Origin of the sequence: Sulfitobacter sp. W074, assembly GCF_025142275.1 — a bacterium.
In the GTDB taxonomy this organism is placed as follows: Bacteria; Pseudomonadota; Alphaproteobacteria; order Rhodobacterales; family Rhodobacteraceae; genus Sulfitobacter; species Sulfitobacter profundi.
Genome location: NZ_CP081130.1, coordinates 3,157,501 through 3,269,023, shown reverse-complemented (window position 1 = coordinate 3,269,023; position 111,523 = coordinate 3,157,501). Strand labels below are relative to the sequence as shown.

At 61.2% G+C, this 111,523-nt stretch carries 113 protein-coding genes, 4 tRNA genes, 3 rRNA genes, 1 other RNA gene and 2 pseudogenes (2 of these 123 running past the window's edge); 72 read left to right on the top strand and 51 right to left on the bottom strand.

Annotation, left to right across the window (positions count from 1 at the left end; all coding sequences use genetic code 11):
- Positions 1-715, top strand: the 3' portion of a protein-coding gene (locus K3762_RS16310; RefSeq protein WP_132443800.1) for a D-amino-acid transaminase. 146 nt of this gene lie to the left of the window's left edge; only the last 715 of its 861 coding nucleotides appear in the window; its start codon lies off the left edge, out of view; its stop codon occupies positions 713-715.
- A gap of 3 nt (positions 716-718) precedes the next feature.
- On the opposite strand, the gene K3762_RS16305 is transcribed toward K3762_RS16310, so the two are convergent.
- Positions 719-1,162 (bottom strand): DMT family transporter, encoded by a 444-nt coding sequence (locus tag K3762_RS16305; RefSeq protein ID WP_132443799.1) that lies wholly within the window; start codon positions 1,160-1,162, stop codon positions 719-721.
- Between the two features lie 109 nt (positions 1,163-1,271).
- On the opposite strand from K3762_RS16305, the gene K3762_RS16300 reads away from it, so the two are divergent.
- A complete protein-coding gene (locus tag K3762_RS16300) occupies positions 1,272-1,730 on the top strand; it encodes a MaoC family dehydratase (protein WP_132444163.1) in 459 nt (152 codons plus the stop codon).
- Positions 1,731-1,924: 194 nt separating this feature from the next.
- Here the strand turns inward: K3762_RS16300 and K3762_RS16295 are convergent, their stop codons facing one another.
- A complete protein-coding gene (locus K3762_RS16295; protein WP_132443798.1) occupies positions 1,925-2,236 on the bottom strand; it encodes a DUF1244 domain-containing protein in 312 nt (103 codons plus the stop codon).
- 152 nt (positions 2,237-2,388) lie between these two features.
- Between K3762_RS16295 and pyk the strand changes: the two genes are divergently transcribed.
- The 6 genes from pyk (at position 2,389) to K3762_RS16265 (ending at position 7,431) form a co-directional block, all read left to right on the top strand.
- Positions 2,389-3,834, top strand: a complete 1,446-nt coding sequence (gene pyk / locus K3762_RS16290) for a pyruvate kinase (RefSeq protein ID WP_067624802.1) — start codon at positions 2,389-2,391, stop codon at positions 3,832-3,834.
- A gap of 27 nt (positions 3,835-3,861) precedes the next feature.
- Complete coding sequence (locus tag K3762_RS16285) at positions 3,862-4,086, top strand: hypothetical protein (protein WP_067624919.1); 225 nt, start codon at positions 3,862-3,864, stop codon at positions 4,084-4,086.
- Between the two features lie 136 nt (positions 4,087-4,222).
- The gene (rpmI, locus tag K3762_RS16280) at positions 4,223-4,423 is read left to right on the top strand and encodes a 50S ribosomal protein L35 (RefSeq protein WP_007118125.1); all 201 of its coding nucleotides are present in this window, start codon (positions 4,223-4,225) and stop codon (positions 4,421-4,423) included.
- Between the two features lie 15 nt (positions 4,424-4,438).
- Positions 4,439-4,804, top strand: a complete 366-nt coding sequence (rplT, locus tag K3762_RS16275) for a 50S ribosomal protein L20 (RefSeq protein ID WP_007118124.1) — start codon at positions 4,439-4,441, stop codon at positions 4,802-4,804.
- Positions 4,805-4,967: 163 nt separating this feature from the next.
- Positions 4,968-6,011: an alpha/beta hydrolase gene (locus tag K3762_RS16270; RefSeq protein WP_132443797.1), complete on the top strand. Its 1,044-nt coding sequence runs from the start codon at positions 4,968-4,970 to the stop codon at positions 6,009-6,011.
- A gap of 223 nt (positions 6,012-6,234) precedes the next feature.
- Positions 6,235-7,431, top strand: coding sequence for a Hint domain-containing protein (locus K3762_RS16265; RefSeq protein ID WP_165935534.1), 1,197 nt, complete (start codon positions 6,235-6,237; stop codon positions 7,429-7,431).
- Here K3762_RS16265 and K3762_RS16260 read toward each other — a convergent pair.
- On the bottom strand, positions 7,420-7,632 hold the full coding sequence (locus K3762_RS16260) for a hypothetical protein (protein WP_067624811.1): 213 nt from the start codon (positions 7,630-7,632) through the stop codon (positions 7,420-7,422). The genes K3762_RS16265 and K3762_RS16260 overlap by 12 nt on opposite strands.
- A gap of 91 nt (positions 7,633-7,723) precedes the next feature.
- Positions 7,724-8,398 carry a type 1 glutamine amidotransferase domain-containing protein gene (locus K3762_RS16255; RefSeq protein ID WP_132443795.1) on the bottom strand — a complete coding sequence of 225 codons (675 nt, stop codon included), beginning with the start codon at positions 8,396-8,398 and terminating at the stop codon, positions 7,724-7,726.
- Positions 8,399-8,571: 173 nt separating this feature from the next.
- Here K3762_RS16255 and pheS point away from each other — a divergent pair, with 173 nt between their 5' ends.
- From pheS to mscL, 6 genes are all read left to right on the top strand, one after another.
- Positions 8,572-9,645: a phenylalanine--tRNA ligase subunit alpha gene (gene pheS / locus K3762_RS16250; RefSeq protein ID WP_132443794.1), complete on the top strand. Its 1,074-nt coding sequence runs from the start codon at positions 8,572-8,574 to the stop codon at positions 9,643-9,645.
- Positions 9,645-10,115, top strand: coding sequence for a hypothetical protein (locus K3762_RS16245; RefSeq protein WP_132443793.1), 471 nt, complete (start codon positions 9,645-9,647; stop codon positions 10,113-10,115). Before pheS ends, K3762_RS16245 begins: the two co-directional genes overlap by 1 nt.
- Positions 10,112-12,508, top strand: a complete 2,397-nt coding sequence (gene pheT, locus K3762_RS16240; protein ID WP_132443792.1) for a phenylalanine--tRNA ligase subunit beta — start codon at positions 10,112-10,114, stop codon at positions 12,506-12,508. Before K3762_RS16245 ends, pheT begins: the two co-directional genes overlap by 4 nt.
- A 15-nt stretch (positions 12,509-12,523) precedes the next feature.
- A complete protein-coding gene (locus K3762_RS16235; protein ID WP_120351942.1) occupies positions 12,524-12,967 on the top strand; it encodes a YtoQ family protein in 444 nt (147 codons plus the stop codon).
- Between the two features lie 121 nt (positions 12,968-13,088).
- Positions 13,089-14,276: a histidine kinase dimerization/phosphoacceptor domain -containing protein gene (locus K3762_RS16230; protein WP_311198991.1), complete on the top strand. Its 1,188-nt coding sequence runs from the start codon at positions 13,089-13,091 to the stop codon at positions 14,274-14,276.
- A 123-nt stretch (positions 14,277-14,399) separates the two neighbouring features.
- A complete protein-coding gene (mscL, locus tag K3762_RS16225; RefSeq protein WP_067937956.1) occupies positions 14,400-14,831 on the top strand; it encodes a large conductance mechanosensitive channel protein MscL in 432 nt (143 codons plus the stop codon).
- 64 nt (positions 14,832-14,895) lie between these two features.
- Here the strand turns inward: mscL and ald are convergent, their stop codons facing one another.
- A complete protein-coding gene (ald, locus tag K3762_RS16220) occupies positions 14,896-16,014 on the bottom strand; it encodes an alanine dehydrogenase (protein WP_067937958.1) in 1,119 nt (372 codons plus the stop codon).
- A gap of 138 nt (positions 16,015-16,152) precedes the next feature.
- On the opposite strand from ald, the gene K3762_RS16215 reads away from it, so the two are divergent.
- Positions 16,153-16,611, top strand: a complete 459-nt coding sequence (locus K3762_RS16215) for an Lrp/AsnC family transcriptional regulator (protein WP_260010525.1) — start codon at positions 16,153-16,155, stop codon at positions 16,609-16,611.
- A gap of 283 nt (positions 16,612-16,894) precedes the next feature.
- Here the strand turns inward: K3762_RS16215 and rpsU are convergent, their stop codons facing one another.
- Complete coding sequence (gene rpsU / locus K3762_RS16210; protein ID WP_007118112.1) at positions 16,895-17,101, bottom strand: 30S ribosomal protein S21; 207 nt, start codon at positions 17,099-17,101, stop codon at positions 16,895-16,897.
- Positions 17,102-17,211: 110 nt separating this feature from the next.
- Between rpsU and K3762_RS16205 the strand changes: the two genes are divergently transcribed.
- From K3762_RS16205 to K3762_RS16190, 4 genes are all read left to right on the top strand, one after another.
- Positions 17,212-17,904, top strand: a complete 693-nt coding sequence (locus K3762_RS16205; RefSeq protein ID WP_132443789.1) for a COQ9 family protein — start codon at positions 17,212-17,214, stop codon at positions 17,902-17,904.
- A gap of 82 nt (positions 17,905-17,986) precedes the next feature.
- Entirely contained in the window at positions 17,987-18,721 is a 735-nt protein-coding gene (locus tag K3762_RS16200; RefSeq protein WP_132443788.1) for an energy-coupling factor ABC transporter ATP-binding protein, read from the top strand.
- The gene (locus tag K3762_RS16195) at positions 18,696-19,292 is read left to right on the top strand and encodes an energy-coupling factor transporter transmembrane component T (RefSeq protein WP_120351937.1); all 597 of its coding nucleotides are present in this window, start codon (positions 18,696-18,698) and stop codon (positions 19,290-19,292) included. The genes K3762_RS16200 and K3762_RS16195 overlap by 26 nt, the downstream gene beginning before the upstream one ends.
- A gap of 62 nt (positions 19,293-19,354) precedes the next feature.
- On the top strand, positions 19,355-19,900 hold the full coding sequence (locus K3762_RS16190; protein ID WP_120351936.1) for a biotin transporter BioY: 546 nt from the start codon (positions 19,355-19,357) through the stop codon (positions 19,898-19,900).
- 36 nt (positions 19,901-19,936) lie between these two features.
- Here the strand turns inward: K3762_RS16190 and K3762_RS16185 are convergent, their stop codons facing one another.
- Positions 19,937-21,043: a thiolase family protein gene (locus tag K3762_RS16185; protein ID WP_120351935.1), complete on the bottom strand. Its 1,107-nt coding sequence runs from the start codon at positions 21,041-21,043 to the stop codon at positions 19,937-19,939.
- Complete coding sequence (locus tag K3762_RS16180) at positions 21,040-22,269, bottom strand: AMP-binding protein (protein WP_132443787.1); 1,230 nt, start codon at positions 22,267-22,269, stop codon at positions 21,040-21,042. The genes K3762_RS16185 and K3762_RS16180 overlap by 4 nt, the downstream gene beginning before the upstream one ends.
- A 98-nt stretch (positions 22,270-22,367) precedes the next feature.
- On the opposite strand from K3762_RS16180, the gene K3762_RS16175 reads away from it, so the two are divergent.
- The gene (locus tag K3762_RS16175) at positions 22,368-23,378 is read left to right on the top strand and encodes an NAD(P)H-quinone oxidoreductase (RefSeq protein ID WP_260010524.1); all 1,011 of its coding nucleotides are present in this window, start codon (positions 22,368-22,370) and stop codon (positions 23,376-23,378) included.
- A 162-nt stretch (positions 23,379-23,540) separates the two neighbouring features.
- Here K3762_RS16175 and K3762_RS16170 read toward each other — a convergent pair whose 3' ends face one another.
- The gene (locus K3762_RS16170; RefSeq protein ID WP_260010523.1) at positions 23,541-24,185 is read right to left on the bottom strand and encodes a ribonuclease T2; all 645 of its coding nucleotides are present in this window, start codon (positions 24,183-24,185) and stop codon (positions 23,541-23,543) included.
- 123 nt (positions 24,186-24,308) lie between these two features.
- Between K3762_RS16170 and K3762_RS16165 the strand changes: the two genes are divergently transcribed.
- From K3762_RS16165 to K3762_RS16155, 3 genes are all read left to right on the top strand, one after another.
- Entirely contained in the window at positions 24,309-25,103 is a 795-nt protein-coding gene (locus K3762_RS16165; protein ID WP_260010522.1) for a DUF1013 domain-containing protein, read from the top strand.
- Between the two features lie 120 nt (positions 25,104-25,223).
- Positions 25,224-26,345, top strand: a complete 1,122-nt coding sequence (locus tag K3762_RS16160; protein ID WP_260010521.1) for an endonuclease/exonuclease/phosphatase family protein — start codon at positions 25,224-25,226, stop codon at positions 26,343-26,345.
- Between the two features lie 186 nt (positions 26,346-26,531).
- The gene (locus K3762_RS16155) at positions 26,532-27,710 is read left to right on the top strand and encodes a type III PLP-dependent enzyme (RefSeq protein WP_260010520.1); all 1,179 of its coding nucleotides are present in this window, start codon (positions 26,532-26,534) and stop codon (positions 27,708-27,710) included.
- Positions 27,711-27,825: 115 nt separating this feature from the next.
- Here the strand turns inward: K3762_RS16155 and recR are convergent, their stop codons facing one another.
- The 4 genes from recR to K3762_RS16135 form a co-directional block, all read right to left on the bottom strand.
- Positions 27,826-28,419: a recombination mediator RecR gene (gene recR / locus K3762_RS16150; RefSeq protein WP_120351929.1), complete on the bottom strand. Its 594-nt coding sequence runs from the start codon at positions 28,417-28,419 to the stop codon at positions 27,826-27,828.
- Between the two features lie 58 nt (positions 28,420-28,477).
- On the bottom strand, positions 28,478-28,822 hold the full coding sequence (locus tag K3762_RS16145; protein ID WP_067624876.1) for a YbaB/EbfC family nucleoid-associated protein: 345 nt from the start codon (positions 28,820-28,822) through the stop codon (positions 28,478-28,480).
- 52 nt (positions 28,823-28,874) lie between these two features.
- The gene (locus tag K3762_RS16140) at positions 28,875-30,638 is read right to left on the bottom strand and encodes a DNA polymerase III subunit gamma/tau (protein WP_260010519.1); all 1,764 of its coding nucleotides are present in this window, start codon (positions 30,636-30,638) and stop codon (positions 28,875-28,877) included.
- Between the two features lie 77 nt (positions 30,639-30,715).
- Positions 30,716-31,078: a YidH family protein gene (locus K3762_RS16135; RefSeq protein WP_067624882.1), complete on the bottom strand. Its 363-nt coding sequence runs from the start codon at positions 31,076-31,078 to the stop codon at positions 30,716-30,718.
- Between the two features lie 63 nt (positions 31,079-31,141).
- Here K3762_RS16135 and K3762_RS16130 point away from each other — a divergent pair, with 63 nt between their 5' ends.
- The gene (locus tag K3762_RS16130) at positions 31,142-31,975 is read left to right on the top strand and encodes a neutral zinc metallopeptidase (RefSeq protein WP_067624885.1); all 834 of its coding nucleotides are present in this window, start codon (positions 31,142-31,144) and stop codon (positions 31,973-31,975) included.
- Between the two features lie 171 nt (positions 31,976-32,146).
- Here the strand turns inward: K3762_RS16130 and ffs are convergent.
- Positions 32,147-32,244, bottom strand: an RNA gene (gene ffs, locus K3762_RS16125) — signal recognition particle sRNA small type.
- A 405-nt stretch (positions 32,245-32,649) separates the two neighbouring features.
- Between ffs and nudC the strand changes: the two genes are divergently transcribed.
- Positions 32,650-33,618 (top strand): NAD(+) diphosphatase, encoded by a 969-nt coding sequence (gene nudC / locus K3762_RS16120; protein WP_132443779.1) that lies wholly within the window; start codon positions 32,650-32,652, stop codon positions 33,616-33,618.
- Positions 33,619-33,690: 72 nt separating this feature from the next.
- Positions 33,691-34,164: an SRPBCC family protein gene (locus K3762_RS16115; RefSeq protein WP_067624890.1), complete on the top strand. Its 474-nt coding sequence runs from the start codon at positions 33,691-33,693 to the stop codon at positions 34,162-34,164.
- A 15-nt stretch (positions 34,165-34,179) separates the two neighbouring features.
- Here K3762_RS16115 and K3762_RS16110 read toward each other — a convergent pair whose 3' ends face one another.
- The gene (locus K3762_RS16110) at positions 34,180-35,037 is read right to left on the bottom strand and encodes a prephenate dehydratase (RefSeq protein ID WP_132443778.1); all 858 of its coding nucleotides are present in this window, start codon (positions 35,035-35,037) and stop codon (positions 34,180-34,182) included.
- A gap of 154 nt (positions 35,038-35,191) precedes the next feature.
- Between K3762_RS16110 and K3762_RS16105 the strand changes: the two genes are divergently transcribed.
- Complete coding sequence (locus K3762_RS16105) at positions 35,192-35,692, top strand: cytochrome c family protein (RefSeq protein ID WP_067624897.1); 501 nt, start codon at positions 35,192-35,194, stop codon at positions 35,690-35,692.
- Positions 35,693-35,816: 124 nt separating this feature from the next.
- Positions 35,817-36,638: an alpha/beta fold hydrolase gene (locus K3762_RS16100; protein WP_132443777.1), complete on the top strand. Its 822-nt coding sequence runs from the start codon at positions 35,817-35,819 to the stop codon at positions 36,636-36,638.
- A 44-nt stretch (positions 36,639-36,682) separates the two neighbouring features.
- On the opposite strand, the gene K3762_RS16095 is transcribed toward K3762_RS16100, so the two are convergent.
- Entirely contained in the window at positions 36,683-37,936 is a 1,254-nt protein-coding gene (locus K3762_RS16095) for a GAF domain-containing sensor histidine kinase (RefSeq protein WP_132443776.1), read from the bottom strand.
- Between the two features lie 265 nt (positions 37,937-38,201).
- Here K3762_RS16095 and K3762_RS16090 point away from each other — a divergent pair, with 265 nt between their 5' ends.
- From K3762_RS16090 to K3762_RS16075, 4 genes are read left to right on the top strand one after another with little or no spacing between them, the layout of a single operon-like run.
- Positions 38,202-40,130, top strand: a complete 1,929-nt coding sequence (locus tag K3762_RS16090; protein WP_132443775.1) for an extracellular solute-binding protein — start codon at positions 38,202-38,204, stop codon at positions 40,128-40,130.
- A 9-nt stretch (positions 40,131-40,139) separates the two neighbouring features.
- On the top strand, positions 40,140-41,231 hold the full coding sequence (locus tag K3762_RS16085) for a microcin C ABC transporter permease YejB (protein WP_067624906.1): 1,092 nt from the start codon (positions 40,140-40,142) through the stop codon (positions 41,229-41,231).
- Complete coding sequence (locus K3762_RS16080) at positions 41,231-42,337, top strand: ABC transporter permease (RefSeq protein ID WP_067624908.1); 1,107 nt, start codon at positions 41,231-41,233, stop codon at positions 42,335-42,337. Before K3762_RS16085 ends, K3762_RS16080 begins: the two co-directional genes overlap by 1 nt.
- Complete coding sequence (locus K3762_RS16075; RefSeq protein ID WP_260010518.1) at positions 42,334-43,914, top strand: ABC transporter ATP-binding protein; 1,581 nt, start codon at positions 42,334-42,336, stop codon at positions 43,912-43,914. The genes K3762_RS16080 and K3762_RS16075 overlap by 4 nt, the downstream gene beginning before the upstream one ends.
- Before the next feature lie 133 nt (positions 43,915-44,047).
- Here the strand turns inward: K3762_RS16075 and K3762_RS16070 are convergent, their stop codons facing one another.
- Together K3762_RS16070 and K3762_RS16065 are read right to left on the bottom strand one after the other, a co-directional pair.
- Positions 44,048-45,520, bottom strand: coding sequence for a D-alanyl-D-alanine carboxypeptidase family protein (locus K3762_RS16070; RefSeq protein ID WP_120351919.1), 1,473 nt, complete (start codon positions 45,518-45,520; stop codon positions 44,048-44,050).
- A 264-nt stretch (positions 45,521-45,784) separates the two neighbouring features.
- Entirely contained in the window at positions 45,785-46,492 is a 708-nt protein-coding gene (locus K3762_RS16065) for an HAD family hydrolase (protein WP_260010516.1), read from the bottom strand.
- Between the two features lie 156 nt (positions 46,493-46,648).
- Between K3762_RS16065 and clpS the strand changes: the two genes are divergently transcribed.
- The 7 genes from clpS to K3762_RS16030 all read left to right on the top strand — a co-directional run bounded on the left by clpS (position 46,649) and on the right by K3762_RS16030 (position 51,524).
- On the top strand, positions 46,649-46,972 hold the full coding sequence (gene clpS, locus K3762_RS16060) for an ATP-dependent Clp protease adapter ClpS (protein WP_120352290.1): 324 nt from the start codon (positions 46,649-46,651) through the stop codon (positions 46,970-46,972).
- A gap of 3 nt (positions 46,973-46,975) precedes the next feature.
- Positions 46,976-47,968: a class I SAM-dependent methyltransferase gene (locus tag K3762_RS16055; RefSeq protein ID WP_132443774.1), complete on the top strand. Its 993-nt coding sequence runs from the start codon at positions 46,976-46,978 to the stop codon at positions 47,966-47,968.
- Between the two features lie 19 nt (positions 47,969-47,987).
- Positions 47,988-48,788, top strand: coding sequence for an SDR family NAD(P)-dependent oxidoreductase (locus K3762_RS16050; protein WP_067939675.1), 801 nt, complete (start codon positions 47,988-47,990; stop codon positions 48,786-48,788).
- 117 nt (positions 48,789-48,905) lie between these two features.
- Positions 48,906-48,982 (top strand) — tRNA-Met (locus K3762_RS16045).
- A gap of 134 nt (positions 48,983-49,116) precedes the next feature.
- On the top strand, positions 49,117-49,548 hold the full coding sequence (locus K3762_RS16040; RefSeq protein ID WP_120351916.1) for a thioesterase family protein: 432 nt from the start codon (positions 49,117-49,119) through the stop codon (positions 49,546-49,548).
- A gap of 75 nt (positions 49,549-49,623) precedes the next feature.
- Positions 49,624-50,592 carry a Gfo/Idh/MocA family protein gene (locus K3762_RS16035; RefSeq protein WP_120351915.1) on the top strand — a complete coding sequence of 323 codons (969 nt, stop codon included), beginning with the start codon at positions 49,624-49,626 and terminating at the stop codon, positions 50,590-50,592.
- The gene (locus K3762_RS16030) at positions 50,589-51,524 is read left to right on the top strand and encodes an acetamidase/formamidase family protein (protein ID WP_132443773.1); all 936 of its coding nucleotides are present in this window, start codon (positions 50,589-50,591) and stop codon (positions 51,522-51,524) included. The genes K3762_RS16035 and K3762_RS16030 overlap by 4 nt, the downstream gene beginning before the upstream one ends.
- Positions 51,525-51,592: 68 nt before the next feature.
- Here K3762_RS16030 and K3762_RS16025 read toward each other — a convergent pair whose 3' ends face one another.
- From K3762_RS16025 to hmgA, 7 genes are all read right to left on the bottom strand, one after another.
- Entirely contained in the window at positions 51,593-53,272 is a 1,680-nt protein-coding gene (locus tag K3762_RS16025) for an ABC transporter substrate-binding protein (protein ID WP_132443772.1), read from the bottom strand.
- Positions 53,273-53,508: 236 nt separating this feature from the next.
- The gene (locus K3762_RS16020) at positions 53,509-53,697 is read right to left on the bottom strand and encodes a DUF2783 domain-containing protein (RefSeq protein WP_132443771.1); all 189 of its coding nucleotides are present in this window, start codon (positions 53,695-53,697) and stop codon (positions 53,509-53,511) included.
- Complete coding sequence (locus tag K3762_RS16015) at positions 53,694-55,325, bottom strand: FAD-dependent oxidoreductase (RefSeq protein ID WP_132443770.1); 1,632 nt, start codon at positions 55,323-55,325, stop codon at positions 53,694-53,696. Before K3762_RS16015 ends, K3762_RS16020 begins: the two co-directional genes overlap by 4 nt.
- 10 nt (positions 55,326-55,335) lie before the next feature.
- Entirely contained in the window at positions 55,336-55,590 is a 255-nt protein-coding gene (locus K3762_RS16010) for a hypothetical protein (RefSeq protein ID WP_067627169.1), read from the bottom strand.
- On the bottom strand, positions 55,590-56,540 hold the full coding sequence (locus K3762_RS16005) for an MBL fold metallo-hydrolase (protein WP_132443769.1): 951 nt from the start codon (positions 56,538-56,540) through the stop codon (positions 55,590-55,592). Before K3762_RS16005 ends, K3762_RS16010 begins: the two co-directional genes overlap by 1 nt.
- Before the next feature lie 46 nt (positions 56,541-56,586).
- The gene (fahA, locus tag K3762_RS16000; RefSeq protein ID WP_132443768.1) at positions 56,587-57,840 is read right to left on the bottom strand and encodes a fumarylacetoacetase; all 1,254 of its coding nucleotides are present in this window, start codon (positions 57,838-57,840) and stop codon (positions 56,587-56,589) included.
- 27 nt (positions 57,841-57,867) lie between these two features.
- Positions 57,868-59,229, bottom strand: a complete 1,362-nt coding sequence (hmgA, locus tag K3762_RS15995) for a homogentisate 1,2-dioxygenase (protein ID WP_132443767.1) — start codon at positions 59,227-59,229, stop codon at positions 57,868-57,870.
- A 66-nt stretch (positions 59,230-59,295) separates the two neighbouring features.
- Here hmgA and K3762_RS15990 point away from each other — a divergent pair, with 66 nt between their 5' ends.
- Both K3762_RS15990 and K3762_RS15985 read left to right on the top strand, forming a co-directional pair.
- A complete protein-coding gene (locus K3762_RS15990; protein WP_132443766.1) occupies positions 59,296-59,745 on the top strand; it encodes a MarR family winged helix-turn-helix transcriptional regulator in 450 nt (149 codons plus the stop codon).
- Positions 59,746-59,771: 26 nt separating this feature from the next.
- Complete coding sequence (locus tag K3762_RS15985) at positions 59,772-60,656, top strand: DMT family transporter (protein WP_132443765.1); 885 nt, start codon at positions 59,772-59,774, stop codon at positions 60,654-60,656.
- 2 nt (positions 60,657-60,658) lie between these two features.
- Here K3762_RS15985 and K3762_RS15980 read toward each other — a convergent pair whose 3' ends face one another.
- The gene (locus tag K3762_RS15980) at positions 60,659-61,468 is read right to left on the bottom strand and encodes a division plane positioning ATPase MipZ (protein WP_067627180.1); all 810 of its coding nucleotides are present in this window, start codon (positions 61,466-61,468) and stop codon (positions 60,659-60,661) included.
- 234 nt (positions 61,469-61,702) lie between these two features.
- Here K3762_RS15980 and K3762_RS15975 point away from each other — a divergent pair, with 234 nt between their 5' ends.
- Positions 61,703-62,386 carry a hypothetical protein gene (locus K3762_RS15975; protein WP_132443764.1) on the top strand — a complete coding sequence of 228 codons (684 nt, stop codon included), beginning with the start codon at positions 61,703-61,705 and terminating at the stop codon, positions 62,384-62,386.
- 178 nt (positions 62,387-62,564) lie between these two features.
- Here K3762_RS15975 and rpmE read toward each other — a convergent pair whose 3' ends face one another.
- The 12 genes from rpmE to K3762_RS15915 form a co-directional block, all read right to left on the bottom strand.
- Entirely contained in the window at positions 62,565-62,786 is a 222-nt protein-coding gene (rpmE, locus tag K3762_RS15970) for a 50S ribosomal protein L31 (RefSeq protein WP_067262252.1), read from the bottom strand.
- An 11-nt stretch (positions 62,787-62,797) separates the two neighbouring features.
- Entirely contained in the window at positions 62,798-63,175 is a 378-nt protein-coding gene (rplS, locus tag K3762_RS15965; protein WP_067627182.1) for a 50S ribosomal protein L19, read from the bottom strand.
- 266 nt (positions 63,176-63,441) lie between these two features.
- Entirely contained in the window at positions 63,442-63,603 is a 162-nt protein-coding gene (locus K3762_RS15960) for a DUF1328 family protein (RefSeq protein ID WP_082849512.1), read from the bottom strand.
- A 68-nt stretch (positions 63,604-63,671) separates the two neighbouring features.
- Positions 63,672-64,460 carry a tRNA (guanosine(37)-N1)-methyltransferase TrmD gene (trmD, locus tag K3762_RS15955; RefSeq protein WP_132443763.1) on the bottom strand — a complete coding sequence of 263 codons (789 nt, stop codon included), beginning with the start codon at positions 64,458-64,460 and terminating at the stop codon, positions 63,672-63,674.
- Positions 64,457-65,248: a hypothetical protein gene (locus K3762_RS15950; protein ID WP_132443762.1), complete on the bottom strand. Its 792-nt coding sequence runs from the start codon at positions 65,246-65,248 to the stop codon at positions 64,457-64,459. The genes trmD and K3762_RS15950 overlap by 4 nt, the downstream gene beginning before the upstream one ends.
- 15 nt (positions 65,249-65,263) lie before the next feature.
- Positions 65,264-65,791 carry a ribosome maturation factor RimM gene (rimM, locus tag K3762_RS15945; RefSeq protein WP_132443761.1) on the bottom strand — a complete coding sequence of 176 codons (528 nt, stop codon included), beginning with the start codon at positions 65,789-65,791 and terminating at the stop codon, positions 65,264-65,266.
- Positions 65,788-65,937: a hypothetical protein gene (locus K3762_RS15940; RefSeq protein WP_162931880.1), complete on the bottom strand. Its 150-nt coding sequence runs from the start codon at positions 65,935-65,937 to the stop codon at positions 65,788-65,790. Before K3762_RS15940 ends, rimM begins: the two co-directional genes overlap by 4 nt.
- Positions 65,937-66,566: a 5,6-dimethylbenzimidazole synthase gene (bluB, locus tag K3762_RS15935; RefSeq protein ID WP_132443760.1), complete on the bottom strand. Its 630-nt coding sequence runs from the start codon at positions 66,564-66,566 to the stop codon at positions 65,937-65,939. The genes K3762_RS15940 and bluB overlap by 1 nt, the downstream gene beginning before the upstream one ends.
- Positions 66,567-66,582: 16 nt before the next feature.
- A complete protein-coding gene (gene rpsP, locus K3762_RS15930; RefSeq protein ID WP_067939640.1) occupies positions 66,583-66,969 on the bottom strand; it encodes a 30S ribosomal protein S16 in 387 nt (128 codons plus the stop codon).
- 48 nt (positions 66,970-67,017) lie between these two features.
- Positions 67,018-67,326, bottom strand: coding sequence for a chorismate mutase (locus K3762_RS15925; protein WP_120351902.1), 309 nt, complete (start codon positions 67,324-67,326; stop codon positions 67,018-67,020).
- Complete coding sequence (ffh, locus tag K3762_RS15920; RefSeq protein ID WP_120351901.1) at positions 67,323-68,834, bottom strand: signal recognition particle protein; 1,512 nt, start codon at positions 68,832-68,834, stop codon at positions 67,323-67,325. The genes K3762_RS15925 and ffh overlap by 4 nt, the downstream gene beginning before the upstream one ends.
- Positions 68,835-69,099: 265 nt before the next feature.
- On the bottom strand, positions 69,100-69,684 hold the full coding sequence (locus K3762_RS15915) for an FMN-dependent NADH-azoreductase (protein WP_260010495.1): 585 nt from the start codon (positions 69,682-69,684) through the stop codon (positions 69,100-69,102).
- 126 nt (positions 69,685-69,810) lie between these two features.
- Between K3762_RS15915 and K3762_RS15910 the strand changes: the two genes are divergently transcribed.
- The gene (locus tag K3762_RS15910; protein WP_067627196.1) at positions 69,811-70,698 is read left to right on the top strand and encodes a LysR family transcriptional regulator; all 888 of its coding nucleotides are present in this window, start codon (positions 69,811-69,813) and stop codon (positions 70,696-70,698) included.
- Positions 70,686-71,612, top strand: coding sequence for a DMT family transporter (locus tag K3762_RS15905; protein WP_260010486.1), 927 nt, complete (start codon positions 70,686-70,688; stop codon positions 71,610-71,612). The genes K3762_RS15910 and K3762_RS15905 overlap by 13 nt, the downstream gene beginning before the upstream one ends.
- A 196-nt stretch (positions 71,613-71,808) precedes the next feature.
- Here K3762_RS15905 and K3762_RS15900 read toward each other — a convergent pair whose 3' ends face one another.
- The gene (locus tag K3762_RS15900) at positions 71,809-72,165 is read right to left on the bottom strand and encodes a helix-turn-helix transcriptional regulator (protein WP_067627198.1); all 357 of its coding nucleotides are present in this window, start codon (positions 72,163-72,165) and stop codon (positions 71,809-71,811) included.
- Positions 72,166-72,405: 240 nt separating this feature from the next.
- Between K3762_RS15900 and K3762_RS15895 the strand changes: the two genes are divergently transcribed.
- The 7 genes from K3762_RS15895 (at position 72,406) to smc (ending at position 79,112) form a co-directional block, all read left to right on the top strand.
- Entirely contained in the window at positions 72,406-72,756 is a 351-nt protein-coding gene (locus K3762_RS15895; RefSeq protein WP_067937324.1) for an AtpZ/AtpI family protein, read from the top strand.
- A 1-nt stretch (position 72,757) separates the two neighbouring features.
- Positions 72,758-73,519 carry a F0F1 ATP synthase subunit A gene (locus tag K3762_RS15890; RefSeq protein ID WP_067937983.1) on the top strand — a complete coding sequence of 254 codons (762 nt, stop codon included), beginning with the start codon at positions 72,758-72,760 and terminating at the stop codon, positions 73,517-73,519.
- Between the two features lie 64 nt (positions 73,520-73,583).
- Positions 73,584-73,808: a F0F1 ATP synthase subunit C gene (locus K3762_RS15885; RefSeq protein WP_007118046.1), complete on the top strand. Its 225-nt coding sequence runs from the start codon at positions 73,584-73,586 to the stop codon at positions 73,806-73,808.
- A 90-nt stretch (positions 73,809-73,898) separates the two neighbouring features.
- On the top strand, positions 73,899-74,456 hold the full coding sequence (locus K3762_RS15880) for a F0F1 ATP synthase subunit B' (RefSeq protein ID WP_132443758.1): 558 nt from the start codon (positions 73,899-73,901) through the stop codon (positions 74,454-74,456).
- A gap of 15 nt (positions 74,457-74,471) precedes the next feature.
- A complete protein-coding gene (locus K3762_RS15875; protein ID WP_120352287.1) occupies positions 74,472-75,032 on the top strand; it encodes a F0F1 ATP synthase subunit B in 561 nt (186 codons plus the stop codon).
- A gap of 95 nt (positions 75,033-75,127) precedes the next feature.
- Entirely contained in the window at positions 75,128-75,418 is a 291-nt protein-coding gene (locus K3762_RS15870; RefSeq protein ID WP_132443757.1) for a hypothetical protein, read from the top strand.
- 238 nt (positions 75,419-75,656) lie between these two features.
- Positions 75,657-79,112, top strand: a complete 3,456-nt coding sequence (smc, locus tag K3762_RS15865; protein WP_260010475.1) for a chromosome segregation protein SMC — start codon at positions 75,657-75,659, stop codon at positions 79,110-79,112.
- Between the two features lie 135 nt (positions 79,113-79,247).
- Here the strand turns inward: smc and K3762_RS15860 are convergent, their stop codons facing one another.
- Positions 79,248-79,604: a helix-turn-helix domain-containing protein gene (locus K3762_RS15860; RefSeq protein WP_120351895.1), complete on the bottom strand. Its 357-nt coding sequence runs from the start codon at positions 79,602-79,604 to the stop codon at positions 79,248-79,250.
- Between the two features lie 164 nt (positions 79,605-79,768).
- Between K3762_RS15860 and K3762_RS15855 the strand changes: the two genes are divergently transcribed.
- Positions 79,769-80,677, top strand: coding sequence for a LysR family transcriptional regulator (locus tag K3762_RS15855; protein ID WP_260010472.1), 909 nt, complete (start codon positions 79,769-79,771; stop codon positions 80,675-80,677).
- Between the two features lie 76 nt (positions 80,678-80,753).
- Here K3762_RS15855 and K3762_RS15850 read toward each other — a convergent pair whose 3' ends face one another.
- Positions 80,754-82,352, bottom strand: coding sequence for a phosphoenolpyruvate carboxykinase (locus tag K3762_RS15850; protein WP_120351893.1), 1,599 nt, complete (start codon positions 82,350-82,352; stop codon positions 80,754-80,756).
- A 379-nt stretch (positions 82,353-82,731) separates the two neighbouring features.
- Between K3762_RS15850 and K3762_RS15845 the strand changes: the two genes are divergently transcribed.
- Genes K3762_RS15845 through K3762_RS15815 form a run of 7 tightly spaced genes read left to right on the top strand, consistent with a single transcriptional unit; the run spans position 82,732 to position 88,110 of the window.
- Entirely contained in the window at positions 82,732-83,433 is a 702-nt protein-coding gene (locus tag K3762_RS15845) for a response regulator transcription factor (RefSeq protein WP_067260621.1), read from the top strand.
- Positions 83,434-83,475: 42 nt separating this feature from the next.
- Complete coding sequence (locus K3762_RS15840; protein WP_260010470.1) at positions 83,476-85,164, top strand: sensor histidine kinase; 1,689 nt, start codon at positions 83,476-83,478, stop codon at positions 85,162-85,164.
- A 21-nt stretch (positions 85,165-85,185) separates the two neighbouring features.
- A complete protein-coding gene (locus K3762_RS15835; RefSeq protein ID WP_132443755.1) occupies positions 85,186-85,614 on the top strand; it encodes an HPr kinase/phosphorylase in 429 nt (142 codons plus the stop codon).
- On the top strand, positions 85,611-86,516 hold the full coding sequence (gene rapZ, locus K3762_RS15830; RefSeq protein ID WP_132443754.1) for an RNase adapter RapZ: 906 nt from the start codon (positions 85,611-85,613) through the stop codon (positions 86,514-86,516). The genes K3762_RS15835 and rapZ overlap by 4 nt, the downstream gene beginning before the upstream one ends.
- A complete protein-coding gene (locus K3762_RS15825; protein WP_120351889.1) occupies positions 86,513-86,905 on the top strand; it encodes a PTS sugar transporter subunit IIA in 393 nt (130 codons plus the stop codon). Before rapZ ends, K3762_RS15825 begins: the two co-directional genes overlap by 4 nt.
- A 16-nt stretch (positions 86,906-86,921) precedes the next feature.
- Positions 86,922-87,191, top strand: a complete 270-nt coding sequence (locus tag K3762_RS15820) for an HPr family phosphocarrier protein (RefSeq protein WP_067623964.1) — start codon at positions 86,922-86,924, stop codon at positions 87,189-87,191.
- Between the two features lie 34 nt (positions 87,192-87,225).
- A complete protein-coding gene (locus K3762_RS15815; RefSeq protein WP_132443752.1) occupies positions 87,226-88,110 on the top strand; it encodes a lysophospholipid acyltransferase family protein in 885 nt (294 codons plus the stop codon).
- A gap of 79 nt (positions 88,111-88,189) precedes the next feature.
- Here K3762_RS15815 and K3762_RS15810 read toward each other — a convergent pair whose 3' ends face one another.
- A complete protein-coding gene (locus tag K3762_RS15810) occupies positions 88,190-89,065 on the bottom strand; it encodes a 3-hydroxybutyryl-CoA dehydrogenase (protein ID WP_067623959.1) in 876 nt (291 codons plus the stop codon).
- A 157-nt stretch (positions 89,066-89,222) separates the two neighbouring features.
- Between K3762_RS15810 and K3762_RS15805 the strand changes: the two genes are divergently transcribed.
- Positions 89,223-90,056 (top strand): DUF6473 family protein, encoded by an 834-nt coding sequence (locus K3762_RS15805; protein ID WP_120351886.1) that lies wholly within the window; start codon positions 89,223-89,225, stop codon positions 90,054-90,056.
- Positions 90,057-90,132: 76 nt separating this feature from the next.
- Here K3762_RS15805 and K3762_RS15800 read toward each other — a convergent pair whose 3' ends face one another.
- The 6 genes from K3762_RS15800 to K3762_RS15775 form a co-directional block, all read right to left on the bottom strand.
- A complete protein-coding gene (locus tag K3762_RS15800) occupies positions 90,133-91,059 on the bottom strand; it encodes an electron transfer flavoprotein subunit alpha/FixB family protein (protein ID WP_132443751.1) in 927 nt (308 codons plus the stop codon).
- Positions 91,059-91,817: an electron transfer flavoprotein subunit beta/FixA family protein gene (locus K3762_RS15795; protein ID WP_132443750.1), complete on the bottom strand. Its 759-nt coding sequence runs from the start codon at positions 91,815-91,817 to the stop codon at positions 91,059-91,061. The genes K3762_RS15800 and K3762_RS15795 overlap by 1 nt, the downstream gene beginning before the upstream one ends.
- A 161-nt stretch (positions 91,818-91,978) precedes the next feature.
- Positions 91,979-92,554: a cob(I)yrinic acid a,c-diamide adenosyltransferase gene (locus K3762_RS15790; protein ID WP_132443749.1), complete on the bottom strand. Its 576-nt coding sequence runs from the start codon at positions 92,552-92,554 to the stop codon at positions 91,979-91,981.
- Entirely contained in the window at positions 92,554-92,760 is a 207-nt protein-coding gene (locus K3762_RS15785; RefSeq protein ID WP_067623948.1) for a twin transmembrane helix small protein, read from the bottom strand. Before K3762_RS15785 ends, K3762_RS15790 begins: the two co-directional genes overlap by 1 nt.
- A 57-nt stretch (positions 92,761-92,817) precedes the next feature.
- On the bottom strand, positions 92,818-93,651 hold the full coding sequence (locus tag K3762_RS15780) for an SDR family NAD(P)-dependent oxidoreductase (RefSeq protein ID WP_120351883.1): 834 nt from the start codon (positions 93,649-93,651) through the stop codon (positions 92,818-92,820).
- Between the two features lie 57 nt (positions 93,652-93,708).
- Positions 93,709-94,404, bottom strand: coding sequence for an SH3 domain-containing protein (locus tag K3762_RS15775; protein WP_132443748.1), 696 nt, complete (start codon positions 94,402-94,404; stop codon positions 93,709-93,711).
- Between the two features lie 224 nt (positions 94,405-94,628).
- Here K3762_RS15775 and K3762_RS15770 point away from each other — a divergent pair, with 224 nt between their 5' ends.
- The gene (locus tag K3762_RS15770; protein ID WP_132443747.1) at positions 94,629-97,070 is read left to right on the top strand and encodes a DNA topoisomerase IV subunit A; all 2,442 of its coding nucleotides are present in this window, start codon (positions 94,629-94,631) and stop codon (positions 97,068-97,070) included.
- Between the two features lie 25 nt (positions 97,071-97,095).
- On the opposite strand, the gene K3762_RS15765 is transcribed toward K3762_RS15770, so the two are convergent.
- Complete coding sequence (locus K3762_RS15765; RefSeq protein WP_206054269.1) at positions 97,096-98,454, bottom strand: cytochrome P450; 1,359 nt, start codon at positions 98,452-98,454, stop codon at positions 97,096-97,098.
- Positions 98,455-98,580: 126 nt separating this feature from the next.
- Here K3762_RS15765 and K3762_RS15760 point away from each other — a divergent pair, with 126 nt between their 5' ends.
- Positions 98,581-99,159, top strand: a complete 579-nt coding sequence (locus K3762_RS15760; protein ID WP_120351879.1) for a hypothetical protein — start codon at positions 98,581-98,583, stop codon at positions 99,157-99,159.
- A 162-nt stretch (positions 99,160-99,321) separates the two neighbouring features.
- Positions 99,322-100,497, top strand: a complete 1,176-nt coding sequence (tuf, locus tag K3762_RS15755) for an elongation factor Tu (RefSeq protein WP_067622157.1) — start codon at positions 99,322-99,324, stop codon at positions 100,495-100,497.
- A 161-nt stretch (positions 100,498-100,658) separates the two neighbouring features.
- Here tuf and K3762_RS15750 read toward each other — a convergent pair whose 3' ends face one another.
- A complete protein-coding gene (locus K3762_RS15750) occupies positions 100,659-101,156 on the bottom strand; it encodes a DUF892 family protein (protein ID WP_132443745.1) in 498 nt (165 codons plus the stop codon).
- 143 nt (positions 101,157-101,299) lie between these two features.
- Here K3762_RS15750 and K3762_RS15745 point away from each other — a divergent pair.
- The 9 genes and pseudogenes from K3762_RS15745 to K3762_RS15705 form a co-directional block, all read left to right on the top strand.
- A tRNA-Trp gene (locus K3762_RS15745) sits at positions 101,300-101,375 on the top strand.
- Between the two features lie 822 nt (positions 101,376-102,197).
- Positions 102,198-103,661: ribosomal RNA gene (locus tag K3762_RS15740) — 16S ribosomal RNA — on the top strand.
- 146 nt (positions 103,662-103,807) lie between these two features.
- Positions 103,808-103,883: transfer RNA gene (locus K3762_RS15735), tRNA-Ala, on the top strand.
- 168 nt (positions 103,884-104,051) lie between these two features.
- Positions 104,052-104,128 (top strand) — tRNA-Ile (locus K3762_RS15730).
- Between the two features lie 409 nt (positions 104,129-104,537).
- Positions 104,538-107,369: ribosomal RNA gene (locus tag K3762_RS15725) — 23S ribosomal RNA — on the top strand.
- A gap of 119 nt (positions 107,370-107,488) precedes the next feature.
- Positions 107,489-107,603 (top strand): 5S ribosomal RNA (rrf, locus tag K3762_RS15720).
- The 16S, 23S and 5S rRNA genes sit together here with 2 tRNA genes alongside, the layout of an rRNA operon.
- A 300-nt stretch (positions 107,604-107,903) precedes the next feature.
- Positions 107,904-108,190: pseudogene (locus K3762_RS15715) on the top strand (transposase); the annotation flags it as partial.
- Between the two features lie 130 nt (positions 108,191-108,320).
- A protein-coding gene (locus K3762_RS15710; protein ID WP_120351444.1) for an IS3 family transposase occupies positions 108,321-109,450 on the top strand; the annotation gives its coding sequence in 2 pieces (ribosomal slippage) (positions 108,321-108,555 and positions 108,555-109,450; 1,131 coding nt in all).
- Positions 109,451-109,489: 39 nt separating this feature from the next.
- Positions 109,490-110,034 (top strand): annotated as a pseudogene (locus K3762_RS15705) (DDE-type integrase/transposase/recombinase); the annotation flags it as partial.
- Positions 110,035-110,294: 260 nt separating this feature from the next.
- Here K3762_RS15705 and K3762_RS15700 read toward each other — a convergent pair.
- On the bottom strand, positions 110,295-111,523 hold the 3' portion of the coding sequence (locus K3762_RS15700) for an IS110 family transposase (protein WP_243268033.1). The gene runs 4 nt beyond the window's last position; the window shows 1,229 of its 1,233 coding nt (coding positions 5-1,233); its start codon lies beyond the right edge, outside the window; its stop codon occupies positions 110,295-110,297.

Here is a 111,523-nt window from a genome sequence, read left to right as displayed (position 1 = left end):
CGAACGGTTGACCCGCTCGATGAACGAGCTCGACATGCGCGCGCCTGCCACCACTGAAGAGCTGTTGGAAATTCACCGCGAATTGGTGCGCCTGAACGACATCAAAGACGGACTGATTTACCTTCAGGTCACGCGCGGGTCGGATGGCGACCGCGATTTCGCCTTCCCCGATCCCGACACCACCGCGCCGTCGCTGGTGCTGTTCACCCAGTCGAAACCGGGCCTTGCTGACAACCCTGCCGCCCGTGATGGCATCCGCGTCATCAGCATCGAAGACATCCGCTGGGGCCGTCGCGACATCAAAACGGTGCAGCTTCTCTACCCATCGATGGGTAAGATGATGGCCAAGAAAGCCGGTGTCGAAGACGCGTGGATGGTCGAAGACGGTTTCGTCACCGAAGGCACCTCGAACAACGCCTATATCGTGATAGACGGCAAGATCGTCACGCGCGAGACCTCTAGCGATATCCTGCATGGCATCACCCGCAAGGCGGTGCTGGAACTGGCCCGTGAAGCGCAGATGCAGGTGGAAGAGCGTAACTTTACCATCGAAGAGGCGCAGCAGGCGGATGAGGCGTTTGTGACCTCGGCCAGTGCTTTCGTGACCCCCGTGGTTGAGATTGACGGCGCCAAGATCGGCAGCGGCACGCCGGGCAAATTGGCGCCCCGTCTGCGGGAAATCTATCTCGAAGAGATGCGCAAAACCGCGATCTGACGCTCAGAACCGCGATAAAACCAGCCCCGCCGCCACCAGCGCGGCGGCGGCGATGCGGGTGGGGGTGATGGCCTGTACCGTTAGGCCCAAAAGCCCCGTCGCATCAATCACCAGCGCCGCGCTCAACTGGCCGAGGATCAGCGCCGAGATCACCGTCAGCGCGCCCAGCGTCGGGATCGCCCAAAGCACCGACCAGACGTAGAACGCCCCCAGCACACCACCCAGCAGCAAGACCGGCGAAGCCGAAGCCGCGCGGGGCAGGGCGCCCAACTCTCCGCGCAGCAGCAGCACCGCCAGCAGGATCGCGAAACCCACGCCAAAAGATACCGCCGCTGCAGCGACTCCGCTGCCGATGTTGCGGCCCAAGGCGGCGTTGATCGGGGTCTGCAGGGCGACAGCCGCGCCCGCGATGGCCACGACGATAAGGGCGAGGATTGGGGTGTTCATGATGCCTCCGGCTTTGGCTTGGCCCAGCATGGGACTTGCCCGGTCGGACGCAAGGGCTTTCGCAGGTCTGACCATCGCGGATAGTGTGGCGTAAAGTGAGGAGGCCATGATGCGCAACGAGATTGACCGGGCAGAGATGGAAGCCGCCGTGGGGTGCGAACTGGGCGTCTCACCATGGTTCATGATGGATCAGGCGCGGATCGACGCCTTTGCCGATGTGACCGAAGATCACCAGTTCATCCATGTTGATCCAGTGCGCGCGGCGGAAACGGATTTCGGCGGCACCGTGGCGCATGGGATGCTGACCCTGTCGATGATGTCAGGCATGGCTTACGGCGCGCTGCCGGTGATGGCGGGGGCGAAGGCCTCGATCAACTACGGGTTCGATAGCGTGCGTTTTGTCGCAGCAGTGCATTCGGGCAAGCGTATCCGGGGGCGGTTTATTCTGGCCGAGGCGCAGACGCGGGGGCGGGGCAATCTGATGACCCGCTTCGCCGCGACGGTTGAGATTGAGGGGGCAGAGCGCCCGGCGGTGAAGGCCGATTGGCTGGTGCTCTACATGTTTTGAGCGGCCCCCTTCGGGGCGGTGGGGGCCGAAGCTCAGCGATGCAGGCGAAAAGGGCAGGCATGGGGGCACCGAAAAGAAAGCCCCGAATACCTGCCCCATTGGCGGTTTCACTCACGCCGCGCCGGTGGTGAGTGTTTCGCGATCATGGTCAATGCTATCATTTGACGGTGTATTGTTTCGGCTCGACGGGTTGTTCAGCCTTTGCCGACATTCTCTTCAAACGCCGTCTTGAACGCCTCTTTCTGGCTGTCTTTCGCTTCGGTCTGATAGTTGGCTTTCCATGCGTCCATGGTCATCCCGTAGAAAAGCTCGCGCGCCTCGTCCTTGCCCATGTCGATGCCGCGCTCGTTAGCGGCCTCCTGATACCAACGCGACAGGCAGTTGCGGCAAAATCCGGCGAGGTTCATCATGTCGATGTTCTGCACATCGGTCCGGTCTTCCATCAGGTGTTTCTGCAACCGGCGAAAGGCGGCGGCTTGCAGTTCGATCTCTTGTTGGCTGGGCATGACAGCTTCCTTCTCATATCACTGGACGGAACCGCGAGGGGCCGTCATTCTGATGAAACCTTTGACAGGCACTCATGGGGGCGCTAGGCCACCGGATAGGCGATGTTATCGTTAACATTCGCTTTGGGGACATAGGATATGAAGGAACAGATATGAGACGTTTGCGCAATGTAAAGATCGTGGCCACACTCGGGCCAGCCTCCGAAACCCGAGAGGTGATCGCGGCATTGCACAACGCCGGTGCAGATGTTTTCCGGCTCAACATGAGCCACGGCAGCCATGAAGAGATCCGCGAAAAGCACCGTATCATCCGCGAGATCGAAAAAGAGACCGGCGGCGCGATCGGCATTTTGGCTGACCTTCAGGGGCCGAAGCTGCGCGTGGGCGTTTTCGAGGGCGACGGGCCGACCTTGGAAGAAGGGGCATCCTTCCGGCTTGATCTTGATGAGGCGCCGGGCGATGCGGCCCGTGTTTGCCTGCCCCATCCCGAAATTTTCGCAGCCCTTGAGCCGGGCGCGAGCTTGTTGGTCAATGACGGTAAAATCCGTCTGAAGGTGCGCGACTGTGGCCCTGATTTTGCCGATTGCGAAGTCGTGACGGGCGGTGTGATCTCGAACCGCAAGGGCGTGAACGTGCCCGACGTGCTGCTGCCCTTGGCCGCCCTGTCTGAGAAGGACCGCGCTGATCTGGAGTTCGTCTGCGAGTTGGGTGTCGACTGGCTCGCCCTCAGCTTTGTCCAGCGGCCCGAGGATGTGACCGAGGCGCGCGATCTGGTCAAAGGCCGGGCGGCGATCCTGTCGAAAATCGAAAAGCCCGCGGCGGTGGAGCGTTTCGAGGCGATCTTGGATGTCAGCGATGGCATCATGGTGGCGCGCGGCGATCTGGGCGTGGAACTGCCCGTGCAGAACGTGCCGCCGATCCAGAAGCGTCTGGTGCGCAAATGCCGGGCGGCGGCCAAGCCGGTGATCGTGGCGACTCAGATGCTCGAATCGATGATCGAAAGCCCGATGCCGACCCGCGCCGAAGTGTCGGACGTGGCCACGGCGATCTATGAAGGCGCGGATGCGGTGATGCTGAGTGCGGAATCAGCCGCCGGGGATTACCCGCTGGAGGCCGTGGCGACGATGGATAACGTCGCCCAAGAGGTCGAGGCCGATCCGACCTATACGCAGATCATCGAATCTTCGCGCACGGCGGACCGTACCACCGTGGCCGACGGGATCGTCGCCGCCGCGCGTGAGATTGCCGAGACGACGGACATCAAGGCGATCTGCTGTTTCACCCAATCGGGCACCACCGCGCTGCTGACCGCGCGCGAACGCCCCCGCGTGCCGATCATCGCGCTGTCGCCACTGGTCAATACCGCGCGCCGTCTGGCGCTGAGCTGGGGCACGAATTGCATCATCACCGATGGGCATGACCGGTTCAAGCTGGCCGTCCTCAGCGCCGCGCGGGCGGCATTGTCAGAGGGCTACGCCGGGCCGGAGGATCATATCGTGGTGACAGCCGGTGTGCCTTTCAACGTGCCGGGCAGCACCAATATTCTGCGCGTGGCGCCCTGTGACGAACGTTTGATTTACGCCTCCGATCCGGAGTAGCCTTCCTCAACTAGGGGGATGTTGCGTGTGAACTCTGACTTGGCAATGGTGGTCGGCATCGTTCTGGCGGTGCTGTCGATCCCTTCGATCCTCTCTGCGGTGACCGACCGTCGGTCGCCGCGCGCCTCGGCCATCACGATCTTAATTGCTGCCGGGCTGATCGTCTTTGCCCTGCAGAAAAATCCGGGGCGCTATTCCTTCGAGACGCTGCCGGATGTCTTCGTTTCCGTGGCGGCGGACCTGTTGCCTTAAGCGCGTCCACAGCGCTGCTCAAAACCTCTTGCATCCTTGCCCGGGCGCGCCTATACGGCGCATCTTAGCCTGCACGACCGGCCTCAAGTGGCATGCCGAGTCGTGTTTATACCGAACTCAAAAGACGGAGACGGAAATGCCCAAGATGAAGACGAAATCGAGCGCCAAAAAGCGCTTTAAGGTCTCGGCGACTGGTAAGGTCATCGGCAGCCAAGCTGGCAAACAGCACGGTATGATCAAGCGGACCAACAAGTTCATCCGTAACGCACGCGGCACGACAACACTGTCCGAGCCCGATGCAAAGATCATCAAGGGCTTCATGCCCTACGCCCGCTGATATAGGAGTACCGAGATGTCCCGAGTTAAAGGTGGTACAGTCACCCACGCGCGTCACAAGAAGATCATCAAAGCCGCAAAAGGCTATTATGGTCGGCGCAAGAACGTCTTCAAGGTCGCCACACAGGCGGTCGACAAGGCCAACCAATATGCAACCCGTGACCGCAAGAACCGCAAGCGCAACTTCCGCGCGCTGTGGATCCAGCGGATCAACGCCGCCGTGCGCAGCCACGACGAAGCGCTGACATACAGCCGCTTCATCAACGGTCTGTCGCTGGCCGGTATCGAAGTGGACCGTAAGGTTCTGGCCGATCTGGCCGTGCATGAGCCCGAAGCCTTTGGCGCGATCGTCAAACAGGCGCAGGACGCACTGGCAGCCTAAGCTGACCTTGCATTGAGTTTTAGAGAGCCCCGCCCCACGGCGGGGCTTTTTGCGTTTGGGCAGACGCAGAAGGACCGAAGGGGATCCTCAAGAAAATGTCATTGAACTGCCCCAAGAGCCATCTGTTGTGCCAGCAGGACACATTCAGGAAGGAAGACATTCAATGACACTTTCCCTACGCCAACTGCTAACCGGTGCCGCGATTGGCGCGCTGGTGCCCGCGACCGCCTTTGCCGAGGCGCATGCCGATAAAGACAAAGTCGTGCTACAGGCGCAGACGCAGGAGTTTATCGACAGCCTTGAAGGCTCGACCCCCATCAACGAGCTATCGCCGGAAGAGGCGCGGCAGGTCTTGATCGACACGCAGACAAAGGCAGATGTCGAGATGCCCGATGCCTCGGTTGAGAAAATGACACTGGAAATCGGCCCCACCGGACAGACGGATGTGGTCGTGGTAAAGCCCGCGGATGCCGGTGATGAGGCATTGCCGGGCGTGCTTTACTTCCACGGTGGCGGCTGGATCCTGGGCAATTTCACGACCCATGAACGCATGATCCGTGAACTGGCAAATCAGACAGGCGCGGCCTATGTCTTTGTCGACTACGCCCCGGCGCCCGAGCAGAAGCACCCCGTGCAGCTTGAGCAGGATTTCGCGGTGCTGAAACATGTTGCAGAGAATGCCGCTGATTTCGGTATTGATGCCAATCAATTGGCTTTGGCGGGCGATTCCGTCGGTGGCCAGATGGTCGCTGTCGTGGCGCAGATGGCCAAAGAACAGGGCGGCCCGGACCTCGACGCGCTGGCGATGATCTACCCGGTCACCACCGCTGATCTGACCAGCGGCTCTTACGAGGAATTCGCTGATGGCCCGTGGTTGACCAAAGCCTCGATGGAGTGGTTCTGGAACGCCTATCTGCCTGAGGACGCCGATCCGATGGATCCGATGATCTCTCCGTTGAACTATGACACCGAAGCGTTGGCCGATCTGCCGCCTTCGCTCGTGATTACAGGCGCAAACGATGTGTTGCGCGACGAAGGGGAAGCCTTTGGGGCCAAGCTGGTCAAAGCGGGCGTGGAGACCGAGGGCACGCGCTATGATTTCTCGATCCACGACTTTGCCATGCTCAACCCCATTGCGGGCACCCCCGCGCCCGAAGCGGCGATTGAGCAGGTGTCTGGCTTCTTGCAAGACCACTTTTCGAAGTAAATCACCTCAAGGCCAAGCGAAAGCCCCGCCTATTCGGCGGGGCTTTTTGCGTATCGGGTAGCTGCTTAATGTTGCCTTAATAAACCCTCGCCATGGCCATGCTCCTACCCCACCTTATGGACAATGTGGCTTAACGATAGGCCATTGTGCAGGGATTCCGCGCGGGTGGCGCGGCAATTTATGCTGTTTGCCGGCAGGTTATTTAAAAAAGGTGGGGATGTTTATGCCCGGAATTGTAATCAACAGGTTGGACGAAGACCCCCATGAAACGGTCCACGGCATCCGCGACGATACCAGTTCGCGCGGTGTCGATTTGGATGGGGCGCGGATCACGCTGACCTATGCGGACGGCACGACCGAGACGCTGACTTGGCACGCGACAGACCCCTATACGAATGGCGCGGCGGTTGGCGAGAACACGCAGATGTCCTTTGGCTATGACTGGCATCATCTGGAAACGACCAAACCGCTGGCCACTATGGAGATCGACCTCCAGCCCGCCAGTTCGGTTTTCGATACCACCACAGCCCCGGATGACGATCCGAATGGCGGCTCTACACCCATGTCGCTAGAGGGATTTCCCTTCCGGGTGAATGCAGATTCGCGGGATTTGGCCAGTGATCTTGAGGTGACCTACACTGGCATCGTCAATCTGGCGGGCAGCCCGCCTGCGGGGGATCTTTTCACCACCATGACCGTTGATTTCTCCGCTCTCCCGGAGGGTGGGCTTGTGGGAAGTCTGGATTGGAAGACCGACATCGACACGATGCGCGAGGAGGGGGATCTCGTCTCGACCGGTGTGGCCTGTTTCACGCGCGGCACCTTGATCACCACCGATAAGGGCGATCTGCCGGTCGAAACCTTGGCCCCCGGCGCGCGCGTGCTGACCCAAGGCAATGGCTATCAAGAGCTTGTCGCCGCACTGCGCCGCTCTGTCGGGGCGTCGGAACTGGCGAGGAACCCCAAGCTGTATCCCATTCGGATCTCTGCTGGGGCATTGGGCGCGGGCCTGCCCAAACGCGATCTCATGGTCTCGCGGCAGCACCGCATGGTTGCGCGCTCGGGGATCGTGAAGCGGGTTTGCGGGGCCATGGCGGTGCTCGTCGCCGCCATCCGGCTGACCGAACTGCCGGGGGTGCATATCGACGATCGTGTGGCGCAGGTGGAATATTTCCACCTGATCTTTAAACAGCACGAGGTCGTCTATGCCGAGGGCGCGCCGAGCGAGAGCTTCCTGCTGACCGCCGAGACGATCGGCACCCTAAGTCATGCGCAGCGCGAAGAATTTGCCACGCTCTTTCCCACCTTGGTCGCGGGCGACGGTTTTGGCGCATCCGCGCATCCGATCCCACCCGGGGCGGTGCAAAAACGGCTGATCGAAAAGCATAAGAAGAACGGGCGCGTATTGCTATCGGTCTAACGTGTCGGGGTCATAGGGGTTCAGGCTGGCGGAGGGCAGGCTGATGCCGTCCTGCGCGGCCCGATGGGCGATCGCCTCTTCGCTGCGGCCCAGTTGTACGGCAATCACGGAGGGCGCTGTGCCCTCTGCCGCCAGAATGCGAAGCTGCTCAAGGTCTGCGGCGCTCCATGGGGCGCCGGTGCTGCGGTCATAATCTGCCATGTCGGAGGCTCCTTTCAGAGGTAAAACACGCCGCGACCACCGGCGGTTCCTCCGGGCGGGGAAGGGGGCGCGGCTGCGCCCCCTCATACCGTTACTTCAACAGTGCCAGCATCTCTTTCGCCGCTTCTTCGGAAGAGGCGGGGTTCTGGCCGGTGACCAGCTTGCCGTCGACCAGCACGTAAGACGCCCAATCGTCGCCCTTGCTGTAGTCGCCACCGTTTTTCTTCAGCATATCTTCGACCAAGAAGGGCACCACATCGGTGAGGCCAACGCCCTCTTCCTCGGTGTTGGTGAAGCCGGTGACGCGCTTGCCAGAGACCAGCGGCTTGCCGTCGGCTTGGGTGTCCTTGAACACCGCAGGCGCGTGGCAAACGGCACCGACAGGGCGATCGGAAGCCCAGAAGGTCTCGATCAGGCGCTTGCTGTCGGCGTCATTGGCCAGATCCCACAGCGGGCCGTGGCCGCCGGGGTAGAAGATCGCGTCGAAACCGTCCGCATCCACATCGCCCAGCACTTTGGTCGAGGCCAGCGCTTTCTGCGCGGCGTCATCGTCTTTGAACCGGCGCGTGGCGTCTGTCTGCGCGTCTTCGCTGTCGCTGTTGGGGTCAAGCGGCGGCTGGCCACCTTTGGGCGAGGCGAGGGTCACGTCAGCGCCCGCGTCTTTGAAGACGTAGTAGGGCGCAGCGAATTCTTCGAGCCAGAAGCCGGTTTTGTTGCCGGTGTCGCCCAGTTCGTCATGCGATGTCAGAACCATCAGGATTTTCATAGGTCTCTCCTTTCGGGGGAGTTTGGGCGCGCCGCTGCCATGAGGGCGCGCCGGAGGGATGCGGCCTAACGCTTGGCAGAGGTGGTGGTTCCCCCATGCCGCTACAACCCCTACGGCTTGCATTCGAGGGGCGAGAGGGCTAGCAGGACGGGGTATTATTCCAAGGGCCTGTCATGGACGATCTGAAGCAAAAGTACCTGAGCCAAATCGCCGATGCTGGCGACGAATCCGCGCTGGAAGACATCCGGCTGGCCGCCGTGGGCAAAAAGGGCGAAGTGGCCCTGAAAATGCGCGAGCTGGGCAAGATGACCCCCGAAGAGCGGCAGGTCGCTGGCCCCGCGCTGAACGCGCTGAAGGATGAGATCAACTCGGCGCTGTCCGCCAAGAAGGCAGCACTTGGCGATGCCGCGTTGGATGAGCGTCTGCGCAGCGAATGGCTCGACGTGACCCTGCCCACGCGGCACCAGCGTCAGGGCAGCATCCACCCGGTCAGCCAAGTGACCGAAGAGCTGACCGCGATCTTTGCCGAGATGGGTTTTTCGGTCGCCGAAGGCCCGCGTATCGACACCGATTGGTACAACTTCGACGCGCTGAACATCCCCGGCCACCATCCCGCCCGGGCTGAGATGGACACGTTTTACATGGCCCGTGCCGAGGGCGACGACCGCGCCCCCCACGTGCTGCGCACCCACACCTCGCCGGTGCAGATCCGCACGATGGAGGCCGAAGGCGCGCCCCTGCGCATCATCTGCCCCGGCGGCGTCTACCGTGCGGACTACGACCAGACCCACACGCCGATGTTCCATCAGGTCGAGGGGCTGGCGATCGACAAGGACATCTCGATGGCGAACCTCAAGTGGACGCTTGAGGAGTTTTTCGCCGCGTTTTTCGAGATCGACGGCATCAAGACCCGCTTTCGCGCGTCGCATTTTCCGTTCACCGAGCCTTCGGCCGAGGTCGACATCCAATGTTCTTGGGTCGACGGCCAACTGCGTATTGGCGAGGGCGACGGCTGGATGGAAGTGCTGGGCTCCGGCATGGTGCACCCCAAGGTGTTGCAGGCGGGCGGGATTGACCCCGACAAGTGGCAGGGCTTTGCCTTTGGCATGGGGATCGACCGGATTGCGATGCTGAAATACGGGATTCCTGATTTGCGGGCGTTCTTTGATTCAGATTTGCGGTGGTTGCGGCATTATGGGTTCGCGAGCTTGGATCAGCCGAATTTGCATGGTGGGTTGAGTAGGTAATGTGGTGGACATTTGCTGCGAGTCTAGTGGCCTCTTGTACTGCCCTCTTTATTGCCGTTGTTGTCTATCCTTGGCAGAAGAGTATTGATCGCACTTCGCAATTGGCAGCTGAGCGTCGCGCTCTCTATACTCGGGCTATACTGATAGTCGCCGATGCAGAACTTCTTAATAAGCTTGATTTGGGAGTTCCAAACAAACTGGACTTGTTAATAGTTGAATTGGCAGGTGTTGGTACGAAGGAGTTTGCGCAGCAGATTTCTGCGTTTCGCGACTTGGTTGAACAGTTTCACGTTCTTAAAGCGAAAGATAAAAAAGGGGTCTCAGAAGAATACTCTGAAACCATGCGCAACATGTCTAAAGCGATTACCTGCATTCTTCAGGTCGCTCGGAAAGAAATAGCAGAGGCGGGAGATGATCATATCGGTTTGCCTCAGTATATCAAAAAGCTGAAAGATCGGACGAGCAAATGAAATTCACTCTCTCCTGGCTCAAGGACCATCTCGACACCACGGCGTCGATTGATGAGATCACCTATGCCCTGACCGACCTCGGCCTCGAAGTCGAAGGCGTCGAGAACCCGGCGGCGAAGCTGGCCGACTTTACCCTCGGCTATGTGCAATCTGCCGAGAAACACCCCGATGCCGACCGGCTGAACGTCTGTCAGGTGGAAACCGACGAAGGCGTCATCCAGATCATCTGCGGCGCGCCGAATGCCCGCGCGGGCATCACCGTCGTCGTGGCCAAGCCGGGCGTCTATGTGCCGGGGATCGACACCACCATCGGCGTCGGCAAAATCCGCGGTGTTGAGAGCTTTGGCATGATGGCCTCCGAGCGCGAGATGGAGCTGAGCGAGGAGCACGACGGCATCATCGAACTGCCCTCGGGCAAGCCCGGCGACCGTTTCATCGATTGGCTGGCCGAGAATGACCCCGCCAAGGTCGACCCGGTGATCGAGATCGCCATCACCCCCAACCGCCCCGATGCGCTCGGCGTGCGCGGCATTGCGCGTGACCTCGCGGCACGGGGTTTGGGCAAACTGAAGCCGCGCGATTGCGATGCGGTGGCGGGCAGCTTTGCCTCGCCGATCAGCGTCAGCATCGACGATGATACGCTCGACGGTTGCCCGGTGTTCTATGGTCGCGTGATCAAGGGCGTGAAGAACGGCCCAAGCCCCGCGTGGCTGCAGGATTGTCTGCGCGCGATTGGGCTGCGTCCGATCTCCTTCCTTGTCGACGTGACCAACTTCTTCACCTTCGACCGCAACCGTCCGCTGCACGTCTTTGACGCCGATAAGGTCAAAGGCAACCTGCGCGTTCACCGCGCCAAGGGCGGCGAAGAGATCGTGGCGCTGGACGAAAAGACCTATACCCTGCAAGCGGGGCAGATGGCCATCTCCGACGATAGCGGCGTGGAAAGCATCGCGGGCATCATGGGCGGCGCGGCGACAGGCGTGACCGAAGACACGGTGAACGTCTTTGTCGAAAGCGCCTATTGGGACCCGGTGCAGATCGCCTATGCGGGCCGCGCGCTCAAGATCAACTCGGACGCGCGCTACCGCTTTGAGCGCGGTGTGGACCCGGCGTGGACGCCTTACGGCATTGAGCACGCCACGCGGATGATCCTGGATCACGCGGGCGGCGAGGCGTCTGAGGTTGTGGTCGCGGGCCAAGTGCCTGACACCAGCCGCGCCTACAAGCTGGACGCCGAGAAGGTGCAGTCGCTCGTGGGCATGACGATCCCCGAAAGCGATCAGCGCCAGACGTTGACCGCGCTTGGCTTCCAACTCGACGGTGACATGGCGCAGGTGCCAAGCTGGCGCCCTGACGTGCAGGGCGAGGCCGATCTGGTGGAGGAGGTCGCGCGGATTGCGTCCCTCACCAAGCTCGAAGGCAAGCCGCTGCCCCGTCTGACGACGGGCGTGCCGCGCCCCGTACTCTCGCCCATGCAGCGGCGCGTCGTGACCGCACGGCGCACGGCGGCGGCGCTCGGCTACAACGAATGTGTGTCTTACAGCTTCATCGACCAAGCCTCTGCCGCGCTGTTCGGCGGCGGCACGGATGAGACGCGCCTCGAAAACCCGATCTCGTCGGACATGAGCCACATGCGCCCCGATCTGCTGCCCGGTCTGTTGCAGGCCGCGGCGCGCAATCAGTCGCGCGGCTTTGCCGATATGGCGCTGTTTGAGGTCGGCCCAGCCTTCTCAGGCGGTGAGCCGGGCGAAGAGCAGATCATGGTCAGCGGCCTGCTGGTGGGCCGCACCGGTCCGCGTGACGTGCATGGCGCGGCGCGGGCGGTGGATGTCTATGACGTCAAAGCCGATGCCGAAGCTGTGCTGGCGGCCATCGGCGCGCCCGCCAAGGTGCAGGTCCTGCGCGGCGCGGCGGATTGGTGGCATCCGGGCCGTCACGGCAAGGTCTGCCTTGGCCCGAAAAAAGTGCTCGGCATCTTTGGCGAAGTGCATCCCCGCGTGCTGGCCGCGATGGACGTCAAAGGCCCCGCGATGGCCTTCACCATTTATCCCGCCGAAGTGCCGCTGCCGCGCAAATCCGGTGCCACGCGCCCGGCCTTGCAGATCAGTGACCTGCAAGCGGTCGAGCGTGACTTTGCCTTTGTCGTCGATGCGGATGTCGAGGCGCTGACGCTGGTGAATGCGGCCAAGGGGGCCGACAAGAACCTCATCGAAGACGTGCGCGTTTTTGACGAGTTCATCGGCGGCAGCCTTGGCGAGGGCAAGAAATCCCTTGCGATCACTGTGCGGTTGCAGCCCAGCGACAAGACGCTGAAGGATGCAGACATCGAAGCCGTGGGTGCTAAGGTTGTCGAGAAAGTGACCAAAGCAACGGGCGGCGTGCTGCGCGGCTGAACGAAAGGACGAGCGATGAAAGTCTATCTCTCCGGTGAAATCCACACCGATTGGCGCGAACAGATCATCGAAGGGGCGCGCAGCCTTGAGGTGACCTTCACCGCGCCGGTCACCGACCACGCCGCCAGCGACGATTGCGGCGTGGCGATCCTTGGGGAAGAGGCCGACAAGTTCTGGCATGACCGCAAGGGCGCGCAGATCAACGCGATTCGCACCCGCAAGGCGATTGCCGAAGCGGATGTGGTCGTGGTGCGCTTTGGCGAACAATACAAGCAGTGGAATGCGGCCTTTGACGCGGGCTATGCCGCCGCTTTGGGCAAATCGCTGATCATTCTGCACGGCCCCGACCATGCCCATGCGCTGAAGGAAGTCGATGCCGCGGCGCTGGCCGTGGCCTCCGAACCGGCTCAGGTGGTCGAGATTCTGCGCTATGTGCTCACCGGTACCCTGCCGGGGTGACGCGGCAGCGGGGCTAGCCGCCTTAAAATTTAACATCTATCAAGGGCTTAAGTGCGAATCGATTCGGCAGCGTAGTGGACGCCGCTGCCTTACGGGCTAAACCTTCACTAGCTGGAGGTTCATCAGCCTTGATCTGCCCCCCGAAAGGCAGGCCAAATCCGACCCCCGCTGCCGTGCCAAAGTTGCGTGGCGGGTTAACTTTGGAAGGAGAGGGTCCATTTTAGCCGACACGCCCGCAGAGCAGGATGCGCGTCTTGAGACGCTCTATTCCTATGATATTCTTGATACCGAAGCCGAAGCGGATTTCGACGATATCGTCGAGCTTGCGTCCAAGATCTGCGAAACGCCCGTCTCTCTAATCAGTCTGGTTGACGAAAAGCGTCAATGGTTCAAGGCCCGTGTGGGGTTTGAGCCGCAGGAGACCGGTTTGGATCAATCGGTCTGCTCTCACGCTATCCTTGATGGGGGCTATACCGAGATCTCGGATATGGGGGCCGATTCGCGCACCGTGGACAACCCGCTCTATGTGGGCGACCCGCGGGTGAAATTCTATGCCGGGGCGAACCTTGTCGCGCCGAACGGCCAACCGATCGGCACGCTTTGCGTGCTGGATACCAAGCCGCGCACCCTGAACGACTTCCAACGCCAAGCGCTGCAAACCCTGTCGCGTCACGTGATGATGCAGTTGGAACTGCGCAAGAAAATCCGCATCGAGGCCGCCCTACGCGCCGAGATGGACCACCGGGTGAAAAACTCGTTCCAGACCATCGCGTCCCTGCTGCGGATGGCGACGCGCAAGGTGCAAGACCCCGACGCAAAGGATGTACTCGCCCTTGTAGAGCGGCGTTTCGGGGCAGTGGCATCGCTGCACAGCGAATTGATGGGGCAGGGCGGCAAAGGCAAGGTGCAAACCTCTTCCTACCTTGAGCAGTTGAACAAACTTCTCGCCGCCAGCGCGCCGGATCACGTCACCATCTTTTGCGAGGCCGAGCCGGGCGAGTTGCAGGCCGTGCAAGCCTCGGCGCTTGGCATGATCGTGAGCGAGTTCGTGGCCAATTCGATCAAACACGCCTTTGTCGGGGATCGGGCAGGAGAGATCAGGATTTCTCTGCGTCGGCAGGAGGGGGGCGAGAGCTGGCTTTTGGAGTGCCGGGACAATGGTCGCGGGCATGACGGAGCCGTGTCGGGGGCCGATAGCACCGGCCTCGGGCGAATGTTGATGGCGACGGCGGCTGAACAGCTAAGCGGGCGGCTGAGCACCGATTTCAGTGCCAATGGCGCGGCTTTGCGGGTCTGTTTTCGGCAATAGGCGTGCCCGGGGCTGCAATTCGGGCGGTTCAACTGAAAACTTTATTGACCCCACTGTGCCGCAGTCCCCACTATCGGGTATGACGGCGGGGGTATCAGCACGACGTGGAATAGGGACAGTACTGTGATTCAAGAATTCAAGGATTTCATCGCCAAAGGGAATGTCATGGACATGGCCGTTGGTATCATCGTCGGGGCGGCATTTACGGCGATCGTGTCGTCGCTGGTGGCCGACCTGATCAACCCGATTGTCGGGCTTTTCACCGGTGGGGTGGATTTCACCAACAACTATGCTGTGCTGTCGGGCGATGTGCCTGCGAATGCCTCGTTAGAGCAGGCCCGAGAGGCGGGCGCGTCGGTCTTTGCTTACGGCTCGTTCCTGATGGCCGTGATCAACTTTTTCATCATCGCCTTCGTCGTCTTCATCTTGGTGAAGATGGTGAACCGCGTGAAATCGGCTGCGGAAAAGCCTGATGAGGTGGCGCCAGAGGTCAAGACCGGTCCGTCGCAGCTTGATGTATTGTTGGAAATTCGGGATGCTTTGAAAACGCGCTAAGCGGCGCTATCGAATGAGAAAGGCCCGCCAGATTGGCGGGCCTTTCGTGTCTCACCGGTGGCGTTTAACCCGCGATGGCTTGATCTGCGGTGATGCTGTCGATCCCAAGCGCGTCGCCCACGGCGGCATAGGTCAGCTTGCCCGCGTGCACGTTGAGCCCGGCCTTGAGGTGGGGGTCATCCGCACAGGCCTGTTTCCAGCCCTTGTCGGCTAGTGCCAGCATGAAAGGCATGGTGGCATTGCCAAGCGCGATGGTCGAGGTGCGCGCCACGGCGCCGGGCATGTTGGCCACGCAGTAGTGCATGACGCCGTCGACCTCATAAACCGGGTCTTGGTGCGTGGTCGCCTTGGAGGTCTCGAAACAGCCGCCTTGGTCAATGGCCACGTCGACCAGCGCTGCGCCGGGTTTAAGTTCGGACAGCTGCGCGCGGCTGATCAGCTTGGGCGCTGCGGCACCGGGGATCAGCACCGCGCCGATGATCATATCGGCTTGGCGCGCCAATTCGATGGTGTTGCCCGCGCTGGCATAGGCGGTTTTGAAGGTGCCGCCATAGATGTCATCGAGATAGCGCATCCGGGGCAGCGAACGATCCAACACGGTCACATCCGCGCCCATGCCTGCGGCAATCCGTGCCGCATGGGTGCCGACGACGCCGCCGCCGATGACCATAACCTTGGCCGGGCCAACACCGGGCACCCCGCCCATCAACACGCCGCGTCCGCCATTGGCCTTTTGCAGCGTCCAAGCGCCAACCTGCGGTGCCAGACGCCCCGCAACCTCGGACATCGGTGCCAGAAGGGGCAGCCCGCCATTCCGGTCGGTCACGGTTTCATAGGCAATCGCGGTACAGCCCGAGGCCAACAGATCATGCGTCTGATCCGGGTCGGGCGCGAGGTGCAGATAGGTAAAGAGCAATTGCCCTTCGCGCAGCATTTTGCGTTCGCCCGCCTGTGGCTCCTTCACCTTGACGATCATATCGGCGCTGGCAAAGATTTCCTTGGCCGTGTCGATGATGGTGGCACCTGCGGCGGTATAATCCGCATCTTCAAAACCCGCGCCGACGCCCGCCCCTGCCTGCACGATGACCTCATGTCCGTGGGCGATGGCTTCTTGTGCGGCATTGGGCGTCAGGCCGACGCGGAATTCCTGCGGTTTGATTTCTGTCGGGCATCCGATTTTCATGGGGGTCACTCCTCCTCCGTAGTGGGACAGGATTATCACAGCCGCCGTGCATATCGCTGCGAATTTGGGGTCGCCATGGGGCTCATTCTTCGAATATAATCGCGTCTGAACGCTTTGTTACGCGAAAGTATTGCGCATATGGCCTTGGATGAGATTGATCGGCGTGTTCTGCGCGCTTTGCAGCACAACGGGCGGATGTCCAATGCCGAATTGTCGGAAGTGGTGCATCTGTCGCCCTCGGCCTGTCATCGCCGTGTGCAGCGGTTGGAGAAAGAGGGCTATATCCGCGATTATGTCGCCCTGCTTGACCCGCGCAAGCTGGATATGCCGACCACGGTGTTTGTCGAGATCACCCTGCAGGCGCAGGCCGAAGAGGTGTTGGAAGCCTTTGAGAAGTCGGTCTCGCGCATTCCCGATGTGTTGGAATGTCATCTGATGGCGGGAACGGCGGATTACCTGTTGAAGATCGTGGCGGAGAACACCGAGGATTTTGCCCGAATCCATCGCCAGCATTTGGCGCGGCTGCCGGGGGTGGCGCAGATGCAGTCGAGTTTCGCGTTGCGGACGGTGTGCAAGACGACGGCGCTGCCGGTGTAGTTGGACGGTGCGGCGGAGGTTCCAAGCGGAGCAGCCCGGAATCAAGGCCGAAGGCCGCCGGGCAGCGCCAGACCGCCCGGACGGGCTGGCGCTTTTGCTGAGGTTCGTGCCGTCCTGAGGTGCTTCCTAAGCCCAGCCACCATAAATTGCCCGATTGCTGAAGTTCCGGGCACCACCCCGCGGTCTGGCGCTGCCCGGCTCTGCACCCAGTACCCCACAAAACAAAACCCCCGCTGCCATCGGCACCGGGGGTTCTATATCTGTTGCGTGTCGCGGGAATGATTTACATCATACCTTCGCGTTGCGCTTTTTTCCGTGCCAGTTTACGGGCACGACGGATCGCTTCAGCTTTCTCGCGCGCTTTTTTCTCGGACGGTTTCTCGAAATGTTGCTTGAGCTTCATTTCACGGAAAACGCCTTCGCGCTGTAGCTTTTTCTTCAGAGCCCGAAGGGCCTGATCGACGTTGTTGTCGCGAACACTAACCTGCATGTGGTTGTCACCACCTTTCTAGGATAAAGTTGCAAGGAATTGCAGGAAATGGGCCTATAACAGCCTATATCTCCTTTGTCCACCCCATCACGCCCCGATAGGAGCCCGCCATGATCCCGCCCAAGGCCGACCCACAGGACCAAATGCTTGATGCCGCATTGATGCATGTGCCGTTTGACGGCTGGTCGCCCGCGACGTTCAATGCCGCGATCAAAGACAGTGGTCTGGACCCGGCGTTGGCCCGCGCTGTTTGCCCGCGTGGTTCGGTTGATTTGGCCGTGGCCTATCACCGACGCGGGGATGCCAAGATGCTGGAAGGGCTGGCCGAGGCCGATCTAGCAAACCTGCGCTTCCGAGATCGTATTGCCAAGGCCGTGCGCCTACGGCTCGAAGCAGGCGACCGTGAGGCGATCCGCCGGGGCAGCACGCTTTTCGCCCTGCCGCATCACGCGCCCGAAGGTGCGGGCCTGATCTGGGAGACCAGCGATAAAATCTGGACCGCGCTTGGCGATACGTCGGATGATGTAAACTGGTACAGCAAACGCGCGACGCTGTCGGGGGTGTATTCTGCCACGCTGCTCTATTGGCTGGGGGATGCCAGCGAGGGGCATCAGGCGACGTGGTCTTTCCTGGACCGGCGGATCGACGACGTGATGCAGATCGAAAAGCTCAAGGCCCAAGTGCGCGAAAGCCCGACGCTCAGCCGTCTAATGGCCGGGCCTAACTGGCTTTTGAGCCACATCAAAGCGCCACGGGGGCAGCAGGACCCTGATCTGCCCGGCCGCTGGACGCCGCCGAGCTGACGCAGCCTGCGGGCGAACTGCGGGCTTCCCCGCCCGCCCGGCAGGTGGTAGGTCGGGGCACCCGGTTTTATACAGGCCCCCAATGACCAGCCAGACGCTCCCGCTCATTGATATTGAAAAGGTGTGCTACACCCCCGCAGGCACGCCGGTGCTGCGCGACGTGAGCCTCAGGTCAGATGCCTCGCGGATCGGCATCGTGGGGCGCAACGGGTCGGGCAAGACCTCTTTCGCGCGGGTTCTCTCGGGCTTGGTGGCCGCAGATGAGGGGCAGGTGCGGATCGGCGGGATCGACGTGGCCCGCGACCGCCGCCGGGCGATTGGTGCTGTCGGCATCCTGTTTCAAAACCCGGACCATCAGATCATCTTTCCCACCGTGGAGGAGGAAATCGCCTTTGGCCTGCTGCAAATGGGTCAATCCAAGGCCGAAGCGGCGCGGGGCGTGGCCTCAATCCTTGGTCAGTTTGACAAGCGTCATTGGGCACAGGCGTCGATCCATCAGCTCTCACAGGGGCAGCGGCAGTTGGTTTGCCTGATGGCGGTTCTGGCGATGCAACCACGGGTGCTGGTGCTCGACGAACCCTTTGCCGGGCTCGATATTCCGACGCGCCTGCATCTTGAACGGGTCTTGGCCGGGCTCGACTTGACGCTGGTGCACATCACCCACGATCCGGCAGCGGTGGCGGGCTACGATCACATCCTCTGGCTAGAGGGTGGCGAAGTCGCCCAGCAAGGCAGCGCGCGTCCGGTGCTGCGCGCCTTTGAGACACGGATGAAGGAACTGGGGGCGAGCGATGATCTCTCTGACCTCGCCGGTTGAGACCCGCGCCCACGGCTGGCCCGCGGGGGCCAAGCTGGGTGCGCTTTGTGCGGCGACACTGTTGCTATTCGGGGTCGAGGATCTGGTCTGGCAAATCGCCTTTTGTGCCGGGATGTTGCTGCTTTACGCCCTGCCGGGTCGGGCTTTTCTAAAGGGCGGCTTGGGGCGGTTGCGGATGCTCTGGCCCTTTGTGGCGTTGATCCTGCTGTGGCATATACTGACCAGCGATGCAGAGGCCGGCCTTGTCATCGTGCTGCGCATGGTCACGGCGGTGGGGCTGGCCAATCTTGTGACCATGACCACGAAACTCAGCGATATGATGGCGGTGGTGCGCTGGCTTGCCACGCCGCTGCGCCGCTTTGGGGTCCGAACCCGCAGTCTGGAGTTGGCCGTGGCGCTGGTGGTTCGTTTCACGCCGGTGCTGGCGGCCAAAGGGCAGATGCTATCGCTGGCGTGGCGCGCGCGGTCGCGCAGGCGGGCGGGCTGGCGGATCGTGATGCCCTTTACCGTGCTGGCCATCGATGACGCCGAACATGTGGCAGAGGCGCTGCGCGCGCGTGGCGGGCTGTGATTGCTTGACCGGGGCAGAGGGCTGGCCTAGGCATTGGAAACTTTAATTCAAGGACCCTCTCAATGGAACGCAATCTGACAATGATCGCCCTCTTCGCCGCGCTGATTGCGGCATTGGGCCTGATCCCGAAATTCACGCTCGGCTTTGGCGTGCCGATCACGGCGCAGTCGCTGGGCGTCATGCTCTGTGGCACGGTGCTGGGCGCATGGCGCGGTGGTCTTGCCGCACTGCTGTTCGTGGCACTGGTGGCGCTTGGTCTGCCGCTTCTGGCCGGAGGCCGTGGCGGTCTGGGCGTCTTTGCCTCGCCGACCGTTGGTTTCCTCGTTGGCTTCCCGATCGGTGCCTTTGTGACTGGCTTTATCATGGACCAGTGGCGCAGCGCGCCTGTGGGTCTGGCCGCCGGGGTTTCGGCCGTCTTGGGCGGCATCCTTGTGGTCTATGCCTTTGGCATCTTCGGCATGATGATGACGCTGAACAAGACGCTGCTTGAGGCGACCCTGCTGGTCCAAGCCTTCATCCCCGGTGACCTGATCAAAGCCGTGCTGGCGGGTTTCATCACCTCCGGTCTGGCCAAGGCGCGTCCCGCAAGCGTGCTGTCGCGCAGCTAAAACGATTGGCCCGCTCCCCCCAAAGGGGGCGGGCCGCTACAGCCGCATCAGCGCGGCAGAGCCGATCCCCCCGGCTGCGGCAATCGCCGCCAATCCGGTGCCCGACCCCCGCGCCACCAATCCATGCCAGAGCCGCACTGCGTTGATCGCACCCGATGCACCAATCGGATGCCCGCGTGCCAAGGCACCCCCGCCGATGTTGACGATCTGCGGCGCGACCCCCGCGCCGGTGGCGCAGGCGATGGCCTGCACGGCATAGGCCTCCATGATCTCGGCGAGGGTCAGGTCGCTGGCGGTTAATCCCGTTTGGCGAAAGACTTCGCCAATCGCCACCAGTGGTGCCAGTCCCGGCTCTTCGGGTTTGCTGCCCTTGGTTGCGGTGGCGATAAGTTCGATCTTTGGCACGGTGAGCTCAGCCGCCATTCGGTCTGAGACAACGACGCAAAAGGCCGCGGCATCGGCGGCGACGGCGGCATTGGCGGCAGTGATCTCACCGGAAAGCACCTTGGCCCGGCGGCAAAGCGCGGGGGTGAGGCGGCGGGTGAATGTATCGGCTTCGATGTTTGCGAGCGGTACGAGTTCCGCCTTGGGCGCTAGCTGCGCGCGGGCCTTTGCGTGGCTTTCCACCGCCCAGTCATCCTGCGCTTCGCGGGTGATACCCTGCGACCGGGCAAGCGCAGCGGCGGCTTGCGCCATGTCGGGGTCACGCGCGGGCCATGGGGTAAAGGGCGCTTGGGTATAGGGCTCAGGCGGGCGGCCATCGGCGAAGGTGCGGTAGCGCAACGGTTGGCGCGAGTAGCTTTCCGCCCCGCCCGCCACAACGATATCCGCAGCCCCCGCAAGGATCATTTGGCGCGCCAGCGCGAGCGCGTCCAAGCCCCCCGCGCACTGCCGATCGATGCTCAGGCCCGCGACATGTTCAGGCAGCGCCGCCGCCAAGGCGATGCTGCGCGCGGGGTTGCCGCCGGGGCCAAGGGCGGTGCTGCAGATCACTTCGTCGACCTGCGCAGGGGCCAACCCCGCGCGGGCAAGGGCGGCGGAAAGAACCGGCGCGGCAAGATCGGGCAGAGTCAGATGCGCCAAGGCGCCGCCGCGCGGGGCGACCGGGCTGCGGCAGGCAGAAACGATGTAGGCGCGGGTCATGCTTGGCCCTCCACCCCGTCGGCGAGGGCGCGAAGGTCGATCTTGCCCGAAGGCAATAGCGGCAGGTCGGAGCGGAAATAGACGCGACGGGGGGCGGCCAGTGGGCCGAGTGCTGCGCGACAATGGGCGATGATTTCCTCAGGGCGCGCCGCCTCTGCGGTGCCTTCGACAACTGCAATCAGATGTTGCCCCCGCAGCGCATCGTCACGGGGCAGAACCGCGCAGGGCAGACCAGTATGCGCGGCGATCACGGCCTCCACCGCTTCGGGGAAGACCAGTTGATCGGCAATCTGCACCATGCGCTGCCGCCGCCCTCTGATCCACAGCTGTCCTTTGTCATCCAGTTCGCCCATCTCGCCCACGGTGACGAAACCATCCTGCCTGCGGGTCTCGGTGCTGCGGCCCTGTGCGTAGCCATCGAAAAGGTACGGGCTGCGCACCCAGATTTCACCCACGTCTGAAGTGGGTTGCCCCGCCGCATCCAAAAGCCGCAGTTCGACGCCGGGATAAGGGCGGCCAACCGATCCTTCGGGCGTGGCGGCATCGGCCAGCGTGATAAAGCTCGTTTCTGCCGCGCCGTAAAACACGTGCACCGCCGCATGGGGGCAAAGCCGCCCGGTCGCCGCCCGCGTCGCCGCATCAAGCGCGCCGCCGCCACAAAGCACCAGCCGCAGCGAGGGCAGCGGGGCGGCGGCCCCACGGGCCAGCAGCCGTAATTGCGTCGGCGTGGCATAGAGGATCGTCGCCCCCGATGTGGCAATCTGCGACGCTTGCTGGCGGGGGGGCTGATCGGCCAGAACATGCGCGTCGAGGCCAAGGTGCAGCGCCTCCAATACCGCATAGAGCGACAGGGAGTGGCTGAGCCGCCCCAACACGGCAACGCTGTCGTGGCGGGTTAGAGCAAAGCGATCGGCGTTCACATCAAAGCTGACGGTCCAAGAAGTTTGGCTGCGGCGCACGGCCTTGGGTTGGCCCGACGCGCCCCCGGTGAGGGTGAGGAACGCGCCGGGCGGACAGGCGATGTCATCGGGCAGGGGGCGGTCGCCGAGGCAAAAGGGGGCCTGCTGGCTGATCGTTGTGGTAAGGGCCGTCAGCGCGTCGAAGGTCGGGGTTGCGGGTAGGGCGCGGAAGCTGTCGCGCTGGCCTTCGGGCGCGCGGGGCACTTCCGATTGTCCCGCGAAAAGCCGCGCGTCCTGATGCCATCTGAAATTGCCTTGCGCGCGCATCCGCCTTCTCCCACTTCCGTCGGGCTTCAAATTCCGGGTGCACGCCCCGGGGCCGCCCGTTAGGCTGCGGCAAAACCAGACCCGAGGATACTTCAGACATGACAGAGACCATGCGTGCAATCGAAATCACCGAACCCGGCGGTCCGGACGTTCTTCAGGGCACCACCCGCCCGCGGCCCCAACCGAAACATGGGCAGGTCATCATCAAGGTCGCCTATGCCGGGGTGAACCGCCCCGACGCGCTGCAACGCGCGGGCAAATATGCGCCGCCGCCCACCGCCAGCGATCTGCCGGGGCTGGAGGCCTCGGGCGAGGTGGTCGAGGTCGGCCCCGGCGTGACGACACTGGCACCGGGGGATCTGGTCTGCGCCCTGCTGCCCGGCGGCGGCTATGCCGAATATGTCGCCACCCCCGCCGCGCATTGCCTGCCGATCCCCGAAGGCATGGGGCTGAAAGAAGCGGCCTGCCTTCCCGAGACGTTCTTTACCGTCTGGTCCAACCTCTTCATGCGGGGCGGGCTTAAGGCTGGGGAGAAAGTGCTGATCCACGGTGGCTCTTCCGGCATCGGCACGACGGCGATCCAGCTGGCCCGTATCTTGGGCGCGCGGGTGTTTGTGACCGCGGGGACGGATAGCAAATGCACGGCCTGCATGAAGCTGGGTGCCGAAGTGGCGATCAACTACCGGGATACGGATTTCGTTGACGTGCTGCAGGCCGAGGGCGGCGCGGATGTGATCCTTGATATGGTTGGGGGCAGCTATATCAACCGCAACCTGAAGGCTTTGGCCGAAGATGGCAGGCTGGTGCAGATCGCTTTCCTGCAGGGGGCCAAGCAGGAGGTGAACTTTGTCACCCTGATGACCCGCCGCCTGACCATGACCGGATCGACCCTGCGCCCGCAAAGCGATCTGGCCAAGGCGCGGATTGCAGAGGAGCTTTTGCAGAACGTCTGGCCCCTGTTGGAGCAGGGCCGCGTCGCCCCGGTGATGGACAGCACCTATGACCTGTCCGAGGCGAATGACGCGCACCGTCGGATGGAGGCCAGCGGCCATATCGGCAAGATCGTTCTAAAGGTCGGTGGCGCGCTGGACTCCGAGGCAGACCAATAAAATTTGAATCAGTAACGAATTGTTAACCAGTAATTCGTTTACTGATAGCACGGGTGGCCGGGACGCCAGCCACCCGTGTTGGAGAGAGAGCCGAAAGGCATTGAATGCGGGGGAGGAAATTACGCCTCTCCCGTTTTCGCCCAGATACCCGCCCCGATGGGTTTAGCGCAAAGGGGTGAACAGGGCGTTATCAAGCGTACAGTCCCGCCGAACGTCCGGCCCGCAGGGGATGAACTCAAGACTGCGAGACAAACAGATGCGCGCCTCTTGGATGTGGCCTTGCTTGCAGGTGATGGTGATCCCCTGTGCGGTCAGGTCGGGGTTCGCTTTGAGGAATGCCTCCTCTACCACGGAGGCGGGCAGGGAAACGGCGCGGTCGAGCTTGCGAAAGACCTCGGGGCGGTTGATGCGGGCGTAGGCCTCTCGTGAGAGGGCGAAATAATCCGCCGAGTCCAGCCCGCTGCAGGAGCCGTGTTTCTTCCATTGATGCCATGCCAAGCCCCCGGTGCCCATGATATCGGCCATCGCCCCGGTCTGTGCGCGGCTGGGCGGGCGCTGGCCGCTTTGGCAATAGGACGGATACCCGCGCGTGAATTGTGGCCAAAGCCCATGTAGGGTCCAGCCGTGGTCCTTATCCGCATCGCATTGCGCAGACTGCCGCGCGTCGCCCGTCAATTCGCACCAGTTGGGCGACCATGACAGGGACATGACGTAATAGTCGAATTCACCCGAACGTTCCCCCTCGGCCAGAGAGGGGACGGGGGCGATCAGCCCGAGGATCAGCAGACAGGCGCGCAGTGGCCGCATTGGGTCTTCCCTTATGATGTTTGAGACAGTATACAGCCGCCAACTTCCCCGACAATGAAGACCGTTCTGCCAAGCAGGACAGCCTTTCAGGCGACGGGAAAATTGCGTTTTTAGGAGAGTGACATGGCAAAACCGATTATGGCCAAAGCCACCGCCGTTTGGCTCGTGGACAACACCACCATCAGCTTCAAGCAGATCGCTGATTTCGTCGGCATGCATGAATTGGAAGTGCAGGGCATCGCCGATGGCGACGTGGCGCAGGGCGTGAAGGGTTTTGATCCGGTTGCCAACAACCAGCTCACTCAAGAAGAGATCGACGCGGCGCAGGACAATCCGCTGCACAAGCTGAAGCTCAAGTTCAACGCCGCCGCCGAGGGCGAAGAGAAACGTCGCGGCCCGCGCTATACCCCGCTCAGCAAACGTCAGGACCGTCCGGCGTCGATCCTGTGGCTGGTCAAGTTCCACCCCGAACTTTCCGACGGTCAGGTCAGCAAACTGGTGGGCACCACCAAGCCGACGATCCAAGCGATTCGCGAGCGCACGCATTGGAACATCGCCAACATCCAGCCGATCGACCCGGTTGCCCTTGGCCTGTGCAAACAGTCCGAGCTTGACGCCGCCGTGCAAAAGGCCGCCGCGAAAAAGGCCGCTGCGGGCGAAGTGATGAACGACGACGAGCGCCGCAAGCTGGTGTCGACCGAGCAGAGCCTCGGCATGGACAACGAGCCCAAAATCCCCACGGCCATCGAAGGTCTGGAAACATTCACCCTCTCCGGCAACAGCACGGACGACGAAGAGGAAGAGGATCATTCCAAGGGCGATTACTCCGACGCCGACAGCTTCTTCTCGCTGCCAGAGAGCACCGATGAAGACGACGAGGATGAAGACGACGAGGATGAAGACAAGGCCAAGGGCTAAGCCCCCTCAGGGCAGTGTGGCGGAAGGAACTTTCGCCACAAGGATGTGTTAAAGTGACAGGGCGTCGGATTCTTCGGCGCCCTGTTTTTCTTTGTTAAAAAAGGCGCTTTGCGCCGGGGGATGGATTTGGAAACGGCATTGGACTGGATGATCTGGGGGCTGGCAGGGCTGCTGATACTGTGCAGCCTACTGCCGCTGAGTAAGCTGCCTTTTGGGGCGATCCGGGGGCTGGCCTTTCCACGTGAGCAATTCCTTGGTCTGGCGCTGCTGCTGGCCGCCGCCTTCGCGCTGGTGCAAGGGCCAACGACGACTTACGGCATGATTGGCATCGCACTCATGCTGGGCGTGGCAGCGCTTCAGGCGATTTATATCACCAAGTTCACCCCAATTTGGCGCAAGCAATCTCTCGCCGCTTCGCCCGAGCTGCGCCGCGAGACGGACCGCCATTTCAGTCTGCTGGCGGCTAACGTCAAGAAATCCAACCGGGACTATGGCAAGCTTATCGCCCTCGTTGAGGCGCGAGTGCCGGATATCTTCATGGCCATCGAAGTGGATCAGGATTGGATTGATGCGCTGGATGCCGGGCTGGGTAAGAACTACGAGCACCGCATCGACGTGCCGCTCGACAATGGCTACGGGCTTTGCGTGATGTCGAAACTGTCGCTGTCGGAGGTTGAGGTGCGGGAGTTGGTGACGCGCGACGTGCCGTCGATCCGCGCCCGGGTGCATTTGCCGATGGGGGAGGATTTCCGCCTCTATGTCGTGCACCCCGAACCGCCTGTGATCGAACATGACACCAAGGGGCGCGACAGCGAAATCGCGTTGGTCGGGATTGAGGCCGAGAAAGATCCGCTGCCCGCCGTGGTGTCGGGCGATCTGAACGATGTGGCTTGGTCCACGACGACGCGGCGGTTTCAGCGGCTCTCTGCTCTGTTGGACCCGCGCGTGGGGCGCGGCATGTATAACACCTTTAGCGCGACGATGCCGTGGATGCGCTGGCCGCTCGATCACCTGTTCCACGACCCGCAGTTCCGCCTGCTCGAGATGGACCGGCTTGATAAGATCGGCTCGGATCACTTCCCCATGTGGTTTGTCTTGGCGCTGGCCCAGACCGAAGCCGCCAAAAGTGATCCCGAAGAAACCGATCGAGAAGAGGAGCAGGAGACCAAAGATATGATCAAAGAAGAACGCAAAAGAGACCGCGACCCCATCGGCAGTGATTGGGAAGATGAGGAAAACTAACAATCTGCATTTCGGGTAATTTTACCCCTTGTACGAATCCTAAAACGGCGTATGTGGCGCATTACAGACGCCAACGCACGCGCCTCTGGCCGGTCAGTTCCTACTCTGACTGACCCGCGTTTATGTAGCGACGGTAACGTCTCTTGAAACGACACGCGGGGAACCAGCCCCACCTGCTCTTTGGAGATGACCATGAACGCTACAGTACCCGGTGCACTGCGCACCGCATCCAATTCATTTGCCGATCCGGCCGCTGCCTATATTGCCGCCAACAGCTTTGACAAGCCGACGCTTGTCATCAGCCGCGAGCGTGTGGCCGCGCAATATGATGCGCTGCATAGCGGTCTGGGCGAGGCGCATATCCACTACGCGGTGAAGGCGAACCCGGCGCCGGAAATCATCCGTCTGCTGGTCAAAAAAGGCTCTGGCTTTGACGCGGCATCGCGTGCCGAGATTGAACTTTGCCTCAGCCAAGGTGCGAAGCCGGAAAACATCTCTTTCGGTAACACCATCAAACGCGCCTCCGACATTGCCTTCGCGCATTCCGCTGGGGTGACCCTGTTCGCTGCCGACAGCGAAGCCGAGCTCGACAAGATCGCCGCCCACGCACCGGGCGCGCGGGTCTACCTGCGCTTGATCGTCGAGAACTCCATGGCAGACTGGCCGCTTAGCCGCAAATTCGGCTGTGCCGGTTCCGCGCTGCCTGCGCTGTTGAACCACGCGGTTGCCGTGGGCCTCGTGCCCTTCGGTCTGTCCTTCCACGTCGGCTCGCAGACCCGCAAGGCGGAGTTCTGGAACCCGGTGTTGGATCAGGTCGCGCCGCTGTGGCATGCTGCCCGTGCGGATGGCCATGACCTGCAACTGCTGAACCTCGGCGGTGGCTTCCCAGCCTTTTACGGCGAAAGCATCGAAGCGCCCCGCGCCTATGCTGCCGCTGTGATGCGCGCCGTCAAAGCCCGCTTTGGCGACGTGCCGCAAGTGATGGCAGAGCCGGGCCGTGGTCTGGTGGCCGAGGCCGGTCACATCGCTGCCGAAGTCATGCTGGTGAGCCGTAAATCCGCGGACGATCTGCACCGCTGGGTCTATCTGGATATCGGGCGCTTCTCGGGGCTGGCCGAAACTGAAGGCGAAGCGATTCGCTATCAAATCGTCACCTCGCATGACGGCGAAGAGACCGGACCCTGCGTTCTGGCTGGCCCGTCTTGCGATTCGGCGGACATCCTTTACGAAAAACGACCAATTCATCTGCCTTTATCTCTCCGCGATGGCGATAAAGTGATGATTCGCGCTTGCGGAGCCTACACAAGTTCCTACAGTTCGGTTGGGTTCAATGGATTTCCGCCGCTTGATGTGATCGTGCTCTGAAAGCACGATCTGCGTCGCCACGGAAAAGGGCCGTCTGCTTTGGGAGGAGCGGGCGGCCCGCTTTGATTTTGATCTTTAATTCTGGGCTTTGAGGCGGTTTTGATTCCGGTGAGACCTAAAGCGCCTTACGCGCCTGCATCGCGGCGGTGATCGTTCCGTCGTCGAGGTAATCAAGCTCCCCGCCAATCGGCACCCCTTGGGCGAGGGAGGTGAGCCGCACCCGGCCCTCCAACTGATCCGCGATGTAATGAGCCGTGGTCTGCCCGTCGATCGTGGCGTTGAGCGCGAGGATCACCTCTGTCACGCTTTCAGTATCGATCCGGTCGACCAGCCGCGGAATGCGCAATTCCTGCGGGCCGATGGCATCCAGCGCCGAGAGCGTCCCGCCCAGCACATGATAGCGGCCCTTGAACACGCCGGACCGTTCCATCGCCCAAAGGTCGGCCACATCCTCGACCACGCAAAGCTCACCATTGGCGCGTTTTTCAGAGGTGCAGATGTCGCAGACATCAGCGGTGCCCACGTTGCCGCAGTTCAGGCATTCGCGCGCCGTGGCGGCGACGGTCTGCATCAGGTCGGACAGGGGGGTGAGCAACAGCGCGCGTTTGCGGATCAGGTGCAGCACCGCGCGCCGGGCCGAGCGGGGGCCAAGGCCGGGCAATTTCGCCATCAGCTCAATCAGGGCGTCAATGTCGCGGGTAGAGCTCAAGGATGGCACCTGTAAAAACTTTGGGGGTGAGGGGCGGAAACAACTCCGCCCCATCAGGTCAGAAGGGCAGTTTCATGCCCGCAGGAAGGCCCATGCCTTCGGTCAGCTTGCTCATCTCAGCCTGCGCACGGTCCGAGGCTTTGCTCTGCGCGTCTTTGATGGCGGCGAGGATCAAGTCTTCGACGACCTCTTTCTCGTCTTTGTTGAAGATCGACGGGTCGATATCGAGGCCCTTCAACTCACCTTTGGCAGAACATGTCGCTTTGACGAGGCCCGCACCGGATTCACCCTCAACGGTGATGTTGTGCATCTCCTCTTGCAGTTCGGCCATCTTGCCCTGCATTTCCTGAGCTTTCTTCATCATCCCGGCCATATCGCCGAGGCCGCCTAATCCCTTGAGCATCTGGGGTCTCCTTGTTGTGTTGTCGTTTATATGTGGCGTGAGGTGGGGGGTATCAACCGTCCTCGAACGGATCCCATTCGTCTTCGACCTCTGGCAGCGCCTCTGCCGTGGCGGCGGCGGCGATGTCTTCGGGGGTGCGGATCGCGGTGATGCGGGCCTTGGGGAACTGTGCCAACACGGCCTGCATCATCGGATGTTCTTCGGCCTGTTTCTTGAGCGCCAGTTCGCGCGCATCACGGATTTGCGCGATGGTTTCGGCACCGCCCTCGTTGACCAGCGACACCGCCCAGCGATTGCCGGTCCAGAGTTGCAGCTTTTGCCCCAGCCGTTGCGCCAGATCGCGCGGGGCGTCGTCGGTGGGGACGAATTCGATGCGGCCGGGCTGATAGGCGGCCAGTTGCAGGCAGGTTTCGACCTCGACCAGCAGTTTCACATCGCGGTTCACGCGGATCAGCTCAACCACATGTTCGAATGTCGGGAAGCGGGCCAGCGCGGCGTTCAGGTCTTGCGCCAAGGCGGTGCTCTGCCCCTGCGGGCCGGGGTTCGACGCCATGCGCTGCTGGGCGTGTTGCACGGCCTGCGCGCCGGTGCTGCCTTGGGGCGCGCCATTGCCGCCGCCACCGCCACCACCGACGGGGCCGGGGGCCGGGGGTGGCGTGCTGTTTTGCAGCTTGCGCACCAGTTCTTCGGGCGAGGGCAGATCGGCCACATGGGTCAGGCGGATCACGGCCATTTCGGCGGCCATCATCGCGTTGGGGGCGGCGGCCACTTCATCCAGCGCTTTCAGCAGCATTTGCCACAGCCGCGTCAGCACGCGCATCGGCAGGGTCTCGGCCATTTGCTGGCCACGGGTGCGTTCTTCGGGGGCGATTGTGGGGTCTTCGGCGGCATCAGGCGTGATCTTCACGACCGACACCCAATGGGTGATCTCGGCCAGATCGCGTAGCACGGCCATCGGGTCTGCCCCATCGGCGTATTGGCCGCTGAGTTCCGTTAGCGCCGCTGCCGCATCGCCGCGCAGCACCATGTCGAATAGGTCCAGCACCCGGCCTCGGTCCGCCAGACCCAGCATGGCGCGCACCTGTTCGGCGCCCGTCTCGCCCGCGCCGTGGCTGATCGCTTGATCCAGCAGCGAGGTCGCGTCGCGGGCGGAGCCTTCGGCGGCGCGGGTGATCAGCGCCAGCGCGTCGTCGGTGATCTCGGCAGTTTCTGCCGTCGCGATCTTGCGCAGCAGGGCGATCATCACTTCGGGCTCAATCCGGCGCAGATCAAAGCGTTGGCAGCGCGACAGCACCGTCACCGGCACCTTGCGGATCTCGGTGGTGGCAAAGATGAATTTGACGTGTTCGGGCGGCTCTTCCAGCGTCTTCAGCAGCGCGTTGAACGCACCGGTCGAGAGCATGTGCACTTCGTCGATGATGTAGACTTTGTAGCGGGCCGAGGCGGCGCGGTAATGCACCGAATCAATGATCTCGCGGATGTTGGCAACGCCGGTGTTCGACGCGGCGTCCATCTCCATCACATCAACGTGGCGGCCTTCCATGATCGCGGTGCAGTGTTCGCAGACGCCGCAAGGATCAGTCGTCGGCCCGCCGTTGCCGTCTGGCCCGATGCAGTTCATCCCCTTGGCGATGATCCGCGCGGTGGTCGTCTTGCCGGTGCCGCGGATGCCCGTCATCACAAAGGCCTGCGCGATCCGGTCGGCGGCAAAAGCGTTCTTGAGCGTGCGCACCATGGCGTCTTGGCCGACAAGATCGGCAAAGGTTTCGGGCCGGTATTTGCGGGCCAGAACGCGGTAGGCGGATGTATCTGTCATGGTGCCCCAGATCGGATTCGGTCAAGGCCGTAAACTAGGCGCTCCGCGCCGTGGCGTCTACCGTGCTTGCGGGATGCTCAGAGCATCCAAAGGATCGCGCCGACGCCGGTTGAGGCAACCGCAAGGATGGCGGCCAGAATTTTCATGCGACTGTTGGGCTGGGCGTTGGCGTGATGGTCGCTCAGTCGCTTTTGGGTTTTCGCCGCCGACGCCTGTGCCGCCCAATAGACATAGAGCGCGGCTATGATGAAGACCGAGGCCACAGCCTTGGCCACCCATGTCGGCTCAAACTCACCAAAGACGGCACGCAGACCAATCGCCACGGCCACACAGGCCATGCCGGTACGCATCCAGCCCGCAAAGGTGCGCTCATTGGCCAGAATCGTGCGGTCCTCGGCCCAATCGGTGCGGCTTTCAGCGAGATCGTTTTTATCCTTCATTGAACCAATCTGCTCGTTGCGCGTTCATGTGGCAATAAACTTTGACATAGCGGGGGACGGTAAATGCGTTTGCGGGGAATTGGGCGGAGCAAGAATGTCATTCGCCGTAGCGGAGGGGCCGGTAAGGCGGGCGGACTTGGTTTGGTGGGCGTTCTGGCGGTTATGGCCATTGGATATTTCACCGGCATCGACGTGACCCCGCTATTGACCGGCCAAGGCGGCGGTCAGGTCCAGCAGTCCCGCCCGCTGAGCGACAGCGAAGACCCGCAAGTCGATTTCGCCGCCCGCGTGCTGACCACGACAGAACAGGTCTGGAGCCGGATTTTCCAAGAGCAATTGGGGGAAACCTATACGCCGCCCAAGCTTGTCGTGTTCGAAAACGTCACCCAAAGCGCCTGTGGCGGTGCCTCCGGCGCAACCGGCCCCTTTTACTGCCCGGCGGATAACATGGCCTATCTCGACACCGCCTTTTTCCGCACGCTGGACCAGCGTCTTGGGGCCGAGGGCGATTTCGCGGCAGCCTATGTGATCGCACATGAGGTCGCCCACCATGTGCAGAATGAGATCGGCGTCTTGCCGCAGGTGGCTCGGATGCGGCAGCAGTCCTCTCAGGTTGAGGCGAATGCCCTGACCGTGCGGCTTGAGCTGATGGCCGATTGTTTTTCGGGGATCTGGGCGTCGAACGTCGAAGGGTTGATGGAAAAGGGCGATCTTCAGGAAGCCTTGAATGCGGCGCGGATGATCGGGGATGACCATTTGCAACGGCAGGCCGGTCAGGTGCCACAGCCGCATACCTTTACCCATGGCACGTCAGAGCAACGCGCGCGTTGGTTCGAACGGGGCTTTGAGAGCGGCGAGATCGCGGCCTGTGATACATTTGAGGCGGATCGGCTGTAAGATGATGTGGGCGGCGCCCTCCCTAGGGGGCGATGCCCGTGGTGCCCGCAGGCGGGGCATGTCGGCGGGCCTGTTATCTCTCAACCGCGACAATTTCTTTGGAGAATCTACCCCTTTCATCGTTCCTGCGGAGCGACTGCCGGGGCGTCGCATTGCTGCACAATGCGACGGTGGTGAGAGGCTGATAACGACCCAAGCGGGGCTCGTTACGGCTGCTTCCTTCCGGATCTGACCGGGTTGGCGAGGCGCTTGCCCGCACCAACCTCTCAAGGCCCATATAGGAGGGGGAGGATCGAAGTGCAAGCCTCACAAGCGGATCCAGATCTGGGCGAAGCCCGATGCCGTTATTCCGCGGGGATCGGGCGACAGATGCGCGATATCATTAAGAAAGGGCAGCGCGCCCGGTGAGGTATAGTGGACCGCTTGCGCTGCGCAGACGTGCCCCGACCGGGGTGCCCCCCTCGGGGGGAACGACACCGGCCGTGACATATGTGCTGCGCTTGTTCACCGTAAAGGGAATTACTCGTTAAAATTACACAACCTAAAGCTGTTTTGATATGACCAGATTTCAACCGCTCTGGCAAGGGGGCTTGGGATTGCCAATATCGCCTGCGCCGTGGCATGGCTGGGCGAAACGCACAAAGCCTGTATCGGGCCGGTATCGGGAGAGCACCATGCGTCACGCGGAGACGGTAACCTTTGGAGGCTCGGCCCTTGATCGGGCGGGAGAGATACGCGGCAACCCGGAAGCGTTGGCGCAGCTTCGCGCCGACCCTGCGGCGCGCGCCATCGTCTTTTGGCGTGGCAAACCCCTGATCGCGCCTGAACGCCCTGCCGGTTTGGTCCGATTGGCGATGGATCACCCGGCGCTGCAAGAGGCCGCTGCCGCGCCCATCTTGCTGGGCCGTGAGGACGGGGCCGCGCGCTTTGCTGTCGATATCTCAGGCTGGCAGCCTGCCGATCTGGACCAATCGCAACTGGGGGCGTTCCTTGACCCCAGCGAACAGCGGCACCCACTGCTGGGCGATGACATGGCATTCGCCGAGTTGCGGCGGGTGATGACATGGCTTGACCCGCGCGATGCCGAACTGGCTGCCAGCGGCAAGGCGATCCTCGGTTGGCACGAAACGCACCGCCATTGCGCGCGCTGCGGCTGTGCCACCGATCTGGCGCAGGGCGGGTGGCAGCGCGTCTGCCCCGATTGCGGAGGGGCGCATTTTCCGCGCACCGATCCGGTGGTTATCATGTTGATTACCCATGGCAATTCCGTTCTCATGGGCCGCTCCCCCGGCTGGCCCGAGGGGATGTACTCCCTGCTGGCAGGCTTTGTCGAACCGGGAGAGACGGTAGAGGCCGCCGTGCGGCGGGAGGTTTTTGAAGAAGCAGGGGTGCAGGTCGGCGCGGTGAGCTACCTCTCCAGCCAGCCATGGCCCTTTCCGGCCTCGCTGATGTTGGGCTGCGCTGGCGAAGCGCTGAGCCGCGACCTGACCGTTGACCCGGTTGAGATCGAAGACGCGCTTTGGGTCACCCGCGAAGAGATGATGGATGTCTTTGCCGGAAGTCACCCGCGTCTGCTGCCCGCCCGTCGCGGGGCCATCGCGCATTTCTTGCTGGAAAACTGGCTTGCGGATACACTGACCTGATACACCGACCTAACAGGCCCGGTCAAAGCGGCAGGGGTGGCAAATGCGAGCAGAAGAATTGGAACGGACGGAATGAAATTCTCGACCAAAGAAGACGTCGAAGCCCCGATCGAAGCGGTCTTTGACATGTTGTGCGATTTTGAGAGCTTTGAGCGGGCGGCCATGCGGCGCGGTGCCGAGGTGCAGCGCGCCGATACGATGCATCAGCCCGGTGTGGGAATGACTTGGAACGCGGTCTTCCCCCTGCGCGGCAAGCGGCGCGAGCTGACGCTTGAGATGGTGACCTTCGACCGGCCCAACGAGATGGTGATCGACAGCATGTCACAGGGGTTGGCGGGGCAAATGTCGTTTGAATTGATGCCCCTGTCGCGCAACAGCACGCGCGTGTTGGTAGCGCTTGAGATCAAGCCGCTGACCCTTTCCGCGCGGCTTTGGGTGCAATCGCTCAAGCTGGCCAAGACGACCCTAACCAAGAAATACAAGGACCGCGTGGCGGAATATGCCCGCGGTATGGAAGAACGTCACGCCCGCGGCGTCAAAGTCTGAGCCTGCGCGCCTAGCCTACATCCCGCTCGGCGCGCCCCGGCCGGGATGGGCGGGGTAGGCGCCGAGAATTTCCAGCTTATTGGTGAAATACCCCAATTCATCCAGCGCGCGTTTCACCGCCGGGTCTTCGGGATGGCCCTCGATATCGGCGTAGAACTGTGTCGCGGTGAAGGACCCGCCGACCATATAGCTTTCGAGCTTGGTCATGTTCACCCCATTGGTCGCAAAGCCCCCCATCGCCTTGTAAAGCGCGGCGGGGATGTTGCGCACTTCAAAGACGAAGGTGGTCAGCATCCGCTCGGCCCGGCGGGAGAGGTCGATCTCAGGCGCCATCAGCAGAAAGCGGGTGGTGTTGTGGTCCATATCCTCAATATCGCGGGCCAGCACGGTCAGGCCGTTGATCTCTGCCGCGACCTCTCCGGCGAGAACGCCATCGGTGCAGCCCTCGGTGGCGGCCAGTTCGGCGGCGGCACCGGCGGAATCGGCGGCGGGTTCAGAGGTGATCCCATGTTGCTGCAAGAAACTGCGCGCCTGCGGCAGCAGCACCAGATGCGCGCGGACGTGTTTGATGTCTTTTAATGCCACGCCGGGGCGGGCCATCAGAGCGATGCGCACCCGAACGAAAGCTTCGCCGATGATATGCAGTCCGCTTTCCGGCAGCAGGCGGTGGATATCGGCCACACGGCCATAGGTCGTGTTCTCCACCGGCAGCATCGCCAGTTCGGCGCGCCCTTCATTTACGGCGCGGATCACGCCTTCGAACGACTGGCAGGGCACCGGTTCCATGTCGGGGCAGGCTTGAAGGCAGGCCTCGTGACTATAGGCGCCAAGGGCCCCTTGGAAGGCGATGCGCGGCGTGGTCTGGGCGGTCATGGATCGTATCCTGCTGCAAAAGGCGCGGAGAAGGGCAATTGGTCGCGGTAACTACACCTTGCCTGCGCCAAGGGAAAGCAATAGATACGCGGGCAACGATGCCAAGAACCATGGCCCGCCCATGGTGCCAATACCAAGTGATGGACCCTGACGCATGTTCGATACAATGACCCTGACCAAAATCGCAGCCGGCGTATTCGGCGCCTGGTTGGTACTTCTGCTGGGCAAATGGGCGGGGGAAGAGATTTACCACGCCGATGCACATGGGGAAGCGTCCTATGTGATCGAAGTGGCCGATGCCGGTGGTGACGAAGGCGGCGAAGAGATCGACTTTACCGCCGTGATGGCCGAAGGCGATGCCGACAGCGGCTCTAAAGTGTTCCGCAAATGCGCCGCGTGCCACAAGGTCGACGGCTCCAACGCCGTTGGTCCGCACCTTGACGGTGTGGTCGACCGCGATATCGCCTCGGTTGACGGTTTCGGGTATTCCGGCGCTCTGACCTCGCTCGAAGGTGCATGGACCCCGGAAGAGCTGAGCGCCTTCCTCACGAGCCCCAAAGGCTATGCCCCCGGCACCACCATGGGTTTCGCCGGTCTGCGTAAAGTCGAAGACCGCGCTGACGTGATCGCTTACCTACAAAGCGTTTCCAACTAATTCCACGCTGCATTGCGTGAGTGAAAGCCGCCCTCTGGGGCGGCTTTTGCGTTTGGGCGCGGCGGAACGTCTTCTTCATGCGGGTGTTGGGCCATGAAACGTCCACACCGAAAGGAGACGCGACATGCAAAGTCATACAACCACGGTCAATGGGATCGAAATGTGTTGGGAAGAGACGGGGGCGGGTGATCCTGTCATCCTGCTTCACGGTATTCCCACATGCCCCGCGCTTTGGCGGGATGTCGCCCCGAAGGTCACCGGGCGCCGGGTGCTCGCTTGGGAAATGCCGGGGTATGGTGCCTCGATCCCGCAGGGCGAAGGGCGTGATATTTCGGTCTCGGCCCAAGCGGACTATCTGGTCGCTTGGATGCGCGATCAGGGCATCTCGCGTGCGATCCTTGCCGCACATGACCTTGGCGGCGGTGTCGCGCAAATTGCGGCGGTGCGTCATCCTGAAATGGTCAGCGGGCTGCTTTTGACGAATGCGATCAGCTATGATTCATGGCCCGTGCCGCTGGTCAGCGCCGTGGCCAAGACTGGCGGCGTGGCGAAACATGCGCCCGATGGGTCGTTCCACCAGTTGCTGAAGATGATGTTCTCCAAGGGGCATGAGACCGACGCCGCCGCCGAGGCTGCCTTTGACGCCCACGCCCCGCATTACGCCCAACATGGAGAGGCCGAAGCCTTTGTCCGGCAGGCGCAGTCGCTGGATGTGGAAGACACCCAGGCCATCGCGGATAAGCTGCCCACGCTCAACATCCCCGCTCGGATCGTTTGGGGCGCGGCCGATGAGTTTCAAAAGCTCGAATATGGGGAGCGGCTTGCGAAAGATCTGAATGCACCGCTGCGGCGGATTGCAGGGGGCAAACACTTCACGCCTGAGGATCACCCGGACCTATTGGCGGAAGAGATCAACGCATTGATCCGCACGGTCGACGGAGCCTGAGCAAAGAGCGGGGCGCGGCATAGTGCGCTCCCCGCGCTTCAAAATTACTGAGCCGCGATCACCGGGGCGGCGACGTTTGCCGCGGCGATCCCGCCGATGTCGCAGCGCCACGCGGGCAGGCGGATCACGGCGCGGCTGCGGCCCGCCTCTACATGCACCTCGAAATCCCCGCCGTGCATTTCGATCAGCTTGCGGGTCAGCGGCAGGCCAAGGCCCAGCCCGCCCTTGGTGCTGCGATGGTCCATCATGCCGCCGACGACAAAGGGTTTGTAAAGCTCGGCAAGGTCGACGTGATCGTCAAAAGAGCCATTGTCGGCGATCGAAATCTCGATATTGCCCTCGGCGTCTTTGAACGTCCCTAGCGCGATCTCACTGCCCCCGTGCAGCACCGAGTTCAGCACCAAGGCCGTCACCGCCAATTCGATCTGGTCGCCATCTATGTGCATTTCCTCAAGCGGCAGGCTGTCGCGCAGAGTGATGGTTTTCGTGGTCGCATCTGTGGTGGCGAAATGCAGGGCCGAAACCGATTGTAAAAGATCGTTCAGATTGCATTTCCGCTCGTTCAGGCGCAGCTCTCCGGTGCTGACATTGCTATAGGAAATGATCGTCTCGATCAACGCGCTGAGGTGGTCGACAGACCGCCGGGCAGAGCGAATCAGCAGCGGATTAACCCCTTGTTCGGCTTTGGCCTCCAACATGCGCAGGCTGCCGAAGAGAACCGTGAGCGGTGTTCGCAGTTCGTGACCCACCAGCGTTAAAAATGTGGATTCGGCGCTGGTGTCGGCCTTTAGCTCAGGGGCGTTCGGCTGGCTGCGCTCAAGCGCCGCGACGACCATACGGCCAAGGTCTTCCAACAGGGCGATCTGTTTCTCGGAGGGCTGTTCGTGCGGTTGCAGGTCCAGCGCGCAGAGGCTGCCAAAGCGGTGGCCCGAGGACAGGATCAGCGGCACGCCGCAGTAATAGCGCGCCTCGGGTCCGCCCTTGGCAACCATGGGGTGGCGCTCAAATCGGGGGTCTTTGCTGAGGTCGGGCACCACCAGTGGCACGTCCGACATGATCGTATGGCTGCAAAACCCGGTGTCCTTCGGCATCGGTTCCAGCGGGTAGCCGACCACGGATTTGTACCATTGGGTATCGGCCTCCACGACGCTGATATGTGCAATCGGACAGTCAAGCAGACGGCGGGTGGCCTCGCAGATAGTGTCGAACAAAGCTTCGTTCTCGGCCGTGAGGCCGGGCACATCAAAAACGGCGCGCAAGCGGGCTTCTTCGTTAAAGGGAATCGGGTAGGTTCTCATCGTCTGCTCCAGTTTACGCATCGTTAATTTGAGTGAAGAATCTGTTAATTTTGGGGCGAGAAATCGGCTGGCCTGCGAAGTTCCCGGGCGTCGGGCTACACATTCTCGCGAGCGGAAGCGGGGGAAATCGCCCTTCGATGGGGCAACCTCCGCGGCGGACCGCCCGTGCAGGGCAACCTTACATATTCGCAACTTGTATCTTGGCATCTCACAGCGTTAGCCTAGATGACGCCTACCCGGACTATGCCACGCCAAGGAGTGACCTATGCCCCGTGCCCAGACCCGCGCCGCGACCCGCCCTTCGGTCTTTGATGACCTGCCGCTCTGGCTCGCGACGCTGACGCTGATGGTGGCGGCCCTGTTGGCCGGTGCCGCCGCGGCGCAGGAGCAAGAGGTCATCAAAAGCCATGGCTATTCTTTTTATGGCGATCTGACCTACCCGGCGGATTTCGAGCATTTTAACTATGTGAACCCCGATGCACCCAAGGGCGGGGAAATCTCGATCCCCTTCGTGGGCACGCTGGATTCGATGAACCCCTATTCCGGCAAGGGCCGTGCGCATCTGTTCTCGATCTTCGGGTTTGAAAGCCTGCTGGGCGAGGCCCCTTCGGGTGAGCCGCTGCCGGCGGATGTCTATGGCGAAAGCTACTGCCTACTGTGCGAAAGTCTTGAGTACCCCGAGGACAAGTCTTGGGTGACCTTCCACATGCGCCCCGAGGCGACGTTTTCGGACGGCTCGCCGGTGACCGCGCATGACATCGTGTTCTCGCACAACCTGCTCTTGGACGAGGGCCTGAAATCCTATGCAGACGCGGTGCGCAAGCGCATCCCCAAGGTTGAAGCGCTGGACGATCATACGGTGAAATTCCACTTTGCCGACGGTATCTCCCGCCGCAGCCTGATCGAGACGGTAGGCGGCGTGCCCGCATGGCCGAAACATTGGTTCGAGGAAACCGGCAACACCCTTAAAGACAGCTGGATGGACCCGCCCCCCGGATCGGGCGCCTATATGGTCGAAAGCGTCGATCTGACCAAGCGCATCGTGCTGAAACGCAACCCCGACTACTGGGGCAAGGACTTGCCGATCAACCGTGGCCGCATGAATTTCGACCGCATCCGGCTGGAGATTTTCAGCGACGACACTTCGGCCTTTGAGGCGTTCAAGGCGGGCGAATACACCTTCCGCGCCGAAGGGGATTCCAAGAAATGGGCCACAGGCTACGACTTCTCCAAGGTGAGTGACGGCGACATCGTCAAGGCCGAGCTGCCCGACGGCTCGCCTCCCACGCCTTCGGGCATCATCTTTAACCTCGGCCGCGAGACGCTGCAGGACCGCCGTGTGCGCGAGGCTGTGGCACTGATGTTCAACTTTGAATGGACCAACGAGTCGCTGCAATACGGGCTCTTCAGCCACCGCGCCTCGTTCACGCAAGACACGCCGCTGATGGCCGGGGCCGCGCCCGAGGGGGCGGAACTGGCGCTTCTGGAAAGCCTTGGCGATCTGGTGCCGGGGGAGCTGTTGAGCGCGCCTGCCGTGGTGCCGCATTCCTCAGACCCCAGCCGCCTGTTGGACCGCCGCAACGCGCGGCAGGCTTCCAAGCTGTTGGAGGATGCGGGTTGGACCGTGCAGAACGGCATGCGTGTCAATGAGGCGGGCGAACCCCTGCGGCTGAACTTCCTGATGAACTCCGCCGGGTCGCCGACGATTTCGGCGGTGATCGAAAATTTTGTGGGCAACCTGCAATCCATCGGCATCGACGCGCGGCTGGAGAAGGTGGACAGTTCGCAATACACCGCCCGTGAGCGGGACCGCGACTATGACATGATCTATGACGCCTATGCCGCCTTCCTTGGCACCGGCACCGGTCTGTCGCAGCGCTACGGGTCCGAGGCGGCGGAATTTTCGCTGTTCAATCCCGCAGGGCTTGCCAGCCCGCTGGTCGACGCGATCATCGAAGCCTCGCTCGATGCCGAAACGGCAGAGGACGAAGATGCGGCTCTGATGGCGCTGGATCGGGCGCTGCGGCATGAATTCTTTATGATCCCCACATGGTACAACGACAGCTATTGGGTTGCCTATTACGACCAATACGACCACCCCGAGATTCCGTCCTATGCTTTGGGCTACCTCGATTTCTGGTGGTATGACGAAGACCGCGCGCAGCAATTGCGCGCCTCCGGCGCCTTGCGGTAAAGCGACCACATGGGTGCTTATATTCTCAGACGGCTGTTGCTGGTGATCCCGACCTTGTTCGGCATCATGCTGGTCAACTTTGCCTTGGTGCAATTCGTCCCCGGTGGCCCGGTAGAGCAGGCCATCGCGCGGATTCAGGGCGGCGGCGATGTCTTTGGCGGCTTTGCCGGAGGCAACAACGACGCCGGGGTCGACACGATGGCGCGCGGGTCTGACAGCACCTATGTCGGCGCGCGCGGGTTGCCGCCTGAGTTAATCGAGGAGTTGGAGAAGGAATTCGGCTTCGACAAACCCCCCGTGGAGCGGTTCTTTCACATGCTGTGGAACTACATGCGGCTTGATTTCGGCGAGAGTTACTTCCGTGCCATCAGTGTGATCGAACTGATCAAGGAAAAGCTGCCGGTCTCGATCACGCTGGGGCTTTGGTCAACGCTGATCGCGCATCTGGTGTCGATCCCCTTGGGCATCCGCAAGGCGGTGCGCGACGGCAGCCGGTTCGATACCTGGACCTCGGGCGCGATCATTGCGGCCTATGCGATCCCCGGTTTCCTCTTTGCCATCCTGCTGCTGGTGCTCTTTGCCGGTGGGTCTTACTGGCAGATCTTCCCGCTGCGTGGCCTGACCTCGGATAATTTCGACAGCCTCAGCCCCTTGGGCAAGGTGGCCGATTATTTCTGGCACATCACCCTGCCGGTACTGGCCTCGACGATCTCGGCCTTTGCCACGCTGACGCTGCTGACCAAGAACAGCTTTCTGGACGAGATCAAAAAACAATATGTCATCACCGCCCGCGCCAAAGGCCTGTCAGAGCGCAAGGTGCTTTACGGGCATGTCTTCCGCAACGCGATGCTGATCGTGATCGCCAGTTTCCCGGCGGTCTTCATCTCGGTCTTTTTCGGCGGGTCGATCATTATCGAGACGATCTTTAGCCTTGATGGGTTGGGGCGTCTGGGTTTTGAGGCGGCGGTTGCGCGCGATTATCCGATCGTCTTCGGGACGCTCTTCATCTTTGGCCTCATCGGCCTTGTCGTCGGCATCTTGTCGGACATGATGTATGTGCTCGTCGACCCGCGCATCGACTTTGAGAAGAGGGAAGGCTGATGGCGCTGTCCCCCCTGAACCAGCGCCGCTGGCGCAATTTCACCGCGAACCGCCGCGCCTATTGGTCGCTGTGGATTTTCGCGATCCTTTTTGGCATTTCGCTGCTGGCCGAGTTCGTGGCCAACGACAAGCCGATCCTCGTGAGCTACCGCGGCGAGTATTACGCGCCGATTTTCAACTTCTACCCCGAGACCGCTTTTGGCGGCGATTTCCAGACCGAAGCCGCCTACCGCGACCCTGAGGTGCAATGCCTCATCGCCACCGGTGGGCTGGATGCCTGTTTCGACGACCCTGAGGGCTATATTATCGACGCCGCGGATGGCGAGGTCGAAGGCGAAGCGATCGACAAGGGCTGGGCGCTTTGGCCTGTCATTCCCTATTCCTTCGACACCGCCGTGGACCGCCCCGGTGCCGCACCGCTGCCGCCCAACGGGCAGAACTGGCTCGGGACCGACGGCACCAAACGCGATGTTATGGCGCGGGTGATCCATGGTTTCCGTTTGTCAGTGGTCTTCACCCTGATCGTCACCGGGGCGGCGTCGATTATCGGCATTCTGGCGGGCGCGGTACAGGGCTTCTTTGGCGGCTGGCTCGACCTGATCTTTCAGCGCATCATCGAGATTTGGTCCTCAACCCCGTCGCTCTACGTGATCATCATTATGTTCGCCATTCTGGGGCGAAGTTTCTGGCTCTTAGTGATCCTCTTGGTGCTGTTCTCATGGACGGCGCTGGTGGGCGTGGTGCGGGCCGAATTCCTGCGCGCACGTAACCTTGAATACGTCCGCGCGGCCCGTGCGCTTGGGGTCGGCAACGGCACAATCATGCTGCGCCATATGTTGCCCAACGCGATGGTGGCGACGCTGACCATGCTGCCGTTTATCATCACGGGCACGATTTCCACTCTGGCGACGCTCGACTTCTTGGGCTTTGGCCTGCCGTCCTCGGCGCCGTCGCTGGGGGAGTTGACGTTGCAAGCCAAGCAGAACCTGCAAGCGCCTTGGCTGGCCTTCTCGGCCTTCTTTACCTTTGCCATCATGTTGTCGCTGCTGGTCTTCATCTTTGAAGGCATCCGCGACGCATTCGATCCTAGAAAGACCTTCTCGTGACTGCTTTGTTGGACGTCAAAGACCTGCAGGTTTCCTTTCGGCAGGACGGGCAGTTGATCCCGGCTGTGCGCGGGGTCAGCTTTGCCGTGAACCGGGGAGAGACGGTGGCTCTGGTGGGCGAAAGCGGCTCGGGCAAGTCGGTCTCGGCGCTCTCGACGGTGTCGCTCTTGGGCGATAGCGCGCGGGTCAGCGGCTCGGTCACCTATGACGGGCAAGAGATGATCGGCGCGGATGACAAGCTGCTGCATAAGGTGCGCGGCAACGACATCTCGTTCATTTTTCAAGAGCCGATGACCTCGCTCAACCCGCTGCACACGATCGAAAAGCAACTGGCGGAGTCGCTGGCGCTGCATCAGGGATTGCAGGGGGCCAAGGCGCGGGCGCGGGTGTTGAGCCTCTTGGAACAGGTCGGCATCAATGACGCGGAGAGCCGCATGGGCGCCTATCCGCACCAGCTTTCCGGCGGGCAGCGGCAGCGCGTGATGATCGCGATGGCACTGGCCAACAAGCCCGACATCTTGATCGCGGATGAGCCAACCACGGCGCTCGACGTGACCATTCAGGCGCAGATTCTCGACCTGTTGAAAGACCTGAAGGATGAGATGGGGATGGGGCTTTTGTTCATTACCCATGACCTCGGGATCGTCCGGCGCATCGCCGACCGGGTCTTTGTCATGCAAAAGGGGCTGGTCGTCGAAGAGGGGCCGACCGCTGAGATTTTCGACAATCCGCAACACCCCTATACACGCAAACTGCTCGGCGCCGAGCCCACCGGCGCGCCGGCCCCCGTGGCGGCGGATGCGCCCGAAGTGCTGCGGACCGACAACCTCAAGGTTTGGTTCCCGATCCAGAAGGGCCTGCTGCGCCGTACCGTGGGCCATGTGAAGGCCGTCAACGACACGAGCCTGTCGATCCGCGCGGGCGAAACGCTTGGCATCGTCGGCGAAAGCGGCTCGGGCAAGACCACCGCGGCGCTGGCGATCATGCGGCTCATCGGCTCGGAAGGGGAGGTGACTTTTCGTGGCGAGGACCTGCGCAAATGGTCCACCAAAAAGCTGCGCCGCCTACGCGCCGATATGCAGATCGTCTTTCAAGATCCTTTCGGCTCGCTCAGCCCGCGGATGACCTGTTTCCAGATCATCTCGGAGGGGCTGGCGATCCACAAGATCGACAAGGCGCGCGACCGACGTGAACTGGTGGCGGAGGTGATGACGGAAGTGGGGCTCGACCCCGCGACGATGGACCGCTACCCGCATGAGTTCTCCGGCGGGCAGCGCCAGCGGATCGCCATCGCCCGCGCCATGGTGCTGCGGCCGAAGCTGCTGGTTCTCGACGAGCCAACCTCGGCCTTGGACATGACGGTGCAGGTGCAGATCGTTGATTTGCTGCGGGAGTTGCAGGCGAAATACGGGTTGGCCTATCTGTTCATCAGTCACGATCTGAAGGTCGTGCGGGCGATGTCGCACAAGGTGATGGTGATGAAGCGCGGCGATGTGGTGGAATACGGCGACGTTGATGCGCTTTATGACAATCCGCAGACCGACTATACGCGCAAGCTGTTGCAGGCGGCTGGTTAAGCAGACGTCGTAAGTGCGGAGAGAGAGAGGGGGGTGCTGCCCCCATCGCGCCGGGGGGCGCGATTCCCCCGCGGGTATTTTTAAAAGGATGAAGATTGGGGGGCGTCGCCTGAGGGGCGGCGGTCTTTGGGCTTTAGCCTTCGCTTGGGCCGATCATGAAGCAGCTGACGTTGCGCGCGGCCAGACGGCGGCAGGCGAGGTCGGCGCTTTCGCGTGACAGGCCGAGGAAGTTCGCGTCATAGCCCTGCGGACGCTGCACCACTTTGCGCAATGTGCCATCAAGCGTCGACATTTCGGCCAGTGCGGTTTTCAGCAGGACCTTCTCGGCGGCGTAGCGGCTGGGGAAGCGGCCCACGTTGACCCCCCAGTGGCGACCGCCCGAGGTGGAGACGCGGGTCACGATTTCTTGCTCTACCGCCTGCTGTACGGCCAGCGTTACGTCTTTGGGCCGCGGTTCGGGGCGGGGGGAGGCCTGCGCGGTGGCGATGACGACTTCGGCGTCTTTGATCTCTGGTGTGGGCGCGGCGGCGGGCGGGGTTGGCGCGGTTTGCACCGCTTCGCGTAGGGCTGCCGTGATGTCGCTGTTGGAGACCGTGCTGGTTGCTTCGGGGGCGGCTGCGGTGGCCACGACCACGACTTCGCTGCGAGGGCGGAGTTGCGGGCGTTTGGAGGTGGTGACGGCACCGACAAGTCGGATCGTTTTGCCTGCGGCACCGGGGGCCGCGGGCGTGTCTTCGACATCGGCGTAGACCGGGGGCACTGGTTTGCGCAGGGGGGCCGAAGAGGGGGCGCGGCGGAAGCCAAGGTCCATCAACTCGGCCACTTTGGCGTTGCGCGAGGCGGTGGATTTGCCCCCGAAGACGGTCACGATGATCCGTTCGTTGCCACGCTCGGCCGAGGCCGTCAGGTTGAAGCCCGCGGCGCGGGTATAGCCGGTTTTGATGCCATCGGCGCCTTTGTAAGATCCCAGAAACCGGCGGTTTGTGTGGGAGACCTTGCGCACGCCCGCATCGGCGGTGATGCGCGAGAACAGGTTGTAGTACTGCGGGTAATCATAGAGCAGGTGGCGGCCCAGAGCCGTCATATCGCGCGCGGTGGAGAGGTGGCCGCTTTCGGTCAGCCCGTGCATATTCTTGAAGGTGGTGCGCGTCATGCCAAGCTGTTTGGCGGTGCGGTTCATTCGGCGGGCAAAGGCGGCCTCGGACCCTTCGATGGCTTCGCCGATCGCGGTGGCGGCATCATTGGCGGATTTCACGGCGGCGGCGCGGATCAGGTAGCGCAGGGCGATTTTTTGGCCCGGACGCATGCCCAGTTTGCTGGGCGGCTCTGAGGCGGCGTTCTTGGAGATCGTTACTTGGGTATCGAGTGAGAGTTCCCCGCGTTCGACCGCTTGGAAAGCGATGTAGAGGGTCATCATCTTGGTCAGGGAGGCGGGGTGCAGGCGCGTGTCGGCGTTCTCTGCGTGGATTTCTTTGCCGGTGCGGGCATCGATGACATAGGCGGCATAGGGGGCTGCCATGGCGCTGAGGGGTAGGATGACCAGAACCCAGAGTGCTGCGAATAGAAATAGCCCGTAACGGGCCGGCTGAATGCGCCGAGCCTTCATATTTGCCTGCCTTTTACTGCCTCAAGTCGCCGATTTTCGGCTGACCATTTATTGATTGGTTCAAGGCTAGCATAGGACGGCGCATCGCGGAAGCCGTCGAATCCGATGGACAGGGTAAAAAAGGACGGATCTCTTCTCCAATATGTAGAGGCTTGCGCACATTGACCCACTATAAGCGCGAATAAGGCAAGAATTGGGCGCAAATTGGCCCGCAGTGGGGCGTTTTTGGCTGGGCCGCAGAGGCGACTCACCGGCGCGGGCGAGTCACCCCGAAACGATCTTTTTCACCGTCTCTGGGAGGCCGGAAAGATCGTTAATTTCAACAAAACGTGGTGAATTGGTTGGCGGTTCGGCGTGTTCCATCGCCCATGTGAGGTCATGGGGCACGTAGACGCCCCAGCCGCCCGCCTCGATCATCGGGCGCACATCGGAGGCCAGTGAGTTGCCGACCATGAGCCCCCGCGCTGCGCCTTGTCCATGCTGCTTAAAAATGTGGCGATAGGCGGCTTCGGTCTTGTGAGAGACGATTTCGACCGCATCGAACCTCTCTCGCAGGCCTGATTGCGCCAGTTTGCGCTCTTGATCCAGCAGGTCGCCTTTGGTCACCACGATCAGCCGGTAGTCACCGCGCAGGGTTTCCAGCACGTTTTCGACATGGGGCAGCAGTTCAATCGGATGGTCCAGCATCTCGCGCCCGGCGGCGAGCAGGTCACTGATCACCTCGGCGGGGACTTTGCCCTCTGTCACCTCGATTGCGGTCTCGATCATCGACAGGGTGAAACCTTTGATCCCGTAGCCGTAATGCGGCAGATTGCGCCGTTCGGCTTCCAAAAGCCGTGCCATCAGATGGTCGCGTTCACTATGTTCGGCCAGAAGGGCTGCAAAACGGTCGTGAGAGAGTGCAAAGTAGCGTTCATTATGCCACAATGTGTCATCCGCATCGAAACCGATGGTGGTGAGTGCCCCGCCCATATGTGCTGCCTCTTTCCTAAATTGGTTCAGGGGTTATATAGACGGCTGCACGACGAACAAGCTCTACCCCCAGCCGCAGGAGCAGCAATGCACCGTGACGACGCGAAAGCAGATTGGACGACCCAAGCAGCAGACCGGCCCGCGATGGGTTGGCAGATGATGGCGGACGGCCCCAAGGATGACGACGACACCGAGTTGTTGACCAAAACCCGCCCCAAGACCAAACGCCCGCCGCTTTACAAGGTGATGCTGCTGAACGACGATTTCACCCCGATGGAATTCGTGGTGCATGTGCTGGAGCGGTTCTTTGGCCTGAACCACGCGCAGGCGTTTGAGATCATGCTGACGGTTCACAAAAAGGGGCTGGCTGTGGTTGGCGTCTTTAGCCACGAGATCGCGGAGACGAAAGTGGCGCAGGTGATGGATTTCGCCCGGCGTCATCAACATCCGCTGCAATGCACTATGGAAAAAGAAGAATAACACGTGATTGATCCGCGACTGGAACTGGCCCTGAACGGCGGTGGGCTGGACTTGCCCGAAACTGGGGTGATCGCCATCTTTCAGCCCCCCGTAGACGCTGATCTGGCCGGTTTGCCGCCCGAGCGCTGCAAGATCATTCACGATTTCAAGCCCGCCTATGACGCTTGGACCGCGCGGGGCTATGAGGCCGCGCATTCGGTCGAAGGGCGCTATGCCGCCGCCATAGTCTGCCTGCCGCGCGCCAAACATGAGGCCCGCGCCTTGGTCGCGCAAGCCTGTGCCGTAAGCGACGGGCCGGTGGTGGTTGATGGGCAAAAGACCGATGGCGCGGATTCGATCCTGCGCGAGATGCGTGCGCGGGTGACGGTGCAGGGGCCGATCTCCAAGGCGCACGGCAAGCTCTATTGGATCGACGCGGGCTCAAGCGATTTCTTCACCGATTGGGAAGCTGGCCCCGCCCATACAGAGGGCGGCTTTTGGACCGCGCCGGGGGTTTTCTCTGCAGATGGGGTCGATCTGGCCTCGGCGCTATTGGTGGATGCGCTGCCCGATAACCTTGGGGCCGAGGTGGCCGATCTCGGCGCAGGTTGGGGCTTCCTCTCGGCGCATATCCTGACGCGGCCCAAGGTGAAGACCGTGCATTTGGTCGAGGCCGGGCATTTGGCGCTGGAATGCGCGCGTCATAACGTGACCGATGATCGCGCCGTGTTCCATTGGGAGGACGCCACCGAATGGCAGCCGCCGCACCGGATGGACGCGGTGGTGATGAACCCGCCTTTCCACACCGGCCGCGCCGCTGAGCCACAGATTGGTCAAGCCTTTGTCGCCGCCGCCGCGCGTATGCTGTCGGGGCAGGGCGACCTGTGGATGGTGGCCAACCGGCATCTGCCCTATGAGGCGGAACTGAAGAAACGCTTTGCACAGGTGGCCGAGCTTGGAGGCGATGCGCGGTTCAAACTGTTCCACGCCACACGCCCGCTGACCCGGCGCCGCTAAGCCTTAAGGGGGTATCCCGATGTCATTCTCGATCTCAGGCAAAACAGCCATCATCACAGGTGCCGCAGACGGCATTGGCCTTGCCATCGCGCGGCATCTGGCCGACCGGGGCGCCAATGTGATGTGCGCCGATTCCAACGAGAAAAAGCTGATGGAAGAGTTGGGCGACACGCCGGACGACGGGAATGTCCGCGTTTTCGCCGGCGATCTACGCCAGCGGCTGACCATCGCCAACCTCGTCTCGGCCACGATCGACGCTTATGATCAGGTCGATATCCTTGTGAATGCCTCGCGGCAGGTGTTGCCCACCGATCCGCTGGATGTGGAAGACGGATCGGTTGATACGCTGTTGCAGCAGAACCTGATGACGGCGCTGCAACTGTCGCAGCAGGTGGCGCGGCGGATGATAAAACAGGCCGAGGGCCAGACCGAGGGGCAGGTGGGGTCGATCATCAACCTCAGTTCCATTGCGGCACAACGTCACCAGCCGGATATGATGGGCTATGCCATTGCCTCGGCGGCGGTGCAGCAGATGACCCGCTCTCTGGCGCTGGTGCTGGCTCAGCACCGGATACGGGTGAATGCGATCTCTTTCGGGTCGGTGATGAGCGCGTCGCTGCGCGCCGCCGTGGCCGAAAACCGCGACTGGCGCGAGGATATTCGCGCGCATACGCCGCTTGGCCGTATCGCCGGGCCGAATGAACTTTGCGAGGCGGTGCAATTCCTCGCCGCCGAAAGCTCGGGCTTTATGACCGGTGAGATCATGACCATTGATGGTGGGCGTACCCTGCTTGATGTGGTCTCGGCCCCCGCGCATTGAGACCCGCGCATTAAGACCCGCGCATTAAGACCGGGCGGCAGTTTTCTTCGGCAAAAATGAATTCATCCATCTTTCGCCCTTGACCCCAATGCTAAGCTGCCTTATCCGACGCGCCACGGCGTTATAGCTCAGTTGGTTAGAGCGAACGACTCATAATCGTTAGGTCCCTGGTTCAAATCCAGGTAACGCCACCATCCTCCCCCTTTTTCGTATGACGATATGCCTGCTGGGCTGGCACTGGCCACCTGCGCTTGGGTTGCACGCGGGGCTGGAAGGGATAGAAGATAGCCCATGCCCCGCGCGGGTTTGAGCAGATGAAAGCAGCCTTATGACCACGGAAAACTTCGTTCACGAGATCAACGTCACTTGGGGCGATTGTGACCCGGCGCAGATCGCCTATACCGCGCGGCTGCCCTATTTTGCGCTGGATGCGATCAACGCATGGTGGGAGGCGCATTTCGATGGCGATGGTTGGTTCCAGCTTCAGATCGACCGCAATATCGGCACGCCTTTCGTGAACCTTTCGATGGATTTCCGCAGCCCGGTCACGCCACGGCACAAGCTGATGTGCGAAACCTATCCGACGCGGCTCGGCAACAAATCCATCACCTTCGGCATGAAAGCGCGGCAGAACGGGGTGCTGTGTTTCGAGGGGTCGTTCACCTGCGTCTTCACCATTGCGGATGTGTTCGAAAGCCAATCCGCCCCCGAAGAACTGGCCCGGGTGATCAAACCACTGGTCCGCACCGACCTCGCCTAGGCGCAATCGGTCTGAGGCGGTTGAAGTTCCCCTAATTGCAGCGTCTTATCGCGCTGCATATCGAGGGAGACAGAGATGACGATCAGGACTGCGGTAATCGGATTGGGGATCATGGGCCGGCGCATGGCCGAGAACATGGTGCTGCACCCCGGCTTCACGGTCACCACCATGTGGGATCCCGACCCAGCGGCCTGCGCCGCCGCGCAAAAGGTCGCGCCGGAGGCGGCAGTGTCGGCCACGGCGTCCGAGGCGATGGCCGATGTCGATCTGGTCTACCTCGCCTGCCCCCCGGTGCCGCGCAAAGCCTATGCGCTTGAGGCCGCAGCGGCGGGCAAGGCGATCTTCCTCGAAAAACCGCTGGGCGTGGACATCGCGGAGAGCCGCGCGTTGGTGGCCGAGTTGCAGGCTGCGGGCGTCCCGGCGGCGGTGAATTTCACCCAAGCGGCGGGGGCGGCGCTGACCGATCTAACGCGGTCGATCGGTGAGGGTGCGCTTGGCGATCTTTGCGGTATCGACATCATCGTGACCTATCCGGCCTGGCCCCGCGCGTGGCAGGTGGATGCGGATTGGCTGCGCTTTGCCGAAGAGGGCGGCATGACCCGCGAGGTAATCTCGCATTTCCTGTTTTTGAGCGAGCGGGTGCTGGGGCCGCTGACCCTGCAATGGGCCCATGCGGAATATCCCGACGCCGAACTTTGCGAGACCCATGTCGCGGCACGGCTGGTCAATGCCGAGGGCTTGCCGGTTTCGATCCTTGGCTCTGTTGGTGGCGTGCAGCCGGACCGGCAAGAGGTGACGGTGAAAGGGGCCAAGGCCAGCCGCCGCATCTCGGAGTTTGCCATCGACACCCTGTCGACCGGAGAGGCCTTCGCGCCGACCAACAGCAGCCCCACCGACACCCGCGCCACCAGCCTCAAAGCGCAGCTTGACGACATGGCGCTTCTGATGGACGGCGGCCCGAGCCGACTGGCCACACCAGAAGAGGCGCTGCGCGTGCAGGAGCTTATCGAAGGCATTTTGGCCAACGGAAGGACACAGTCATGACCGCCACCTTGCAGTCATCGCCCGAAACCTGCCACTGGGGCTACTTTGAGGCCAGCCGCCCGCCCGCTTTGACGATCAAAAGCGGCGAAGAGGTGATCATCAACACCGTATCCGGCGCGGCCAATTGCCTGCCGCCCGAAAGCTTCCACGTTCCGCCCGAACTTTACGACATTCACAACGCTGGCCCGCCGCCAATGCCTGGCCATATCCTGACCGGCCCGGTGGCCGTCGAAGGTGCGATGCCCGGGGATGTGCTGAAAGTCGATATCCTCGACATCGCGCTGCGGCAGGACTGGGGATATAACTTCATTCGCCCACTGGCAGGCACGCTGCCGCAGGATTTCCCTGAGACCTATCACACCAACATCCCGCTGGACGCGGAGCGGGGCATCGCCCGTCTGCCTTGGGGGTTGGAACTGCCCTTGATCCCGTTCTTTGGCGTCATGGCCGTGGCCCCGCCGCCCGAGTGGGGCCGGATCGCTACTATCGAGCCGCGCAAACATGGGGGCAACCTCGATAACAAGGAACTGGTTGCGGGCAGCACGCTTTACCTGCCGGTCTTCAACGAAGGGGCGCTGTTTTCCTGCGGGGATGGGCACGGTGCGCAGGGCGACGGCGAAGTCTGCGTCACGGCGATTGAGACGGCGCTACAGGGGCGCTTTCGTCTGACGGTGTTGAAGGATCGCGGGCTCAGCTATCCGCAGGCCGAAACGCCGACCCATGTGATCACCATGGGCATGGCCCCCGACCTTGACCACTGCGCGGAGATGGCCCTGCGGGAGATGATCGCGCTGGTGTCTGAGCGTGCGGGGATCAGCCGTGAGGATGCCTATGTGCTCTGTTCGCTGGCCGGGGATCTGCGCATCACCCAGACGGTGAACCGCGAAAAGGGCGTGCATATGATGATGGCGAAAAACCTGATCGGCGGTTAACGCCAGCGCCAACCAAAGAAAAAGGGCCGCATCGCTGCGGCCCTTTCGCGTTTCTACCTAGTGGCGGATCACTCTTCTGCCCAAGCCATCCGCGCCGGGTGGTATTCAAACCCGATGTGGTGGGCGGCACCCACCAACCCCTCGCGGGTGTGGTTATAGAGCGAGCGCCAGTAAGGCTGGATCGTGACGCCATCGTCTTGCAGCATCTTCTCACCCTTCGCCATGATCTCGCGGCGCGCGTCGACATCGGCTGTGGCCAGCGCCTCGGAGAGCAGGGCGTCGAACTCGGGGTTGGCATAGCCAAACTCGTTCCACGCCTCGCCCGAGCGGTAGGCCAGCGCCCAGATTTGCACGCCCAGAGGCCGCGCGTTCCAGTTGGTGGAGGAGAAGGGGTATTTCACCCAGTCGTTCCAGAAGGTCGAGCCGGGCAGGATGGTCCGCTTGACCTTGATGCCCGCGTCACGCAGCTGCGCGGCCACGGCATCGGTCGTGTCCTTGCGCCACGCATCGTCGATCGAGAAGAGCTCATGCTCATAATCCGCCATCCCGGCTTCTTCCATCAGCGCGCGGGCGGCTTCGGGATCGGTCTTGGGCGGTTCGACCTCTGCATATTCGGGGTGCATCGGGCCGACGTGGTGGTTTTCGGCCACGATCCCGCGACCGGCATAGCCCAGTTCCAGCAGCACGGCGTTGTCGACCGCCAGTTGCAGCGCGTTGCGCACACGCTTGTCTTCGTAAGGCTTCATGCCGTCGATTTCGGCCAATTGGTTGGGGCGGATCACGATGGTCGCCGCCGTGGCGATCTCGTTCTCGATCCAACCGTCGAGCGTGCTCATCACGTCGATGTATTCGCCTTCCATGGAGTAGAAAGCGTCGACCTCTTCGGCCTCGGCAGCGGCGATCCATGCGGAAGGGTCGGTGCCGTAGTCGATGTATTCCAGACGGTCGATGTAGGGCCCGCCAAAGACTTCAGTGCCCCACCAAGTGTGGTCGGGATTCTTCACCAGCACGCTTTTCACGCCCACTTCGAGCGATTCGGGCAGGTAGGGGCCGGTGCCCTTGGGGTTTTCCAACATGGTGTCGGGGTCGAAACCCTCGGGCGTGATCGCGGCGGGGTAATCGGCCATGCCGGGGATCAGCGTGATGTCGGATTTGGGCAGCTTCAGCTTGACGGTGTGGTCATCGACCACCTCAATCGCACCTTCGATCGCCTTGCCGGTCTCTTCGTCCACCAGCGTGGCGAAACGGCCCGCCATGGAGTTGCCTTCGAGCGATTTATCGCACCAGCCTTCGATGTTGCGCGCCACGTCCTGCGCGGTGAAGGGGGTGCCGTCGTTCCATGTCACGCCCTTGCGGACGTTCAGCGTGTATTCGGTGGCGTCATCGCTGATCTCCCAGCTTTCCAGCAGGCCGGGGGTGAAGGTGCCGTCGTTCTCCCAGATGGCGAGATACTCCAACCAGCCGCGGCTGAAGTTGGCGATTTGCGACCAGTCATAGGTGCGCGGGTCTTTCAGGGCACGCACCTCCATCTGCATCCGCACGGTGCCGCCTTCCTTGAGGTTGGCATGGGCCGCCGCACGCGCGGGCGCGGCCATGCCAAGCATCCCGTAGGCTGTGGCGGACGTGGCCCCGAAGGCGCTCGCAATCGCCAGAAACTCGCGTCTGCTGACGGGGTCTTTCTTGGCGTTCTCGGCTGATGTCAGCACGGATTGCGGCAGCGGTTTTCCGGTGCGTGTCAAAAATTCCATGATTTTCCTCTCTGTTGGTGCGCTGGCCGTGGCCGTCGCGGATCCCCACTTTTAAGGGTGGGGCAGGTGATGCAGTTGACCTGCTTTTGTCGCCTCTTGAGGTGGGCGCGGGGTGTTTAGTCTGCCGATCAGGCGCGTTGCGTCAAGCCTGTCGCGGGAAGTTGAGGAGCAAGTTAGCGCAGGAAACCGTCCCGGCAAGCGGGGTGGCCGGGAAAAACCACTGGTAAAATGGCGGTTTAGGCCAGATCACGCGCCGCTTTGAAAAGCGTCTCAAGCCGGGCGGGGTCGCCGACCTCATTGGCCAGCATCAGCACCAATCGCGCGTTCAGGGCGTGGCTTTCCGCCTCGCTCAGCCCTTCGTGAGCGGCCATGAGCGCGGCATAGACGGTGTCGCCCTCGGCGCCGAGGTTGTCTTGAAGGATCATGCGGTGGCTCCTTTCGCGTAGTCTAAAGCGCCGTCAAAGGCACGGGCAAAAGCGCGGGAAATCGCGGCCCTGTCGGGCTGGTCGAAGACGGCGCAGACATGGCCATCGGGGCGCAGCAGATAGAGGAACCCGCTGCCATAGCGCCGCTGTGCATGGCCATCTTTGCCCTGAAAACAGGGATAGGCACCCTGCGATTGGTCGATGCCGATACGCCTCAGGCCGGGGATATCCGGGGCCGTGATCCCGCCGACCGCGAGCAGGGTGAACTGGCCCTGAACCTCCCCCAGCAGCCAGCGATCCCCCGCAGGTCCGGCAAGCGGCGCGTCGATCAGCGCGCTGCCGGGGCGCAGGGGGGCGTCGCCTGCAGTTTGCAGCGGGCTATGGGCCAGCGTGCAGGGTTGTGAGAGGCGGCCTGAGTTGATCAGTTTGCGGGCGAAAGGATGACGCGCGGCGAGGGTCAGCACCTCATTGCGAAACAGGGTTTCGATGGGCGATTTGGGGGTCATGAAATTGGTCGCGCGGGCGGAGTTGCGCATGTTCTCATCCGCGCCATGCCCGCGTTCGATGTCATAGCTCTCGATCAGGCTGGCGGGCGCGTCGCCCTGCACGACAGCGGCGAGTTTCCAGCCGAGGTTGTCGACATCCTGCACCCCGCCATTGCCGCCCCGTGCGCCAAACGGGCTGACCACATGGGCGCTGTCCCCGACAAAGACCACGCGGCCCTGCACGAACTTCTCCAACCGAGCGCAGCGGAACTTATAGACGCTCATCCAATCCAGTCGGAAAGGCGCATCGCCCAGCATCTGCTTCAGACGCGGCACGACTTTCTCTTCGGTCGCCTCGGCCTTCGGGTCGGTCTCTGGCCCCAGTTGCAGATCGATGCGGTAGATGTTGTCGGGCTGTTTATGCAGCAGCGCGGATTGGCCGTTGTGAAAGGGTGGGGCGAACCAGAACCAACGCTCGGGCGTGTCATGGTCGCCAAAGGGGGAGGTTTCCATCTCTACGTCGGCGATCAGGAAATGTTCGTCAAAGGTCTGGCCCTCGAAAGGCAGTCCCATGCGTTTGCGGGTCGCGGAACCCGCGCCGTCGCAGGCGATGTACCAGTCGGTTTCCAGTTGGTACGGGCCGTCCGGCGTCTCAACCGTCAGTTCGACGTGATCGGCGTGGCCTTTGTGATTGGTCACCTTGTTGAGAAACCGCAGGTCGATTAGGTCGGGGAAATCTTGTGCGCGTTCAACAAGGTACTCTTCGACATAGTATTGCTGGAGGTTCACGAAGGCCGGGTATTTATGCCCCGGTTCGGGCAGCAGATCGAAATTATAGACCTCCCTCTCGCCGTGAAACTGGCGGCCCACTTTCCATGTCACCCCCTTATCCAGCATCCGCTCGCCGATGCCCAGCCTGTCGAAAATCTCCAACGTTCGTTTCGCCCAGCAGATCGCGCGAGAGCCGAGGGAGACGACATTGTTGTCATCCAGCACGACCGATTTGACCCCGCGCAGGGCCAAGTCCACCGCCATCGACAGCCCGATGGGGCCGGCGCCCACGATCACCACCGGGTGCCGTGGCTCGGGCGCGGTGAGGCCGGGCGGGGGGCTGTAGGGGAAGGGGGTGTAGGCATAGGCCATGGCGGTTTCCTCAGACAAGAGCGCGCAAAAGCAGCAGGACAAGCAGGGCCAGCGTGGTCAGCGTCACCCGTCGGCGCGACTTGCGGTGCTCTGGCGCGCGGAGCATCTTTGACCAAACCTGTGCCGTATCGCGCAGCCCGGCGTAGGGCTGCCCGCTCCGGCGCGCAGCTTGACGGCGGTGATCCATCACCAGTGCAAAGACCAGATAGAACCAGAGCGCCAGCGCCAGTATGATCAGGCCGGTAAGGAGCGCGGGCAGGGGCATCAGTCCGACAGCGCCTCCCACATCTCTTTGTCGCGCTTAGCCGTCCAGATGCGCGGCGTGTCGATGTCGAGCGCTTCGTCATAGGCGCGGGCGACGTTGAAGGGCAGGCAGTGCTCATAGATTGCATAGTCGCCGAATTTGGGGTCGCATTCGGCGCGCACGGCGTCCCATGCCTCTTTCAAGGTGCCGCCGCGCAGGGCCACGCGGGCCGCCGGACGGTAGGTGGAGCGCACGAAGTCTGCGGTGCTGTCAATCGCGGCATTAACCATCTCGCGGCCCACCAGCGCGTCGCCGCGACCCGGCGCGATGGCGTCGAGGTCAAAGGCGCGGATGCGTTCCAGCGTGCCGGGCCAGTCGTGAAAATGCCCATCGCCGCAGTAGCAGGCGGAGTGGTATTCGACGATGTCACCGGTGAACATGACGTTCTGATCGGGCACATAGATCACCGCATCCCCCGCCGTATGGGCGCGGCCCAACTGCATGATATCGACCCGGCGCTTGCCGAGATAGACGCTCATCCGGCCGTTAAAGGTGGTGGTGGGATAGGTCAGGCCGGGGATGCTCTCGTGGCCTTCAAACAGGCGGGGGAAGCGTTCAAATTCGCTGTTCCAATCTTCTTGGCCGCGCTCGGCGACCATGGCGCGGGCTTTCTCGGACATGATGATTTGCTGCGCGCCAAAGGCCGATGCCCCCAACACGCGCACGGCGTGGTAGTGGGTCAGCACCACATGGCTGATCGGTTTGTCGGTGACCGAGCGGACGCATTCGATGACCTTATTCGCCAGACGCGGTGTGGCCTGCGCTTCGATGATCATCACGCTGTCGTCGCCGATGATGACGCCAGAGTTCGGATCGCCCTCGGCGGTGAAGGCGTAAAGTCCCTCGCCCACCTCGGTGAAGGAGATTTCCTTTTCGGTCATGTCGCCTTGGGATGCGAATTGCTTGGCCATGTGATGTCCTTCTGTCTTGGTTTGTCTGCGCGGTTGCGCGGCCTGTTCAGGAAAAGTCGATTGCCGGGCGGATTTTGCCGGTGCAGCTGCCGAAACCCACGCGAAAGCCGTCGCCCTGCGCATGCCCGGTGAGGGTCAGCGTGTCGCCGTCTTCGACAAAGCTGCGGCTGCTGCCGTCTGCGAGGGTGATCGGCTCTTTGCCGCCCCATGACAGTTCCAGCAGTGACCCGCGTTGTGATTTTTCGGGGCCGGAGATGGTGCCGGAGCCCAGCAGATCGCCCGCGTTCATCGCACATCCCGAAGAGGCGTGATGGGTCAACTGCTGCGCGGCGGAATAATACATCTCGCGGTAGTTGGTGCGGGCGATTTCTTCGGCTCCGCCCCCCTCGGGCTGGAGCAGCACCGACAGGTCAATGTCATAGAGGCCGGGTTTGGTTTCGCGCAGGTAGGGCAAGAGGTCCTTTTCGCGCTCAGGTGTCGAGGTGCGGAACGGCTCAAGCGCGTCGCGGGTCACGATCCAAGGAGAGATCGACGTGGCAAATGCCTTGGCCTGAAACGGGCCGAGGGGTTGGTATTCCCACGCCTGAATATCCCGCGCTGACCAGTCGTTGAGCAGCACATAGCCAAAGATCATCTCATCCGCCTCGTCGATGCTGACGGGCTGGCCCATCTCGGTCGAAGTGCCGACGATCGCGCCCATCTCAAGCTCGATATCCAGCCGCTGGCAGGGGCCGAAATGCGGCGCATCGGCGTCTGGGGCTTTTAGCTGGCCATTGGGGCGGGTGATCTCGGTCCCCGAAACGACGACGGTAGAGGCGCGGCCATTGTAGCCAATTGGAATGTGCAGCCAGTTCGGCGGCAGGGCGTTTTCGGCTCCGCGAAACATCGTGCCGACATTGGTCGCGTGATGCTTGCCCGCGTAGAAATCCGTGTATTCCGAGACCATCATCGGCATGTGCAGCCGCGCTTCGTCCATCGGTACCAGATGCGGCGCGACGGCGGCCTGATCCGGGGCATCCGCGCAGAGCAGTTCTACCAGCCGCGCCCGCAGGGAGGCCCATGCCGCTGGGCCAAGGTCCATCACATCGTTCCAATAGGGCACATCGAACACCGGCTCTTCGGCGAGGGTGATCAGCCCCTCTTCCTCCAAAGCGGCCATGTCGAGGATTTGATCGCCAATCGCCACGCCACAGCGCGCTTCCAGCCGATTGGTCGTGAAAACACCGTAGGGCAGATTGTTGAGGGGGAAATCGGTATCGGCGCTGTTGGCGCTTTCCACCCAAGAGGTCATCAGGGTCATGTCGGTCCTTTCAGGGGGCAGGCGGGCTTACTTCTTGCCAGGTGTGCCGTCGAATTTCTTCTCAAGGCTCTCCCAGCAGTCGATGTAATCGTCCTGCAGGGGTGCTTCTTTGGCGGCGAATTCGGTCAGATGCTGCGGGAAGCGGGTCTCGAACATGAAGGACATTGTGTTGTCGAGCTTATGCGGCGCAAGCTCGGCGTTTGACGCCCCTTCGAACGCATTCCGGTCCGGCCCATGCGGTAACATCATGTTGTGCAGGGACATCCCGCCGGGGATGAACCCCTTGGGCTTGGCGTCATACTGACCGTGAATATTGCCCATCAGCTCAGACATGATGTTTTTATGATACCACGGCGGGCGGAAGGTATCTTCGGCCACCATCCAACGGTCGCGGAACAGCACGAAGTCGATGTTGGCGGTGCCTTCGACGCCCGAGGGCGCGGTCAGCACGGTAAAGATTGACGGATCGGGATGGTCAAAGAGCACCGCGCCCACGGGGCAATAGGTGTTCAGGTCGTATTTCACCGGGGCGTAGTTGCCGTGCCAAGCCACCACGTCGAGCGGCGAATGCCCGATCTTGGTCTCATGGAACTGGCCGCACCATTTGATCGTCACGGTCGAGGGCGCCTCGCGGTCTTCAAAGGCGGCCACGGGCGTCTTGAAATCGCGCGGGTTCGCCATGCAGTTCGCGCCAATCGGGCCGCGTGCTGGCAGGTGGAACTTCTGGCCATAGTTCTCACAGACAAACCCCCGCGCCGGCCCCTCCAGCACTTCGACACGGTAGACCAGCCCACGCGGGATGATGGCGATCTCCTGGGGGGCGATGTCCATCACGCCCAACTCGGTGCAAAAGCGCAGCGTGCCTTCCTGCGGGACGATCAGCAGCTCGCTGTCGGCGGAATAAAAATAGCTGTCCACCATGCTCTCGGTGACCAGATAGATATGGCTCGCCATGCCGATCTGCGTGTTCACATCCCCCGCCGTGGTCATGGTGCGCATGCCGGTAAGCCACGTCAGCGGCGCGTCGGAATGCGGCACCGGATCCCAGCGGTATTGGCCAAGGCTGGTCACATCCTGCGGCTGATGCGGGGCGGATTTCCAATAGGGCAGATCGATCCGCTCATACCGCGACGAGTGTTTGACCGAGGGCCGGATGCGGTAGCACCACGTGCGCTCGTTCTGATGAGACGGCGCGGTAAAAGCGGTGCCCGAAAGCTGTTCGCCATAGAGGCCGTAGTTGCATTTCTGCGGGGAGTTCATGCCCTGCGGCAGCGCGCCGGGCAGGGCCTCCGTCTCAAAATCATTGCCAAAACCGGGCATGTAGCCCGGATGCGTGCCCGAAGTGGTGGCCGCGCTGGTCATCGTCGTTGGCTTTGAATGGCTGGTCATCTGTGCCCCCTTGCAGAATCTGTTGCGACTGTAATAGTTGGATTTGTAACTAACAAGCGGTGTAGCATGGCGGACGACGACTTTCAGCTTCAGTATTTTCTGCCCTACCTGTTGAACCAAGCGGCAGAGGCCTCTTCGCTTGAGTTTCAGCAGATCTACAAAAGCCGCTATGGGATGCTGCGCACCGAATGGCGGGTGCTGTTCCACCTCGGGCTCTACGGGCAACTCACGGCGAGTGAGATCGGCCAGCGCGCGCGGATGCATAAGACCAAGATCAGCCGCGCCGTGCACCGCCTGACGGAACGGCGCTTTGTCACCCGCACCCGCGACGATGGGGATCGCCGGGTAGAGCATCTGTCGCTGACCCGGCAGGGCCAAGCGGCCTATGACGATCTGCGCGCGGTGGCGCAGCGCTATAATGCCGCGCTCATGGACACGCTCGACCCTGCCGAGGCGGCGGTGCTGCGGCGGGCGCTGCTCAAGCTTTCGGATGTGGCGCAGGGGGGCTTTACTTAGGCTGCGGAAATCGCCACCGATGGCGCATGACAGATCAGACCAAAGGCCTCCTGCTCACCTTTTTCGGGGTGATGTGCATCGTTCCCGAAGCGCTTTTCGTGCGCGTCATCGACGCGCCGATGCTGACGCTGGCGTTCTGGAAGGTGACCCTCGTGGGATTGGCGATTGGCACAGGGTTGCTACTGGCCCAAGGCACCGCGCCCTTCCGCGCCCTGCGCCGCGCGGGGTGGGCCAGCGCGATTTACGTCGGCGGCGTGGCCTGCGCCGGGGTCGGCTTTGTGCTGGCGGTGCGCCTGACTTCGGTGGCGAATGTGGTCTTTATCCTCGCCTCATTGCCCGTCTTCGCGGCGATCTACAGCAAGGTGTTTTTGGGTGAGCCGATCAGCCGACGCATGTTCTTTACCATCGCGGCGGTGCTGGCCGGGCTTGCCGTGATCGCCTTTGGCTCGGGCGAGACCGAAAATGCCTCTCGCGCGGGGGACCTGTTGGCGCTGTCGATCTCGGCGATCTTTGCCGGTGCGCTGACTGCGGCGCGTCACGCACGCGCGGTGTCGATGGTGCCGGCGGTTGCGCTGGCCTATCTGCTGGCCGGAGCGGTGCTGCTGCCCGTGGCGCAGCCCCTGCAAATGCCCGCCGCAGAACTGCCGCAGATGCTGCTCTACGCGGTCTTTATGGCCGCCAGCGCGGGGCTCATCGCGCTCGGGCCGCGCTATATCTCAAGCGCGGAAGTCGGTCTGTTGGTCCTGTTGGAATCCGTGCTTGCCCCGCTGCTGGTCTGGGCGGTGCTGGGCGAAGATCCGGGCATCTACGGGCTGATCGGCGGCGGCATCGTCGTGGGCGCGCTGTTCCTGTCGAACCTCATTGCCCTGTCACGCCGCCGCCGTGTCGTGCCGCCGCTGCCTCATCACTAACCTCAAAAGTCGGGGGTGACGCCCGGCAGGTCCAACGCCTTGATCAATTCGCGCAGTTCCTGACGCGCAGCGATGTTGGAGATATTGAGCTGTTTCACCCCGATATCTTTGAGGTCCAGCAGCGTTAGGCCGCGCGGAAAAAGCTCCCGAAAGATCACCCGCTCATTGAACCCCGGTGCGGTGCGAAAGCCGATCCGCTTGCTGAGATTGCCAATCGCCCGCTCCATCTTTTCTTTGTTCACCATCCGCTGCGCACCCAGACGGTTGCGCACCACGACCCAGTCAATCGCCGAAAGCCCGGCCTGCGCGCGCAGCTGCCGCGCATTCCAAACCATCTCGGAATAGACCGATGGCCCGGTGATCTTTTCCCCATTGGCATCGATATGGGCCAGCAGGTCAAAGTCGATGAAACTGTCGTTAAGCGGGGTGATCAGCGTGTCCGCCAGCGAATGCGCGACCTGGCTCAACCGGGTATGAGAGCCGGGACAGTCGATCAGAATGAAATCATTGTCCGGCTCTAACTCCGCCACAGCCGCGCTGATACGGTGGTCATACATGTTCTCGCCGGGGCGCAGGCTGCTGGCCTCCACATCCGGCAATTCGCAAAGCGTCGGACTGGCAAGCGTCAGACCGGACTCGCGCATGAAATCGCGGCGGTTCTCAATATAGCGGCCAAAGGTCCGCTGCCGCAAGTCGAGGTCCAGCCCGCTGACCTTATGGCCAAGGCGCGCCAAGGCCGTCGCCACATGCATGGAAACGGTCGATTTGCCCGCGCCGCCTTTTTCGTTACCGACGACGATTATATGCGCCATACTGCTGTCCCTTCGCGCCTGCCCTTCAAAGCAGGATATTGTTGAGCCGCACTATATGTAGGGTTCTCCGCTTTGGAAAGTGGCGAGGCGGCTTGTTCAGCCCGACCGTGGCAGCGCTGCCGCGTTTGGACAACAGAGGGATTTGCCCTATTTTCACCATCTAAGGCGCAGTGTAACACCGCGCCTTACCGCCCTGACTGGCGGTCCAAGTAACCGTTCAATCAAGGCCCCCTTATGGCAGATCACAACCCCGGCACATCCAGCAGTTCAAAACCGACGACCGCGCGCAGCGTGCTGCCGTCTTTGGGCGCAGTGATCGCGGAATTCGCGCTTGTCTGCCTGCTGGTGGCTCTGGTGCCGGTCACGGTTTACCTTGATACAGCCGTTCTGGGCGATGGCGTCTCCGAAGACTCGCTGACAGAACATCTGCACAATACTTTCCTCGCTATTGCGGCTGCCATCTTCATGCTGGGCGCTTACAAACATGTGGGCATGCGGGGGTACCTCACACTGGTGGCCACGCTCTTCGCCTGCATGTTCCTGCGCGAATATGACGCCGCGCTCGACCGTATCCAGCACGGGTTCTGGATTTACCCCGCCCTCGTGACACTGGCCGTGGGCAGCTTCATCGCATGGCGCAATCGCGGGACAACGCTCCTGCCGATGCTGCACCATCTGCAAACCCGCTCTGCCACCTTTGTCTATATCGGCGTGGTGCTGCTGCTCTTTTTCTCGCGGACCTTCGGCACCGGCGCTTTGTGGGAGGCCGTCATGGGCGCCGCCTATGACCCCCAAGTCAAAACCACCGTGCAAGAGGGCACCGAACTGCTCGCCTACCTGCTGATTGCCTACGGCGCGGTGCTCTCGCACCTGCACGGCTACGGCGCCCAAGCCGCCCTACAAGAGCGCCGCCTCTAACCCCGGCAGCCAATGCAGGCGCCGTTCTCCACCGACGCGCAGCCCTCCCTCCTTTCATCCTTTTAAAAATACCGCCGCACCGCCTGCCACATACGCCCGGTCCCGGCCCCATCACCCCGAAACGCAAAAGGCGCGACCCATAGGGGCCGCGCCTTTGCATTCACAATGTAGGGTAGGCTTAGAAGCCCAGACCTGCATATTTGTTCTTGAACTTCGACACGCGGCCGCCGGTGTCCATGATGCGGCCAGTGCCGCCGGTCCACGCGGGGTGCACGGAAGGGTCGATGTCGAGCGACAGTTGGTCGCCTTCTTTGCCCCATGTCGATTTCATTTCCACAACAGTGCCGTCGGTCATCTTGACGTTGATGATGTGGTATTCGGGATGTGTATCGGTTTTCATCGACCAGTCCTTTATGCGTTCGCGCGGGGCTTGTAGTGGGCGTTTTCGACAATACGTGCGGATTTACCGCGACGGCTGCGCAGGTAGTACAGCTTGGCGCGACGCACGCGGCCACGGCGTACAACGGTGATGCTGTCGATGTTGGTCGAATGCAGGGGGAACACACGTTCCACGCCTTCGCCAAAGGAAATCTTGCGCACGGTGAAAGACCCGGCGATGCCGTGACCGTTCTTGCGCGAAATGCAGACGCCTTCGTAGTTCTGCACACGGGTGCGGGTGCCTTCGGTGACTTTAAAGCCAACGCGAACGGTATCACCAGCACGGAAGTCGGGGATCTCTTTCCCCAGTTCGGCGACTTGTTCCGCCTCGATCTCTGCGATCAGGTTCATCTGACCTATCTCCTATGATGTTCGCGGTATTCCACGAAATTATGTCGCGACCCAGAGCTTCGGGTTCTATCGGGCAGCGCCGGGATCATTCTCGATCACAAGGGCCCCCGCCGGAGGTATCATCGTCATTGCTTTATTCGCTTGCGCCTAAACGCAAAGCACCGGAGCCGCCAAAGCGATTCCGGATGCGCGGGGTATAGGGGGCAATCGCTAAAGGATCAAGGGGGCTCTCGCCGCCTTGATCCCCAGTTTTGTAGCTCAGCGCGTCAGGCCAGCGCAATCACGCCCAAGACAACGAGCAGGAAAAGCACCAGCACGATGCCGATCAGCACTTTTGCCCCGGTCATCGCAGCCCCCGACACGCGACCAAAGCCCAAGAGAGCCGCCACAGCGGCGACGATCAGCAGAATGAGAATCAGTTCAAGCATTTGGTTTCTCCCTCCAATATGGGGGATCAACGCGCCGCGCGGGGGCGGGTTCCCTAGGGGTGGCTTGCTTAGTCTTTGCCCTCAAACGCGGCCCACATGTCGGGGCGGCGTTTGCGGGTCAGGTCTTCGGCCTGCGCTTGCCGCCATTTTGCGATCTCGCCATGGTTGCCCGACATCAGCACAGGGGGGATTTCGCGCCCCTCCCATGTGGTGGGGCGGGTGTATTGCGGGTGTTCCAGAAGTCCCGAGGCATGGCTTTCATCTTCGATGCTGTCGGCATTGCCTAGTACGCCGGGCAGCAGGCGCACGGTGGCGTCGATCATCGCTTGGGCTGCCAGTTCGCCGCCCGTCATGACGAAATCGCCCAAGCTGACCTCGGTAATGCCGAAATGCTCAATCACCCGCTCATCGACCCCTTCAAACCGCCCGCAGAGCATCGTCACCCCTGCGCAGCTTGCCAAATCGCGCGCCATGGCCTGATCGAACCGCCGCCCGCGCGGCGACATGTAAAGGATCGGCCAGCGCCCATGAGCGTGGCTTTGCGCGCGGGCCAGAGCCGGGCCGACAACATCGGCGCGCATCACCATGCCCGCCCCGCCGCCCGCGGGGGTGTCGTCGACGTTGCGGTGTTTGCCGATGCCAAAATCGCGCAGGTCGTGGGTGTGCAGCTGCCAGCGGCCTTCGTGCAAGGCCTTGCCGGTCAGGCTGGCCCCCAGCACGCCGGGGAAGAGATCGGGAAACAGGGTCACGATCCGGGCTTGCCAGACATCGGCGTAATCGGGCGCGTCTTGCATCAATGCGCGGGGTTTCAGGCTGGGCCGTGCGCTTTGGCGTCCATGAGAGCGGGTGGGTTTCATGCGGTTCCTGCCTGTGTCAGTAGGGCGGTCTTGGCGCGGCGGCGCGCCTGAGGGTCATCGGGGTGTTGGCGGTTGGCGTCAAGCAGAGCCTGCAGAAGATCCGCAGGCAAGCGTCGGTTCTCGGGCGGTGGCAGCGTCAACTGCGCCATCACCTCGGGCGGCAGCTCGCACAGATCAAGCAGCGGGGTTGCCGGGCCAAGCGGCAGGTCGCGGCACGTCTCTAGCCGCGCGTGATGCACCGGGCAGGGCAGGCGGCGGGTGATTGTCTCGACCACCGTGTCCAAGTCTGCCGCAGGGGCGTAGCGGGCGGTGAACTCGGCAAGGTCCAACGTCATCGACGAGGCTTTGACATGTTCCCAATAGGCCGAAGCGATCCACTCCGCCGGGTCACGGGTCGAGAGGTAGACCATGATCTCTGCCCGAGGAAAGCGCTGGCGCAGGCTGCGGGTGAAGCTGTCCAACAACTCGGGCGCGGCGCTGTAATCGGCCAGATCGCCCCGGCCCGGCAAATGGCCCGCCAGTTCCTCAGCCGAGAGGATAAGCGTCCGGCGTGGCATCCGGGGCAGGGCGTCGAGCAAGGCGTCGAAGCGGTGTTCGGCCTTGAGCAGCGTAAGCGGATCGCGCCATGTGGAATAGCCGCGCGTGGCATGCAGCAGGTCTTTCATCTGCCAACGCAGGCGCAGCGCGACATGGGGTCTCAGCACGCTGCGGTTCGCGCGCAATGTGGCCTGAAGGGAACTGGTCCCGGTCTTGTGAAAGCCGGGATGCAGGATGATCCGGCGGGGCATCATCCGGCTCCGGTCTCAGCCATCCTTGCCATCCGGCAGCACGCCCAAGGGCGGGTCGGCGACGATCCGGCCCGAGGCAAGATCGACGGTCGGCACGGCGGCCTTGGTGAAGGGCAGGAAGGTGGTGGCCGAGGTGCCCGCCAATTGCAGTTCCAACAGATCGTCCGCCCCGTGGTTCTGCACCGTTTTCACGCGGCCCAGCAGCGCGCCGCCAGTGTCATAGACCTCAAGCCCGATGAGGTCGGCGTGGTAGAACTCATCATCCGGCAGACCGGGAAGTTGGTCGCGCGCGGCAAAGAGCGAGACACCGCGCATATCGTCGGCCTCTTCCTTGGTGGTGATCTCGGCGATGCGGGCGGCAAAGCCGTTCTTGACCGGGTGCAGCAGAGCAAGGGTGAAGGTCCGGCTGCCATCCTCGGTGCTCAGCGGGCGGTAGCCCTCGATGTCTGCGGGCACGGCGCAGTAGCTTTTCACGCGCACTTCGCCGCGCACGCCGTAGGCGCCCGCGATGGCACCGACACAGATCAGGTCTTGGTCACTCATTGCAACAACTCCGAATTCACGCAGATCGTCCCGGTCCATTCTCCGGCCCCGGCTTTGCATTCGTCCTGCATTAACTGCCGATCGTAGCGGATGCCAAGGACAAAGCCGAGCACGAGCACGGACAGAAGGAACAGTAGCTTTTTCATTAACGGGCCTCGACCTTCAGGTGCGGGGCGCGCACCTCCCACCCCTTGGTTTCCAGTTCCGGCGTCAGGCTGTTGTCCTCGGGCCAGCCCATACAAAGATAGGCCACCAGCGACCAGTCCTTTGGAACGGCAAGATCACGGTTCAGCCGCGCAGGGTCAAGCACGGAAACCCAGCCCAGCCCAAGGCCATGGGCGCGGGCGGTGAGCCACAAATAGTTGATCCCACCCACCACGGAATAGCGGCGCATCTCGGGCATTGTCCCGGCACCAAGGCCACTGCCCTTGTCGGTGCTTTCATCACAGTAAATCGCCAATTGCTCCGGCGCGTCGCTCATGCCCGAAAGCTTGAGCCCGGCATAGAGCGCGGCCTTGTCACCGTCATATCCGGCAAGGGCGCGGGCATTGGCTGTTTCGAAATTCTCAAGCGCGGCTTGGCGCGCGGTGTCAGATTGCACGCGGATGATCCGCCATGGTTCCGACAGGCCCACAGAAGGGGCGAAAGTAAAGCTGCCGAGGCAGGTTTGCACCAGTGCCTCGTCCAGCGGGTCTGTGCGAAAGCGGCGCACATCGCGCCGCCACCGCATCAGGTCGTGCAGCCCGGCACGGAAGTCTTCAGTGAATTCATCCATGCCGGGCGCTCGCAGCTTATTCTGCGGAAGCTTCTTCGGCAGGTGCGTTGGCGGCTTCAGCAGCGGCAGCGGCTTTGTCAGCCTTCTCTTGAACGCGCTCTTGGGCTTTCTTGCCCGGTGTGCCCTTCTTGGGGTTGTTACGCTCGGTCTTTTCGCGGACGCCAGCGGCTTCCAGCATGCGTGTCACACGCTCGGTCGGCTGGGCACCTTTGGCGATCCATGCTTCGATCTTTTCAACGTCCATCTTCACGCGGTCTTCGCTGTCTTTGGGCAGCAGCGGGTTGTATGTGCCCAGCTTCTCGATGAAGCGGCCATCGCGTGGCATGCGGCTGTCGGCTGCAACGATACGGTAGAAGGGGCGCTTTTTGGAGCCGCCGCGGGCGAGACGAATTTTCATGGCCATGATGAGTAGTCCTTTGAGTTGGTGTGCAGGGTGGGGGTGACCCCCGCCTTACGATTGGTGGCTTTTATGGTGCTGAATGACTTCAGCGATGATGAAGTTCAGGAACTTCTTGGCGAATTCGGGGTCGAGGTCGGCCTCTTTCGCCAAATCTTCGAGCCGTGCGATCTGGGCCGCTTCGCGGGCTGGATCGGACGGGGGAAGGTCGTGTGTGGCCTTGAGTTTCCCCACGGCCTGTGTGTGTTTGAACCGCTCGCCCAAGGTATAGACGAGGATCGCATCGAGCCGGTCGATCGAGGCGCGGTGCCCCTTCAACAGCTCGGCGGCGCGGCTGGCGGTATCTGTGGTGGTGTCGGTCATTTCTTCTTCCCGAAACCGCTGAGGCCGCCGGGCAGGCCCATGCCGCCGCCGCCCATGCCGCCCAGACCGCCGGGCAGCTTGCCGCCCATCTGCTTGGCCGCCGCTTCGAGTGCCTTGGGGTCCATCTGGCTTGGGTCCATGCCGCCGGGCATACCGCCTTTGCCCATCATGCCTTTCATGGCCTGCTTGAGCATGCCGCCTTTGCCCATTTTGCCCATCTTTTTCATCATGTCGGACATCTGGCGGTGCATCTTCATCAGCTTGTTGAGGTCAGAGACCTCCATGCCGGCACCGCGTGCGATGCGCTTTTTGCGGCTGGCTTGCAGCAGGGCAGGGTTGGCGCGCTCTTTCTTGGTCATCGACTGAATGAGGGCGATCTGCTGCTTGAGGATCTTATCGTCAAAACCAGCGTCTTCGACCTGTTTCGCCATTTTCCCCATGCCGGGCATCATGCCCATCATGCCCTGCATGCCGCCCATCTTGATCATCTGTTCAAGCTGCATCTTGAGGTCGTTCATGTTGAACTGACCTTTGGCCATGCGCTTCATCATCTTCTCGGCCTGTTCGGCCTCGATGGTTTCTTGGGCCTTCTCGACCAGCGCGACGATATCGCCCATGCCAAGGATGCGGCCCGCGATGCGCTCAGGCTCGAAGGTTTCGAGCGCGTCCATCTTTTCGCCCAGACCGACGAATTTGATCGGCTTGCCCGTCACGGCACGCATCGAGAGCGCCGCACCGCCACGGCCATCGCCGTCCATCCGGGTCAGGACGACACCGGTGATGCCGATACGCTCGTCAAAGTTCTCAGCGGTGTGCACGGCGTCTTGGCCGGTCAGGCCGTCGACGACCAGCAATGTTTCACGTGGATTGGCCACGTCGCGCACGGCTTTGACCTGCTGCATCAACTCTTCGTCGATGGACAGGCGGCCTGCGGTGTCGAGCATATAGACGTCATAGCCGCCCAAACCCGCCTGCGTCTTGGCGCGTTTGGCGATTTGCACGGGGCTTTCGCCTTTGACGATCGGCAGCGTGTCGACGCCGATCTGCGTGCCGAGGATGGCAAGCTGCTCCATCGCCGCGGGGCGGTTCACGTCGAGCGAGGCCATCAGCACACGCTTGCCGTCACGCTCCTTCAAGCGTTTGGCGAGCTTCGCGGTGGAGGTGGTTTTACCGCCGCCCTGCAGACCGACCATCAGGATCGGGGCGGGCGGGCTGTCGATTTTCAGCGCGCCGGGCTCGCCTTCGCCTTTCAGCACGTCGATCAGCGCGTCATGGACGATCTTGACGACCTGCTGGCCGGGCGTGACCGATTTGGTCACCGCTTGGCCGGTCGCCTTGTCCTGCACCGCTTTGACAAAATCACGCGCCACGGGCAGCGAAACGTCAGCCTCCAGCAGGGCGACGCGCACTTCACGCAGGGCGGTTTTGACATCTTCGTCGCTGAGCGCGCCTTGTTTGGTCAGGCGGTCAAAGACACCAGAGAGCCGTTCGCTGAGATTTTCAAACATGGGCACAGGGCCTTTCGGGTCGGTTGCACTTGCCCCTACTTAAGGACGCGCGCGAAAATGCACAAATGCCCCAGTGGGCGCAACGCGCTGACTGGGGGCGATCCCGACGCCATGCCGGGACCGGAAGGCAATGCTTCCGGAGATTGAGGGGCGTTTACGCGCTGGCGCGGCGCGAGTCAAGCCGGGCAGGGCGGGCGGCAAAGTACCGCCATGCAAAAGCCGCGCCCCGGTGATGGGACGCGGCTGTTTCTGAGCGCGAGGCTGCTTAGGCCGCGTCGCGCAGCGCGTCGATCTGGGCGTTGGCGCGGGCGATGGTGCCTTCGGCGTCAACGGCCAATTGGTCCGCTGCGACGAAGGTCACATCGGTGATGCCCAAGAAACCCAGCACGAAGCGCAGATAGCCGCTGGCGAAATCGGCGGCGGAATCGATGCCGGTGCCACCAGAGGCGAAGGCGACGATCACGCGCTTGTTTTCCAGCAAGCCGACGGGGCCTTCTGCCGTGTAGTTAAAGGTCACGCCGACGCGGGCGATCAGGTCAATCCACGCTTTCAAAGACGCGGGGATGGTGAAGTTGTAGATCGGGGCGCTGATGACGATGGTGTCGGCGGCTTGGACTTCGGCGACCAGCGCGTCGGAGAGGGCGAGGGCTTCTTGATCCAAGGTGCTGCGCTCTTCGACGGGTTTCACGCGGGCGCTGGCCCACGTGGAATCGATCAGCGGCAGGGGCTCGGTGGCGATGTCGCGGGTAACAACGTCACTGTCGCCGAGGGTGGAGATGATGCGGTCTGTCAGCTTACGGGTGACAGAGTTCTCGCGGTTCACGGATGTTTCGATACGCAGGGTGGCCATTTGGCGGCTCCTTGTTCCAAGGGTCAATCTGATGACATGGAATTGGGCATTGTGCTCCCGAACGCAACTGCCAGAATGAGCGTGACCATGTTCGTAAATGCACAAGTCAGGAAGGCAGGGTGAACCATGGACAATTGGGATGAGATCAGGACGGCCTATCAGGTCGCGCAGCTTGGCACCGTCAGCGGCGCGGCAGAGGTGTTGGGCGTGCATCATGCCACCGTTATCCGCCATATCGATGCCTTAGAGGGGCGGCTTGGCGTGAAGTTGTTCCAGCGTCACGCGCGCGGCTATACGGCGACCGAGGCGGGCGAGGATCTGCTGCGGGTGGCGCGGGCCACGGATGATCAGTTCAGCCAATTGGCCGGGCGGATCAAGGGGCGCGGCAGTGACGTGTCAGGCGAATTGGTGATCACGTCGCTTGATTTCCTTGCCCCGCAACTGGCGCCATTGCTAAGCGAATTTCAGCGCCAGAACCCTGAGTTGGTCGTGCGTTACCTAATCGGGGATCGCCTGTTCCGGCTGGAGTATGGTGAGGCGCATGTCGCCATCCGCGCCGGGGCCGCGCCGGACCAGCCCGACAATGTGGTGCAGCCCTACGCCCAACTGGCGGTCGGGGCCTATGCGAGCCGGGATTACGTGGCGCAATTCGGCATTCCGCAGGGGCCGGAGGACTACCACAAGCACCGCTTCATCGCAGCCGATAACCGCGATAGCCGCGCGCCCTATCACAAGTGGCTCTGGGCCACGGTGCCAGAGGAAAGCGTGACGTGGCGCAGCACCAGCGGCGCGGCGATGGAGGCCGCCTTGCGGGCCGGGGCGGGGATCGGTGGGCTGCCCGCCGCCATGGGGCGCAACGATCCGCAGTTGGTTGAGATTCATGCCCCGCGCCCGGATTGGAGCAGTGCTCTGTGGTTGGTCACCCATGTTGATCTGCACCGGACCAGTAAGGTGCAGGCGGTGCTGCGGTTCCTGAAGGAACATGCCGAGGATGCGGTCACATGTCCCGAATAAGCGCTTCGGCGCAGGGGCATCTGGCGATGCTCTGTTTCTCGGCGCTGGTGGCGGGGTCATTCTCGCTCGGGGCGCAGGTGGCGAATGAGATCACGCCCACGGCTCTCAATGCCGTTCGGTTCGCCTTGGCGGCGGTATTGGTCGGCGCGCTGGCGTGGGGGCGGGGCGATATCAAGCGGGCAGGCTTTGCAGCACCTTGGCGCTATTTCGTGTTGGCGGGGCTCTTTACGCTCTATTTCGTGTTGATGTTCGAAGGGCTGAAGACCGCGCCGCCGGTGGCTGCGGCGGCGGTCTTTACCCTTGTCCCGGTCATGGCGGCGGGCTTTGCATGGGCATTGGTGCGGCAGATCATGACGCCGCGCATGGCGCTGGCATTGGCGATCGGCGGGGCCGGGGCGCTGTGGGTGATCTTTCGCGGCGACCTCGCGGCGCTGTTGGCGTTCGACATCGGCCGGGGGGAGGCGATCTATTTCGTCGGCTGCATCAGTCACGCACTTTATACGCCCATGGTGCGGCGGCTGAACCGAGGCGAGAGCGCGGTGATGTTCACCTTTGGCACCTTGCTGGCGGGAACGGTGCTGTTGGGGCTGTACGGCTGGCAGGATATCCGCGCGACGGACTGGGGTGCGCTTCGGCCCTTGGTCTGGATCACTATCCTATACGTTGCGGTCTTTGCCACGGCGGCCACGGTGGTTCTGTTGCAATTCGCGGCGCTGCGGCTGCCCTCGGCGAAAGTGATGGCCTATACCTATCTTACGCCAAGCTGGGTGATCCTGTGGGAGTTGGGTTTTGGCAATGCCCTGCCGGGCGGGCTGATTTGGGGTGGCGTCCTACTGACCATTCTGGCGCTTTACCTGCTGCTCCGCGACGACAGCGCGGAAAAATCACAAAAATTCAAAAAGATGCAGATTTGATGGAACCGGACCGCGTGATCCCGCGTTGGGGCGTGAAATCAAAGTGAAGGACACAACCATGCGTAGTATTATTTACCTGATCGGGTTGATCGTAGTGGTATTGGCTATTTTGCGTTTTGCATTCGGCGTCATCTGACCGTCGATTGATCCTCCCCTTGTCTTATTTACCTCGTGGCAAGGGGGGATCACTCTCACTCTACTCAGACCCTGAGCGCGTCACGCCTTCCGCAGTCTCAGGCAGTTCGATTTCCAAAAATCGCTCGAAGGCATCAAGGTTCACCGGCTCAAACTGCCCGAACCCCTGCATCCAGACCGACGCATTCCGCAAGGCATCCGGTTCCAGTTTGCACCACTTCACACGGCCCCGCTTTTCCTGACTGATCAGCCCTGCCGCCGTCAGCACGCCCAGATGTTTCGAGATCGCGGCCAGCGACATCTCGAACGGCTCGGCCACGTCGGTCACGGCCATATCATCCTCCAGCAGCATCGCGAGGATGGCGCGGCGGGTGGGGTCCGCAAGGGCGGCAAACACCTGATCTAGGTCTTGGGTCATGTGCCTGCATAGCGCGGGGCGCGGGGGTGGGAAAGCGGCCATTGCGGCTAACTTAACCACCGGGTTGAATAAGCATCCGGCGCGGTTTCACTGGGATTTGCTTGCGCTGTTTCAAGGGTGCCACCGTCTCGCTCCGGCTAACCTACTGTAAAGGCGCGAAAACCTGCTACGCCCAAGGTTGTTGACTCTAACCCGCCCTGACAGTAGCACCGCAGCAGATATTCCTAAGGGGATTTTGGTGTGACCAGCCCGGACCAACGGCAGCAGATGGAGCAGCTTGAGGCCAAACTGGCGGCTGCGAAACAACGCGGCGCACCCAAGCCCCGAGCGGATGAGCATTATTCTCAGGCCAATATGGCATGGCGGATGGTGATCGAACTTGTGGCCGGTCTTGGGATCGGTTTCGGCATCGGATACGGGCTTGATGTGCTTTTTGGCACGCTGCCCATTTTCATGGTGCTATTTGTAATGCTGGGCCTTGCGGCGGGGGTGAAGACGATGCTCCGCACCGCTGAGGAAATCCAGAGCAAACAACAGGCCGAACCGGCCGAACAGGATACGCCCCATTCGGGCAAGGACGAGGGAGCCTGAGATGGCAACAGAGATAGACGGTGCCGCAGCAGGCGGTCTGGAATTCCACCCGATGGACCAGTTCATCGTATCGCCGCTTTTCAGCGACGATGCTTCCGTTGCTTGGTACACCATCACCAACGCCACCTTCTGGATGGCGCTGGCGGTTCTGGCCACCTTCGCGATGCTCGTTCTGGGCAGCGCGCGCCGCTCGGTCGTTCCGGGCCGGATGCAATCGGTTGCAGAACTGGCTTACGGCTTCATCCACAAGATGGTCGAAGACATCTGCGGCAAAGAAGGGCTGAAGTTCTTCCCCTATATCATGACCCTGTTCATGTTCATCGTCATGGCGAACTTCCTTGGTCTGATCCCGACAGCCTTTACCCCCACCGCGCATTTCTCGGTGACCGTGGTGCTGGCGCTGGCCGTGTTCATCACCGTGACCGTCGTGGGCTTCGTCAAGAACGGCGCGGCATTCCTGAGCCTCTTCTGGGTGTCTTCGGCCCCTCTGGCGCTGCGCCCGGTGCTGGCGATCATCGAATTGATCAGCTACTTCGTGCGCCCGGTTAGCCACTCCATTCGTCTGGCGGGTAACGTCATGGCGGGCCACGCGGTTATCAAAGTTTTCGCCGGTTTCGCTGCCATCGCAGTGATCTCTCCGGTGTCGGTGCTCGCGATTACCGCGATGTACGGTCTCGAAGTGCTGGTGGCCTTTATCCAGGCCTATGTCTTTACCATCCTGACATGCGTGTACCTCAAGGACGCGCTGCACCCCGCACACTAACAACCCCAACAACGGCGGGGCTTCCCGTCAAAGTTTTAACTTCCAATCGTAAGGAGATACCCCCATGGAAGGTCAACTCGCACATATCGGCGCAGGCATTGCAGGTCTCGGCACGGGGATCGCAGCCCTGGGTGTCGGCAACGTTGCCGCCAACTTCCTGTCCGGCGCTCTGCGCAACCCGTCGGCAGCCGCAAGCCAGACAGCGACCCTGTTCATCGGCATCGCGTTTGCAGAAGCTCTGGGGATCTTCTCGTTCCTCGTCGCTCTGCTGCTGATGTTCGCTGTCTAAGCTCTCGGAACTGTAATCCTTACGAGCGGGCAGGCGCGCATCGCCGTGTCTGCCCGGCTGTAACGGCAAAGTTTCCAAGGAGAAGCCACGATGGCAACTGTAACAACCAGCGACGGGCTGGCCGACGCGACCGGCATTGCGACCCATGCTGCCGTAACGCCGGGCATGCCGCAGCTGAACTTCGATCACTGGGGCAACCAGATTTTCTGGCTGATCCTCGCGCTGATCGCCACCTACCTGATCCTGTCGCGCGTGGCTCTGCCTCGCATCGGTGCGGTTTTGGCTGAACGCCAAGGGACCATCACCAATGACATCGCGGCTGCCGAAGACCTTAAAGTCAAGGCACAGGAAGCCGAAGCCGCCTATGACAAGGCCCTGATCGACGCCCGTGCCGAGGCACAGCAGATCGTGGCCCAAGCCAAAGCGGACATGCAGGCTGATTTGGATGCCGAAATGGCCAAGGCCGATGCCGAGATTTCCGCGCAAGTGGCGGAATCGGAAAAAGCCATCGCCGAAATTCGCGCGGGCGCCATGGACAACGTACAAGCCGTTGCCAAGGACACCGCAGAAGCGCTCGTCGCTGCCCTTGGTGGCACGGCAGATGCTGCAACCGTTGATGCCGCCGTCGACGCGCGGATGAAAGGATAAGCCATGACCAAATCCATGCGCCTGACACTTTCGACCCTGCTCGCCGGTCTTGCGGCTTCGCCAGCGCTTGCCGCCACGGGGCCTTTCTTTTCGCTGCGCAACACCGATTTCATCGTGTTGCTGGCGTTCCTGCTGTTCCTCGGGATCCTGATCTACTTCAAGGTTCCGACGCTGCTGATCGGCATGCTCGATAAACGTGCCGATGGCATCAAGACCGAGCTGGAAGAAGCCCGCGCCCTGCGTGAAGAAGCGCAAACTTTGCTCGCCTCCTATGAGCGCAAGCAGAAAGAGGTGCAGGATCAAGCGGACCGCATCGTGTCTTCCGCCAAGGAAGATGCCCGTCTTGCTGCCGAACAGGCACGGGCGGATATGGCCAAATCGCTTGACCGTCGCATGGCCGCCGCGAAGGACCAGATCAGCTCGGCCGAGGCCGCCGCTGTGAAGGAAGTCCGCGACCAAGCCGTGACGATCGCTGTGGCCGCTGCGCGCGATGTGATCGCCAAGCAGATGACCGCTGCACAGGGTAACAAGCTGATCGACGATGGCATCGCCCAAGTCGAAGCCAAGCTGCACTAAGCCAGCGCCCCATCGAATTTTGAAAGCCCCGGTTTCGCCGGGGCTTTTTCTTTTGCGTTAGGCTTTTATTAACCCAACCGCGACAGGCTCAAACCATGCGTTTGCTTCTTATCATTGCGGTGGTGATCGGCCTTGCGGCTTGTACCGCGCCTAGTCGGGACTTCAGGGGCCTTCCGGCCCAACGCATCACCGTGGAGGGTTCGGTGTTCGATGTGCGCATTCGGGGGGAGCGGGCGGAAGCGGTGCGGGTGAACACCCAATACGCGCCGCGCTTTGGCCCCATCCGCGGGCGGGCGGGGCGTGCGATGGCACAGGCGAGCGGCTGCGAGGTGAAAGAGGTCTTGGGCGATCAGGCGCTGGCCGTTGGCGTGTTGGATTGCGACTAGAGGGCGCTTGCTGTGGTTGAGGCGGAACACCGGGCTGTGACTTGGACGGCGTCAGAATGACGACACGCGCCGATCCGGCGGGGCTGGCGGAGGCCAGTCTCGGAAATGGCCGAGAGACGACAATATCTTGTGGATAACCGCCGACCGCCCCCTGTCCCTTGGGGCTTTTGATTGACTCGGACCCGTGCCAAACGGCAAGTTCGCCGCTCAGGCAAGAATCAATCACGGCAGGGCAAACTTGCGTTTTTCCAAACTCAGATTAACCGGCTTCAAAAGCTTCGTGGACCCGACGGACCTCGTCATTTCAGACGGGCTGACCGGGGTCGTGGGGCCGAACGGCTGTGGCAAATCCAACCTGCTCGAAGCCTTGCGGTGGGTCATGGGCGAAAACCGCCCGACCGCCATGCGGGGCGGCGGCATGGAAGACGTGATCTTTGCCGGGGCCGCCTCGCGCCCGGCGCGTAACTTTGCCGAAGTGGCGCTGCATCTCGACAACAGCGACCGGCTGGCGCCTGCGGGCTTTAACGAACAAGACGCGCTTGAGATCGTGCGCCGCATCACCCGCGATGTCGGCAGCGCCTACAAGGTGAACGGCAAGGATGTCCGGGCGCGGGATGTGCAGATGCTCTTCGCCGATGCCTCCACCGGGGCGCATAGCCCGGCGCTGGTCCGGCAAGGGCAGATTGCAGAGCTGATCAACGCCAAGCCGAAAAGTCGCCGCCGCATTCTGGAAGAGGCCGCTGGGATCTCGGGGCTCTACCAGCGCCGCCATGAGGCCGAATTGAAACTTAACGGGGCCGAACAGAACCTCGCGCGTGTTGATGATGTGGTTGAACAATTGGCCGCTCAATTGGCCACGCTGGCCCGGCAAGCGCGGCAGGCCGCGAAGTACCGCGAGATTGGCGAAGCACTGCGCCGCGCCGAGGGCTTGTTGCTCTACCGCCGCTGGCGCGAAGCAGACGAGGCGCGCGGCAAGGCCGAGGATGACCTGCGCGCCCGTGTTGCCGCAACGGCAGAGGCCGAAGCGCAGGTGCGGCGCGTGGCCGAAGGGCGTGAGGAGGCCGAGGCCGCCTTGCCCGCCTTACGCGAGGAAGAAGCGATTGCGACCGCGATTCTGCAACGTCTGACCACGCAGCGCGACACGCTGGCCGATCAAGAAACCCGTGCCGCGTCATTGATCGACACCCTGACCAGCCGCATCACCCAGTTGACCCGCGATATCGAGCGGGAAGGCGGGCTGAACCGCGACGCGGAAGAAACGATCGAGCGCCTCGAAAGGGAAGCGTCCGAGCTTGCCACAGCCGATGAGGGGCACGACAGCGCCCTTGAGGCGGCGGCAGAGGCCGCGCGCGAGGCGGCGGAAGTCTTGCAGACCCGCGAGGCGGACCTTTCCAAGCAGACTGAAGATGTTGCCCGTCTGGCGGCGCGGCACAGCTCGGCCGAACGTCTGCTTCAGGACAGCCGCAAAACGCTGGAGAAGTCGGAAGCCGAAGCCCGCAAGGCCCGCGATGCAGTCGCTCAAAGCCAAGCGACCCTCGACAAAGCTGGTGTGGATTTTGCAGCGGCCCAGCAGGCCGAGGCGAGCGCAGTCACGGCCTCAGCCGCGGCGGATGCGGCTCTTTTGGCTGCGGAAGAAACCCGCGCCGACACGCAGTCGCGCGAAGCCGATGCCCGTGCAGAGCGGTCCGAGGCCGAGGGCGAGGCCAATGCGCTGCGCGCAGAGGTTGGCGCGCTGGCAAAGCTGGTCGAACGCGACACGGCGGAAGGCGGGCAGATCCTCGACCGGTTGCAGGTCGAACATGGGTTTGAAAAGGCGCTCGGCGCGGCTTTGGCCGATGACCTGCGCGCGCCGGAAGTTGCTACCGATCGACCCTCCGGCTGGTCGATCTTGCCGGGCTACCTAGAGGCGCAGCCGCTGCCCGAAGGGGCGACGCCACTGACGCAGCATGTCACGGTCCCGAAGGTGCTGGAACGCCGCATGAGCCAGATTGGGCTGGTGGATCCTGAGGCGGGCGCGCGGCTTCAGGCGCAGTTGCTGCCCGGGCAACGGCTGGTCTCGGCAGAGGGTGATCTTTGGCGGTGGGACGGGTTCCGAGCCATGGCCGAGGATGCGCCATCGGCTGCGGCCCTGCGCCTGCAGCAGTTGAACCGGTTGGAAGTTCTGAAACAGGCGCTGGAACAGGTGAGCGAACGTGCCGATGCGGCACGGGCCGCGCATGAAACCCTGCAGCGGCAGTTGGCCGAGCAGGCCGAGGCCGACAAACGTGCCCGTGAAGCGCGGCGCGACGCGGATCGACAGGTGGCCGAAGCGGGGCGCGCCCTGAGCCGGGCGGAGGCGGATCGCAACCTTGTTCAAAGCCGTCTGGAATCCCTTGGCCTTGCCGTGAAGCGCCATGAGGAGGCCGCGATTACCGCGCGGGCCGAGGTGATGGACGCCGAACGTACCTTGGCGGGCTTGGACGATCTTGCCGCTGCCCGTGCGACCGTCGACGATATCCGCATGACGGTCGAAGCGTCTCGGATCACCATGATGTCGCGCCGCTCGGCCCATGACGAATTGCGCCGCGAAGGCGAAGCCCGCAGACGCCGGGTGCAAGAGGTCTCGAAAGAGGTCAGCGGCTGGCGGCACCGGTTGGAGACAGCGGGCAAGCGCACCGCCGAATTGGTTGAACGCAAAGCCGCCTCTGAGGCGGAGTTGGCCGAGGCGGGTGCCGTGCCGGCGGAAATCGCGGCGAAGCGGAAAGAATTGTCAGGTGCGATCACTGCCGCCGAAACGCGACGCACCCATGCGACCGACACGCTGGCCGCCGCCGAAGCTGCGCTGAAGGCGGCGACGGATGCCGAACGCGACGCGGAACGGCAGGCCTCGGACGCGCGGGAAGCCCGCGCCCGGGCCGAGGCGCGCAGCGATGCCGCGCGTGAGACGGTGACCCATGCGGCGGACCGTATTCAGGACGAACGGCAAGTCACGCCCGAGGCCCTGCGCGATGCGCTGGACATCGAGGCGGATCAGACCCCGCCGGTGGACGCGCTGGAAGAGGACGTAAATCGTTACAAAAGGCAGCGGGATTCCTTGGGCGCGGTGAACCTGCGCGCCGAGGATGACGCCAAAGAGATACGCGAAGAGCACGGCGCGCTGCTGACCGAGAAGGCCGATTTGGAAGAGGCAATCAAGACCCTGCGCAGCGGGATCGCGGGCCTCAACCGCGAGGGGCGGGAGCGGCTGCTGACGGCCTTTGAACAGGTGAACGCGAACTTCTCTATGCTGTTTACCCACCTCTTTGGTGGCGGCGAGGCGAACCTCGTGATGGTCGAAAGCGATGATCCATTGGAAGCCGGGTTGGAGATCCTGTGCCAACCGCCGGGCAAGAAGCTGAGCACCCTGAGCCTGCTGTCGGGCGGGGAGCAGACCTTGACCGCGATGGCGCTGATCTTTGCCGTGTTCTTGGCCAATCCGGCGCCGATCTGTGTGCTGGACGAGGTCGACGCGCCGCTTGATGACGCAAATGTGACCAGGTTCTGCGATCTGTTGGATGAGATGTGCCGTCAGACCGATACGCGGTTCCTGATCATCACGCACCATGCGGTGACGATGGCTCGGATGGACCGGCTCTTTGGGGTGACCATGGCGGAGCAGGGGGTCAGCCAGTTGGTTTCTGTCGATCTTAAAAAAGCGGAAACCCTGGTCGCGTAAAGGTGGGAGACGCCGGTTGCGAGGACCGGCCCTTAAAGCGTGCGCGCATCAGGTTGCCGCGGGGTTGCGTGCTGCCGTGAAGCTGTTGCAAGCCGCGTGGCCGAGGCCGTAGTTAGCGTGGACAGAGAGCCGCGATCAGCTTTTGCGCGACACCGTGACGCCAGAGACGTCCTCAATAAACGTTAGAATTCGGGCCTTTACCGCATCGTCCTTGATGGAGCCGATGGCATTCACGATCTCAAGGTGGGGGTCATTGCTGTTCTCGGGGTGGTCGTCATCCAGCCCTTCGAAGAAATAGCCGGGGGTCACATTCAGTATCCGGGCAAGCTCATGCAGGCGGCTGGCGGCAATCCGGTTGGAGCCGATTTCATACTTCTGGATCTGCTGAAACGACAGCTTGAGTTCACGCGCCACATCGGTCTGGGATTGCCTTCGCAGGGTGCGGGCCTGCTTGAGTCGGCGACCGACGTGAACGTCTACAGGGTGGGACATAGTTCAATACCTCAGGTTGAGTACAATACATTCACTACCCGCAATGTGTTGAGGATCAATTGCCTAGATATGGCCCCTTTGGGTTAACCGATTTACCTTGGCTGGATGGATTATGTTGCGTTACCGGATGATTCATGTACCATCCATTGCCTATGAACCAACATATGTCCGATATTGAGCCGGTCGCACCCGTGCCCCCGACCCCGCAAAAGGACCCTGCGCCGGCCCTTTTGTTCGAGATGATACGCTCATTCGTGACCTTGGCGCAAACGCTGAACCTCAGCCATGCGGTCGCTCAACTGGCAAGCACGCGGCAAACGGTTCGGCGGCATATCCAGCAATTGGAAGAGGCGATGGGCGCGCCGCTGTTCACCATTGAGAACCGGCGCTATTCCCTGACTAAGGCTGGCGTGGAGGCCTTGCCCGAAGCGCGCGATATCATTGACCGGGGCAAGCTGTGGCTGGATGGCAAGACGCGCCACGCCGACGGGATGCTGCGCCTTTCGCACGAAGAGCCGAACGGATGGAGTTTTCACCAGCAGCAGCAGCCCTTGTCACTGATCTGGGATGGGGGCTCAGCGATGATGCAGGCCGCGCTTCAGGCGTGGTGCATGAGCCGAGGAGAGTTGGAGAGCGAAGCCTTTCGCGCCATGCGCCCCTATGTGCTGGTGTATCGCGACTCGCCCAATGGATGGATCTGTACCGAAGTGGGGGAGAAATCGTTCTACACGCAGTGGTGGGGCTGGACCAACGCGCGCAGCAGCATCGGACGGCCACTGAAGCTGTTTCCGGGCGGGCCCGAGTTTGAGAATATGCTGAACTTCCCCTTTCGAGAGGTGGAGGCGACCTGTGGCATTCGGTTGGACGAGGTGGTTACCCAAATCCCACGCGAAGAGGGTGGCGAGCCGGTGCCCTTGGCCTACAAACGCCTGCTGATGGCCGGGCGGTATCCGGACAAAAGCTTTGCCCTGATCGCGGCGGTGGACCGGTCGACCTCAGTGAATATCGCCGGTGTTGATGACAGCTTCCTGCGCGAGATGCCTTTGGACGCAAAGGTAACATTCGCAGGCTGACGAACATTGAGGGCAAGATGCAAAAAGGGCCGCCCATCAAGGCGGCCCTTTCTGTTTTGGATGCTAACGCAAAGGCTTAGCTGATCGCTGCGGCTTTCACATCGTCGTCGATATAGGGCAGGTATTGTTCAAAGTTGTCCGAGAACATCTTGACCAGTTTGGCCGCCTGACGGTCATAGGATTCCGGATCGTCCCATGTGCGGCGCGGGTCGAGCAGGATGTCGGCGACGCCGTTGACCGAAACCGGAACGTCGAAGCCAAAGTTCGGGTCTTTGCGGTATTCAGCCTCTGCCAGACGCCCCTCAAGCGCGGCACTCAGCAAAGCGCGGGTGGCTTTGATCGGCATCCGCGAGCCGGTGCCGTAGGCGCCGCCGGTCCAGCCGGTGTTGACCAGCCAGCAGGTGGCACCATGCTGGGCGATCTTCTCGCGCAGGAGGTTGCCGTAGACCTCGGGGCGGCGCGGCATGAAGGGCGCGCCGAAACAGGTGGAGAATGTGGGCTCAGGCTCGGTCACGCCACGCTCGGTGCCCGCCACCTTGGAGGTGAAGCCCGACAGGAAGTGGTACATCGCCTGCGCCGGGCTGAGCCGCGCAATCGGAGGCAGCACACCGAAGGCATCGCAGGTCAGCATGATGATGTTCTTGGGGTGGCCCCCGACGGCCTTCTCGCTGGCGTTGGAGATATAGTGCAGCGGGTAGGCGGCGCGCATGTTGGCCGTGAGCGAGTCGTCGTCGAAGTCCAGTTCGAAGGTGTCGGGATCGAAGACCATATTCTCGATCACCGTGCCGAACTTGGAGGTCGTCGCGTAGATTTCCGGCTCTGCCTCGGGGTTGAGGTTGATGGTCTTGGCATAGCAGCCGCCTTCGAAGTTGAAGGTGCCGTTGTCGGACCAGCCGTGCTCATCGTCGCCGATCAACGTGCGCTCAGGGTCAGCCGAGAGGGTGGTTTTGCCGGTGCCCGACAGACCAAAGAAAACGGCCGTATCAACGGGGTTTCCGGTGGCATGGTTGGCCGAGCAGTGCATCGGCATGATGCCCTTTTCCGGCAGCAGGTAGTTCAGCAGGGTGAAGACCGACTTCTTGTTTTCGCCCGCGTATTCGGTGCCGCCGATGAGGATCATCTTGCGGTCGAAGTTCATCGCGATCACGGTCTCGCTGCGGCAGTTGTGCTTGGCCGGATCGGCCTGGAAGCTGGGGCAGTTGATCACGGTGAAATCGGCGGTGAAGTCCTGCAGCGCTTCGGCATCGGGGCGGCGCAGCATGGTGCGGATAAAGAGGCCGTGCCATGCCAGTTCCGTCACCATCCGCACGTTGATCGCGTGCTTGGGGTCGGCACCGCCAACGAGGTCTTGGACGAAGTAGTCATTGCCTTGCATGTGAGCGATCATGTCTTGATAGAGCGCGTCAAACCCTTCGGGCGACATCTCGGCGTTGTTTTCCCACCAGATGCTGTCGGCCACGCTGTCGGTTTTGACCACATGTTTATCTTTGGGCGACCGGCCTGTGAACTTGCCGGTGGTCACCAGAAAGGCACCGCCTTTGCCGAGGCTGCCTTCGCCCCGTTTCAATGCCGCCTCGACCAGCGCAGGCTCGGTCAGGTTGTAATAGACATCGCCGAGCCCGCTGATCTGTTGATCTTCGAGGCTGAACTGCGGGTTTACCCGTCCAAATGTCATATGATGTCTCCTGTGGTAGCGCGTGAGCAGCGCAGTACGTGTCCGAGCGGGCGCAATTGCCCTGGGCATCGGGGGCCTTGAGAGCCTCTTAACACGGGCGTTTTCAGGTTGAACAGGCAGCTTTGTCACAGTTAGCGCCATCATGTAAAACTTTGTTTCGAAGCGCTTAGATCCCGGCCCAAAGCGATGCGCACCGCCCTAGTCTTCTCTTGGGTGAGAGTAATTAAAGTGCGGCAATTTAGCCATTCCTAACCAAATTATGACCGAATTGGTGCATCTCAAAGGCACGATTCGCACTTAAGGATTGATTCGATCTGTAATATTGGAGATCACTGACTCCAAAAATAAGAACGAATTGAGCAGCATAAGGAAGCAGGCAATGTCAAAGATTGCATTGGTAGACGATGACAGGAACATCCTGACATCTGTTTCGATGACTCTTGAAGCTGAAGGCTTCGAAGTGGAGACCTACAACGATGGCCAAGCCGCGTTGGACGCCTTCAACAAGAAACTGCCGGATATGGCAGTGCTGGACATCAAGATGCCCCGCATGGACGGCATGGATCTGCTGCAACGTTTGCGTCAGAAAACCGCGATGCCGGTGATCTTTTTGACCTCCAAGGATGATGAGATCGACGAGGTGCTGGGCCTGCGCATGGGGGCCGATGACTACGTCAAAAAGCCGTTCAGCCAGCGCCTGCTGGTCGAGCGTATTCGCGCCCTTCTGCGCCGCCAGGACGCGGTAGAGACGAATGAGGTGGGCGATACCGAAGAGACCAAAGTGATGGAACGTGGCGATCTGCGGATGGACCCGTTACGCCACGCGGTCAGCTGGAAGGGCAAGGACGTGTCTCTGACCGTGACCGAATTCCTGCTGTTGCAGGCTCTCGCACAGCGCCCCGGTTTCGTGAAGTCGCGCGACCAACTGATGGACGTGGCCTATGACGATCAGGTCTATGTGGATGACCGGACGATCGATAGCCACATCAAGCGCCTGCGCAAAAAGATGCGCAGCGCGGATGATGAATTCTCGGCGATCGAGACGCTTTACGGCATCGGCTATAGATATAACGAAGAGTAAACCCGGCGCTTAACGCGGGTCGAAAGGAAGCTTGTGCGGGACATGACTGCTGGCAGGGACGGTGATGTTGTACTGGGGGACGATTGGGTCACTCCTGACAGTGCCGCGCCGGATGAAATTCGGGTCAAGCGCGAACGGCGGGGGCTGTTCTCGCTCCGCTCCTCGCCGCTGACACGCAAGATCATTACCTTTAATCTCATCGCGCTCAGCGTTCTGGTGGCGGGGATCCTCTACCTCAATTCCTCGCGCGACAGTCTGGCGCTACAACGCGCCGCGGCGCTGGTGTCCGAGACGGAGCTGATCGCCGATGTGATCGAAGCGCAGCTTCCCGCAGGCGCACCTGTGAACCTGACCACCGGCGACGGTGTCGACGTGGCCGCCACGCTTGAGGGGCTGGACCTGCGCGGCGGCATCGAAGTTTTCGTCTATGACCCGGCGGAAACGCTGGTGGCCCGCACCGCTGGCAGCCTCACCGTTGCCGAAGCCCTCGCCGCTTCCGAGGCGGGCGAGCGGACACTGTTGAACGACGGGTTGAACTGGCTTTGGGAGCGGGTCTCGGCCCCCTTCGGCACGGATGAGGTCACCGCCTCCCCGCCGCTCGAAGAACAGTTGCGCGGCATGGTCGGCACCAGCGTGACTGGCGGCACCCGGCTGGAAGGCACGCTTGCCATCGAAGGAGGCACGCTGTTCAGCGTTGTGACCCCCATCATGCAGGGCGACACCCCCGTCGGCGTGGTCGCCGTGGCCAGCGCGGCGGGAGAGATTGACCGTCTTGTGCGCAGCGAACGTGAGCGCGTTTTGCAGATGTTCGTCATCGCCACACTGGTCTCTATCGGGCTCAGCCTCGTGCTGGCCTCGGCCATTGCCAACCCGCTGGCCGAACTGTCCACTGCCGCCGAACTTGGCCGCGACAAGGATGCGCGCAAGATGAACCCCGGCCGCATTCGCATCCCCGACCTGACCGCGCGCCCCGACGAGATCGGCCGCCTGTCAGGCGCACTGCGCGGGATGGTCTCGGCGCTTTACAACAGGATCGACGGTAACGAACAATTCGCCGCCGATGTGGCCCATGAGATCAAGAACCCGCTCGCCTCTCTGCGGTCTGCTGTCGGCACCCTGCGCATGGTCAAACGCGACGACCAACGCGAGAAGCTGCTGGATGTGATTGAGCATGACGTGCGCCGCCTCGACCGGCTGGTCAGCGACATCTCCAATGCTTCGCGGCTTGATTCCGAACTGGTTAAGGAAGAGGAAGAGCCCTTCGACCTGCTGCAAATGCTGGGCAATCTGGGCCAGTATCTGGGCGAGGATGCGAAATCCAAGGGCATTGACTTTATCACCGATCTGCCCGCCGCGCCGATCACCGTACATGGGCTTGAGGCCCGTTTGGCGCAGGTTTTTGTGAACCTCATCACAAACGCGATCTCCTTTTGCGAAGATGGCGATGCGATCCGGGTCTGGGCGCGCAAGCGTGCCAACCGCGTGCTGATCGTGGTCGAGGACACCGGCCCCGGCATTCCCGAACAGGCGCTTGGCAAGATTTTCAAACGCTTCTATTCGCAGCGCCCGGAAGAGCATTTCGGCAATAACTCAGGTCTCGGCCTCGCGATTTCGAAACAGATCGTCGAAGCCCACGGCGGCGTGATCTGGGCCGAGAATATTCGCCCAACCGAAGCCGACATCACCTCCGAACCGCTCGGCGCGCGTTTTGTCGTGGGGCTGCCTACATAAAGCACGGGCGCGGGGCCTGATATGACAGTCGAGCGCGAAAACCTCCACGCCAGCTGCGTGGCGATCAACGGGCGTGGGGTGCTGATCCTCGGCCCCTCCGGCGCGGGCAAATCGGCCCTTGCCTTGCAATTGATGGCCCTCGGCGCCACGCTGGTGGCAGATGACCGAACCGATGTCACCCGCCATGGCGAGCAGGTGATCGCCAGCGTTCCTGACACGATCCGCGGCCTGATCGAGGCGCGTTACGTGGGCATCTTGCGGGTCGAAGATCACGGCCCCGTGCCCTTGGGCCTTGTCGTCGATCTGGCCCATACCGAACACCAGCGCTTTCCTGAGCGCCACAGCCATCTGATACAGGGTGTCACGTTGCCCTGTTTTCACAAATGCGATAGCGCTCATTTTGCGGCAGCAATTCATCTGTATATAGCAGGTGTGAAAGAACCGAATTGATCAGTCAGACCTCATCAACAGACCCCGCCACTCGGCGGTTGGTCCTTGTCACCGGCCCTTCGGGCGCCGGACGCTCCTCTGCGCTTAACGTGCTGGAGGATGCGGGCTTTGAGGCGATCGACAATCTGCCGCTGCGTTTGCTGCCCGCGCTGCTTGACCGTCCCGGCGATGCGCAGTCGGTGGCCTTGGGCATCGACGCGCGCAACCGCGACTTCTCAACCGAAGGTGTGTTGGAACTGATGGGCCGCCTGTCGGCCGAGCAGGGGTGGAGCGCGGAACTACTCTATCTCGACTGTGCGCCCGATGTGCTGTTGCAGCGATTTTCCGAAACCCGCCGCCGCCACCCGCTGGCCCCCGCCGACCGCCCCGTTGACGGCATCACCCGCGAGCAAGAGCTGCTACACCCGATCCGCGCCCGCGCCGATGTGTTGATCGACACGACCACGCTCAACGTCCACGAGCTGCGCGCCGAGGTGGAGCAGTGGTTCGCCCCCGGCGGCCAGCGCCACCTCACGGTCTCGGTGCAGAGCTTTTCCTACAAACGCGGCCTGCCGCGCGGCGTCGATGTGGTGCATGACTGCCGTTTCCTTAGAAACCCCTATTGGGTGCCCGAATTGCGCAGTGGCGACGGGCGGGATGCAGCTGTCGCGGCCCATGTGGCAGGCGATAAACGCTACACAGAATTCGCCGACAAGGTGCTCGACCTTAGCCTGCTTTTACTGCCCGCCTACCGCGAAGAGGGCAAATCGCATATCTCCATCGCATTTGGCTGCACGGGCGGGCAACACCGCTCCGTCGCCATGGCGGAAGATCACGCTTTGCGCCTTGCAGAGCAGGGCTGGCAGGTGTCAATTAGGCACCGTGAGCTGGACCGTCAGCATCGTGAGGAAAATAAGCCGTGATCGGGATCGTCATCGTCGCACATGGGGGGCTGGCGCAAGAGTATCTTGCCGCCATCGAACATGTCGTGGGATCCCAATTCGGCGTCCGCGCCATCGCGATCGAGGCCGACCACGACCGCGCCGACAAAGAACGCGAGATCTGCACCGCCGCCGATGCGGTGGACCAAGGCGCCGGCGTTGTGGTCGTCACCGATCTTTTCGGCGGATCACCCTCAAACCTCAGCCTCTTGGCGTGCCGCCCGGAAAACCGTCGGATCATCTACGGCGCGAACCTGCCAATGCTGATCAAACTCGCCAAATCGCGGCATATGGATGTGCCCGATGCCGTGCGTGCCGCACTCGAAGCTGGTAAGAAGTATATCGACAGCCAGAATGTCAGCGCAGGTTAGAAGGCCCCAGTACGTCATGCCCGAATTTTCTTTAAAGATCGTAAACGAAAAAGGCCTGCACGCGCGCGCCTCCGCCAAATTGGTCGAAGTGGTCGAGGCTTTTGATGCCCGCGCCGAAGTCAGCAAGGATGGCATGTCGGCCTCAGGCGACAGTATCATGGGGCTGTTGATGCTCGGCGCCTCCCGCGGCACCTCGATTGATGTCCAAACTTCCGGCCCCGATGCCGATGCCTTGGCCGACGCTTTGACCGCCCTCGTAGCGGATAAGTTCGGCGAAGGGTACTAAGCCCGCCGGGCGGGAAAAAGGATCCTCCGACCCCATGGATGACGCGCAAAAGCAGGCGGCCAAATCGGCCCAGACAGGTAACGGTACGGTGACCTTCACCAAATACGACCGCCGCAGCCTGTCTTATGCCTCGACCTTCGATGACCCATGGAAGGCGCGTGTGATCTCCGCGATGGAGCTTTTCACAGGCAAGCTCAAAATCCTGCGCCTGATCCGCAAGTTTGAGCAACGCGGCACCCCCTCGGGCCAAGCCTTCTGGCGCGCCGCACTCGACACGATGGGCATCGATCTCACCACCCCGCAAGAGCAGCTTGACCGCATCCCCAAAGAAGGGCCGGTCGTGGTCGTGGCGAACCACCCCCACGGCATGGTCGACGGCATGATTTTCGCCGATCTCATCGGCCGTGTGCGCCCCGACTACCGTATCCTCACCCGGTCGCTGCTCACGTCGATCGACGAGGTGGCCGGCAGCTACATGATCCCGGTGCCTTTCCCGCACGACCCGGATGCGCAGCGTAAAGGCGTTGAAATGCGCGCCAAAGCCATGGCCCACCTCAAAGACGGCGGCGTTGTGGCGCTATTCCCCTCCGGCGTCGTTGCCGCATCGGAAAGCTGGTGGGGCCCCGCGGTCGAGGCGGAATGGAACGTTTTCACCGCCAAGATGATCCGCCGCTCTGGTGCGCAGGTGGTCCCTATGCGCTTCCCCGGTCAGAACAGCCGCGCCTATCAGATCGCGAACAAACTCAGCCCGATGCTGCGCCAAGGGTTGTTGCTGCATGAAATCGCCCACGCCTGCGACAAGCCCCAAGGACCGATCGTCGGCCATCCGCTTGCCCAAGAACAGGTCGACCGCTGGGCCGACGACCCGCGCGGCTTCATGGCTTGGCTCCGCGCCCACACTCTGGCGCTGACCAACTGATCTTCATCCTTTTAAAAATACCCGCGGGGGAATCGCGCCAATGGCGCGATGGGGGCAGGGCCCCCAACACCCTTACGGCTTAGCGCGTCGGTACCGGTGTCTCGCCCCGGTAATCATAGAACCCGCGCTGCGTTTTGCGGCCCAACCACCCGGCTTCGACATATTTGGTCAGCAGCGGGCAGGGGCGGTATTTCGTATCGGCCAGCCCATCATGCAGCACGTTCATGATCGCCAGACAGGTGTCCAGACCGATGAAATCCGCCAGTTCCAGAGGGCCCATCGGATGGTTGGCCCCCAGCTTCATCGAACTGTCGATCGACTCGACGTTGCCGACCCCTTCATAAAGCGTATAGACCGCCTCGTTGATCATCGGCATCAGGATGCGGTTCACGATAAAGGCTGGGAAATCCTCGGCCGAGGCGGCGGTCTTGCCCAAGCGGTCCACCACGGCTTTGCAGGCGTCATAGGTCTCCTTATCCGTGGCAATGCCGCGGATCAGTTCGACCAATTGCATCACCGGCACGGGGTTCATGAAATGAAAGCCCATGAATTTCTCGGGGCGGTCGGTGCGGCTGGCCAGACGGGTGATCGAGATCGAAGAGGTGTTCGAGGTCAGGATCGTCGTCGGTTTCAGATGCGGGATCAGATCTTCGAAAATCGCCTGTTTCACCGTTTCCCGTTCCGTGGCGGCTTCGATCACCAGATCGCTCTGGCCCAGATCGCTCAGCGTCTGGGTCGTGGTGATGCGCGCCATGGCGGCATCGCGCTCGGCGGCGGTGATCTTTTCGCGGCTGACTTGACGGTCCATATTGCCGGTCACGGTTTTCATCGCTTTGGCCAGCGCATCGGCGCTGACATCGTTCAGCAGCACGTCGTAGCCCGCCAGCGCCATGACATGGGCGATCCCGTTGCCCATTTGCCCTGCTCCCACGATACCGATTTTCTGGATGTCCATGGCCTGTCCTTTGCTTGAGTTCGGCGCACAATAGGGCGCGTGGCGGGGGTGCCGCAAGGGCAGCTGTTTACGAAAACTCACGGCAAATTCGCCCGTTAACAGAATCGCAGCCCCTACCGTGCAATCTGGCTTTGGGTGAACAACAAAGGTGGGTTCAATGACCTATGACACAGTGGGGCCAGCGCCTCTGGACTATTTGCCATGCCGCTATGGTACCTCAAAGCTGATGTTTCGCGGCCCCCGCCGCAGGCTGGAGGCGCCCTATATCGCCTTTCTCGGCGGGACGGAGACCTATGGCAAATTCATTGAGGAGCCGTTTCCCGCGCGGGTCGAAGCCGAGATCGGCAAAACTTGTGTGAATTTCGGTTTTCCCAACGCGGGGATCGACGCCTTTGCGCATGATCCTTTCGTCGCGCAGGCCGCTTCGCAGGCGGATGTGACGGTGGTTCAGGTCATGGGCGCGCAGAACATGACCAACCGTTTCTATTCGGTCCACCGGCGCCGGAACGACCGGTTTGTCGGGGCTTCCGCGCTGTTGCAGACGATCTACCGCGAGGTCGATTTTTCCCAGTTCCACTTCAACCGCCACATGCTGACCCACCTCATGCAAGTCTCGCCCGAGCGGTTTGAGGCGGTGCGCGCAGAGCTTCAGCAAGCCTGGCTGGCGCGCATGCGTTTGATGCTGGGGCAGATACAGGGGCGCACGCTTTTGCTTTGGTTGGCCGACCGCCCGCCGGTCGCGGAGGCAGAGCAGCCGGTCGGGGAGTTGGGCCATGATCCGCTGTTCGTGACCCGCGAAATGTTGGACGCGGTGGCCCTACATGCCACGGCCAAGATCGAGGTCGTCTCTCCCAAAGACCCCTTTGCCGGGCCGACCGCTGGCATGGTGGTCAGCGAATTCGAGGCGCAGGCCGCGTCGGAAATGCTGGGCCCGATGGCCCATGCCAATGCCGCCGCCGCCCTGACCGATGCGCTGCAAAGCATGTCCTGACGCTCCCGGTACAGGCGCATGCAACGAAAAAGGCCCGCCGAGAACGGCGGGCCTTTGGTGTTTCACGTGAAGAGCTTTACAGCTTTTCGATAAGTTCCGGCACGGCGTCGAAAAGGTCCGCCACAAGGCCATAGTCGGCAACTTGGAAGATCGGCGATTCTTCGTCTTTGTTGATCGCGACGATGATCTTGGAGTCCTTCATCCCCGCAAGGTGCTGGATCGCACCGGAGATGCCGACCGCAATATAGAGGTCAGGAGCCACAACTTTACCAGTCTGACCAACCTGCCAATCGTTCGGGGCATAGCCCGAATCAACTGCCGCGCGCGAGGCGCCAACAGCCGCGCCAAGTTTGTCGGCCAGTTTTTCGATCAGGGCGAAGTCCTCTTCGGAGCCGACGCCACGACCACCGGAAACCACCACGCCTGCGCTTGTCAGCTCGGGGCGGTCCGATTCGGCGACCTTGTCTTCGACCCATGTGGACAGGCCGGGGTTGTCGGCAGCCGAGATGGTCTCGACCGAAGCAGAGCCGCCTTCACCCGCGGCATCGAAGGTCGATGTGCGGAAGGTGATGACTTTCTTGGCGTCGTTCGACTTCACGGTCTGCACCGCGTTGCCCGCATAGATCGGGCGCTCGAATGTGTCGGCGTCGACAACGCCCGAAGCATCCGAAATCACCATGACATCAAGCAGGGCCGCGACGCGGGGCATGATGTTCTTGGCATCCGTGGTGGCGGGCGCGACGATGTGGTCGTAGTCACCAGCCAGCGACACGATCAGTGCTGCGGTGGCTTCGGCCAGACGGTGGCCCAGCATCTCGTCTTCGGCGACCAGCACCTTGGAGACGCCATCGATCTTGGCCGCCGCTTCGCCTGCCGCCGCGGCAGAGCTGCCCGCCGCCAGAATGGTCACGTCGCCCAATTTCTTGGCCGCCGTTACCGCCTTGGCGGTGGCGTCCATCGACAATTCACCATCAGAGATTTCGGCAATCAGAAGAACAGCCATTACACAGCCCCCGCTTCTTTGAGTTTCGCCACAAGCTCGTCAACCGAACCAACCTTGATGCCAGCGGCACGCTCGGCAGGCTCGACGGTTTTGACGATTTCCAAGCGGTTGGAGACATCGACGCCGTAATCTTCGGCGGTTTTCTCATCCAGCGGCTTTTTCTTGGCCTTCATGATGTTGGGCAGCGAGGCATAGCGCGGCTCGTTGAGGCGCAGGTCCACGGTGACAACGGTCGGCATGGTAACCTCGATGGTCTGCAGGCCGCCGTCGACTTCGCGGGTCACTTTGGCCTTGTCGCCTTCAATGGCGATCTCGGAGGCAAATGTTGCCTGAGACCAACCCATCAGCGCCGAGAGCATCTGCCCGGTGGCGTTCATGTCGTTGTCGATCGCCTGTTTGCCGCAGAGCACGAGGCCCGGCTGTTCTTCGTCGACGATCGCTTTCAGGATCTTGGCGACGGCCAGCGGCTCGATGTCCTTGTGCACATCGTCCGAAGCAATCACGAGGATCGCGCGGTCCGCGCCCATCGCCAGCGCCGTGCGCAGGGTTTCCTGCGCCTGTTTCACACCGATGGAGACCGCGACGATCTCTTCGGCCTGACCGGCTTCTTTCAGGCGGATGGCCTGTTCGACGGCAATTTCGTCAAACGGGTTCATCGACATTTTCACATTGGCAAGATCAACACCCGATCCATCCGCTTTGACGCGAACTTTCACGTTATAGTCGATCACGCGTTTGACAGGCACCAGTACCTTCATGAGCGGTCTCTCTCCTCAGTTTGTGACGCGGGCTGGTGGCCCGGTCTCCCTAATTCTCCACACGGGTGTAACGAAGCGGATCGGATCAAAACAGGCCAAAATCGGCAGGTCGGCAGTTTTGAACGCGGCGTTTTCCCCGATTTTTGTCTGTTAGCGCTATTTTATGCGCGGTTCGCGCCCGGCACCCAGAGCACGTCTTCCTTGCCCGCGTTATTGGCCATACGCGCGGCGACGAAGAACCAATCGCTGAGACGGTTCAGATAGGTGACACAGGCCGGGTTGATCGCCGTTTGCTCTGACAGCAGAACCGCCAGCCGTTCGGCGCGGCGCGCCACGGTGCGGCAAACATGCAGATGTGCGGCCAGCGCGCGGCCACCGGGCAGGATGAAGCTCCGTAGCGGCTCCAACTCGGTGTTCATCACGTCGATCTCGCGTTCAAGCCGGTCAACCTGTTCTTGCGTGACCCGCAGGGGCGGGTATTCTGCATCGCGGTCGGCCTCCATATCGGGGCGGCAAAGGTCGGCGCCCAGATCAAAAAGGTCGTTCTGGATGCGGGCCAGTGCTTCGTCCGTGGCGCCGGTGGCTTCAAGCCGGGCAACGCCGACAAAGCAGTTCAACTCATCCGAGGTGCCATAGGCCTCGACCCGCGCGTCATGTTTGGCGACACGTTCGCCATTGCCAAGCGCGGTCGTGCCCTTGTCCCCGGTGCGGGTGTAAATCTTGTTCAGTACAACCATCAGATCGTGCCCCCTCGGAAATAGACATAGGCGAGGATCAGCAGCACGGCGATGAACTGCGCGATGATCCGCCAGCGCATCAGTTTGTTGGCGTTGCGTTTGTTGAATTTTCCCCCCGTGGCAAAGCCGCCCAGCCCCATCAGGAGCACAACGGCGACCGCCACGACGGAAAGCAGGACGATCACGAAAAACGGATCATTTGGCATGGGCTGTCCTTTCGTTGCCCCGAGATGTAGCGGCGCAGGGCAGTCGCGCAACCAAAATCAGCGGCTGGTGACCCAGTCCAGCGCCCGCGTCGGCAGGATACGCCGCAAAACACCGGCGATATGGGTTGGGGTTGTGACGAAATAGCGCGGGCGGGGCCGGGGGGATTCGACGGCATGGGCCAGTTTCTCGACCACCGCCTCGGGCGGGAGTTCGAAACGGTCCTTTTTGCCGCTGTCGTCATAGAGCCGGGGGCGCATGGTGGCCTCATACTCCGCCGCGCGGGGGCTGTTTTTCCAGTCGATCCAACGCTCAAAGCGCGGGATCGCCTTGGTCCGCAGCTTTGAGGTGACGGGGCCGGGTTCGATCAGGATCAACTCAACCCCCGTGCCGCGCATTTCAAGCCGCAGGGTGTCGGTCAGCCCCTCCAGCGCGAATTTCGTGGAGTTATACGCCCCGCGCCATGGCATCGCCACCATGCCAAGCACCGAAGAACATTGCACGATCCGCCCATGCCCTTGATTGCGCATCACCGGGATCACCGCGCGGGTCAGGCTGTGCCAGCCAAAGAAATTCGCCTCGAATATCTCGCGCAGCGCATCGGTGGGAAGGTCTTCGACCAGTCCGGGCGTGGCGTGGGCGCCGTTGTTAAAGACAGCATCCAAGGTGCCGCCGGTTTGCTCTAGTACTTGGGCGAGGGCCGACTGGATGCTGGCCTCATCGGTATAATCGAGACGGGGCGCGTCGAACCCTTCGGCGCTCAGCCGGTCGCAATCCGCTTGTTGGCGGCAGGCGGCAAAGACGCGCCAGCCGCGGGCGCGCATGCCATGGGCGGCGGCATAGCCGATGCCGCTGGAACAACCGGTGATGAGGATGGAACGGGTCGCAGTCATGCAAAGGGCCCTTCATTTGAAAGGCCCTTCATCGCTCGATGCTGTAAGATTGGCAAGTTAGCCGTTGTTGAGCAGGAAGTCGGCCATCCAACCGGATGCCGTGCCGTCGACGCTGCGAAAGCGCACCCAACCGGCACCGTTGTCTTCGACCACCTCTACGGCGTCACCTTTGCCCAGTTTCCCGACCACACCGAAATTGGTGCCCGGCCCACCGCGGACATTGACGCGGGTGCCATTCACTTTGCGAATGTCGGCCTGCGTAGTGCTGACATAGGTCGTGCCGTTGTCGGTGGCGTTGATCAGGCTTGGAATGACGACTGGCGCATTGGCGCTTGTGGTCGAATAGGCGGCCTTTTCTACTTTGGGGGTGCTGGTGCTGACAGCTTTGACGACTTTCGCGCCAGCGCGGTCCGCGGGGGTGGCCACGGCCTTTTGCACCATCGCGTCATTGGCCTGCGGCAAGTCGCTGAGTGTCGTAAGGTTCAGCGCCACGCGGGTCGCAGTCACATCCCGTGCCGGTGCGGGCTCGGCGAAGGGGGTGATGGGGCTTTCGGCCTTGCGGGCTGCATTTGCCGCGGCGGCGGTGACAAGCTTGGACGAGGTCGTGCCGGCTTCTGCGCTGGCGATCAGCGCCGATGCTGCCGTCTCAGAGCTGGCCATCTGCGGGCCTGCTGGCACGAAATCCGCCCCGCCGCTCATCTCGTAGAATGCCCAGCCCATGAAACCAAATGTCAAAAAGATGAACCGTTTCATTTTGCTGTTCCTTGTCCCGTGTCAAAACCATGTTGCTGTTGAGAGACCAACGCGAAACTTCGCGAATGGTTCAATTCCGATTGGCAAGAATTCGCATATCCGGAAAGTATTGCTTTTTTCTCACTTGAAACCGTGTTGGCGACCTTTTTCCCGAGTCGACTGCGGGCAAAGGGCGGGCAATCTGTCGCTTGCCCGCTCTGCCGTGCTTGGCTAAAAGACCCGTCATGTCAGACATAAGCACACCCCCAGAACTCGACCCGAATGACCTGTCCGAGCCGCTGCGCCGCGCCTTGGGAGAGCGGTATCTGACCTATGCCTTGAGCACGATCATGCACCGGGCGCTGCCGGATGCGCGCGATGGGTTGAAACCGGTGCACCGCCGCATCCTTTATGCCATGCGCGAGTTGCGGCTGTCCTCGACGGGCGGCTTCCGTAAATCGGCGAAGATTTCGGGCGACGTGATGGGGAACTATCACCCGCATGGCGATGCCGCGATCTATGACGCGATGGCGCGTCTGGCGCAGGATTTCAACGTGCGCTATCCGCTGGTCGACGGGCAGGGCAACTTTGGCAACATCGACGGCGATAACCCGGCGGCCTCGCGCTATACCGAGGCGCGGATGACCGCCGTGGCCGAAGCCATGCTGGAAGGGCTGAACGAGAACGCCGTCGATTTCCGTGAGAATTACGATGGCACGCTGACCGAGCCGGTGGTGCTGCCCGCGCAATTTCCGAATCTGCTGGCGAATGGTTCTTCGGGCATCGCCGTGGGCATGGCGACAAACATTCCGCCGCATAACATTGCCGAGCTGTGTGACGCCTGTATTCACCTGATCAAGACGCCCGACGCCCGCGACGAGACGTTGTTGAACTACGTCCCCGGCCCGGATTTCCCCACCGGTGGCGTGATCGTCGAGCCGCCTGAGAATATCGCCAATGCCTACCGCACGGGCCGCGGCTCTTTCCGGCTGCGTTGTCGTTGGGAAGTTGAGGACCTTGGCCGGGGCGCTTGGCAGATTGTCGTTACCGAAATTCCCTATCAGGTTCAGAAATCCAAGCTGATCGAAAAGATCGCCGAACTGATCCAGACCAAGAAGATCCCGATTCTTGCCGATGTCCGCGACGAATCCGCCGAAGACATCCGCATGATTATCGAGCCGCGCTCGAAGAACGTCGATCCGAACGTGCTGATGGGGATGCTGTTCCGCAACTCGGACCTTGAGGTGCGCTTCTCGCTCAACATGAACGTGTTGATCGATGGCCAAACGCCCAAGGTCTGCTCGCTCAAGGAAGTGTTGCGCGCTTTCCTTGACCACCGGCGCGAGGTGCTGCAACGCCGCTCGCGGCACCGGATGGACAAGATCGACCACCGGCTTGAGGTGCTGCAGGGCCTGATCACGGCCTTTCTGAACCTTGACCGGGTGATCGAGATCATCCGCTACGACGACGACCCCAAAGCCGCCTTGATGTACGAGGATTGGAGCCGTGCGCATCAGGATACGCTGAGCCGCGCGATGGACGAATCCGCCTATGTCTCGCCCTTGGCGGGGGTCGATGTGTCGAAACTGGCGGTCATCGCGGATGCCGAGGCCGAAGCCACCGGCGTGCTGACTGATAGCGGTGACACCCGCGCCATCCCGCACAGCTATGCAGGCCGCGAGAATGGCCTGTCGGATGTGCAGGCCGAGGCGATCCTCAACATGCGCCTGCGGTCCTTGCGGCGTTTGGAAGAAGACGCGCTGGTGAAAGAGCGTGACACGCTGATGACCGAACGCGCGGGTCTCGAAGACCTGCTGGAAAGCGACGACCTGCAATGGTCCACCATCGCTGACCAGCTGCGCGCGACGAAAAAGCAGTTCGGCAAGGACTGGGTGATCGACGGCATCAAGCGCGGCCAGCGCCTGACCGAATTCGACACCGCCGGAGAGGTTGAGGATGTCCCGATTGAGGCGATGATCGACCGCGAGCCGATTACCGTGGTCTGCAGCCAGATGGGCTGGATCCGCGCCATGACCGGCCATATCGATCTGAACCGCGAGTTGAAGTTCAAAGACGGCGACGGCCCGCGCTTTATCTTCCATGCCGAAACGACGGACCGGTTGCTGGTCTTCGGCTCGAACGGGCGTTTCTACACCGTCTCCGCCGCCAACCTGCCCGGCGGGCGCGGCATGGGCGAGCCTTTGCGTCTGATGGTTGATCTGCCTAACGAAGTGCAGATCGTGTCACTCTTTATCCACCAGCCGGGGCGCAAGCTGTTGGTTGCCTCAACGGCAGGCGACGGTTTCGTGGTGCCCGAGGATGACGTCGTGGCCCAGACCCGCAGCGGCAAACAGGTGCTCAACGTGCGTGGCGAAGGCGTCTCGGCGCTGGTCTGTCATCCGGTGTCGGGCGACAGCGTCGCCACCGTGGGCGAGAACCGCAAGGTGCTGGTCTTTGGCCTTGATGAATTGCCCGAGATGGGCCGGGGCAAGGGCGTGCGCCTGCAGAAGTACAAGGATGGCGGCCTGTCGGACGCCACGACCTTCACGCGGGAAGCGGGCCTCAGCTGGCAAGACCCGGCGGGCCGGACACGTACCGAGGCCGATCTGGCAGAATGGACCGGCAAGCGCGCAAGCTCGGGCCGGATGGCGCCGCGCGGCTTCCCGCGCGACAACAAATTCACGTGAAACAGCCGCGCCTTTCGGGGCGCGGTCAGTCCAGCGGCTCGGCGGTCATCCAGACGCCGCCCTCGGGGCGCAGGGTCAGGATCATCACCGGCTCCGGGTCCTTGCCCGGCACAGGCGTGAACTTGAACCGCCCCAGCAGGGTGGCGAGGATGATTACAGCCTCCTGCAACGCAAAGCTCGCCCCGATGCAGATGCGCGGTCCGTCCCCGAAGGGCAGATAGGCATAGCGGTCAATCGCCTTGCGGTCGGCGAAGCGCTCGGGCCGGAAAGCATCGGGATCGTCCCAAAGCAGTTCATTGCGGCCTAGCGCGTAGATCGGGATCATCACCGTGTCGCCGGGGCGGATTTCGCGGTCGCAGAGCCTGTCGTGCTTTTGCGCCGTGCGCGAAATGATCCCGGCGGCGGGGTAGAGCCGCAGCGCCTCGTCGATGATCATCCGCACCAAGGGCAGCTTGTCCGCATCGTCGCCGGTGCAGGCACGGCCTTGCAGCACATCGCGCACCTCGGCGCGGGCGCGTGCCTGCATCTCGGGGTCGAACCCCATGAGGTACATCGACCAAGCCAGCGTCAGTGCCGTTGTCTCATGCCCCGCGACGATGAAGGTCAAGAGGTTATCGCGTAGCTCTCCGGTGTTCATCCGGCGCTTGGTCTTGGGGTCTTCGCCCTCCAACAGCAGGTCCAGCAGATCTGGCGTGCCGTCATGGCCGCGCGCCACCCGCGCTTCGATCGCCTGATCGGCCATCGCCTTCATTTGCTTCAGCGCCTGACCGGACATCATCCGCCCCGGACGCGGCAGCCAATCGGGCAGGCCGAGGATATCGAAGAGGCTGATCTTGCCCGCCTCGGCGATATAGTCGTCGATGGCGCCATGCACTTTGTCGCGGTCAAAGGTGCCATCGCCTGAGAAGGTCACGTCGCCGATCACCTCGAAAGTCGTCGTCACCATCTCATCGAGCATGTTGACCGCGCGCGGCCCCGCAGCGGCGATGCGCTTGGCTGAGCGGTCGGCGGCGGCGCTCATCACCGGGGCAAGGTTGCGCACGTTGCGCTGCGAAAAGACAGGGGCCGCCGCCCGACGCTGCCAGCGCCAATGCGCGCCCTCTGCAATGAAGAGCGATTCCCCGATGGCCGGGCGCAGCAGGTTCTTGGTGACATCGGACTTCGGGTAGTCCTCCAGCCGGTCGAGCAGGATTTCCCGGATAGCACCCGGATCCATCACCATATGCCAGCGCTTGCCGGTCTTGCCCGAAACCATGGGCTGGGTGGTGGCGATCTTGGGGATGATGCTCAGCACGTTGCGCCGCGCCATCTGCAAACTGCCGAGCATTCCCACAGGCTCGGTCACCAGCGGTACGCGCACGGGCAGGGGGGATGGTTGGGTCATGATGCTGTCCTCACTCATATCCAAGATAGACCGGACCGGCAGGCGCGCAACTGCGGCAAATGATTGCGCCCCTCCCGGCCATCGGCTACCCCTTTTCGAAATCTTAACGCCCCCGAAGGATTGCCCATGTTCCGAGTTCTTGCCCTGTTGACCTTCGTCGCGACGCTGGCCGCCTGCAACGGGGCCTCCGACCTCGACAAAGCGCCGACCCCGCTGGGGGACTTCAACCTGCACCACAATATCGTCGTGGCGCCCAAAGCGCAGAAGGGGCCGCTGAGCCGCGAGGTCAGCAAAGAAGAATTGGCCGAGGCCGTGCGCGCCGCCACCGCCGAACGCTTCGACCGCTACGATGGGGAGCGTCTCTATCACTTCGGCATCAGCGTCGAAGGCTACGTGCTGGCACAGCCGGGCATCCCACTGGTCTTTGCCCCGAAGTCGATCCTGATTCTTAACCTCACGGTCTGGGATGACGCGAAGAACATGAAGCTGAACCCCGAGCCGCATCAGATCACTGTCTTCGAATCCCTCGATCAGGGCCCGGTTGTTGGCTCGGGCTATACCAAATCCGCCGAAGAGCAGCTCAAGAACCTCAGCCAGAACGCGGCCAAGTCGATCGAGACCTATCTGGTCAAGCAAAACCGCGAAGAGGGTTGGTTCAGCGGTGGTGTGGCACCGTCGCCTGCCGGGGAGCCGGAGGATAAATAACCCTCCATCAAGGCTCGCGGAACCGCTGTCGCATGGCCCCGATGGGCTTTAAGTGGCCCCAAGACGCAAGTCACGCTTGATTTTACCGCCCGAACCCAATACATCGCCCGCCAGATAGGGTTCGGGTCCCCGTTGGGGCCCCTCAATTAAAAGGGCGCCACCATGGCAAAGGCAAAGTTTGAACGTAACAAGCCACACGTCAACATCGGCACAATCGGCCACGTTGACCACGGTAAAACCACGCTGACCGCGGCGATCACCAAATACTTCGGTGACTTCCAAGCGTATGACCAGATCGACGGCGCGCCCGAAGAGAAGGCCCGCGGCATCACCATCTCGACCGCACACGTCGAGTATGAGACCGAAGCACGTCACTACGCCCACGTCGACTGCCCCGGCCACGCTGACTATGTGAAAAACATGATCACCGGTGCCGCTCAGATGGACGGCGCTATCTTGGTTGTGAACGCGGCCGACGGCCCGATGCCCCAGACCCGCGAGCACATCCTGCTCGGCCGTCAGGTTGGCATCCCCGCCATGGTCGTCTTCATGAACAAAGTTGACCAGGTTGACGACGAAGAGCTGCTTGAGCTGGTTGAGATGGAAATCCGCGAGCTGCTGTCTTCCTACGACTACCCCGGCGACGACATCCCCGTTGTGCCTGGTTCCGCTCTGGCGGCGATGGAAGGCCGTGACGAAAACATCGGCGAAAATGCAATCCGCAAGCTGATGGAAGAAGTCGACAACTACATCCCGACACCAGAGCGTGCTGTTGACCAGCCGTTCCTGATGCCCGTCGAAGACGTGTTCTCGATCTCTGGTCGTGGTACCGTTGTGACCGGCCGTGTTGAGCGTGGCGTGATCAACGTTGGCGACGAGATTGAAATCGTCGGCATCCGCGACACCAAGAAAACCACCTGCACCGGTGTGGAAATGTTCCGCAAGCTGCTGGACCGTGGTGAAGCTGGCGACAACATCGGCGCGCTGCTGCGTGGCGTTGAGCGTGACGGCGTTGAGCGCGGTCAGGTTCTCTGCAAGCCCGGTTCCGTGAACCCGCACACCAAGTTCGAAGCCGAAGCCTACATCCTCACCAAAGAGGAAGGTGGCCGTCACACGCCGTTCTTCGCGAACTACCGTCCGCAGTTCTACTTCCGTACAACTGACGTGACCGGCACCGTTCAGCTGGCAGAAGGCACCGAGATGGTTATGCCGGGCGACAATGTGTCCTTCGGCGTTGAGCTGATCGCACCGATCGCCATGGAAAACGGTCTGCGCTTCGCGATCCGTGAAGGTGGCCGTACGGTTGGCGCGGGCGTCGTTTCCAAAATCACTGAGTGATTTTGGGCGGGGCCTTCGGGCCTGACGTCTGAGAGATTTGAAAGGCCGCAGCGTTTGCTGCGGCCTTTTGCTTTTGTGGGGGAGGGGGCACCTACGGCCCTTTAAACGAAAAAAGGCCAACTCCTGTAGGAGCCAGCCTTTCCCGTTCATATCTATCGCACTTACGCGGCGTCTGCGTTCACACCGCCCTTGGTCGCGATCTCTGTCATGCGGCGGTCGCCGTCATAGGTGTGGTCAAGCTGCTCTTGCAGCTGCGCGCCGTCTTCGTCCTCGCCCAAGCGATTGGCGAAGGCCACAACGCAGCCGTATCCGGCCAATGCGTAATGCACCATGCGCTGATACTGTGTGATGATCATCGCATCGCGGGCATCGTTGTCGCCAAAGTCTTCTTCCAGCACATGTTTATGCGCCTCTTTCACAAGGCCCTCCATGCCGTGGCAGTGCTCTGCGTCGGGGTCGAGGTCATGTTTCGCGCAGATGGACTTCAGCACATCCATCCCCTTGGCGATTCCGTTGCTGCCATCGATCAGCGCTTCCGACAGTTCTTTGTCCTCCGCCGCACGACCCAGTGCGTTGGTCGCTTCAAGCGACTGCTTGCAGGCAGAGTAGAGGTCTTGCAGTTGGTCGGTGTAGACGTCTTTGAGATTGTTCATAGTCATCGGTCGTCCTCCAATTTCGGGCTTGGTTCGACGAGAAAACGTAAGCTGGCCGTGCAATGTTCCCCAAAGAAGAGAATATCGCCGGAAAGGTCAGATCTGCTCTTGATCCGCCGCCCGTTTGCGACTACCCAAACCCCCGGCATAGGGGTTTAGCTCAGTTGGTAGAGCATCGGTCTCCAAAACCGAGGGTCGTGGGTTCGAGTCCCTCAGCCCCTGCCACATCTCTTCAAATATGTAATGATGACCTGAGCTTCTAGCGGGGCAATTGGTTTGTTTTCGCCGCTTGGTGTCTCTTCGGCGTGGGATTTGCCGCCTGAAGGGCTGTTGTGAGTCGCCGCATTGCTTCCGCTTCAGAACTGTACCCCTTCCGTTCGGACGGAATCGCCATGCTGGGACTCGCAGTGACACCCCGATTCACAGGGAATCCGACTCCGACCTTCCTGGGATTAAGGGCGATTCACTCCACCTCAGCCGCAACAGGTCTCAAATACCCCAGCTTCGGGCCTTCCGATGAGCCTGTTTACTGTTTTAAAGTCCCGAAATAGTTAGAGATTTCAGCAACTTGCCCAAAGGTTCCCCGAAACCCTCACTTTTCTCAACTTTCCGCTTGCGGGTTTCTGTCACTCGCCTTAGAACCCCCTCTACCGGCGGCGCAGAGATGCAGCGGCGGGGCGCCAGACGGGGCGGACGGGAGCGGAGACGCTGAGTTCGGTTCGGAAGGTGGATAAAAATTCGAGGTATTAGGGCGGGGCGCGCCAAGAAGTTAGGGCGCATCTCAGTTTCTTTTGTCTCAACGTTGTTTGAAAATTTGATATCTGAAGAGATATGTGGGCGGTTTGGTTCATTCGATGGATCAACGTCTGTATATCGCGCTCTTAGGGTTTAGGCCCGATGATAGAGTGTCAGCTTCACTGTTTGGACGGCTTTCGACTACTTTGTAGTCTCAAGCACAACAAACAGAGAATGGCTTGTATCTTTCAGTAAGGGATACAGGTCGATGTGCAGAGGTTCGACGTCAAGGATAAGCTAGCAATAGCTTTTCAACTTGAGAGTTTGATCCTGGCTCAGAACGAACGCTGGCGGCAGGCCTAACACATGCAAGTCGAGCGAGACCTTCGGGTCTAGCGGCGGACGGGTTAGTAACGCGTGGGAACGTGCCCTTCTCTGCGGAATAGCCACTGGAAACGGTGAGTAATACCGCATACGCCCTTCGGGGGAAAGATTTATCGGAGAAGGATCGGCCCGCGTTAGATTAGATAGTTGGTGGGGTAACGGCCTACCAAGTCTACGATCTATAGCTGGTTTTAGAGGATGATCAGCAACACTGGGACTGAGACACGGCCCAGACTCCTACGGGAGGCAGCAGTGGGGAATCTTAGACAATGGGCGCAAGCCTGATCTAGCCATGCCGCGTGTGTGATGAAGGTCTTAGGATCGTAAAGCACTTTCGCCAGGGATGATAATGACAGTACCTGGTAAAGAAACCCCGGCTAACTCCGTGCCAGCAGCCGCGGTAATACGGAGGGGGTTAGCGTTGTTCGGAATTACTGGGCGTAAAGCGTACGTAGGCGGATCAGAAAGTAAGGGGTGAAATCCCAGGGCTCAACCCTGGAACTGCCTCTTAAACTCCTGGTCTTGAGTTCGAGAGAGGTGAGTGGAATTCCAAGTGTAGAGGTGAAATTCGTAGATATTTGGAGGAACACCAGTGGCGAAGGCGGCTCACTGGCTCGATACTGACGCTGAGGTACGAAAGTGTGGGGAGCAAACAGGATTAGATACCCTGGTAGTCCACACCGTAAACGATGAATGCCAGTCGTCGGGCAGTATACTGTTCGGTGACACACCTAACGGATTAAGCATTCCGCCTGGGGAGTACGGTCGCAAGATTAAAACTCAAAGGAATTGACGGGGGCCCGCACAAGCGGTGGAGCATGTGGTTTAATTCGAAGCAACGCGCAGAACCTTACCAACCCTTGACATCCTGTGCTAACCCGAGAGATCGGGCGTTCACTTCGGTGACGCAGTGACAGGTGCTGCATGGCTGTCGTCAGCTCGTGTCGTGAGATGTTCGGTTAAGTCCGGCAACGAGCGCAACCCACATCCTTAGTTGCCAGCAGTTCGGCTGGGCACTCTAAGGAAACTGCCCGTGATAAGCGGGAGGAAGGTGTGGATGACGTCAAGTCCTCATGGCCCTTACGGGTTGGGCTACACACGTGCTACAATGGCAGTGACAATGGGTTAATCCCCAAAAGCTGTCTCAGTTCGGATTGGGGTCTGCAACTCGACCCCATGAAGTCGGAATCGCTAGTAATCGTGGAACAGCATGCCACGGTGAATACGTTCCCGGGCCTTGTACACACCGCCCGTCACACCATGGGAGTTGGTTCTACCCGACGGCCGTGCGCCAACCTTTCGAGGAGGCAGCGGACCACGGTAGGATCAGCGACTGGGGTGAAGTCGTAACAAGGTAGCCGTAGGGGAACCTGCGGCTGGATCACCTCCTTTCTAAGGATGTTCCTAGCAGCGAGACTTGTCTCACTCGTGGAACACTTAGCAAGTCGGCAAACAAAGCCGACTATATTAGAACCGAGCCGTCCTCATATCTCTTCAGAAAATAGGTCCTGCGCTGACGGCGTAGGTCTCAAAAGTTTGGGGCCTTAGCTCAGCTGGGAGAGCGCCTGATTTGCATTCAGGAGGTCAGGAGTTCGATCCTCCTAGGCTCCACCAAGCCTTTTGCAAAGCAAAAGGCGTCGCCCTGGTTGCCCGTCCAATGGACGTGCGAGAGGGGCAGCGTAACGGTCCTTAAACCTTCAACCACTAAGGGCTGGTTCCTCTCGGGCCATTCCTTCGGAATGCCCTGCCGGAACGACGAGTTTTGCCTTCGGCAAAATCTCTGGGTCGGTAGCTCAGGTGGTTAGAGCGCACGCCTGATAAGCGTGAGGTCGGAGGTTCAAGTCCTCCTCGACCCACCATCCTCCTTGAGGTGGTAAACGGAACATACCTTCAAGCACATACAGTGTGTTTGAACGTCTGTTTCGCAGACGAATTGACATCGTAAAGAGAGATACTAACAACATGTTTGATCGCCCCGCGTTAGGGGATGATCTCGGTTGCTGCCCTTCGGGGCCGGTGTTTGACGGGCTGTTTCCTCGGCCTTTCGGACATATCGCGATCGAAACGAATATGTTGTCCAAGTCAAGTACACTAACCAGAGCGATGACGCGAACCTCCTGCACGGACGGTTCGCTATCTGCATCGCTCATTGTCCAGACGATAGTCTGGGCGGGTAAAAGTATGCTTTTGATACAGGATAAAGAGGATCAGTTTCTTACCAGCTTCTGATCTTCGCGCGAGACGCTAAGTCTTGCTTTTTCTGGATCAAATCAAGCGCGAAAAGGGCGTTTGGTGAATGCCTTGGCAGTAAGAGGCGATGAAAGACGTGATACTCTGCGATAAGCCATGGGGAGCTGAGAATAAGCTTTGATCCATGGATTTCTGAATGGGGCAACCCACCTGATACTTTGTTATTACTGCACTTCGGTGCAGCTAATAACTTGGTAAACCAGGTATTTTTAGGCTGAATATATAGGCTTAAAAAGGCAAACCCGGGGAACTGAAACATCTAAGTACCCGGAGGAAAGGAAATCAATATGATACTCCCCTAGTAGCGGCGAGCGAACGGGGACCAGCCGAGCCATGAGTGTGGTTAGAATGCGTTGGAATGCGCAACCAAAGTGGGTGATAGTCCCGTATAAGAAGCATGATTGGACGTATTAAGTAGGGCGGAACACGTGAAATTCTGTCTGAAGATCGGAGGACCACCTTCGAAGGCTAAGTACTCCTTACTGACCGATAGTGAACCAGTACCGTGAGGGAAAGGTGAAAAGCACCCCGACGAGGGGAGTGAAACAGTACCTGAAACCGAACGCCTACAAACAGTTGGAGGGACCTTGCGTCCTGACAGCGTACCTTTTGTATAATGGGTCATCGACTTGGTCTCACGAGCAAGCTTAAGCCGTTAGGTGTAGGCGTAGCGAAAGCGAGTCTTAATAGGGCGTTGAGTTCGTGGGATCAGACCCGAAACCGAGTGATCTAGGCATGGCCAGGTTGAAGATAAGGTAACACTTATTGGAGGACCGAACCCACATCTGTTGAAAAAGATCGGGATGAGCTGTGCCTAGGGGTGAAAGGCCAATCAAACTCGGAGATAGCTGGTTCTCTGCGAAATCTATTTAGGTAGAGCGTCGACCGAATACCCTCGGGGGTAGAGCACTGGATGGGTAATGGGGCCCCACAGGCTTACTGATCCTAACCAAACTCCGAATACCGAGGAGTACTAGTCGGCAGACACACGGCGAATGCTAACGTCCGTCGTGAAGAGGGAAACAACCCTAACCTCCAGCTAAGGCCCCTAATTCATGGCTAAGTGGGAAAGCAGGTGAGACGACCAAAACAACCAGGAGGTTGGCTTAGAAGCAGCCATCCTTTAAAGATAGCGTAACAGCTCACTGGTCTAAATAAGTTGTCTTGCGGCGAAGATGTAACGGGGCTCAAGCCATGAGCCGAAGCTGAGGATGCATTTATTGCATGGTAGCAGAGCGTAGTGTGACATAGTTCCATGTGTCCTTACCTACTTAGGTAGGATTGGACACAAGGAGCTTTCTGTGAAGCTGGCGCGTGAGCGATCCGGTGGAGAGATCACTAGTGAGAATGATGACATGAGTAGCGACAAAGAGTGTGAGAGACACTCTCGCCGAAAGTCCAAGGGTTCCTGCTTAAAGCTAATCTGAGCAGGGTAAGCCGACCCCTAAGGCGAGGCCGAAAGGCGTAGTCGATGGGAACCAGGTTAATATTCCTGGGCCAGATGGAAGTGACGGATCTCGAGGGTAGTTCATCCTTATCGGATTGAATGGGCTGCTTAGAGGTCCCTGGAAATAGCTCCATCGCTAGATCGTACCCTAAACCGACACAGGTGGACAGGTAGAGAATACCAAGGCGCTTGAGAGAACTATGTTGAAGGAACTCGGCAAAATACCTCCGTAAGTTCGCGAGAAGGAGGCCCGGTTTCTAGGCAACTAGAGGCTGGGGGCACAAACCAGGGGGTGGCGACTGTTTATTAAAAACACAGGGCTCTGCGAAGTCGTAAGACGACGTATAGGGTCTGACGCCTGCCCGGTGCCTGAAGGTTAAAAGGAGGGGTGAGAGCTCTGAATTGAAGCCCAGGTAAACGGCGGCCGTAACTATAACGGTCCTAAGGTAGCGAAATTCCTTGTCGGGTAAGTTCCGACCTGCACGAATGGCGTAACGACTTCCCCGCTGTCTCCAACATAGACTCAGCGAAATTGAATTACCGGTCAAGATGCCGGTTACCCGCGGTTAGACGGAAAGACCCCGTGCACCTTTACTACAGCTTCACACTGGCATTAGGCCGAACATGTGCAGGATAGGTGGTGGGCTTTGAAACCGAGACGCCAGTCTCGGTGGAGCCTCCCTTGAGATACCACCCTTGTTCTGCTTGATGTCTAACCGCGGACCGTTATCCGGTTCCGGGACCCTGTGTGGCGGGTAGTTTGACTGGGGCGGTCGCCTCCTAAATCGTAACGGAGGCGCGCGAAGGTTGGCTCAGAGCGGTCGGAAATCGCTCGTTGAGTGCAATGGCAGAAGCCAGCCTGACTGCGAGACTGACAAGTCGAGCAGAGTCGAAAGACGGCCATAGTGATCCGGTGGTCCCAAGTGGGAGGGCCATCGCTCAACGGATAAAAGGTACGCCGGGGATAACAGGCTGATACTGCCCAAGAGTCCATATCGACGGCAGTGTTTGGCACCTCGATGTCGGCTCATCTCATCCTGGGGCTGGAGCAGGTCCCAAGGGTACGGCTGTTCGCCGTTTAAAGAGGTACGTGAGCTGGGTTTAGAACGTCGTGAGACAGTTCGGTCCCTATCTTCCGTGGGTGTAGGATACTTGAGAGGAGTTGCCCCTAGTACGAGAGGACCGGGGTGAACGATCCACTGGTGGACCAGTTGTTATGCCAATAGCAGTGCTGGGTAGCTATGATCGGACAGGATAACCGCTGAAGGCATCTAAGCGGGAAGCCCCCCTCAAAACAAGGTATCCCTGAGAGCCGTGGTAGACCACCACGTCGATAGGCCAGAGATGTAAGCGTGGTAACACGTTCAGTTGACTGGTACTAATTGCTCGATAGGCTTGATTTGATCCAGTAGAAGCAAGACTGCTTAACTGGGCAAAAGCATACACATACAATCAGTTGTACATGACTTGGAACACGCTCTGCGTCGCAACGCGCAGAGCGCTTTATCAGGAATTTATTTGGTTTGGTGATCATAGCGCGAGCAAAACACCTGGTCCCATCCCGAACCCAGCCGTTAAGTGCCGTAGCGCCGATGGTACTGCGTCTTAAGACGTGGGAGAGTAGGTCATCGCCAAACCTAATAAGTTCCTGATAAAAACAGTATCTCTCGACGATCAACAGAATAACAAAACCGCCGCAGCTATAAAGCTGCGGCGGTTTTGTCTTTGGGGGGCGGGGCATATTCTTGCCTAATGCCCGACGTCTTCCGCACGAACCTTCAGCGTGAGCGCCACCACCGGCAAGGGGGCTCGATCGTCCATTTTCGCTGTTTGGTGTCTCATCTGCGTGGGGAGCGCCGTTTGAAGGGTAATCCCCCCAAAAAATAGTGGTGTTCAAAAGTAGAATTTTCTCGGCAAGATATCTGAGGAGATTTATGATGAAGAACGGACGATTTAGCGACGCACAGATCATGGCCGTGTTGAAGCAGGCAGAGGGTGGCGTTCCGGTCTCTGAGCTGTGCCGCGAGCACGGAATGAGCAGCGTGAGTTTTTACAAATGGCGGGCCAAGTTTGGCGGCATGGACGCGTCCTTGATTTCCGAGATGAAGGATATGGCGGAAGAGAACCGTCGTCTGAAGCGCATGTATGCCGAGATGAGCATGCAAAACGACCTGCTGAAGGAAGCGCTTGGAAAAAAGCGTTAAGGCCGTCTCATCGGCGAGAACCTGTCGGGACATTGCTGCGCAATGCCCTGCCGGTCAACGGATGGCCATGAATGCAGTTGAGCAATATGGACCTGTCGCGTATTTGTGCCGCTCCTTTGATAGCATTTACTGCAACAAAGGAGACTGACTATGGGATTGAAACGGACGGACGAATTTCGCCAAGATGCGGTGCGGATCGCGCTGACCAGCGGGCTAACGCGTAAGCAGGTGGCGGATGATCTTGGCGTCGGTATGTCGACGCTTAACAAATGGATCACCGCGCACAGAGACACAGACGTGGTGTCGAAAGAAGATTTGAGCCTTGCTCAAGAGAATGACCGGCTTCGGCGTGAGAACCGCATTCTCAAGGAGGAGCGGGACATCCTAAAAAAAGCAACGCAGTTCTTCGCGAGCCAAAAGCCGTGAGGTTTAGGTTCGTGGAAGAACACCGGGATGCGTTTCCGGCAGCGCGCCTGTGTCAGGTTATGGATGTCAGCATGCGCGGTTTGCGGGCTTTCCGCAGTCGGCCAGCCAGCCGCAGACAGCGGTCTGACCTGGTGACGCTGGCACATATCAAAGAACAGTCCCGTCTCAGCCTGGGCAGCTACGGCAGGCCGCGGATGACGGAAGAGCTTAAGGAGATCGGCTTGGATGTCGGGCACCGCCGTGTTGGCAGATTGATGCGTCAGAACGGCATATCTGTTGTGAGAACACGCAAACATAAGGTGACGACCGACAGCGATCACAAGTTCAACATTGCGCCCAACCTATTGGATCGGAACTTCACGGCGGATCAACCAAACCAGAAATGGGCCGGTGACATCAGCTATGTCTGGACGCGCGAGGGCTGGTTGTATCTGGCCGTGATCTTGGATCTGCATTCCCGACGCGTCATCGGCTGGGCTGTGAGTAACCGCATGAAGCGTGACCTCGCGATCCGGGCGTTGAAGATGGCCATCGCGTTCCGGCAACCACCCAAAGGCTGCATTCATCACACGGATCGTGGGTCGCAATATTGTTCACACGACTACCAGAAACTCCTGCGCCAGCACGGGTTCAAGGTATCGATGAGCGGCAAGGGCAATTGCTATGACAACGCGGCGGTCGAGACGTTCTTCAAGACCATCAAAGCAGAGCTGATCTGGCGGCATCCTTGGGAGACAAGGCGCAAGGCTGAGATGGCGATCTTTGAATACATAAACGGGTTCTACAATCCGCGCCGCCGCCACTCAGCATTGGGTTGGAAAAGCCCTGTCGCTTTCGAGCGAAAGGTGGCTTAAACGAGCACTCGGAGCGGCACAAATACGCGACAGGTCCAATATGGGGTCAGCATAGCTCTGGCCTGCCGTGCGTTCGAGATCAGCGAGACCTGCTACAGATACAGCCCTGTGCTGAGCGATGAGAACGAAGAGATCGCAGATTGGCTTGAACGCTTGACGACTAACAAGCGGACCTGGGGCTTCGGCCTGTGCTTTTTGTATCTGCGCAACGTGCAGGGCTATGGCTGGAACCATAAAAGAGTCTACCGGATCTACTGTGAGCTGGCGTTGAACCTGCGCCCCTCTCGGGATATTGCTGCGCAATGCCCTGCCGGTTGACAATCAAGCCGAAGAAACGCTTAAAGCGGGACAAGCCGGAGCCACTGGCTGTGCCTGAAAGACCAAATGAAACTTGGTCCATGGACTTCATGGCGGATCAGTTGGCGGATGGCCGGTCGATCAGGACGTTAAACGTCTTGGATGACTTCAATCGCGAAGGACTGGCTATTGAGGTCGACTTCTCGCTGCCTGCTGAACGTGTCGTGCGTGCGCTGAACCAGATCATTGAGTGGCGCGGAAAGCCCCAAGCTATTCGTGTGGACAACGTCCTATGCGCGGAGTAACTGGCTGATTTGGCATCAGGTCATTGTCGTATCGAGGTGCCTCGACACGTTCAGAGAATGCCTCAGTTCGGCTTTTTGTCAACGACAGTCTCTCCCATAACAAACACAGAGTACGCTTTTGCGGCTCTCACCGTCCTTAAGACGAGATCATCGGGTCGCTAACACAGAAGGCCTGAACATTATCTACGAGGTCAGTTACCTGCCTCCACGGCACCTACAGAGAAAGGTCCTTCTGCGATCGATCACCCCTCAAAGAAAGGGCGATAGGGCTCGCCATGTTTGATAATCCCGTGAACAGTACGGGCCATCTTGGCGGCGATTGCGGAATACGCCTTTCGACGCAAATGGGTGTTTTGTCGGTCCTTGGCGATGTAGCGCTCGAACTTATCCCGGAAGCTGTTGGTGCGCTGCAGTATGGCAACCTGGCCAGCCATCCATAGGGTGCGGCGCAAGCGGGCATTCCCGTATTTTGACAGCTTGGTTTGGCCCCGGAATGTGCCCGACTGAATGGTTGCCAAGTCCATGCCGCAGAACTTCAAGAACTGCCGATGATGTCCAAAACGGCGCAAGTCGCCAGCTTCTGCGAGGATGGTCAGAGCGTTGATCGGGCCGATCCCAGGTATTGATGTCAGCAACTGATAGTCAGGTAGATCCTTGAGAAGCGCGACGGCGCGATCTTCAATTTGATTACGTTGCGCAATGAGACTGCGGCCTTCTCCAAGGACCAAGCGGAACATTCTGATCGCATCAGAATCTGGGGCAACCGGCAATCCCACGGAAGACTTAGCTGTCTCGTAAATATCTGCAAGCAAACGCTCTTTCGCGACCTTGCGCCCAATGACGTCCCAAGCATCAGCGGTGAAAGCGGCTTTGTCCATTGCTGTGATCAAATGTGGTGATGGATAACGCTCAAGGAATGCAAAGAACCAATCACTGCGTGAGCTGCGGTGAAACCGATCCGCTTCAGGGAAGTACAGCGGCAGATAATGGGTCAACACCCGGTGCCAAAGTTCAGTCTTCGACTTGGAGACGATATCGTGGGTTTTGGACAGCTCTTGAATGTCATTCGTGCCGCATACCAGAGGGTCGTGGTAATATTGCTCGTTTCCGATCTCCATCATATGCAGGATCACTTGCGCGTCCTTTGGGTCATTCTTATCCCAGCTGTTGTTGAGGGCTTCGCGCGTCCGCGCCAAAGCCACTGAGGACACCAGCTTTACCTCAAAGCCAGCAGTTGCCAGATGGTACGCTAAGGCACGGTGATAATTGCCAGTCGCCTCAAAGGCTACACGAACAGGGCGTCCGTATTCCTTAAGTGCGGTGGCGAGGCGGTTGAAGGCGGCAAGTTCGTTTAAAACGGTTAAGCGACGTCGCCGTTTCTTATCTGGAATAGCGATCAAAACTTCATGCCGGGCCTTGGCGATGTCGATAGCCACCAAAACAGGGGCATCTTGTGCAACAATAATCTTGG

Coding starts and splice junctions, on each gene's coding strand:
- K3762_RS16025 (WP_132443772.1), bottom strand. CDS start 53,272: ATGGAATTTTTGACACGCACCGGAAAACCGCTGCCGCAATCCGTGCTG.
- K3762_RS15980 (WP_067627180.1), bottom strand. CDS start 61,468: ATGGCGCATATAATCGTCGTCGGTAACGAAAAAGGCGGCGCGGGCAAA.
- K3762_RS16305 (WP_132443799.1), bottom strand. CDS start 1,162: ATGAACACCCCAATCCTCGCCCTTATCGTCGTGGCCATCGCGGGCGCG.
- K3762_RS15765 (WP_206054269.1), bottom strand. CDS start 98,454: ATGACCCAACCATCCCCCCTGCCCGTGCGCGTACCGCTGGTGACCGAG.
- hmgA (WP_132443767.1), bottom strand. CDS start 59,229: ATGACCAGCCATTCAAAGCCAACGACGATGACCAGCGCGGCCACCACT.
- K3762_RS16100 (WP_132443777.1), top strand. CDS start 35,817: ATGCAAAGTCATACAACCACGGTCAATGGGATCGAAATGTGTTGGGAA.
- nudC (WP_132443779.1), top strand. CDS start 32,650: ATGCGTCACGCGGAGACGGTAACCTTTGGAGGCTCGGCCCTTGATCGG.
- K3762_RS16235 (WP_120351942.1), top strand. CDS start 12,524: ATGAAAGTCTATCTCTCCGGTGAAATCCACACCGATTGGCGCGAACAG.
- K3762_RS15820 (WP_067623964.1), top strand. CDS start 86,922: ATGCCCGAATTTTCTTTAAAGATCGTAAACGAAAAAGGCCTGCACGCG.
- K3762_RS16010 (WP_067627169.1), bottom strand. CDS start 55,590: ATGCCCCTGCCCGCGCTCCTTACCGGCCTGATCATACTGGCGCTGGCG.
- K3762_RS15950 (WP_132443762.1), bottom strand. CDS start 65,248: ATGCCCCGCCGGATCATCCTGCATCCCGGCTTTCACAAGACCGGGACC.
- K3762_RS15875 (WP_120352287.1), top strand. CDS start 74,472: ATGCGCCTGACACTTTCGACCCTGCTCGCCGGTCTTGCGGCTTCGCCA.
- K3762_RS16115 (WP_067624890.1), top strand. CDS start 33,691: ATGAAATTCTCGACCAAAGAAGACGTCGAAGCCCCGATCGAAGCGGTC.
- K3762_RS15890 (WP_067937983.1), top strand. CDS start 72,758: ATGGCAACAGAGATAGACGGTGCCGCAGCAGGCGGTCTGGAATTCCAC.
- K3762_RS15835 (WP_132443755.1), top strand. CDS start 85,186: ATGACAGTCGAGCGCGAAAACCTCCACGCCAGCTGCGTGGCGATCAAC.
- K3762_RS15845 (WP_067260621.1), top strand. CDS start 82,732: ATGTCAAAGATTGCATTGGTAGACGATGACAGGAACATCCTGACATCT.
- K3762_RS16095 (WP_132443776.1), bottom strand. CDS start 37,936: ATGAGAACCTACCCGATTCCCTTTAACGAAGAAGCCCGCTTGCGCGCC.
- K3762_RS16265 (WP_165935534.1), top strand. CDS start 6,235: ATGCCCGGAATTGTAATCAACAGGTTGGACGAAGACCCCCATGAAACG.
- pheT (WP_132443792.1), top strand. CDS start 10,112: ATGAAATTCACTCTCTCCTGGCTCAAGGACCATCTCGACACCACGGCG.
- K3762_RS16070 (WP_120351919.1), bottom strand. CDS start 45,520: ATGAAGGCTCGGCGCATTCAGCCGGCCCGTTACGGGCTATTTCTATTC.
- K3762_RS16005 (WP_132443769.1), bottom strand. CDS start 56,540: ATGGCCAAGCAATTCGCATCCCAAGGCGACATGACCGAAAAGGAAATC.
- K3762_RS15880 (WP_132443758.1), top strand. CDS start 73,899: ATGGCAACTGTAACAACCAGCGACGGGCTGGCCGACGCGACCGGCATT.
- K3762_RS16085 (WP_067624906.1), top strand. CDS start 40,140: ATGGGTGCTTATATTCTCAGACGGCTGTTGCTGGTGATCCCGACCTTG.
- K3762_RS16140 (WP_260010519.1), bottom strand. CDS start 30,638: ATGACAGATACATCCGCCTACCGCGTTCTGGCCCGCAAATACCGGCCC.
- K3762_RS15985 (WP_132443765.1), top strand. CDS start 59,772: ATGACAGATCAGACCAAAGGCCTCCTGCTCACCTTTTTCGGGGTGATG.
- K3762_RS16050 (WP_067939675.1), top strand. CDS start 47,988: ATGTCATTCTCGATCTCAGGCAAAACAGCCATCATCACAGGTGCCGCA.
- K3762_RS15815 (WP_132443752.1), top strand. CDS start 87,226: ATGGATGACGCGCAAAAGCAGGCGGCCAAATCGGCCCAGACAGGTAAC.
- K3762_RS15785 (WP_067623948.1), bottom strand. CDS start 92,760: ATGCCAAATGATCCGTTTTTCGTGATCGTCCTGCTTTCCGTCGTGGCG.
- ffh (WP_120351901.1), bottom strand. CDS start 68,834: ATGTTTGAAAATCTCAGCGAACGGCTCTCTGGTGTCTTTGACCGCCTG.
- K3762_RS16215 (WP_260010525.1), top strand. CDS start 16,153: ATGGCCTTGGATGAGATTGATCGGCGTGTTCTGCGCGCTTTGCAGCAC.
- K3762_RS16295 (WP_132443798.1), bottom strand. CDS start 2,236: ATGCCCAGCCAACAAGAGATCGAACTGCAAGCCGCCGCCTTTCGCCGG.
- trmD (WP_132443763.1), bottom strand. CDS start 64,460: ATGAAACCCACCCGCTCTCATGGACGCCAAAGCGCACGGCCCAGCCTG.
- K3762_RS16015 (WP_132443770.1), bottom strand. CDS start 55,325: ATGGCCTATGCCTACACCCCCTTCCCCTACAGCCCCCCGCCCGGCCTC.
- K3762_RS16035 (WP_120351915.1), top strand. CDS start 49,624: ATGACGATCAGGACTGCGGTAATCGGATTGGGGATCATGGGCCGGCGC.
- pyk (WP_067624802.1), top strand. CDS start 2,389: ATGAGACGTTTGCGCAATGTAAAGATCGTGGCCACACTCGGGCCAGCC.
- clpS (WP_120352290.1), top strand. CDS start 46,649: ATGATGGCGGACGGCCCCAAGGATGACGACGACACCGAGTTGTTGACC.
- K3762_RS16065 (WP_260010516.1), bottom strand. CDS start 46,492: ATGGGCGGGGCACTCACCACCATCGGTTTCGATGCGGATGACACATTG.
- K3762_RS15850 (WP_120351893.1), bottom strand. CDS start 82,352: ATGACATTTGGACGGGTAAACCCGCAGTTCAGCCTCGAAGATCAACAG.
- K3762_RS15870 (WP_132443757.1), top strand. CDS start 75,128: ATGCGTTTGCTTCTTATCATTGCGGTGGTGATCGGCCTTGCGGCTTGT.
- K3762_RS16090 (WP_132443775.1), top strand. CDS start 38,202: ATGCCCCGTGCCCAGACCCGCGCCGCGACCCGCCCTTCGGTCTTTGAT.
- K3762_RS15800 (WP_132443751.1), bottom strand. CDS start 91,059: ATGGCTGTTCTTCTGATTGCCGAAATCTCTGATGGTGAATTGTCGATG.
- K3762_RS15780 (WP_120351883.1), bottom strand. CDS start 93,651: ATGACTGCGACCCGTTCCATCCTCATCACCGGTTGTTCCAGCGGCATC.
- K3762_RS16105 (WP_067624897.1), top strand. CDS start 35,192: ATGTTCGATACAATGACCCTGACCAAAATCGCAGCCGGCGTATTCGGC.
- K3762_RS15990 (WP_132443766.1), top strand. CDS start 59,296: ATGGCGGACGACGACTTTCAGCTTCAGTATTTTCTGCCCTACCTGTTG.
- K3762_RS15975 (WP_132443764.1), top strand. CDS start 61,703: ATGGCAGATCACAACCCCGGCACATCCAGCAGTTCAAAACCGACGACC.
- K3762_RS15915 (WP_260010495.1), bottom strand. CDS start 69,684: ATGGCCACCCTGCGTATCGAAACATCCGTGAACCGCGAGAACTCTGTC.
- K3762_RS15855 (WP_260010472.1), top strand. CDS start 79,769: ATGTCCGATATTGAGCCGGTCGCACCCGTGCCCCCGACCCCGCAAAAG.
- rpmE (WP_067262252.1), bottom strand. CDS start 62,786: ATGAAAACCGATACACATCCCGAATACCACATCATCAACGTCAAGATG.
- K3762_RS15790 (WP_132443749.1), bottom strand. CDS start 92,554: ATGGTTGTACTGAACAAGATTTACACCCGCACCGGGGACAAGGGCACG.
- fahA (WP_132443768.1), bottom strand. CDS start 57,840: ATGACCCTGATGACCTCTTGGGTGGAAAGCGCCAACAGCGCCGATACC.
- K3762_RS16205 (WP_132443789.1), top strand. CDS start 17,212: ATGATCCCGCCCAAGGCCGACCCACAGGACCAAATGCTTGATGCCGCA.
- K3762_RS15905 (WP_260010486.1), top strand. CDS start 70,686: ATGTCCCGAATAAGCGCTTCGGCGCAGGGGCATCTGGCGATGCTCTGT.
- K3762_RS16160 (WP_260010521.1), top strand. CDS start 25,224: ATGGATTTGGAAACGGCATTGGACTGGATGATCTGGGGGCTGGCAGGG.
- K3762_RS15925 (WP_120351902.1), bottom strand. CDS start 67,326: ATGACCGACACCACCACAGATACCGCCAGCCGCGCCGCCGAGCTGTTG.
- K3762_RS16245 (WP_132443793.1), top strand. CDS start 9,645: ATGTGGTGGACATTTGCTGCGAGTCTAGTGGCCTCTTGTACTGCCCTC.
- K3762_RS15795 (WP_132443750.1), bottom strand. CDS start 91,817: ATGAAGGTACTGGTGCCTGTCAAACGCGTGATCGACTATAACGTGAAA.
- K3762_RS16020 (WP_132443771.1), bottom strand. CDS start 53,697: ATGATCCTTCAAGACAACCTCGGCGCCGAGGGCGACACCGTCTATGCC.
- rplT (WP_007118124.1), top strand. CDS start 4,439: ATGTCCCGAGTTAAAGGTGGTACAGTCACCCACGCGCGTCACAAGAAG.
- K3762_RS15805 (WP_120351886.1), top strand. CDS start 89,223: ATGACCTATGACACAGTGGGGCCAGCGCCTCTGGACTATTTGCCATGC.
- K3762_RS16130 (WP_067624885.1), top strand. CDS start 31,142: ATGCGTTTGCGGGGAATTGGGCGGAGCAAGAATGTCATTCGCCGTAGC.
- K3762_RS16260 (WP_067624811.1), bottom strand. CDS start 7,632: ATGGCAGATTATGACCGCAGCACCGGCGCCCCATGGAGCGCCGCAGAC.
- K3762_RS16145 (WP_067624876.1), bottom strand. CDS start 28,822: ATGCTCAAGGGATTAGGCGGCCTCGGCGATATGGCCGGGATGATGAAG.
- rpmI (WP_007118125.1), top strand. CDS start 4,223: ATGCCCAAGATGAAGACGAAATCGAGCGCCAAAAAGCGCTTTAAGGTC.
- K3762_RS15860 (WP_120351895.1), bottom strand. CDS start 79,604: ATGTCCCACCCTGTAGACGTTCACGTCGGTCGCCGACTCAAGCAGGCC.
- rpsP (WP_067939640.1), bottom strand. CDS start 66,969: ATGGCCATGAAAATTCGTCTCGCCCGCGGCGGCTCCAAAAAGCGCCCC.
- K3762_RS16195 (WP_120351937.1), top strand. CDS start 18,696: ATGATCTCTCTGACCTCGCCGGTTGAGACCCGCGCCCACGGCTGGCCC.
- bluB (WP_132443760.1), bottom strand. CDS start 66,566: ATGGATGAATTCACTGAAGACTTCCGTGCCGGGCTGCACGACCTGATG.
- tuf (WP_067622157.1), top strand. CDS start 99,322: ATGGCAAAGGCAAAGTTTGAACGTAACAAGCCACACGTCAACATCGGC.
- rplS (WP_067627182.1), bottom strand. CDS start 63,175: ATGAACCTGATCGCAGAGATCGAGGCGGAACAAGTCGCCGAACTGGGG.
- K3762_RS15900 (WP_067627198.1), bottom strand. CDS start 72,165: ATGACCCAAGACCTAGATCAGGTGTTTGCCGCCCTTGCGGACCCCACC.
- rimM (WP_132443761.1), bottom strand. CDS start 65,791: ATGAGTGACCAAGACCTGATCTGTGTCGGTGCCATCGCGGGCGCCTAC.
- K3762_RS16030 (WP_132443773.1), top strand. CDS start 50,589: ATGACCGCCACCTTGCAGTCATCGCCCGAAACCTGCCACTGGGGCTAC.
- ald (WP_067937958.1), bottom strand. CDS start 16,014: ATGAAAATCGGATGCCCGACAGAAATCAAACCGCAGGAATTCCGCGTC.
- K3762_RS15770 (WP_132443747.1), top strand. CDS start 94,629: ATGTCAGACATAAGCACACCCCCAGAACTCGACCCGAATGACCTGTCC.
- K3762_RS16200 (WP_132443788.1), top strand. CDS start 17,987: ATGACCAGCCAGACGCTCCCGCTCATTGATATTGAAAAGGTGTGCTAC.
- K3762_RS16180 (WP_132443787.1), bottom strand. CDS start 22,269: ATGCGCGCGCAAGGCAATTTCAGATGGCATCAGGACGCGCGGCTTTTC.
- K3762_RS16165 (WP_260010522.1), top strand. CDS start 24,309: ATGGCAAAACCGATTATGGCCAAAGCCACCGCCGTTTGGCTCGTGGAC.
- pheS (WP_132443794.1), top strand. CDS start 8,572: ATGGACGATCTGAAGCAAAAGTACCTGAGCCAAATCGCCGATGCTGGC.
- K3762_RS15960 (WP_082849512.1), bottom strand. CDS start 63,603: ATGCTTGAACTGATTCTCATTCTGCTGATCGTCGCCGCTGTGGCGGCT.
- K3762_RS16155 (WP_260010520.1), top strand. CDS start 26,532: ATGACCATGAACGCTACAGTACCCGGTGCACTGCGCACCGCATCCAAT.
- K3762_RS15940 (WP_162931880.1), bottom strand. CDS start 65,937: ATGAAAAAGCTACTGTTCCTTCTGTCCGTGCTCGTGCTCGGCTTTGTC.
- K3762_RS16175 (WP_260010524.1), top strand. CDS start 22,368: ATGACAGAGACCATGCGTGCAATCGAAATCACCGAACCCGGCGGTCCG.
- rpsU (WP_007118112.1), bottom strand. CDS start 17,101: ATGCAGGTTAGTGTTCGCGACAACAACGTCGATCAGGCCCTTCGGGCT.
- K3762_RS16255 (WP_132443795.1), bottom strand. CDS start 8,398: ATGAAAATCCTGATGGTTCTGACATCGCATGACGAACTGGGCGACACC.
- K3762_RS15840 (WP_260010470.1), top strand. CDS start 83,476: ATGACTGCTGGCAGGGACGGTGATGTTGTACTGGGGGACGATTGGGTC.
- K3762_RS16185 (WP_120351935.1), bottom strand. CDS start 21,043: ATGACCCGCGCCTACATCGTTTCTGCCTGCCGCAGCCCGGTCGCCCCG.
- K3762_RS15775 (WP_132443748.1), bottom strand. CDS start 94,404: ATGAAACGGTTCATCTTTTTGACATTTGGTTTCATGGGCTGGGCATTC.
- K3762_RS15885 (WP_007118046.1), top strand. CDS start 73,584: ATGGAAGGTCAACTCGCACATATCGGCGCAGGCATTGCAGGTCTCGGC.
- K3762_RS16110 (WP_132443778.1), bottom strand. CDS start 35,037: ATGACCGCCCAGACCACGCCGCGCATCGCCTTCCAAGGGGCCCTTGGC.
- K3762_RS16270 (WP_132443797.1), top strand. CDS start 4,968: ATGACACTTTCCCTACGCCAACTGCTAACCGGTGCCGCGATTGGCGCG.
- K3762_RS16170 (WP_260010523.1), bottom strand. CDS start 24,185: ATGCGGCCACTGCGCGCCTGTCTGCTGATCCTCGGGCTGATCGCCCCC.
- K3762_RS15750 (WP_132443745.1), bottom strand. CDS start 101,156: ATGACTATGAACAATCTCAAAGACGTCTACACCGACCAACTGCAAGAC.
- K3762_RS15810 (WP_067623959.1), bottom strand. CDS start 89,065: ATGGACATCCAGAAAATCGGTATCGTGGGAGCAGGGCAAATGGGCAAC.
- K3762_RS16040 (WP_120351916.1), top strand. CDS start 49,117: ATGACCACGGAAAACTTCGTTCACGAGATCAACGTCACTTGGGGCGAT.
- K3762_RS15910 (WP_067627196.1), top strand. CDS start 69,811: ATGGACAATTGGGATGAGATCAGGACGGCCTATCAGGTCGCGCAGCTT.
- K3762_RS16080 (WP_067624908.1), top strand. CDS start 41,231: ATGGCGCTGTCCCCCCTGAACCAGCGCCGCTGGCGCAATTTCACCGCG.
- K3762_RS15760 (WP_120351879.1), top strand. CDS start 98,581: ATGTTCCGAGTTCTTGCCCTGTTGACCTTCGTCGCGACGCTGGCCGCC.
- K3762_RS16135 (WP_067624882.1), bottom strand. CDS start 31,078: ATGAAGGATAAAAACGATCTCGCTGAAAGCCGCACCGATTGGGCCGAG.
- K3762_RS16190 (WP_120351936.1), top strand. CDS start 19,355: ATGGAACGCAATCTGACAATGATCGCCCTCTTCGCCGCGCTGATTGCG.
- K3762_RS16300 (WP_132444163.1), top strand. CDS start 1,272: ATGCGCAACGAGATTGACCGGGCAGAGATGGAAGCCGCCGTGGGGTGC.